Consider the following 114,051-nt stretch of genomic DNA (forward strand, 5'->3'; position numbering starts at 1 on the left):
GTCCGGAACCAGAACATCAACGTGACCAATATCTGCGTAAACAATTGCGGTTTTTGCGGGTTTTCCCGGAAAGCCGGCGATGAGGATGCATATTTTTACGGCGAGGACGTGATCCGGGAGCGGGCCGCCCAGGCCAGGGAACGCGGGGTCACCGAGATCTGCACCGTATCCGGGCTTCACCCGGAGTTCAACGCCCGGTCGTACGTGCAGGTCTATTCCTGGCTCTGCGATGAGGCCCCCGGAGTTCATATCCATGCATCAAATCCCATGGAGGTCGCGTATGCCGCCCGGAGGTCCGGGATCTCTACCAAAGAGGTGATGGCGCAGTTCAGGGACGCGGGGCTTTCTTCAATGTGCGGAACCGCAGCGGAGATTCTCTCGGACCCGGTGCGGCAGGTGATCTGTCCCGGGAAAATTTCCACCGCGGAATGGATCCGCATCATCGAGGAGGCCCACCGGATGGGCATTCCCACAACCGCGACCATCATGTACGGGCACTGCGAGACGGTCGGGGACCGGGTGCGGCACCTCTCCATTCTCCGGGATATACAGGACCGGACCGGGGGGTTCACCGAGTTCGTGCCGCTCTCCTTTATCCACATGAACACCCCCCTCTACCGCGAGGGACGTGCCCGTGCGGGTGCGACCGGGAGGGAGGACCTCCTGATGGTCGCCGGGTCCAGACTTTTCCTCGACAATATCCCGCATATCCAGGTCTCATGGGTCAAACTCGGGCAGAAGATGGCCCAAATCTGCCTCATGGCGGGTGGGGACGACCTCGGGGGGACCATGTTCGAAGAGCGGATATCCCGGGGTGCAGGGGCGCAGAATACCGATTACCTCGATCCTGACGAGATGCGGAGGATGGCGGAGGATATCGGGAGGGACCTTGTCCAGCGGACCACCCTCTACGGGCGGGCCTGACACCCCGAAATCTAATTGTTTTCCGGACACCACCCTCCATGATGAGAAGAGGCGAGAGGGAACGGAACGACCCCGCCTGGATCGCAGAAGTTCTCCGCGATGCCAGGGTCTGCAGGGTGGCGTTCGCCGGCCCCGAACCATATGTCGTACCGCTCTGTTTCGGGTACGAAGAGAACCGGATTTATCTCCATTCAGCGCCGGAAGGAAAGAAGATGGACCTTTTTTCCGGGAACCCGAAGGTCTGCGTGGAGTTCGAAACGGGAGTGGAACTCGTCACGGGAGGTCCTCCCTGCGACTGGGGAATGAAGTACAGGACCGTGATCTCGTCCGGGACGGCGCGGCTTGTGGAGGACGAGGACGAGAAACTCCGGGCGCTCTCCCTAATCGCAAAACATTACGGGGCGAAAGGGACCATCACTCCCGGGATGGCCGGGAAGGTGGCGGTGATCCGAATCGACCTTGAAGAGGTCTCCGGCAAGACCGCAGGCTATTCCTGATTCCGGGATACTTACTTGAGATCGGGAGTGCATGGCAAGTAAATAACCTCCTTAGGGTGACCTCCATGCAGAATGCCCTTCTCCGCCCCGTCGGATACGCCATCCTCGCCGCGTTCCTCTTCGGAGTCTCCACTCCCCTGGCCAAGGCACTCGTGGGAGAAATACACCCCCTGGTCCTGGCCGGGCTTCTCTATACCGGGATGGGGCTCGCGCTCCTCGCGGTCTGCCTTGTCTCCCGGGTAAGACACAGGTCCGGACCGGGGGAGGCCCCTCTCCGGAGGGGGGATGTCCCCTGGCTGGCGATGACCGTGCTCGCGGGGGGAGTGATTGCGCCCGTCCTGCTCATGGCAGGCCTGTCCACGACCCCTGCATCGACCGCTTCGCTCCTGCTCAATTTCGAAGCCGCGGCCACCATCCTGATCGCGTTCCTGGTCTTCCGTGAGTCGATGAGCCGCCGGGCATGGGGTGCGGTCGCCGTCATCGGCGTTGCCGCCGTAACCCTGTCCGTTGACTTTTCCGGCGAATTCATGGTTTCACTGGGGAGCCTTGCAGTGATCGGGGCGTGCGTGTTCTGGGGACTTGATAACAATACCACCAGGGTGATCTCCCTCCGGGACCCCGCCTCCATCGGGAGCATCAAAGGGCTGGTTGCAGGAGGAATAACCCTGGGACTTGCGGCAGCCCTCCACGCGCCGTTCCCCGGAGACCCTGCGGTGCTCGAAGCTCTGGCACTGGGAGCCGTATCCTACGGATTCTCCACCATTTTCTTCATCCTCGCGCTCAGGGGCCTCGGTACGGCCCGGACGGGTGCCTATTTCAGTGCAGCACCGTTCATAGGGGCGGGGGCCTCGTTCCTCATCTTCCTCACTCTTCCCTCACTCCGGTTCATCGCGGCCCTTCCCCTGATGGTCATCGGTGCATGGCTCCTCCTTTCCGAGGTGCACACCCACCGGCACGTTCACCCCCGAATCGTCCACGAGCACCGGCATCGGCACGACGACCTCCATCACCGGCACCAGCACCCGGAAGGAACCAGGGATGAAGAGCATTCTCATGTCCACGAGCATCCTCATGAGGAGCACACCCACCCGCATACCCCGGATATTCACCACCGCCACTGACCGTGAGTGAAGAGGAAACGAAAACTCACCCGGGATCCTTTAATTGGTTTGGGAAATCTTCGGCGAAATGAAAAAAAGAAAATCTAGTCCATCGGTTTCAGAAGTTCGACAATCTTCCGGCCGATCTTACCGGCATTCTTCATGGCGTGGGCATCATGTGCAACCTCGCCCGCCATGTAGCCCTTGCCCCGCACGTGACCCAGGTACGAGAATTCGTGGCTGTTTAAGAACCCCTCGATGGTTTGGATAGTCCGGTCTCCGCCTTTGTTCGCACAGACCGCCACTGCCACCGCTTTCCTCCCGGCGAGCTTCCTCTGGTGATAAAGGGAATAGCTCCTGTCGATGAAATTTTTCAGGTGCCCGGAGAGGTCGTAGTAGTAGGTGGGTGAGCCGATGACCAGCACTTCGGCGTCCAGCACCTTCTCCATGATATCTCCCCAGTCATCATTCTGGATTACGCACCAGTCTTCTTCCTTGCACTTTTCGCATCCGAGGCAGGGACGGATCTCTTTTCCTGCGAGGGAGATGAACTCGGTGGGGATACCGGCCTCTTCACAGGGGGCAAGCACCGCCTTCACCAGAATGGAAGTGTTCCCGTTCTTCCTGGTGCTCCCCGATATGCCAATGACCGTCATGATATTACACTGGTCCCCGGATCTTTTATAGTGTTCTCTCGGTCCATGCAAGACCGAGCTCCCGGAACGCCCGCCGGATTTCGGGACCAGGGTGAGCGGCGAAAAAGAAGAGGTGGGAGGGGCACCTACAGTCACTCGACCCGAACCAGTGCACCTTACCGCCCCCGAGGGCACCGGCAAGGCTGCACTCTTTCCGTTCCCCTGTCTCCGCACAATATACCCCGGCCAGACGGAACGACGGGTCATGGAGGAGGTGATCGATGTGCCAGTGGGTCCTGGAACCGGGTGTCGCCGCTACGCGGATATGTCTCCCGACCCGGGCCTGAAGGCCTCCGGAACCGAGCGCCGACCCGGCGTAGACGTAGTACCCTTCGGGAAAAAAACGTTCTCCGAGGGCGCCTATTTGGACCGGGACCCCTCCCCCCGAGATTACCAGGCAGTAGATCCCTTTACCCATAACAACTCTTCAGGAGATCCCGGGCGGCGGCGATGTGACGTTCTCCGCCCTCTTCCACGGGGGTGCCGTGACCTGGGTAGAGGCCCCTGACCTCGAGCTCCGAGAGCCGGTCCAGCGACTCCCCCAATGATGCCCGGCTCCCTCCCGGAAAGTCGAACCGCCCGAATCCTCCGTCGGTAAAGACCGTGTCCCCGGAGATGAGGTCCCGCCCCTCCTCCGAGTAGAGGCAGATACTCCCCCGGGTGTGGCCCGGGGTATGCAGGACCAGGAGCCCTCCTACACGATCCCCCTCCTCCAGGACGAGATCCGGGACAATTCCCGGCGACCGGCCGCCGAAGTTGAAGGCCAGGCTCTCCCTGTCGTCGACCAGCCCCGGCGCGTCCAGCCGGTGTATGGCAACCCTGGCATCGCACATATGGGCGATCTCTTTTACGTAGGCGATATGGTCGTAGTGGCAGTGGGTGAGGACAATATACTCGATCTGCGCTGAAAACCGCTCGACCGCCACCGGGCTCACGCCTGCGTCGACCAGGACGTTCCCCGCCACGAAGCCGTTGCCGAGGAATGACTCTCCCGGGATCCACCGGACAGACATGCTAAAGTAATAACACATCCCTCCAAATCTCTTTTATGCAATCCCTTATCCGGGAGTCCCTTTCCGGAGTCCCCACCGAGGTCCACGAGGCGGCACACCGGGAAGGCCTGGCCCCCCGCGACCTCGCCAGGCTGGTGGCCCGCGGCAGAGCGGTTATCCCGGTCAACCCGGCACGCCCCCACCCCCCGATCGCCATCGGGCAGGGGTGCCGGGTGAAGGTGAACGTGAACGTGGGCACCTCCGGGGAACGGTGTGACGAGAACCTGGAGATGGCCAAGGCCAGGGCGGCGCTCGCGAACGGTGCGGATACCCTCATGGACCTCTCCACGGGGGGCGACCTGCCCCGCATGCGAAAGAAGATCCTGGACCTCCCCGTGCCGGTAGGGACGGTACCTGTCTACGAGGCGGTGCGGAGGGCGGGAAATGCCGCCGACGTGGACGCCGACCTGCTCTTCTCGGTGATCCGGGACCACTGCCGTGAGGGGGTGGACTTCCTCACCCTCCATTGCGGGGTGAACAGACAGGCGCTGGAGGCGCTCCATGCGGACCCGAGGATCATGCAGGTGGTCTCCCGCGGGGGGGCCTTCCACGTGGCCATGATGGTCCAGCGTGAGGAGGAAAACCCGCTTTATGCCGAGTTCGACTACCTGCTCGAGATCCTCTCCGAGTACTCGGTAGTGGCGAGCCTCGGCGACGGGATGAGGCCGGGGTGTCTTCAGGACGCCGAGCGTCGGGCGAAGTCCGTGGAGTACCTCACTCTTGGCTCGCTCGCCCAGCGTTCACTCGAGGCCGGGGTGCAGCGGATGGTCGAGGGCCCGGGGCACATCCCCCTCACCCAGGTGGAGTATAACGTCAGAATGATCAAGGAGCTGACCGACGATGCCCCGCTCTACCTCCTCGGCCCCCTGGTCACCGACATCGCACCGGGCTACGACCACGTGGTCTCCGCCATCGGGGGAGCGGTTGCCGCCATGCACGGGGCGGACTTCCTGTGCATGGTAAGCCCCAGCGAGCACCTTGCTCTGCCGCAGGAGGAAGACATCGTGGAAGGCACGCGTGTCGCAAAACTGGCCGCCCACGTGGGAGACCTCTGCAGGGGGCCGGACGGGCACAAGGATCCCCGCGAGCTCCAGATGGCCGAGGCGCGGGCACGGCTCGACTGGGAGGAGCAGTTCAGGCTGGCCCTCTCGGGTGACGCCGCCCGGAAGGTGCACCGGCGGGACGGGGAACTCGAGACCTGTTCCATGTGCGGGGAGCTTTGTGCAGTCAAACTGGTCCGGGAACTTTTCGAAAAGGAGAGAAAGGGATAATTAAAAAAACCCATCAATTTTTCAGATTTTTTATTTTCACAGACCTTCCCAGGGCTTTTGCCCCGTCAGGATATTCGTGGCGTTGACTGGCGTGCTGAGTGAGGGGGACTCCCTCTATCCGGTTGACTTTACTCTTTCTCGGGAGAGAAAAAAGCCCGGCCCAGCGAGTGACAATCGGAGGGGCTTCCTGTCTATCCCCAGAGCGAGGAATAGGCAGGGGAGAGCGTTATATCATGAAGTGGTGACGCTCCGGGGGCTACGCCCCGCCGCCGGGGCGCCCCGACGGGATATTCGTGGCATTGACTGAGTTGTTGAGTGAGGGGATATCCCCTTTTCCTGTTCACTGCCTACCCTAAGGCGACGAGGAGGCGGGGGAGAGAGTAACATCATGAAGTGTAGACGCTCCAGGGGCTTCGCCCCGCCGCTGCGGCGCACCAACGGGATATTCGTAGCATTGACCGGACTGTTGTCTGCCCAATGTTCCTATTTGCTTATACGATTGGAAGGGATTTACTCTAATTCATTGGAGTAATTTGAACCGCCGCCGGGGCGCCCATCGGGGGCGGCGGAACCATCCTGGGGGTAGGGAGAAAACAGCCTCATTCTTATAGCAAAAATTATACCTGGATTATTCGAGTAGGAGGCTTTCAGAATTCGATGAAATCCCGCCATCCGTCGTTTAAAAATGTTTAGGGAAAGATACCTTTTGGAATTTCTGAATTAGGAAAAAAAACCATTGAGAATCTATTTCAATTCCAGTATCCTGATCGCGAGAAGCGCGGCGTTCTCCCCGTTGTCCACCCCGACGCAGGCGACCGGGACCCCTTTCGGCATCTGCACGATGGAGAGGAGGGCGTCGAATCCCATCAGTTTCCCGGAAACCGGGACACCGATGACCGGTTTTTTCGTCTTGGACGCGATGACCCCGGGGAGCGCGGCGGACAGTCCCGCGATTGCGATGAACACCCTGCAATCGGTGGCGCGGATATATTCGTCCAGTGCGTCGGGTTCCCTGTGTGCCGAGATAACCTGGAAATCGTAACTGATCCCGTGTTCTTTCAACAGTTTCCAGGCCTTTTCGGCCACCGGCTGATCTGAGGCGGATCCACAGATAATCGATACCTCTACCATGTTCGCCATCCAAGCTTATATTCCGTCATTATAAAAATAGTTGGGGCGATTTCATGGAAAAAGAACCTCTCCTGATGCTTCCGGGCCCGGTCCCCATGCCGGAACGGGTACGGGCTGCGATGATGCGGCAGGCGATAAATCATCGCGGCGCCGAGTTCGGGGCAGTCTATGCCGACTGCGTCCGCGTCTTAAAGACTGCATTCGGTACACAGAACGAACTTTTCGTGATCAGCGGGTCCGGTACCGCGGCCATGGAGGCGGCGGTGGGCAACTTCGGGCGGGGAAAGAAGATTGCCTGCCTCGTGAACGGCAAGTTCGGAGAACGTCTCTACAAGATCTCCCAGCGGTACGGCACCGCAATCGAGATCGGGTCCGAATGGGGAACGCCTCTCGACCTCGCGGGGCTCGAGGCGGCGCTCCAGGACGGGGCGGAGGTCGTGACCCTGGTGCACAACGAGACCTCCGCGGCCATCAAGAACCCGGCGGAGAAGGTCGGGAAGCTCGCCAGGAAGTATGACGCCCTCTTCGTGATGGACGGGATCACCTCCATCGGGGGCGACGTCGTGCAGGCCGACGCCTGGGGAGCGGATATCGCCGTGGTGGGGTCCCAGAAATGTCTCGCCGCACCGGCGGGGCTCTCCGCCATCTCGGTCAGCGAACGGGCGTGGAGCCGTATCGCCGAGAACAGGCCGTACTATCTTGATCTCGCGGCCTACCGGAAGAGCGCAGGCAGCAAAATCATGGAGACCCCCTACACCCCCGCGGTCCCGCTCTTCCTCGCCTTGAGGGAGGCGTGCCTTATCCTTGAGGAAGAGGGGCTCGGTCCCCGCATCGAGCGCCACCGGAGGCTCTCCTCCTCTGTGAGGGCTGCAGCGGAGGCCTGGGGGCTCTCCCTCTTCCCCACCATTGACAGCGACCACGCCTATTCCAACACCGTGACCGCCATCTCCATTCCTGACGGGGTGAACGACAGCGACTTCCGCGGCACGGTCAAGAAGATGGGGATCGAGATCGCCGGCGGCCAGGACCACCTGAAGGGCAGGATCTTCCGTATCGGGAGCATGGGTGCGATAGGTGCGCCGGAGACCCTCGCCACCCTCGCGGCGGTCCAGTATGCCCTGGTGAAGCAGGGCTTCCGCCTGAAAGGGGACGGTGTCATGGCCGCGGCCGGAGTTCTGGGATGAAGATCGGCGTCGCGGACACTACGTTCGCCCGGGCCGATATGGGAAGTTTCGCGGTCGACGAGCTGAAGAGGCATGCGAGCGTGAGCATCGAGCGGGTCACGGTGCCGGGGATCAAAGACCTTCCGGTGGCCTGCAAGAAGCTGATCGAAGAACGCCGCTGCGACATCGTGATGGCGCTCGGGATGCCGGGAGGCAAGGAGAAGGACAAACTGTGTGCCCACGAGGCCTCCCAGGGCCTGATCCTCTGCCAGCTGATGACCAACACCCACATCATCGAGGTCTTCGTCCACGAGGATGAGGCGGAGAACGACCGTGAACTGGCCTGGCTGATGGAGCAACGGACGAGGGAGCACGCGGTCAACGCGATAAAACTGGTGACCAGGCCGCAGGACCTGGTGAAAGAGGCCGGGACAGGGCAGCGGCAGGGGTTCCCCGACGCCGGCCCGGCCCGGCGATGACGCGGAGTATGGTTTTTAGTCGCATCAGGAAGAGGATAAAGGGAAGATCATTATGGCAATAAAACTTGGATTCGTGGTCTCGGAGTTCAACCGGGACATCACCTACATGATGGAGGTGGAAGGCAGGGAGCATGCAGCCTTCCTCGGCGCGGAAGTGACCGAGTGCATGTACGTCCCCGGGGCGTATGACATGCCGCTCGCTATCAAGAGAATGCTGAAGAAAGGTGCGGTGGACGCAGTGGTGACCATCGGGTGCGTCATCGAGGGTGCAACCCAGCACGACGAGATCGTCGTCCAGCACGCCGCCCGGAAGATCATCGACCTCTCGCTCGAGTTCGACAAGCCGGTCTCGCTCGGGATCTCGGGACCGGGCATGACCAGGCTCGAGGCGAACGAGCGGATCGATTACGCACGCCGTGCGGTCGAGTCGGCAATCAAGATGGTCCAGCGGTTGAAATGAGACAATTGTCGGAGAAGGTCGCCGGCATCGCCGCCTCGGCCACCATGGAGATCACCAACCGGGCACGGCAGCTCCAGGCAGAGGGGGTCGACGTGATCAGCCTCTCTATCGGGGAACCTGACTTCGACACTCCCGAGCATATCAAGGAAGCCTGTATCAGGGCGCTCTGCCGGGGGGAGACCCACTACGCGCCAAGCAACGGGATCCCAGAACTCCAGAAGGCTATCGCGGCAAAGATCGAGCGGGAGAACAATTTCCCCTGCCGTCCCGCCCAGGTGCTGGTGACGTGCGGGGGGAAGGACGCAATCTTCGACGCGGTGATGGGGGTGGTCAACCCCGGAGAAGAGGTGATCATCCTTGACCCTTCGTGGGTCTCCTACGAGCCCTGCGTCCAGATCGCGGGCGCGAAACCGATTCACCATGCGCTGAACCCCCGCACCTTCCAGCTCGACGATTCGCTGCTGGAGCGGGTAGGCCAGAAGAGCAAGATGATCATCGTGAACTCCCCCTCGAACCCGAGCGGGGCGGTACTCGACGAGAAGTCCCTCGGTTTGGTGGCGGATCTTTGCGAAGATTTCGATCTTTTCGCCATATCGGACGAGATCTATGAGAAACTGATCTACGGTAAGGTCCACCGCTCCCTTGCGTCCTTCTCGGACATGGCGGAACGGACCATCACGGTGAACGGCTTTTCCAAGGCCTACGCCATGACCGGGTGGCGGCTGGGATATGCCGTCGCCCCTCCGGCGATCATCCAGGCCATGTCAAAGCTCCAGCAACACTCCATCAGCCACCCGACCACCTTTGCCATGTACGGGGCCGTCGCCGCCCTTGAGGGAGACCAGGGCTGCGTCGGGCAGATGCAGAAGGAGTTCGAGCGCCGGCGTGACTACCTGCTCCGGGAACTCTCCCTCATGGGGATGGAGACCGCCCCCGCGGACGGGGCGTTCTATGCATTCGTGAAGGTGGAAGGCGACGATATGGACGTGGCCGAACGGTGGCTGGACAAGGGGCATGTGGCTGTCACCCCGGGAACCGCGTTCCACTACCCCGGCTGGGAACGGATCTCCTACGCCACCTCGATGGAGAACCTGGAAAAGGCGGTGACCCGGATCCGCCGCTGCCGGGGCTGACCCGGGGAACCACCACCTTTTTCTCTATTGCTACAGGAAACCTGGTTACGATGACGCCTTCCGATGATTCGGTCTCTCATTATGACCGGGAGCTCACCCACATGGACCCCGATGTCCGCTGGATCGCGGTCACCGATCTGGAAGAGGAAGGCGGCCCTGAAGCGGTCCGGTATCTCATACGGGCCCTCCGGGACCCTGAATTCATCAGCATACGATGGCGATCGGCTATGGCACTCGGAAATCTTGGGGACCATACCGCGGTGGAACCCCTCATCGCGGCGCTCGGAGACGAGAACGATCACGTCCGGGAAGAAGCTGCGGATGCACTCGGACGTATCGGGGACCCCAGGGCAGTATCCTCACTGATCACGGCGCTGAAAGATCCCCAGCGGGGGGTCCGGCTCCGTGCGCTGAGTGCGCTGGTCAGGATCGGTGACGCGGCGAAGCCCGCGCTGGAGAACGCCATGGGGAGCGTGGAAGAGGCGTTTGCCCGCCTGGCGAGGGAAGCGCTCGACGATATCCAGAAGAAGGACACGAGGACCTGATGGAAGGAAAAACAAGGGCTGGGGATTCCCTTTCCGGTAAGGACCGGTCCGGGGAGAAGCGATCGGTGCTGTTCGTCTGCAACAGAAATGCGGGCAGGTCACCCCTTGCCGAAGGGTTACTCAGGGGAATCTACGGCGACCGGTACGAGGTGTATAGCGCAGGGGTCCGTTCCTCTACGATCAACCCCCTCGTCGGCGAAGTCCTCGGGGAACAGGGAATAGAGGCCCGGGCCCTCTGTTCCAAGGCGCTCGACGACATTCCTCCCGGCCCCTTCGATCGCGTGGTGCTCCTCACGGCGCCGGAAGAAGGGTCCCCGTCTCTCCCGGAGGCCCGGGAATACCTTCGATACCCGTTCCCGGATCCCCGTTCGGGTGGGGGTGGCGGTGGCAGCGACCTCGAAGGGTTCCGCGCACTCAGAGACATGATGGCAGACTGGATAGTGAGAGAATTTTAGAGGTGACCGGAACAGCGTGTGCTCCGGTTTTGAAGGACTTCCCCTTTTCTTATTTTCTACTGCCGACGCCAGTGCTGCAGGCCTTCATATTCCCCCGGGACCTATCCCCTCCCATGCATGAGAATCCCATGGAACTCTTTGTCCGGGAGTGCCCCGGACTTGCGAAGGCGCTTGAAGGAATAGTGGACGCCCAGCGGTCGCTGGAGGGAATGGGCGGTAAGACCCGGCAACTGGTGAACCTCGCGATCCAGACCGCCAACAGGAACCCGCGGGGGGTATTGTTCCACTCCCGCATGGCACGGGAGGCGGGCGCGAGCCGGGGCGAGGTGATCGGGGCCGTGGTGATGAACCTTCACCTCTCCGGGCTCGCTCCGGTCCTCGACTGCCTTCCCGCGGCGGTGGAGGGATACGGATCCGACTAATAAATCAGGTTGAAACCTGGTGAATGCGGGGGCAACCCTACCCGGCACACGCGGGTCTTCGCTACCACCCGATATCCTGTCCGATTCCCAGGCGGAGGGCGTTCCGGTAACATTCCCATGCCGCCGCCACATCCTGGACCGCGATCCCAACGGATTTGAAGAGGGTGATCGCCTCCGGGCTCTGCCTGCCCGGGACCCTCCCCTGGAGGAGTTCGCCAAGCTCTCCCTGCACGTGAAGTTCCCCGATCACGCCCCGCGCGAGGGGGAGGATGAGGTCCCCCGCCTCTGAGAAGGCCGCCTCCCTGCTGTCGACATAAACCCGGGCCCGTGCCACGGTCTCCGGGGGGATCTCTGCGTTGCCGGGAAGATACGATCCTACTGCGTTGATATGGGCCCCGGTGTTCAGGCAGTCGTCGGAAAACACCGGGGTCGAAGAGGTGGTGGCGGTACAGACAATATCCGCCCCCTTCAGCGCGTCTCCCGGTGAAGAGGCCGGGACGATCCGCTCCGGGAGGCTATCCCTCCCCGCACATTCCCTGATGAACGCCGCGACATGCGCACGGTGTGGCGAGAATACCCGTAGTTCTTCTATCCGGCGCACCGCACATACCCCGAGTGCCTGGGCCCTCGCCTGCGTTCCCGTGCCGAATATGGCCAGAACACGACTCCCGGGCCGGGAGAGGAGCCGGGTCGCGAGCCCCGACGCGGCGCCGGTGCGAATCGCGGTAAGGGCCCCGCCCTCCAGGAGCGCGAGAGGGGCTCCCGTAGCGCCGTCGGCGAGGAGTACCGAGGCGTGCACCGTGGGGATCCCGCGGCCGGCATTTCCGGGATTCACCCCCAACGTCTTCACCGCCACCGGGGAAACCGTCCCGGAACGATACGAAGCGGGCATGAAAAGCAAATCGGTCGATTCCTCGGGGACTTTCATCCTGGTGCGGGGCGGGCATACGGACTTTCCCGAGGAGAACGCGGAAAAGGCATCTTCCATCGCCGAGATCGCCAGGTCCATGGGCAGGGCCTTCCGGACCTCACCGGCAGTAAGGATCCTCATCGATTATCTCCATGGAACTGATCGGGACAGGAGGGGGATTAACCCTCCCATACCTCTCCACGCGGAGGCAGGAGTCGGGTTTTCCCGAGTAAATGGTCCCTGTAAAGGGCAATATAATGCACTGTGATCATATCCTTCGTCCCGGGCAGAGGACAAAGGCCCCGATGCACGATTCGCGCCTTTTTTTCCTTTGGGGTTGAAACCTTAGTATCGGGTGTTGCGGCATGATCGTCAGGAAGCTCTCGGAACTCCCCCGGACTGTGGTACTCGACGGATCGCACCTGGTGGAGTACCTGCACCCGGAACGGGGACCAAACCCTCCGGCGATTGGCTACAGTCTTGCCCACGCCATTGTCGGCGCCGGCGAAAGTACCCTGCCCCACAGGCTGAAGTCTTCGAGCGAGGTCTACGTGCTCCTGAACGGAAAAGGGGTGATCCACGTGGATGATGTGCAGGCAGAGGTGTGCCCCGGGATGGCGGTCGTGGTGCCTCCCGGGGAACGGCAGTGGATCGAGAACACCGGGGATACCGACCTCGAGTTCCTGGTGATCGTGGAGCCATACTGGAGGGAAGAGGATGAAGACACGGAATGAGGACCCTGAAATGCATGGAAAATTCATGGACGCAGCCCTTGACGAGGCCCGTACAGGCCTTTCGGAAGGAGGAATTCCCATCGGTTCGGTGCTGGTCCGAAATGGCACGGTGATTGGCAGGGGCCATAACCGGCGGGTCCAGGAGGACGACCCTATGCTGCACGCGGAGATCGACTGCTTAAGGAACGCCGGGCGGCAAGCGCAGTATCGCGACTGCATCCTCTATTCGACCCTGATGCCCTGCTACCTGTGTGCCGGTGCCGTGGTCCAGTTCCGGATCCCGGTGGTCGTGGCCGGAGAGTCGCGAAATTTCACCGGAGCGCAGGAGTTTCTCGCCGACCAGGGAATAAGGGTGATCGATCTCGACCGGGATGACTGCAGATCGCTTCTTGCCGGGTTTATCGCGGAACATCCCGCGCTGTGGAACGAGGACATCGGGGAGATCTGACCCCGGGAAAAGGATACTATGGCATACTCCACCACTGTATACGCGGCGGCATTGCTTGCGGTGGGACTGGTCATCGGGATAGCGGCAGGCATTACGCTCATTCCTTCCCAGGCGGGAACGCCCCCCGACCGCGACGCCCTGTACCAGGTCTCGACGATAGACACGCTGCTCCTCGGCGCGTTCGACGGCGTCTATAACTTCAGCACCCTGGAAACCAAAGGAGACTTCGGTATCGCCGTATTCGATCGTCTTGACGGCGAGATTATCGGATTCGACGGGACGTTTTACCAGATCAGGTCGGACGGGACGGTGCACGAGGTCCGGGGGGACGCGACAACTCCCTTCGCCACGGTCACCTGGTTTGAACCCGATACCCGGGTATGGATTGCCAGGGCGGACAATATCTCCGATTTCACTACCCAGCTCGAAGCGGCGCTTCCTTCTTCGAACCTTTTTTATGCGGTCCGTATCCAAGGGACATTCCCTGAGATGAAGACCCGGGCCGTCTCCCGGCAGGAGAAGCCGTATCCCAGGCTGGTCGACGCCTGCAAGGAGCAGTCCGTGTTCATGCTGAACAACACCCGCGGGACAATTGCCGGGTTTTATACGCCCGAGATGGTGGAAGGACTCAATATTCCCGGGCTCCATATCCACTACCTCACCGATGACCGTGCGGCCGGCGGGCATATTCTTGACTTTTCGGTTGAGAATGCCACGGTTGAACTGGACTCCACATCCCGGTTCACCATGTGGCTGCCTGAAGGGGACCAGTATGCAGGATATGACCTTTCGGAGGACCTTTCAGGGGAGCTCTCGGTGGTAGAGAAGGGCGGGCCCTCCACCACTCCGGCGTCCGGGTGAACGTGGCTTCCCGGCGGTTGCTGCGAAGGGCGTATAAGGGATCGGAAACTACTTTTTATTTACAAGTGGGAGGATGGTCCGGGTGAAACAGGCCCGACACCATGATTTATTTTGCCTTCCGGGGTGAAATAAACGGAGAGCGGAGAGAAAACAAGGAATTCTCAGGCCCGCTGCAGGGAAAGGGCCGGTAGTTCGAGGAGAGGGAGACCCGGGAGGTGAGATCATGATCACCATTTACAAGACGACGGCCGAAGGGCTGGAGCAGATCAATGAATACGAGAGCGGCTGCTGGATCCACGTGGTCAGCCCCCGGCTGGAAGAGGTGGAACAGCTCGTTTCCTGGTTCAATATTCCCTCCGATTTCCTCACCGACCCGCTCGACGTGGACGAGCGTGCCAGGGTCGAGCGGGAGGAAGGGAGCACCCTGATCCTCCTCCGCACCCCGAAGCGGGAGGCACCCGATGCGGACATCCCTTTCACCACCCTCCCCGTGGGGATCATCCTCACCCAGAACGTGATGATCACCGTCTCCCTCACCGAGGTGGACGTGATTCGCGAGGTCCTCGGAGGCCGGACCAAGAACTTCTCCACCCCGAACCGTACAGGCTGTATCCTGACCCTTTTCCTCCGGACCGCCCTGCTGTTCATGCGCTACTTAAAAGAGATCAACCGCATGAGCAACGAGGTGGAGAAGAACCTCCACAAGGCCCTGAAGAACGAACAGCTGATCAAGCTGCTCAACCTGGAAAAGAGCCTGGTCTTCTTCATCACCTCCCTTCGCAGCAACGCCCTGATGATGGAGAAGTTCAACACCATCGAGTACAACAAGATGACCGAGGACGAGCGGGACATCATGGAGGAGGTGATGATCGAGAACAAGCAGGCCATCGAGATGACGAACATCTACACCACCATCCTCTCCGGGATGATGGATGCCTTCGCATCGGTCATCTCCAACAACCTCAACGTGGTCATGAAACTGCTCACCACGGTGACCATCATCCTCATGATCCCCACCCTGGTCGCAAGCGTCTACGGGATGAACGTGGAACTTCCCTACCAGCACAGCCCCTATGCGTTCCTGATTACCATGGCGATATCCGGGGTGCTGGCGGCAATAGGGATCCTGATCTTCTGGCGGAAAGAATTCTTCTGAAGAAAGCCGGCCGGAAAAAACTGGTTGCTTTTTCTTTTTCTGTATTCTCTATAGAATATATGAAGAATGTTGATAGATGATGAACGTCTAATTTAAGATGATTAACTTATGGCAAATGGGGTAATGGAAGTTCTGATTCGGCCGGATGCCTTCTTCTCCAGGATTTTTGCGGGGGAAGTCAGCCTGAAGGTTCCGGGGCTGATCGCGATCGTCGGTGCGATCGTCACCGCGATCTCGGCATACGTCATATCCGGCCCGACCGTGAAGCTGATATCCGGAGCGGCAGGGTCTTCGGCATCTGGTGCGATGGGGCTTATCGGCGCATTTGGGGCAATCGGCGGTTTTTTTGCATTTTTGATCGGGTACTGGATTATCATTGCGGGAATATTTCATGTGATATCGGTCATATTCAAGGGGAAAGGGTCATTTCATCGGACTTTGACCGCAGGAGGATACGGGTTGATCCCTATCATTATAGGCGGAATTATCAGCGCCCTCCTTGCCCTCTACTACATCCCCCTGGTGAAGGTGCCGGTGATAAGCTCCTTTTCGGATCCCACCGCGGTCACCCGGGCCATCGCCCAACTATATGCAGATCCCGCAATGAGGGAATTCACCCAGATATCAGGTATTATTTCCATTATTTTTCTCATATGGAGTGCAAATATCTGGATCTTCGGTATAAAACATGCCAGGGAACTGAGCATACGTAATGCGGTCATCACCGTGGGAATCCCGGTGGTTCTGCTCATCGTTTATATTGTCGTAACCACGGTATTCGGAGTGGGAATCCCGGGGGCAGCCTGATGCGAACGTTAAACCTGGTCCTGGCAGTTCTCCTGCTGCTCACCGGGTGTGCGATATCCGGGGTTTCTGCCCAGACCTCCTCGGACGCTGCCGCGCAGGTCACCGTAACCGGTGTCACCCTCGACCCCGGGGTATTCATCGAGGAGGACGTGGGGACCATCACGGTGGAGATCACCAACAACGGGGCCGAGAGCGTCCCTATCCGGAGGGTCACCATGTACGATGCGGATATCAGTATCCTCTCGAGTTCCTACGACACCAGCATGTACCTGGGTGCGGGGAACACCATGACGTTTGTATTCACCGTCCAGGCAGGGGTCCCCCAGGGTATCTATTACCCCACATTCTCGGTTGATTTCCGTAACGCAGGCTATCTCCGCTACCCGGTCGAGCTCCGGGTGGAGAACGATCCCCTGAAGATCTCGGTCCTGTCCAAACCGGACACGTTCGCCGCGGGAAAGAAGGACACCGTGGTCATCGCGGTGGGAAACCCCCGTTCCGACATGGTGAACGGCGTCGTGGTTGACCCGTCCGGCAACGGGCTGGACATCACCCCGTCCAGTTATTTCGTCGGGAACCTGGGGTCCGACGAATCGGTTCAGGTTCCGCTCACCATCACCCCGTCGGATAATTCGGTCCTCACCATCCTCGTCAACTACAAGAACGGGGTGAACAACCACCAGTCATCCCTGCAGGTGCCCATCCGGCTCGGGGCGAGCAAACTTCAGGCGAACCCAATACTCTCCAACATCCAGGTCGTGTACGAGAACGGAAAATATTCCGTCACCGGGGATGTAACCAACGCGGGCCTCCAGGTGGCAAACTCAGTGGTGGTCACCAGCGGTGACGGTGCCACCCCGGTCGCACCCTATCAGCAGTACGTGGTGGGATCGCTCCAGCCCGACGACTTCTCCAGTTTCGAGGTGACCTTCACCGCCCCCGACAATACCTCCACCATCCCCCTGGCGGTCCAGTTCAAGGACGCGGACGGGAACCAGTTCGAACAGACCACCATGGTGGAGATCCCGCCGGCATCGACCGGAGGTGGCGAAGCGCCGGGATTCCCGCTCCCGGTGATTGTGCTCCTGGTGGTTCTTGCGGTCGTCATCGCCGGAGTGGTCTGGTACTCCTGGAGAAAGAGCCATGAGCCAAGCCCCTGAACGGGAGATCATCATCCGGTTCGAGGACGTGACCAAGATCTACCCCCTCCCCGCAGGGGATGTCACCGCCTTAAACCATGTCAGTCTCGATGTGCGCCGGGGCGAGTTCATCGCCATCATGGGACCCTCGGGCTCGGGAAAATCGACCCTGCTGAACCTCATGGGGAGCCTTGACACCCCGACCGGCGGGGAGCTGTATATCGAGGGAAAACGGGTCAGGGGAATGAGCGACGAGGAGCTGACCAGCCTTCGCCGCGACCATATCGGGTTCATCTTCCAGCAGTTCAACCTGATCCCCCTCTTCACCGCCATCGAGAATGTCCAGTACCCGTATATCCTCAAGACCGGGGACCGGAGTAGCCTCGATCGGTGCAAGGAGGTGCTCGCGTCGATGGACCTGGAAGAGTCCCTCTTCTCCCACAAGCCGAGCGAACTCTCCGGGGGCCAGCAGCAGCGGGTGGCCATCGCGAGAGCGCTGGTCAATGACCCCGAGATCCTTATGGCCGACGAACCGACGGGAAACCTTGACACCAAAACCGGAAAGGCCATCATGGAGCTCCTGCGTGACCTCAACAAGACCCGCGGGAAGACCATCATCATGGTCACCCATGACCCGAACATCGCCCGTTACGCAGACCGGACCATCCGCATCGTGGACGGCAGGATCAAGACGGACGAGCAGGAATCCGCACCCGGGCCGGGAACCCCCGGGACAACCCCTCCGGAAGGGCAGGCCGCGTGATGAGACCGGACACGGGAGATCCCCTGCGGCACGGGACGCCCGGGATAGGGAATGACGAGGGGGAGGATGTTCCGTGAATTCGATCGTATTCTTTGAATTCGCAAAAAGGAACGTGAAAATACACTGGCTGCGCTCCCTGCTCGCCACACTCGGGATCATCATCGGGGTGGCCACCATCACCTCCATGGGTATCCTGGGTAACGGCCTGGTGCTCTCGATCAGTGACAGCCTCTCCACGGTGGGGGACACGATCATCGTATCCCCCCACTCGGGAGGAGGGATACGGGTCGGCGGCGCGTCGACCGACTATATCACCGACCGCCAGGTGGAGCAGATCACCCGGGCAGTGACACCGAATCTCGCCATCCCGATATATTCAGGCGGGTCCAGGATGAAGGTGGGATCCAAGGATACTGCCGGGGTGATCTACGGTATCCCGAGCAGCGATATCCCCTCCCTCCTGGAGCTCGACCAGGGAGCCTACATCCGGGGGTCGTCCGGGGCCATGGTCGGGGCGCAGTTCGCGAGGGAGAACAACCTCATCGTCGGTTCGCGTATAACCGTCGGGGACAAGGGAACGCTCCGGGTGGTCGGGATCCTGAAGGAACGGGGGATGGGCTTCGACATCAACCCGGACTACGGCATCGTGGTGGACAGCAAGTGGTTCGAACAAGCCTACAACCGGACCAGCGGCTACGACATGGTCATCGTCAAGGTAGGAGACATCAACACTATCGAGGAGGTCAAGGACTCCGTCGACAAGGCCCTGAACCGGCGGGAGACGGTCGTGGACGTGATCGATACCAAGGCGATCCTCGAGACCATCCTCACCGCGTTCTCCCAGATCAGCACCTTTACCCTGGCTATCGGGGGGATCTCGCTCATCGTGGCCGGGGTCTCCATCTTAAACATCATGATGATGTCGGTTACCGAGCGGATCAAGGAGATCGGGATCATCAGGAGCATCGGGACCCAGCGGAGGGAGGTCCTGATGATGTTCCTCTACGAGGCGCTGATCCTCGGGGTGATAGGAGCCGCGATCGGGGGAGGGCTCTCCCTCCTCGGGGGTTGGGCGATAAGCGCCCTCCTGCTCAATACCACCCAGTACCTCCTGGTGCCCTCGAGCCTGGTCTATATCCTCTACGGTATGGGGTTCGGTATCGCCACCGCACTCCTCTCCGGATTTTATCCCGCCTGGAAGGCCTCGAACTTAAACCCCATCGAAGCCCTGCGGCACGAGTAATTCCCCGGGACAACTTCCCTTTTTTTCCTTGGCCATTCACAGGCATAGAATACATGGAACCGGGGTCATTGTCGATTCATGCAGCTCTCCATTTTCTCCCTGGCCGGCGGTGAAATGCGCAAGCGTTTCCACGAGGGAGGAGTGATAATGCGGAGCGTTTCCACGAAGTGATAATGCGCAAGCGTTTCCACGAGGGAGGAGTGATAATGCGCAAGCGTTTCCACGAAGTGATAATGCGCAAGCGTTTCCACGAGGGAGGAGTGATAACCCTGCAGGTGCAATAGGTTATAAAGCGGGGTGCGTTCATGGCGTCTTTCATCCTCCTCATCATCACCGAGTTCCTCTTCCTCGTGTTTGCCGTGCTCGGCTACACCATCAGGATCAAAAAACGAGTCGACGTTATCGCCGGGTACCAGAAAGGGACCATAAGGGACCCGGACGGGCTCTCCCGGTGGGTGGGGAACAACCTCTTCTTCCTCGCCGGATGCTCCCTCGCCGCGATGGTGGGAATCCTGGTCTTCCCGGACCAGGAAGTGGTAATCTTCATGGTCCTCATCACACTGGTCCCGATCGTGAGCGTGATCACCGCACTCAGGTCGAAAAGGTTCGAACAACCGCCGGAGAAGAAGAAATAACGGCCTGGTTGAGATCATTTTTCCCGTGACTTCTTTCGGCTCCTTCCGACACCGTCGTCGGCCACCCGTACGCCGTACGATATCTTTGAAAAAGGTAGCACAGGGCCTGTAACGGCAGAGTAATCTGCCGGACACATAAGAGCGAGCGTATCAATCCGGCGAGAAGGATATATCCCGCATCCTGATCTCTTCCAAAAGGGGAAGGATGTCCGCCGGGGCGAATCCGTCATCGAACGGAGTGAAGTATACCTCACCACCCTCGAGGACCAGCAGGCAGAGAGGGGTGTTCCGGCCGGCAAAATGCCGGGGGCCACGGTGCCGTTCCCCACGGCTGACGAGATAGATCTCCCGGTCTCCGGCGAGAAAAGGTCCATTAACCTCGTAGTCGAAATCCCAGGTCATTCTGATCCTCCCTGTCGGAATGCGGCTACGAGTTCCCGGAACTCCGGGGTTAGGGCAAGGCCGATGGCGAGGATCACGAGAGTCAGGGGACGTGAAACCCTGATCCTGCAGTCAGCCTTCCCTTCGAGCACTGGATGGGTAAAGACCGGGGTAACCTCGACCGATACGTCCGGGACCAAGAAGAGGAAGGGACGGAGCGCGGAGTACGCCCCGAAGAAACGGCCAGTCTCGGCGGCACCGGAGAGGCCGACGGTAACGTCGCAGTCCAGGCGTTCAAGCGAGGTCGCATGCCACATGGCGCGTAAAAGCGAACGAGCCCGGGTACCGAACCGGAGGAGAACCCCGAGTGTCCTGACCAGCCCTCCCAGGCGCCATGCCTCCCGTCCTGTTTTTAACCATTCCTCTTCCGGGTGTTTCGCTTCGTGCCGCTCCGGGGGCATTCCGGGAATGAACCCCGGGGCAGTTCCGGTGAAAGGGGCGGTATAAACCTGCTTTTTCCCCACGAGGACGGAGAACAGGAGCTCGCCTCCGGTCCAGGCCATCAGTATTCCCGCGAGGCCCCACCCGACACGGAATTCCGCCCGGGCATATTCGCCGTAGCGTTCGGCAAGGAGCCCGATCACCAGGGGGATTCTCCACAGGAGATAGTAAAAGAGGCATATCGCGCCGATGAGTGCAAAAAGGACTGGGAGGTAGGGATCCATCGTCTTCCCCGGCGGAGTCTTCGGGAAGAGGACGGATTACTTGCCTTCCTCGCTCTTCGTGTCAGGCGTGCGCTTCGCGTCCATGGCCTTCAGGGCCTCGATCACCCGCGGGGCGAGCGACTCGGAGAGGGCGGAGATGACCTGCGCGACCGGGTTGTCCTTCCGGAGCGAGAGGACCTGGATCCCCTCCACACCGCGGACGTCCTTGTGCACGATCACCAGGGCCACCGGGGAGATCCCTCCGCCGCCGCCGGCTCCCGCTCCTTCTCCAGCACCTTCCTTTCCGCGGCAGTGCCCCGCACCGAACCCGAACCCGAACTCTGCGACGGGTATCACCACCTTGTCTCCCAGGTCGATGGCGTCCCCCATAATATGGGACGGAGAGAGGAGGCGGTCAAGTTCGTCGGCCGTTGTTTTGAGCATTTCTTCTCCGGTCATGACATTCACGAGTCAACTAGGGAGAGCTAGTATAAGTATATTCTCCAGAAACCGGTAATCCCGGGATGAATTGAGTATGCCAGTCAGGAACAACCGAAAGGAGGCAGGCAGTGCGGATTACTGGGGAGAGGACGATCCCTGTGCGGGAGCGGACTGGAACGCCGTATGGAGGGTGCGGCACCTTCGCCACCAGTCATCGGAGGGCTTCCTGGACAGCCTTCACGTCTGGGACCGGGAGGAGAATGCAGAGCGCTATGACCGGATTGCGAGGAGTGAATATTCCCGGCGGGTCGGAGAGACTCTCGCCGGGCTCCCCCTCAATCCAACGTCCAGGGTGCTCGACATCGGTGCGGGACCGGGTACGCTGGCCATCCCCCTCGCCCCCCTGGTGCGGGAGATCACCACGGTAGAGCCTGCGGCGGGAATGACCCGCGTGCTCCGCCGGAAACTGGAAGAGGACGGGATAGGGAACGTACAGGTGGTGCCCCGCACCTGGGAGGACGTGGACCCCGGACGGGACCTTTCTGGCCCTTACGACCTGGTGATCGCCTCCCTCTCCCTCTCGATGCCCGATATCAGGGAGGCGGTGGAAAAGATGGTATCGGTCTGTTCGGGATCGGTACACATCTTCTGGTTTGCAGACCCGCCGTTCTGGGAAAGGAGTTATCTCGCTACCTGGCCGGCCCTCCACGGGGTGCCGTTCTCTCCCGGACCGAAGGCTGACTGCCTGTACATGGTACTTTGCCAGATGGGGATCTATCCCGACGTGGAGATGCGGGTACTCGACAAGCGGTACCGGTTTGCCTCGCGTGATGAGATGTACGGACATTTCCGCTTCCGGTTCGGGGTGGAAAACCCGGACCAGGAACAGGTCATGCGGAAATATCTCGACGGGGTTGCGGAAGAGGAGGGGGGATCCCTGACCATTTCCGGCGATTCGCGCTATGCCTGGATTCACTGGGAACCGGGTGCGGCAAGGTCGGGAGCGCTCGCGAAATAGAGCTACCAGCCAAGGAACAGGCTTTTAGTCCGGGTATAGGAGTGGTATGCCTCCACGCCGTTCTCCCTTCCGATCCCGCTCTCCTTCACCCCGCCGAAGGGGACCTCGGGGGGGACGGTGAGGTGGCGGTTCACCCATATCACCCCGGCGCGGACCCGGGAGAATACTTCTTTCGCGACCCCGAGGTCCCTGGTCCAGACAGATGCTCCGAGGCCGTAGGGAGACCGGTTCGCCTCCGAGATGGCTGCGTCGAGATCGGGGATGCACATCACGGGGAGCACCGGGCCAAAGACCTCCCGGCAGAGGAGCGCCGATCCCGGGTGGGGGTCCGTCACGATAGTAGGAGCATAATAATAACCCCTGGAAAGGTCTCCCTCGACCGGAACATACCCCCCCGCCACGATTTTCCCTTCGTCCCTGGCACGCAACTCGTCCATCAGGGAGACGATCCGCTCTCTTTGGAAATTTCCCGCGAGGGGACCCATATCCACTCCAGGGACCATCCCGTTTCCCACCCGGAGCGCATTTACCTTCGCCATGAGCAGCCGCATGAATTCAGGGGCTACCGACTGGTGCACGAAGAGCCGCTTCACCGCGGTACAGGTCTGCCCCGAGTTGTAGAACCTTCCCCTGACCGCTCCTGCCGCCGCCTTTTCCAGGTCCGCATCTTTCCACACGATCATCGGATCGGAACCCCCGAGCTCAAGGGTGAGTGCCTTCAACCCCCCGGCTGCAAGCTCCCGTATCCGGCATCCGGTCGCGGTATCCCCGGTGAAGGAGACTTTCGCGATTCCAGGGTGGCGGGCGATAGCCTCCCCCACCGCCTCGCCGGGCCCGGTGACCAGGTTCAGCACACCGGGAGGGAGGCCGGCATGCTCCATCAGGGCCGTTATCTTCAACGCGGTGATCGGGGTCTGGGAGGCAGGCTTGAAGACCATCGTATTCCCCGCAAGCAGGGCCGGACCCACTTTCCACCCCATGATCAGCGCCGGCATGTTCCAGGGAACGATCGCCCCGCAGACCCCCAGCGGTTCCCGGGTCACGAGGCAATCGCCGAGAGGACCCAGGGGGAGAAGATCTCCCCGAATCCCGGCGGATATACCGGCATAAAATTCAAGGATGTTTGCAAATCCCCTGATCTCGTCGGTCGCCTCCCGGATGGGTTTTCCCTGCTCGGCGGTAAGGGTCCGGGCGAGCGCCTCGTGATCCTCCCTGACCAGGTGGGCGGCCCGGAACAGCACCATCCCCCGTTCACGAACCGTCTTTTTTGCCCACCCGTCGAAAGCATCGCCTGCCGCACGAACGGCGAGGTCGACCTCTGTGGCGGACCCGCGGGGTACCCGGTCGATCTCGACCCCGGTCGCCGGGTTGATCACCGGCATCCAGCGGTCTTCCGCGGACGCGATCTCCTCTCCCCCGATTCTCATATGCATGGGGAAGCATAGCGCAGCCATCCGGGATAACCGATACGGATCTCTGCAGGGGCCATCGGGGTAATCCGGGAGAAAAAAAAGAGGAATTTTTCAAAAAGGTGTTATTCCTTTCTCCGAAGCAGGAGGGCTGCGGAGAGTCCGAGCGCACAAAGACCCGCGAAGGGAAGGGCTCCCGCCTTCGTGGTGGGGCTCGGAGTCGGGGTCGGGGTCGGCGTGAAGGTCGCGCTGACCGTGGTGGTCTGGCCCGCGGTCACCTGCACGGTGGACTGCCAGTCGGCGTAACCGCCGAGGGTGAGCATCACCACGTGGGAACCGGGAGAGATGCCCTGCAGGGTAAGGGGAGAGTATCCCCGGTAGGCGTTATCCACGTACACTTCGGCCCCGGACGGGTTCGAATCGATATAGAGCGTTCCCGAGGTGGGGGGCTGGGGATTCTGGGAGAGCGTGACCGCGACGGTGGTAACCTGCCCGGCATACACGGTCACGGTGGTGGTGTAGTCCTGGTACCCGGAGAGCTGGAGCATAACCGTGTGGCTCCCGGGCACGATACCGTTGATGTCAAAGGAGTCCCCGGGGATGGTCCTCCCGTAATACGATCCGTCCACGTAGATCGCCGCTCCGGCAGGGACGGAGCTCACGGCGATATCACCGGTCTGCGCAGCCTGGTTCGGGGTCAGGGTGGGGTAAATCGAGGTGGTCTGGCCGGGGTTTATGGTCACGGTGCTGCTGTAGGGCTGGTACCCGGCGAGCCTCAGGGTGACCGAGTGCTGGCCGTACGCAAGGTTCCCCACGGTCCTCGGGGTGCTCCCGTAGTAGGACCCGTCGATGTAGAGGTCCGCGCCCGAGGGAGAGGAGCTGACCTGGAGGTTTCCGGTGGTGGTGCTCGGGGTCAGGAACGCGTTAAGGGTGGTGACCTGGCCCGAATTTACGGTCACTTGTGCGTAATAGGTCTGGTACCCTGAGAGGTAGATTGAGATCGAGTGGCTCCCCGAAGAGACCCCGCTGAAGGTGCAGGGAGTGGTCTGGGTATATCCGTTGTCGAGTGTGCAGCGCGCGCCGGATGGGTTCGAGGTTACGTACACTGAACCGCTGGTCTGGGCGGGCTGCAGGTTCGCCTGCACGTAAATGGTCTGGCCCGGCTGGGGATTCTGGTTGTAGGTCTGGGTCCAGGTCTGGTATCCCGGGTAGGAGATGCTGATCGTGTGCCGGGGTGTCGCCTGAGTGTATACCGTAACCGTTACCGGGGTCTCGCCCTTGTACTGGCCGTCAAAGGTCACTTCGCCACCGCTCGGGGAGGACTGGATATCGAAATAGCCCGTATCCCCGCCGACCGGGGTGGTCACGGTGGGGATGGTGATGGTCACCGTGGGAGTGACCGGACTCGGCGTGAGCACCGCGTTGAACTGGGTGGTCGTGCCGGGTTCGGGGTTCCCGGGGACATACTCTGTCCAGGTCTCGTACCCCTCGAGCGATACCTCGATGGTATGACCGGGAGTGCCGGACACGGGAATGGTCGCGATCACGGGGGTTGTGCCTTCGTACTTACCGTCGATCGTCACGCTGGCACCCATAGGTGCCGAGGAGATCGAGTAATAGGCGACGTCTCCGCCGACCTGGTTCGCGCTCACAAGCCCGATACAGGTTCCGATCAGGATGAAAAGCGCAAATATCGTGATAAATGTCTTTAGACGCATAGTCTGTCACCAGTTGTTTCGATACAGATGGTGGAGACGGAAGCACATAAATCAATTCTTATCAATCCGGGCCTGCACGGGCGAAATGATTATGAGGGCGGAGGGGACCCATTCACGTAACACCTGGGGATCCGACCCCGGGGGCGAACGATGTCCAAAGTCTACCTCATACAAACTTCAGACCGGGCGGAGGGAATCCGGGCCCTCTTCCGGGAGCCTGTGGTTCCTGACCTGAAAGGGAAGCCGGTGGTCATAAAGGCGAACTATAACAGCGACGACCCGTTTCCCGCTTCAACCCATCCGGAAACACTGAGGGTGCTGGTGGAGGAACTCGGGGCAAGGGAGCCCGCAAAAATGACGCTTCTGGAACGGAGCGGGATGGGAAACACGCGTCAGGTGCTCACCAACCGGAAAGTGTTCGCCACGATGGACCGGCCCGGATGCGAGGCGGTGGTCCTTGACGAACTGCCCCGCGAGGCGTGGGTGGAGTTCCCTCCCGGGAACACCCACTGGAAGCACGGGTTTTACCTCCCGAAACTTCTCCTCGACGCCGGGGTGGTGGTGAACACCTGCTGCTGCAAGACCCACAGGTTCGGGGGGCATTTTACCATGTCCCTCAAGAATTCCGTCGGGCTGGTGGCAAAACGGCTCCCGGGCGGGCTGCACAACTACATGTGGGAACTGCATGCTTCCCGCGACCAGCGGAGAATGATCGGGGAGATCAACGCCCATTACCGGGCCGACCTGGTGGTGATGGACGCCCTGGAGGCCTTTGTCAGGGGAGGCCCCGAACAGGGGGAGCGGGTCGCCCCCGGGCTGCTGCTTGCCTCGACCGACCGTGTGGCGGTGGATGCGGTGGGCGTCTCACTCCTCCGGTTCTACGGGACTACCCGCGAGGTGACGAAGGGGAGCGTCTTTTCCCAGGAGCAGATCGAGACCGCCGCGGGGTTGGGGGTCGGGGCAGCCTCATCGGATGAGGTGGAGATAGTCCCGCTCAACGAATCGGCCGGGGAAACGGCGGAGAAGATAAGGGGAATCCTTGCCGGATAGATCTTTCCTTTTTTCCTCCGGGGAATTCCTTACGCACTCTTTTGAGTGGACTGACAAAGAAAATTGTGTAAAATCAGCAGGAATTACCAAAATGAAATGATTTTTGGCGTTTTTTAAGGTATATGACGCTCCAGGGGCTCAGCCCCGCCGCTGCGGCGCCCCGACAGGATATGCCTGAACTGTCGTGGGTCCAGGATCTTTTTTAATTATTTGATATTGAACGAAATCAGTCAGGTTAAACCATTAATTGTCGGAGAGCCGCACCTGTGGCCCAGGGTAAATGGGAGGCGTAGCCCGGGAAAGCAACGAAAAACAGGTTTTTAGAAACGTTAAATAAAATTTAGTTCCTAGAAGCACCCCTTCGACCGGAGCAGTTCCAGGAGGAGGGCGGCCCGGGTCTTCACGATCTCGTCGGGGTCGTCCCGCAATCGCTCCAGCACCGGGACCACGTTATTCACCGCGACCGCCTCTGCCTCGCCACGTTCCACCAGGGCCCTGAGGAGCGCCACCGCGGCCCCCCGTACGCGGGGGCTCCCGGCAGAGAGGCAGCTCGCCACCGCGGGGAGTCCGCCGCCGTCGATAAGCATCTTCGGGGACCAGGCGGGGTCCCAGGTGCTGGTGACCAGCGCCTCCACCGCGTTCAACCGTTCCTCCTCATCCTCGCTCGACATGAGGCGGATATTCCGGGTGAGCATCTCGGATTCCAGTGTGTTCTTTGCCATATCCTTCACCTTCTTCTCAATGTACCCTCACCGGCAGGGTGAGCCCCGGTTACAGGATCTGCTGCAGGGTGTGGCCTGCCATATCCCTGACCGCCTCGTACGGGTCGGAACCCTTGAGGATCGCCAGGGGAGCGGCGGCACCTGCCTGCCGGAGCTCATCCCCGAAACCCTGGACCGCCAGGCGGGAAAGGGCATGGATCGTGTGGAGCCGAATTTTCTCGTCGGGGTCGTCGAGTCCCTGGACGAGGAATGCGACCCCGCCGGCGTCCACGAATCTCCGGGCAAACCCGGGGTCGGTAAAGAGTCGTGCGACCACCCGGTCGACAAGGTTCCTGCGGGTACGGGAATCGCAGGTCTTCATCGCCGCGGTGATCGCCGAGAGGATAGCCTCGTTCTCGCCTTCGCCTGTGTTCATTCCGGCCTGTTCCGTCACCTGTTACACCTCGCGGGTTTGTGTGCCATATGAGAATCCGGGAGATAAATGTTGCGCGTGATCGGTCATGGCCAACGCTTTTATTCCCGGCCTCCCAGATCGGGTATCGGAGGAGCAGGAGATGCGGATCGGAATTGTCGGGGACAGTCACGACCACCTTCACAACGTCATCCGGACGGTGGCCTTCTTAAACGCCGAGGGGGTGGACCTGGTGCTCCACACCGGGGATTACATCGCACCCTTCGTGATTCCCGAGTTTGCCCGGTGCACCGCCCCGGTAATCGGGGTATTCGGGAACAACGACGGGGACCGTGGACTGCTCACCGCACGCTGCGGTGAATTCCGGAACATCGAAATCAGGGGGAATTTCTGTGAACTGGACCCGGACGGCCTGAAAGTCGCTCTTCTCCACGGTCATGAGGCCGCACTCCTGCACGACCTGGTGGAGAGCGGGTTCTTCGACCTTGTGGTGCACGGCCATACCCACCGGTCGGAAATATCCCGCAGGGGAAGGACGCTGGTGATCAATCCGGGAGAGATATGCGGGTATCTCACCGGCGAACCCACCTGCGCCCTCTTCGATACCCTCACAAAGGAGGCAAGGATCGTGCCTCTCTCCGCTTCACGGTCGCCATGAGGCCGGACCGGTCCATTTATGGGATTTGCGGAAAATTCAGTGCGTACGGGGAGTAACCACAGGGCGAAAGAGTATGACGAACACGATACGCCACGAAGTCTACGAGATCCTGGAAGGACCTCACATCGGGAAAGGGAGGGGGAAGTGGGCCGCCATCTTCTTCTCGGTGCTGATCGCGGTGAACGTGGGGGCGGCGGTGCTCGAGACCGATCCCACGTATTTCCAGGAATATTTCCCGTTTTTTTCCACCCTGACCATCTTTTCGGTGGGGATTTTCTCTCTCGAGTACATCCTGCGATTGTGGGTCTGCGTCGAAAACCCGGCCTATGCAGGGTCCCGGTGGGGCAGGCTCCGTTACGCGGCGACACCCCTGGCGCTCATCGACCTGGTCACCCTCGTCCCGTTTTACACCGTGTTCTTCATATCGAACCCGGATATCGCATTCCTGGTAAGGTTCTCGAGGATCCTGTGGATCCTGAAACTGGGGCATTATACCCCGGCCCTGGATACCATGGCGAAGGTGGTCAGAGTGAAGAAGGAAGAGCTCTCGGTAGCCTTTTTCTTCCTCTTCCTGGTCCTCATACTCTCTTCGAGCCTGATGTATTATGCCGAGCATGCCGCCCAGCCCACCAAGTTCACCAGCATCCTCGCTTCGATGTGGTGGGGGGTAGAGACCCTCTCCACCGTGGGATACGGTGATATCGTGCCGGTGACCCCGCTCGGGAAACTGATCGGGAGCGTGGTGGCCATCAGCGGTATCGCACTCTTCGCCCTTCCTGCGGGTATCCTCGCATCCGGGTTCGTGGCCGAACTGCGAAAGGAGAAAGAGGAGAAGCAGATGGGAAGCGGCGAGATCGTCTGCCCCAACTGCGGAGAAGTAATAAAGATCGAAGAGGTCGAAGGCCGGAAGTGATCTTACCCACCCTAACCCGTCCCTGTGACGTCCCGGATGAACGCTTCCATCCGGGAGAGGATGGCCAGAGCCTGCGATCCCTGCAGCGAATCGGAACATATTCCCGCGGAGAAGGTGATCCTCTCCGAGAATGTGCTGACCGCCAGCCCGAAGCCGGGAGGATATTCCACCGGAGGAAGGATCCAGGCGTCACGGACTACCGGTTCGCCAAAATCAAGGAGTTCCTCGGACAGTATTCCGGTATTGGAGAAGAAAGGATTCATCTTTTCGTTGCCCTCCTCACTCGAAATTTCAAGGTCCCGCAGCCGGGTCCTGACCGCATAGAAACCTTCGGCGAACTCCTCCACCTGGCGCATCGCAACTCCGAGGCCGGTTCGATCCGCTTTATGGGCTGCCATCCCGGAATTGACCGCGGCTACGAGTGATTCTCCGGCCAAGCCCCGGGGTATCCCGACCTCGAATGCCACCGACCCGTTGGCGCATTCGGCCATGGCCCCGGGGGCGAGCTGGCGGAGGTCCATGGCACAGAGTACGGGGAGGGGCCCGGGGGCATCGCCGTAAAAAGGCGAGAGAGCGTGGAAATACGCGGCGAGAAACAGGTCGTTGAGGGTAAACCCCCTGCCTTTGCACCATTTCCGCACCGGATGGAACAGATCCCTCTCGAGCGTCCTTGAGACGAACCTCGTGCCACCCCGTGTCTTCCCCATAGGGACCCCCCAGACCCGGGTCGTCTCTCCTGCGGCCCGTCGTGCCAGCTGCAATGTATCCGGGTCGAAACGGTCGAACAATCCGGAAAAACCGCGGGAACCCGGGTCGGGATCGGGGATAGGGCGTTCCGGTTCCCGGTAAAACCGGGCGAGCAGCCCCGCCAGGTATTTCATCCCCCTGGCGTCGCAGAGCGTATGGTTCACGGAGAGGACCAGGGTATCGGATCCCGGACCGATCCGGGTGATACGGACCATGGGACCTTCCGCGGCATCGGGGCCGGGAGCGGCCAGGGCCAGTTCGAGATCTCCTTCACCCGGCGGGAGCGAGACCAGTGTACCGGCGCGTTCCCGGTACTCTCCGGGCAGGAAGACGGGAACTTCGCCCTCAACGAACCGGGAGCCCGCGAGGGGCTCTGCGAGGAGGAGACACCCGGCCGCTTTGTTGAGCCGCTCCCACGCGAGCGGCTCGTCGAACCTGATCACCAGGTGCGCCACCTGGCTCCATATCCCGGAGAGCAGGTAGTTCCACTGGTCGGGGACCGCGGCGGGAACGGGCGTCTTGTCTTTTGGGATCTCCTCTCCGGGGAACATTCTCCTGATTATTAGTACCATGAGGGATATAACTCTTCAAGCACGCGCCCGGGCCGAAAATGCCGGCAGGTCCCGGGCAGCAGAAGGGACGGGATGAAGATCGAACACCAGGTATGGCAGAAGGTACCCGGGACGAAGGGGCTCAAGCTCTATCCCTACATCCGGAAAGTGGACATCAACTCCTCGAATTCCTACCTCATCTCCTCGGAGCGTTTCATCATCCTCATCGACCCGGGCGGCCTGGAACCCCAGACCGAGGTCCTGCTTGAGGAGATCGCCCGCCTCCGGGAGGAGAATGACCGGCCGGTCCTGGTCTGCCTGACCCACATCCACCTCGATCACTGCCGTGAACTCCTCTTCAACCCCCGTCTCCGCGCCCTGCCCCGGATGGCGGTGGCGGTCCAGGACTCGGGAGCGGAGGCGCTGGCCCTGAAAAACCGGGCGGCAACCATCGCGGACATGCTCCATGTCGAGCTCCCGGACGGTGTCTCGGTGGATATACGTCTCGTAATCTCCGAGGAGGGAGACCGGGAGTACGCCATGTGCGGGGAGCGGATCATCACCTGCTGCGACCCGGTCATCCTGGAGAACGATGACTCGTTCCCCCGCCAGGTGCTCCCCCTGGGAGGAGGGGACACCCTCGAGTTCTTCCATACCCCGGGCCATTCCCCGGACAGCGTCTGTATCAGGGCCGGGGAGTTCTTCATCATCGGGGACCTTCTCTTCGGCACCGCCCCGGTCATCGCCGGCATTTACGGCTGGTCGGCAGGGGAACTGGTGACCTCCATCGACAGGGTGACAGGGTTCATCGCGCAGGGAGGAGTGACCACCTTCCTGCCTGGTCACGGGAATGCGCTCGATACCCCCACTATGATCCGGGCCCTGTCCGGGATGCGGCGCGAGACGATGTCCCTCTCGGGGATCGACATGATCGATGCGGAGTGGGTGAGCGAGACCGCAGGATATGGCCAGGAGCTGATGGCCGAAGTCGAGCGCCTCTTCACGGTCATCGCCGGCAGGCTGGTGTACGTGGCCCACGTGCTCGACGAGATCGAGGAAAGCGGCGAGGCGGACCGGCTCAGGGGCCTGATCAACGCCGACCTGGTGGACGAACTGATCGCCGATTTCAACTCATTCTCCCGGGACCTGCACGAAGGGAACATCGCGGAGCTCCACCTGGCATTGAAAGCAGGGCAGATCGTCTCCAAGCTGAACCGCATCTACCAGGAGGAGACGCTCTCCGAGGTACTCGACCTCTCGCTCGCCCGCCGGGCGGGCAGACTCCTCGAGGACTACGGGGCGAGGTTCCGGGGGTACCGCCCCCGGACGACCCTTATTCCTGCCGACCTGAACGAGGTGCTGGAAGCGGTTCTTACCGAACTCTCGGGCCCCGCCTACGGGGAGGAGGACATCCTCGACGTGGAGGACGAAGCGCAGTTCGTCCGGGCCCTGGTGGTGAGGATCGCGTCGGTGAACATCTTCGAGGGGGTGTCCCTGCGGTTCACCCCGGCCCCGGGTATGATCCCGGCGGAGATGGACCGGGAGCGGTTCGGGGAGACCATGGCCTATCTGCTGGAGAAGCTGGTCTCTTCGGGAATGAAATCCGTTACCTTCACGAGCGCGCTCCTCCCGGAGGGCGGAGAACTCCGGGCTGCCTGGACGGGGGGCTCCGCCCTCGGGCCCACGCCCCTCCGATTCGGGACCAGGCTCGCCGGGCTTGCGGGTGCACGGCTCGAGGTGGAGCCGTGCCCGGAGGGAGGGATGTTCCGGATGATCTTCCACGCTCCCCCCCTGTAACCTCTTTAACGGTCGCGGACTAACCTACCATAGCACAAGGGATTTTGATGGCGGACCAGGTTGAAGTGGTGAAGGTTGAAGGGAGGATCGATGCGAGCTCGGCTCCCGGTATGGAGGCGGCGATCAACGCCCCCCTGGAGCGTGGGGTGAAGAAGATCGTGGTGGACCTCTCCGGCGTGGAATATATGAGCAGTGCAGGCCTCCGGGTGCTGCTGGCCTCCCTGAAGAAGGTCCGTTCCCTGGGCGGGGAGATGCGGCTTGCAGGGATGCAGCCGTTCGTAAAAGAGGTCTTCGATATGACCGGGTTCTCCCGGCTCTTCTCGGTCTCTGCAACGGTGGAAGAGGCGGTAAAAAGCCTCTCCTCATAAAAAAAACATTATTTTTTACGGGAATTTTCCAGTGAAGGCGTTATCCCCATGCCGCCTTGAATCAACATATAACGACAACAATGTATTTATTTGTACAGAATAATGTAACTTCATGCAACCCAAGACCAAGATTCTCCTCGATGAGGACCAGATGCCCCGTCAGTGGTACAACATCCTCACCGACCTTCCCTCTCCCATGGACCCTCCGCTCCACCCGGGGACTCACAAGCCCCTGGTTCCGGACGATCTCACCCCTATCTTTCCTATGGAATTGATCCGGCAGGAAATGAGCGACAAGAGGATGATCGACATCCCGGAGGATGTGCGGGACGTGCTCCGGCTCTGGAGGCCGAGCCCACTCTACCGTGCGACCCGGCTGGAAAAACACCTGAAGACCCCGGCGAAGATCTACTACAAGTGGGAAGGGGTGAGCCCGGCCGGGAGCCACAAGCCCAACACTTCGGTCGCCCAGGCGTATTACAACATGAAAGCGGGGGTGGAACGGATCGCCACCGAGACGGGAGCAGGCCAGTGGGGTTCGGCGCTCGCGTTCGCCACCATGCTCTACGGGCTGGACTGCACGGTCTACATGGTCCGGTCGAGCTACACCCAGAAACCCTACCGGAAGTCGATGATGCAGGTATGGGGGGCCGAGTGCATCCCCAGCCCGAGCACCAAGACGAACTCCGGAAAAGCGGTGCTCGCAAAGGACCCGGACACCCCGGGGAGCCTCGGCATCGCAATCTCGGAGGCGGTGGAGGACGCGGCCACCCATGCCAACACCAACTACGCCCTCGGGTCGGTGCTCAATCACGTCTGTCTCCACCAGACGGTCATCGGTCTGGAAAGCAGGGAGCAGCTCGCCATGGTGGACGATTACCCCGACGTGGTGATCGGGTGCGTGGGCGGGGGGTCCAATTTCGCCGGGATATCGTTCCCCTTCGCCGGGGACAAGATGACCGGGAAGCATCCCGGAGTGGACATCGTGGGAGTGGAACCCGCGTCGTGCCCGACCCTTACGAAGGGGCTCTATACCTATGACTTCGGCGACGTCGCCGGGCTGACCCCGCTCATGAAGATGTTCACCCTGGGCCACGATTTCGTCCCGCCCTCGATCCATGCGGGGGGGCTCCGGTACCACGGCGACTCGCCCATCGTCTCCAAGCTCGTGCACGACGGGGTGATGCGGGCGGTCTCCTACCACCAGAGCGAGGTTTTTGAAGCGGCCCAGACCTTCGCCCGGACGGAGGGGATCATCGTTGCACCGGAGACCTCCCACGCGGTGAAGGCAGCGATCGACTGCGCCCTGAAATGCAGGGAGACCGGAGAGGCGAAGACCATTCTCTTCAACTGCTCGGGACACGGGAACTTCGACATGTCCGCCTACGACGCATTCTACGCGGGGCAGCTGGTGGACTACGAGTATCCCGACGCATTGATCAAGGAGGCCCTTGGAAGGCTCCCGAAGGTGTGAACGCCCCTCCACACCTCTCGTTAACAGTAACCTTTCCTTTCGTTTTTTTCCGGAAAATCTTTACAATAAAGGGCTCTGTTGACGTCCTCGATCTCCCTCATGTATGATCATATTCTCAGGGCTTCGACAGAGGTAGTTCAGGAAAAAACGATAATTTATGAAGCTTCCGGGACTCCGCCCCGCCGATGTGACGCCCCGAGGGATATGCCCGACCTGTTATAGGTCCGCCACACGCACCGCCGCATTGCGGGAGCCGGGTCCCAATCACAATGAAGCCCGCCGGCCGGTGCCCACGTCCGCCAGACCAGCAACCACAAGTCCTCCGGCTCCCCTACTCTTCCTGATGATACGCCGGATCGGATTCCTGGTAAATCCTGTGGCCGGGATGGGAGGGGCCGTGGGACTGAAGGGAACCGACGGGCTGGTCGAGGAAGCGCGTGCCCGCGGGGCAGTCCCCCGGGCGGGTGCGAGGGCTGCGGAGGTGCTGGGGCGCCTCCGTGGCTCCCCTTACGAGTTCCTCACCTGTGCGGGGCCGATGGGAGAGGATTCGCTTCGGGAGGCCGGTATCGCCGCGTTTCGAGTGGTATACACCCCCCCGCCGGGGACATCCCGCGAGGACACCCTCGCTGCCTGCCGGGTGTTCGTCGCGGAGGGCGCGGACCTGGTCCTCTTCTGCGGGGGCGACGGCACTGCACGAGATATCTACGAGGTAACGGGGGACACGGTCCCCATCCTCGGGATCCCCGCCGGGGTGAAGATGTTCTCCGCGGTCTTCGCGCTCACGCCGGAGGCTGCGGCGGAGATCCTGATCCACGACCCGGCCTCGCTCCACCTCCGTGACGCGGAGGTGATGGACGTGGACGAGGAGGCCTACCGGGAAGGGGCGCTCCGCACCCGGTTGATCGGGTACGCCCGGAGCCCCTACCTCCCCGGGCTGGTGCAGGGGGCCAAAAGGGTCTTCATCGACCAGGACGAGGACCGTGCGCGGCACGAAATCGCCAGGTTCATCGCCGAGGTGATCCTGGGGACCCCGGAGACCGTGTATATTCTGGGCCCTGGCACCACTACGGGAGAGGTCGCGAGGGAGCTCGGGGTGGAAAAGACCCTGCTCGGGTTCGACGCGGTGAAATCAGGCAGATTGGTGGGCAGGGACCTGAACGAACGGGGAATGCGGGCCCTGCTCGCAGGACCCGGCCCCGCCCGTCTGGTGATATCGGTGCTCGGGGCCCAGGGCTCGGTGCTCGGGAGGGGGACCCAGCAGGTCAGCCCCGCGGTGCTCCGGAGGATCGGGGTCGGGAACGTGATCGTGATTGCCACCCCGCATAAACTCGCCGCCACCCCGGTCCTCTTCGTGGACACCGGGGAACCTGCCCTCGATGCGGCATTCGGGGAGACCGTGCAGGTCATTTCCGGGTATCACATCGCCCAGAGGATGAAACTAGCGCATCCGCGCCGGGTGGGAGACGGGTCCACCCCGGGGGGATAGGAACCGTGGAGTTCGTCTTTTCTCATCACTTTCACCGCACCATGATGAACCGTGCCACCCAATACGTACCGTAGAACCATGATCACGGAGATCGAAGCGGCGCAGGCGGGAACGATCACTGACGCGGTGCGGCGGGTCGCCGCATCAGAAGGGAGGGACCCCGGGGAGCTCTCCCGGAGCGTGGCCGAAGGCCGGGTAGTGATTATGAAACGGGGGGATGTATCCCTCGGTATCGGTGACGGCCTGTCCACCAAGGTGAACGCGAACATCGGGACCTCCCCCGCCTGCTGCAACCCGGAAGACGAGGTGGAGAAAGCCCGGATTGCAGAATCCCTCGGGGCGCATACCATCAGCGACCTCTCCATGGGAGGGGACATCACCCTGATGAGGAGCCGGATCCTTGCCGCGACCGCCCTGCCCCTCACCACCGTCCCCACCTACCAGGCGGTCGCCGAGACAGGGCTCGAACACCTGAGCGACGAGGACCTCTTCGGGAACCTCAGGCGGCAGGCAGAGGAGGGGATCAGTTCCTTTGTCCTGCACCTCGTCTCCGGGAAGCTCCTCGATGGGGTCCGCCGCTCGCCCCGCATCATGGGCGTGGTGTCCAAGGGCGGGTCGATGATGGCCGCCCACATGGTCCTCCGGGGGTGTGAGAACCCTTACCTCGCACGTTTCGATGAACTGCTCGATATCCTGCACCGGCACGATATCGTGCTCTCTCTCGGGAACACCATGCGGAGCGGGTGCATCCACGATGCCCGGGACCGCCCCCAGGTCATGGAGATGCGGGAGAATGTCGCCCTGGCACGACGGGCTCATGAAGCGGGGGTCCAGGTGATCCTCGAGGGGGTCGGCGGGCACGTGCATCCCCGAAGGATCCCGGGATATATCAGTGACTATAAGAAAAAAAGCGGGTTCCCCCTCTTCGTCGCAGGACCGCTCCCCACCGATATCGCCATGGGGAACGACCATATCGCCGGGTGCGTGGGGGCGGCGCTCGCCTCCGGGGCGGGAGCCGACTATCTCTGTTACATCACCCCGGCGGAGCACATGGGCCTGCCCACCCCCGCCCAGGTACGGGAAGGCCTCGCGGCGTTCCTGATCGCCGCCCATATCGGGGACCTGATCAAGTACGGCAGGGACGACCGGGATGAGGCGCTTGCGATCCGGCGGGCGGCGCTTGACTGGAAAGGCCAGGCTGCACTCGCCCTGGACCACGAGAAAGCCTGCATCGCGAACCCCGACGGAGACCCCTGCACTATGTGCGGTTCATTCTGCGCGCTCCGGATCATGCAGGAGTTTTGCTCCGGTCCGGATGGCCGGGACACGGTGGAAAGGTCCCGGTAAGGCGGACCGCATTCATCCCGAACTATCTCTTATTTCGAACTACATCCCCACGCTCCTCGCGTGACAGACCTTCATCGCCTGACCGTGTAATGCAGGAAAGGAAGTCGAGGGCGCTCACACCGGTTTGCCCTTTTTTCCCTGGAAGAGTGGAATGAGGTCGGATTAACACACAGAGCGCCACGAGGACTCCAGGGGATTTATACCGATTAATCATGATAGATTCATCAGCTCCCCCGCTCAACCTTTTAGTTCGTATCAGAAGGCGAAAAGAATGGCAACACCAGCTCCCTATCACTTCTCCCGGAGGATCCGGGCCACGCCCCGGTCCTTTATCCGGGAGATCCTCAAGGTCACCGAGAAGCCGGATATCATCTCTTTTGCGGGCGGGCTCCCCAGCCCTGCATTCCTGGATGCCGGGGGAGTAGCCCTGGCCACGGGAGAGGTGCTCCGGAAGGAGGGGCGGTCCGCGCTGCAGTATTCCACCACCGAGGGCTGTCTGCCGCTCCGGAGGTGGATCGCCGACAGGTATGCGAGGAGATACTCCCTCGAGGTCTCCCCCGAGGAGATCCTGATCACCAACGGGTCGCAGCAGACCCTGGACCTCGTGGGCAGGATCTTCCTCAACGAAGGGGACCCGGTGGGGATCGAGGCACCCGGGTATCTTGGCGCAATCCAGGCGTTCTCCCAGTCCATGCCCAGGTTTTGCCCGGTCTCCCTGGAGCCGGACGGCCCGGACACGGCGGCCCTTGCCCGGGTGGTCCGGGAAGACCGGCCGGTCTTCTTCTATTGCATCCCCAACTCCCAGAACCCTTCGGGGATCACCTATTCCCCGGGGAGGAGGAAAGAGGTCGTAGGCCTGCTCTCAGGGGAAGAGACCCTGGTGGTAGAGGACGACGCGTACGGGGAGATCCGGTTCGACGGGAAGGCGCTCCGGCCCCTGAAGTGCGACCTTCCGGACCGGACCGTGCTCTGCGGGACGTTCTCCAAGATCGTGGCCCCGGGCCTCCGCCTGGGGTGGATGTGCGCCCCGAAGGAGATCATCGAGATGGCGATTACGGCCAAGCAGGCCTCCGACCTTCACACCAGCATCTTCTCCCAGCTGGTCCTCGCCCGGTACCTGGAGGAGCAGGATATCGACGCCCATATCAGGGAGATCAACCGGGCATATGCCGCCCGGTGCACTCTCATGGTCTCCCTCATGGAGGAACTGTTCCCGCGCGAGGTCACCTTCACCCGGCCGGCCGGAGGGATGTTCGTCTGGCTCACCCTTCCCCCGGGGGTGTCGTCGATGGAGCTCTGGAGAAGGGCCCTGGAGGAGAAGGTGGCGATCCTCCCCGGGACGCCGTTCTACACCGATGGAAACGGGGACCGGGGGGTCCGGCTCAACTTCTCCAACGCGGACCCGGAGACGATCCGGACCGGTATCACCCGCCTCGCCGGGGTCCTGGAGAAGTACCTCCGGGATATCGCCTGACCTGCGGGCGCGACGCATGACCGGAAAGGTTCTCTTTGTATGGAGAACTCTTTCCGGCGGTCCTTAGCCTCCGGGAGTGCCCCCCCGGGTGCTGGGTATTCTGCAGTCCGAGAGAAATTCCCGGATTCCCGGCACGGAGAGGCGGTTTATACCCCCCTTTCTTTCCCAGGTTCAGGCCGGGCTGTCGCGTCGCCCGGGAGACTCCTTCCCGTGTTCCGACATTCAATAGGTCGTATGCTCCCACGAGTTCCATTTCCGTTCGCTCCGGGGCAAAAGGAACAGCACGGGGACCGCGAGTACTACGGCCGAGAACGCCCAGAGCGGGTTTGCAAACGAGAGCGCGATCAGGACGAGCAGCACAGGCGAAAGCGCGAGGAAGAACAGCCCCAGCACCCTGGGATTATAGATCAGCACGTTCGGGGAGAGCCCTGCGAGCCAGGTGATGACCGCGAGGGCGTAAAACGAGACCCCCAGGCAGAGGACCAGCCCGGGGACGAGATAGAGCACCTGCCCCGATCCCATTGCCACCAATGACAGGAACGCGACCGGGATCGCCTGCATGACGGTAAACGTGGTCACCTTGCTCCGCATCACCGAGCCGGCGTCGAGGGGGAGGAACGCGTAGGTGGAGAAGGTGTCGAACTCGGTGATCCAGGTATACATGGTGGACGCCACTACACCGGTGAGCAGTGAGAAGACCAGGAAGACTCCCGGCCCGGGTATCAGGGCCGAGAGGAGGGAGAGGAACAGCCAGATCAGGCCCAGGGGGAGGAGGAACGAGAAGATCGTCTGTCCGACACCGCCGCCGCTCCGGGAGAGGTCGATTAAGTCTTTCGCGGTGAGCGCAGGGGATCGGAAAAATCCGAGGCGGGCCTGCAGGGAAGTGAACCGGTCGCGGAACCGTTTCTGTGCCTCATGATATTCGGTAGTGATGGCGGCGATGGAGACCGCGAACGGCACGAGTATCACGAGGAGCGAGACGACCAGCCAGGAGGCCGTGAACTGCAAAAAGAGCCGGAGCGGTGGGTAGAGGCTCCCCGGGTCATGGTATCCCCCGGTATAGACCGCAGCCGCACCTGCGAGCAGCACGACTGCCGCCGCCGCCAGCAGCCACCTGGACCACGCGTAAAGCGTGGAGAAAAAGAATGCAAAGGAGAGCCCGGTCAGGAAGGAGAGGGAGAGGGTGAGCGCGAGAACGAAGGGGGTCCCCGGCGATACGCCGATGAACGGCGAGGCGGCACCGAACCCGATGACGAAGGGGAGGATCCAGAGGATGAAGTAATAGACCACGTCCTTGACGATGAACGTGGAAAAGATGTGCCGCTCGGAGAGGGGGAGGCTCCGGGAGGAATACGCGATCAGGCTCACCTGGCCGAACCTGCGGTTCATCACCTCTTTCCCCAGAAGCCCGAACGCCCCGACCATCAGGCCCAGGAGAGCGAAAAGGGCGAATGCGAGCGTCGCGAGGGTCCCGGGCGGGATGACCGCCCGGAAGATGGGGAGAAGGAACGACCCCATGAAGGCGATGGCGAAGATCAGGACCGGAAAGAGGGCGAAACTGGAGTTCCCGAAGAGCGTTGCGTGGAGACGCCACTCCTCCCTGACCATCGCGACGAAGAGCTCAAACATGCGACTCCTTCCTCACCAGGGAGAGGAAAAACTCGTTCAGGTGCTGTTCGCGGTCCCGGAGCTCGCGCACGGTCCCTGTGTGGATCAGCCTTCCCTGGTGGAGGATGGCAAACGCGGTGCAGATCTCCTCCGCGATCTCCAGGATGTGGGTTGAAATAAAGACCGTGCCGCCCTTCTCCACGTATTCCGAGAGGTACCCTTTCACCTTCTCCTGCATCACCGGGTCGAAGTTGATCAGCGGCTCGTCGATCAGGGCCAGTTCAGGACGGTGGAGGAAGGCCTGGGAGAACATCAGTTTCTGCCGCGTTCCCCGGGAGAGGTCCCTGCAGAGCACGTCTTTTTTATCCGAAAACTCCAGGAAATCGAACCACCAGTCGGCCACCGCCCCGATATCCCCGATCTTTCTCACGCTCCCCACGAAACGGAGATACTCTTCGGCGGTGAGGAAACTGGGCGGCGTCTCCTGCTCGGGGATGATCCCCACCCGGGCCCGCACCCCGACCGGGTCCTTTCCGGGGTCGAGCCCGAACACTGTCGCAAAACCCCCGGTCGGGCGGATCTGGCCGGTGAGCATCCGGATCATGGTGGTCTTCCCCGAGCCGTTCGGGCCCAGCAGCCCGTAGAGTTCCCCTTTCTTCACCGAGAGGCTCACATGGTCCACCGCGACGGTGGAACCGAAGGTCCTGGTGAGCCCTTCCGTGGCGATCATCGTCTCCATGTTCGCATCAGCCCTTCCTGTATAGAAGGAAAAGTTCGGGCCGAGGAGAAATAGTTACCCGTTCGCAGAGGGTTTCCCGGCGGTTTCCGGGCAGTTGCCGGGTTGTCGCGAACAGGTACTCCCGGGGGGAGGGACCCGGCACCTGCACCCGGTCCCGACTCCCACCATTTATCAGGGCCCTTTACCAAGTTCCTGGTAGGGATCACGACTCTTTCGTCGCATTCGTAACTACCATCATGCCCCGCCGGTCCTCTCTCTCGCTGGAACGCCTCTCGCTCCGTGCCTACCTCACGGTCTTCATCGTGATCATCATCATCGCGGTCGCGGCATTTCTCACCACAGTCTCCTATGTGAGCACCAGGGACCAGCTGATCACCCAGAACGAGAACCTCCAGGCATATATCGAGGAAAACGTCCTCGAATCGGTCAAACTGGTCGATACCGGGCTCCGGCTCTACGACAGCACCCTCAACCGGCAGATGCAGGACGCCTTTCCCCTCTACCTGGATGCGTACGACGCATCCGGCGGGGATATCGCGGCGATCAATCTCACCGCACTCAAATCCACCCTCCAGCCCGGGTTTTCCGGCACCCTCGACCTCTACGCGATCAACGAGTCCGGGGTGATCGTCGCCTCTACGGTCCCGGCGGTAATGGGGCTCGACTTCCAGCAGTATCCCGACTATTACCAGTCCATCACCCGCCTTCGGGAAGGGTCAAGTTTTGCCGCGGACCGGGTGGTCCGTTCGATTCCCAGCACGGAAGAGGGCACGGTGACCGGGACGCTCCGCAAGTTCGCTTACTTCCCCACGCCCGACCACCGCTACCTCCTGGAGATGGGCCTTGAATCGGACGCGTTCTTCCAGGAAAGGACCGATCTCTCCTACGCGACGATTGCCGAACGGACTCTCCAGCTCGACCCCAACCTGGTCTCGGTCCGGATCGTCGACACCAACAGGGTTCTCGTCTCAGTCCCCACGGGGACGAACGGCACCCTGGTCGAGGACCCGGGGATCGACAGGGCGCTTGCCACGAGGCAGACCTTCTCCGTCGCCGACCCTGCCGGGGGGACCGTCACGACCTACCTCTTCGCCGACTTAAAAGACCCTGCCGCGGCTTCCGACCCGAGCCTGGTCATCGAGATGGTCAATTCCGGAGCCCTCCTCGAGGCAGAGCTCCATCAGATACTTGTCCTGCACTTCCTGGTAGCCCTAATCGCGGTGGGGATGGGGGTGGTCCTGGCCTATGGTACCGCCCGGATGCTCACCCGGCCGATCCGGGAGATCATCGAGGACGTGGACACCATCGCCCGCGGCGACCTCGACCATCCCATCCGGGGGATGGAGAACCCCGAGTTCACCATGCTCGAGAACAGCATCACCATCATGATCCAGCGGATCAGGGAGTATTCGGAAGCTCTCGAGCGGGAGAAGGCCGAGCTCCGGATCGCCTCCCACATCCAGCTCTCGTTCCTGCCCCGGAAAGTGCCCCGGATCGAGGGGTTCGATATCGCCGCGGTGAGCACCCCCGCCCGGGAAGTGGGCGGAGACTTCTACGACATCATCGACCTCGGAAAGGAACGGACGGGCCTGGTCATCGCGGACGTGGCCGGGAAGGGGGTTCCCGCCGCCCTGTTCATGGTGCTCTCCCGGACGACCGTCCGGACCAGCGCCCGGATGAAGGAACCGGTGGCAGCGGCGGTGACGGATGCGAACCGGATGATCTCCGCGGATGCCGACCAGGGGATGTTCGTCACCCTGGTGCTCGGGATCCTCGACCACCGGGCCCGTGAGTTCACCTACGGGAACGCCGGCCACAACCCCCCGCTCCACTACCGGGACTCGACCGGGGAGATCATCCCCCTCTCTCCCACGGGAATGGCGCTCGGAGTGGACGAGGACGCCATATACACCCAGGCGGCGGTGACCCTCGACCCGGGCGACCTCCTGGTCTTCTATACCGACGGGGTGGTCGAGGCGGAAGACGCAGCCCATGGGCAGTTCGGTGAGGACCGCCTGGTCGCGGTAATCCGGCAGCACCACGATCTCACCGCGGCCGGTGTCCTCGCGAAGATCCAGGAGGCGATCGGAGAGTTCATCGCCGGAGCGCCGCAATACGACGACCTTACCATCCTGGTGCTCAGGGCTACCCCGAAACCCGAATGAACTGCCCCAACCTTTTTAACCCTCCGGACGGATGAGTCCCACATGGCAGAACCGGTAGACGGGATCCGGGTGATTCACAATGCGTTCCGGAACGACCTGTCACAGATCGATTCGGCGGCGCTTGACGCTGCCCGGGGAACTGCAGGTCGTGACCATACCATCGGGCGGTATAAATTCCTCAACGAGGTGCTCGACTGGCACGCAAAGGGAGAAGAGCTGGCGGTCTTCCCCGCCGTCGAGAAGGTTGCCCCCCTTGTTGCAGAATCGTACTTAAAAGACCACCACGGGCTGGACGCGGCATATGCCGGGCTCGACCGGGCGTATTCGGCCCGCGATTCCCTGGAAACTGCCCGGGCCACCGCAGCGTTCCGGTTCCACCTTTTCATGCACCTAGGCAAGGAGGATTCGCATCTCTACCGAATCTTCCGGGAACGGATCCCGCTTCCCGAACAGGTACAGGCCATGAACGTAATGGCCGGACAGGTCCCGAAGGAGCGTTTCGCCGACCTTACTGCCTGGCTCTACCCCCTGGTCTCGGCCACTGACCGGGAGACCATGACCAGGATCTGGCAGGTGGCGCTGCCTCCCCCCCTCTTCATCTCGATGAAGGAAGTCATTCATACCGCCATCGGCAACGACGACTGGGCCGAGCTCACCCGCAGGATCCCCGGGCTTTGAAACAAGGCCATCCTGAAAACTCATAAACGGTGGTATACGGTCCGAACCGGGGGAACATGCTCCATACCGCCCTCCCCCCTGCTCCAGGTCCCCCCGCATCCGGAAAATGCGGGGTGTATTCCGAGTTGCGGGAAGACACAGGTGTCTCCCCCCTTTACGGAAAAAAACCGGTGGTATTTAGATATTCCTCTTCGACAGGATGATGATCGCCGCTGCTATACCGGCAATGGCGGGGATAAAGGATAATCCGGCTTTTGTCGGGGTAGGAGATACGGTGTGGGGGACGGTTTCCACGGTGGTGATCGTCTCCGGAGGGGAGGTGGGAGGTCCGGCGATCGTCCGGGTCACGGTCTGTGTGGAGCCTCCGACAAGCTGGCCCTGGTTGTTCAGCTCCTGGACCTGGAGCATAGTCAGGGTGGTCCCGCCCGGGGAATCGGGCACGACTCCCTCGACCCTGACTTCCACTGCAACATCGCGGTCGGTGGGATAGGAGAGCAGGTAGCCGTTCACGTACACGATGTTCCCCGCTTTCGGGATCACGGCAGCCTGGATCCCGTTGACCGTGACCACCACGTTCCACTGGGCGGCATCGAGCCCCGTCGAGAGGACCAGGGTGTAGCCCTCGATGAATGTCGTGGGGCCACTGGGAATGATTGCGACCGTGGCGGAGGTGGTTGCCTGAGAGAGAGGGACCAGGTTCTCTCCCGAAGGGGTCACCATCACGTCCTGGAGGGTATACTGGGCGCTGACGGTGCCGGTGAACAGGACCGCCGCGAGTGCCAGGATGATGAACAGGCGCTTCGTACTCATACCCAGAGATCGGATGCAGAGATAAAAAAGAATAGGTGACGGGGAACCGGATCGGGATCCGAAACGGCGGGCACTCAAAATCCGGCACTCCCAGGGTCCGGGGAAATGCAGGTCATGGTTCACACTTTTATTTGGGAAGAACCGCCTTTTCGCGGTCTTCCGACCGGAAATAATAGATCTTCGGCCGAAATTCCGCGCTGAACGGCAGGATCTCCCTGATGAGGAAAAATTTATAATATTTAAGTTTATATTGCCGGATGCTTCCTTGACGTACCCTCCCGGTGCGCCACGGCAAAGGAGTGATAGAGATGAGAAGACGATATCGTTCGATCTATGATGATTTGGACGAGATGCGGGCATACATGGACTACGTGTTCGGGCGAACGGGCGGACCCGGGGAACTGATGCTCCTCCCGGGAGAGACCCCGGCGGACCTCACCCCGGTCTCCAGGGGAGGACTCCGCGTGGACGTCGCCACCCACGATAACGAGGTGATCGTGACGGCGGATATCATGCCCGGCGTGGAGAAGGGCGAGATCTCCCTCGACCTGGTCGACCCGCAGGCACTGCAGATCGGGTATGAGCGGAAAGAGGAGAAGAAAGAGGAGAAAGAGGGCTATTACATGCAGGAACGGCGGTTCGGATCGGTCTGCAGGGTGATCCCTCTTCCCGAACCGGTCACTGAGGAAGGAGCGACGGCCACCTTTAAAAACGGAGTCCTGGAGGTCCACCTGAAAAAGTCCACGGAAAAACTGAAACAACAGATCAGGATCGAATAACTCTTTTTTCGGGGAGGACGCGTTACAGACCCCCTCGATTATTACACCCAAAGGCGACGTTGACGGACCCGCCGATTCACACGTTTCCACCTGCAATGAAGGACCAGGATGTCCGACGGATCGTAAGGGGAAAAAATGTCGGACCGTCCCCTCCCTCCGGTGCCAGGCCGGGATCGACCGCGTGCCGGATATTAGAATATTCCCGGGTTCCTGTTACCGTCCAGGCCCGGGATCCTCGACATTCACCCGAGAGACCCCCTGCGCGGCCATGTACTTCCCGAGCCCGGCAAGGATGAGCAGTCCCGCAAGGCCGGTCACCAGGACCGTGACCAGGAGCTCGGGGTCTCTCCACGAGATCGCCGCCACCACGAACGCCGCGGCAAGGTTCCGCTGGGCGGTGCCCAGTGCCGATGCCCTGCGCACCCGCGCCACTCCGCCTTCCCCGGCCAGGAACCCGATGACGAATGCTACGACGATAAACAGTATGAGGGCCAGGATCGCACCGGTGACGAAGATCGCGGGCAGGTTCTGGTAATAACTCAGGAAGTACGCCGCAAAGAGCACAATCATGGCGATGAAGGATACTTTCGAGAGAGTTCCCGTCAGCCGCACCGCGACGTTCTCGTACCGGGAACGGATGAACACGCCGATTCCCAGCGGGATCGCAAGCAGAAGCACGAGGGGGACCGCGATATCCAGGGCGTCAACCTCGCCGTGGATTAAGAAGGGGAGCAGCAGGGGTATGGTGACGATGCTTGCGGCGATCATGATCACCGCGGTACCTTCCGCAGGGTCAGGGTCCGCACGGGCAATCCGGTCGAGCCGGGGGAGGAATGTGGCCCCGGCCGCCAGCCCCATCAGGACCAGGCCTGCACCCATCCCGGCGGAAAGCCCTGCAGCAGCGGCCAGGAGCCAGGCCACTATGGGCACGGCGATGAAATTTGCCGCCAGGGCAGGAACGAACAGCCGCAGGTTCCTTATGGGGAGGACGAGCCGGGAGCGCGGCATCGAGAACCCGATCGAGAGCATTCCCGCGACAACGAAGATTACTACTCCGGCGTTCCCGGCGAAGGAGAGCAGGTGATCGATGTCCTGGATCCGGTTCGCGAACACAAGCACGAAACCGGCCGCGATCACGAACCCCAGCGTCGTGAAGAGGAGGGAAGGCACGCGTTTCCAGCGAAGTATCCAGGAGATGACCGGGGTGCCGTAGAGCCCGATCCCCGGGATCCAGGCGATCATTATACAGGAGACCGCCCCGTATCGTTTGATAAACGGATGTTTCTCGGTTTTCTGCTCAAGCCTGGCGATCCATGCACGTACCCGGGTCGAGACCAGGGCGAGTGCGTCACAGGCTTCCCGGATGGCGACGACGATACCCAGGGCGAAGAACGCCATGATCAGCAGGATGAACCAGGGCGAGAGGCCGAAGGCAAGACCGATCGGGGGGGAGGCGGCCTGGAGGGCGAAAGTGGCCCCGATGAACGCGAGTATCACCGCCGCATCAACCCCGAGGACCGCACCGAAGATAAGAGGGACCGCAAGCGAGAGCACAATCAGGAAGAGCAGAGCGAGCATGATCCTCTGTGCCACCTCCCTGCGATTCACGGGTTGTCCTGCCATGTATTGGCGTAGATTAGCGCTCCGACTACTTATTGCTGCATGGTTGGCTCCGGTTCGGGGGAAGCGCGTGCGGTCCTGCAGCTCCCCGGTCTCCGGGTCCGGGGGGTACCGTACATGGAGCGGATCCGAAGTGAGTTCCTCCCAATATTTTTCATTCCCCCGGGCCTTCACAGTCTATGGATGTCCGGTTCTGCGCTCGCTACCGGGGAGACGGAAACCCGCCCTCAAACCGGTTTTGCCGCTCATGCCCCGCACGCGGGGAGGCCTGTGATCTTCTCTGGGAACAGGTGGTCACCCTCTCCCGGTCGAACGGGGGAAAACCGGTCCTCCTCCCCCCGACCAGGGCGGTGATGCTCCCCCATCCGAAAAATCCCGACTTTGTGCGATTGCGGATCAATTGTGAGTGGACGTTGCCGGTAGAAGATTTCCTGCACTTCATCGCCACCGGGCACGCGGGTATGGGTAGAAAGGGGCGGCGGCAGGACCCGTCCGCCTCCCCGAGCATGACCCGGCAGGAACCGTACGTGCAGGCGATCGTCGAGGCGCTGGGCGGGTGGGAGATCCCCGAGATCGTGAAGGTGAAACACGTTCAGCGGGGGCGGTAAGTCCGGGTTCAAGAAAGGACAGGGGGAGTTGAACCTGGAAACGTGCCCTGATTACCGGGGCAGGATCTATGGAAAAAAAATCGAAAAACGGTCCGTGTATCCTTGGGAGAATGGACTTGAGCGAATCCCCGGATGGCCGGTATGATCAGGAGTCACCGGAATTAATCCTCCAGTACCACGTCCCCGCCTTCTTCGTCCGCGAAACTGAAGAGCTGGTCGATGGTGGTCCCCAGTTCTTTTGCCACCGTGTGGGCGAGCCGGAGCGAGGGGTTATACTTTCCCTTCTCCAGGAAGACGATGGTCTCCCTCCGGACACCCACCGCGTCGGCCAGGTCCGCCTGGGTCATGTTCCTCCTCGCCCGGAACTCCTTGATACGGGTCTGCATGAACGTCACCCGGGTTTACCCGACATCTCCCTTCCGGAAGAACCACCACTGGAACCCCTTGGCAGAGACCCCCATCAGGAGGATGAGAAACACCGCAAGGGTGCTGACATCCGGGGTGAACAGCCCAAGGACGTTCAGCCAGAAGATCGCGAACAGGGCGATGAACGTCAGGAACCATGACCAGGAGAGACCGTAGGCCCCGATCTTCCTTGTTCGTTCGTCCTGCTGGTATCTCCCCTTTCCGGAAAGACGGAATGCAGAGATGATCATAAGTACCGAACCGGCGGAGATGCAGGACAGTGAAACACCCCCCTGCAGGGAAGCAGGACCAAGTATGAGCATCAGGAGGCCGGCGCCGAAGACAAGTATCCCGGCGACAAACAGGCCAGTGATCCACGTCTGTGATCCTGATTTATCCGTTGAAGTTTCTTTCATGTAATTTCCCTGATTTTCCAGTTGTTGTGAGATATTTCTCATATATGTTAGATATGTATAACATTATATGAGATAAAGGTAACTATTTTCAGAAGAAGGCGTGCAATTTCTTTCAGGGTCAGCAAATGAAGAGGAGAAGCGGGTATTGTTCATGATGAAATGCCGGATATCTTAAACTCAGTAAAGATCTCCTTTCCGGTTCCTTGTCATCGAGGGGGATCCCGGAACGCCTGACCTGATCATGCCCATGGAACCGCGGAGGGGGCAAACCCCGGAAGTCTCTCTACCGGAATATTTGAGGGCCGGAGACCTCCTATCTCAGGTTATGACTCCTGGTGGTTCGGGACAATGATGTATTCAATGTTATACTGACAGGAAGGATTTTATAACAAAATGTAAAATATACTTTACACCGGAAGGCAACCCTTCCGGATACACCAGACCAGGATGAAATGATGAAGAAAAGAACCGGAATATTGGTGGGGATCACCGCGTTGTTCTGCGTGTGCGCCCTGCTGGCTGCACCGGTCGCTGCGGCGGTCCAGAATGCCGGCCAGAACGGCGGGCCCAATGGGGACCGCCTGACCGGGATGCTGGACAAACTTATCACCGAAGGGTACGACGTCGCGGCGATCCAGGCGGCAGTAGCGGCCGGGGACCTTGAGACGGCTCATACGCTGATGCAGGAGTTCATCGCGGCCAACCCCGATGCAGTTCCCGCCCGCGGAGACAGACAGGGAGCCCCGACCGGTGAGATGATCACCAGGCTCCTGGACAAGCTTGCATCAGATGGGTACGACGTCTCTGCGATCCAGGCGGCAGTAGCGGCCGGGGACCTCGAGACGGCTCATACGCTGATGCAGGAGTTCATCGCCGCCAACCCCGATGCAGTTCCCGCCCGTGGAGACAGACCGGGAGCACCGAGCGGTGAGATGATCACCGGGCTCCTGGACAAGCTCACCACTGAAGGGTACGACGTCTCTGCGATCCAGGCGGCGGTAGCGGCCGGGGACCTTGAGACGGCTCATACGCTGATGCAGGAGTTCATCGCGGCAAACCCCGACGCGATGCCCGCCCGTGGAGACGGACCGGGACATGCGGGATGCAGGAGCGTGGAAGAGACTACTGAATGAAATTCATCACCGATCAGAAGTAATCCGAATCCAATCTCATTGCCACCAACACCAGGATTGAAAAAGGAGAATCATCTCCTCCTTACAGTCTTTTTTCAGGCGTAATTCCCACCTCCCCGGAAGTTCCCGGCTCCAGAAGTGTAAAGGGATTATCGTAACCAACCCGGGGAAGAACCGAATCGGTCAATAGTGTAGTTATCGGAGAGACTTTCCCCGAATATAAAAGTACGGAATATTCAGCGATTTTAATCCGTCACTCTCCCATGAAACCATTATTACCCGGCCATGCAAGGATTCTTTTGGTGGGTTCTATGCGGGGGCTTTTTTCGAGGGGGGCAGATGATTCTCTGTACCTCAGCCGGATAGGATACGCCTTCATTCAAAGGTCGATGCGTATGAATTCCGACGTAACTCATGAAAATAGACATTTCCTTTACCTGGCATGCGTTCTTGCAATCTGCATGCTGGCACTTGCGGGGACCGTGGCGGCGAAACCCATCCCGATCACCGGTCCCACAGTGATCACCCAGCCGGGACAGTATTATATTGCGAACCCCGTCACCAACAGCACCGCACCGGTGTACATCGAGGTCCGGACCTCGGGCGTGGTAATCGACGGAAAAAATAAGGTGATCGACGGGTCCGACGACCCGAACAGCGTGGGGGTCAAGATCGTGAATACCGCCATGTCCATCGTGAACGTGGTGGTGAAGAACATGGTCCTCACCGACTGGGGCACCGGGCTATGGCTTACCGACGTGAAAGACAGCCTGATCGACAAGGTGACCGTCTCGAGCTCGACGGCAAACGGGATCCTCCTCCAGAATTCCCGGGGAATCACGGTGCAGAACTCGGTCGTCAAGGATAACGGAGGCTGTGGTATGATCCTCTTCGGTGGGAGTGCATCAAATATTCTGCAGAAGAATACCGCTCAGGGGAACACACTGGACGGTATCAGGATCAGGTTCTCCTATAATAACCTCGTCGAGAACAACAAGATCCTGAACAACAAGGGCGTCGGACTCAATTTCAACGAACAGGGGAACTATAATACCGTGCAGAAGAACACGATTACCGGTAACAGCGCCGAGGGCATCCTGCTCTACAAGTCCTCCGACAACCAGATCACTCAGAACACCCTGAAGAACAACAACAACGGGATCTACCTGAATTCCGAGTGCTACAACAACGATCTCTACCAGAATACCGTGACCTGCAGTACCTACAACGCGATATTCTTAAACGGAGGGTCGGATGACAACGTGATCCGCGGCAATATCGTTGACAATAACCTCCAGACGGGACTCAGGATCAGGCAGTCCGATGCAAACATCTTCTACGACAACAAGGTCCGGAACAATGCCTGGGAGGGGGTCTGGCTCTGGGACTCTTCCAATAACGTGTTCTATAACAATTATTTCTTCAATGTCAACAACACCAACCTCATCGGCACCCCTTCGAACACATGGAACCTCAGCCTGTCTGAAGTAAAAAGCATCACCGGCGGCAAGTTCTCCGGCGGGAACAGCTGGGGCCAGCCCAACGGGCAGGGATTCTCCCAGATCACGCCGGATTCCAATCGTGACGGGATCTGTGACAGCAGCTTCGTAATCGCCACGAACAATGTAGACTGGCTCCCCCTGAAGTGGAAGAAGGTCTGATCCCCCATCTTTTTTTTATTCGAAACAACGGTACGAGGCGGGCCATCATGCCGCAGGGTTATCAGGACCCTTACCCGTTCCGATTCTCAGTGGTAATTAAAAATATTTTACAAAAAGATTTTAATAACATATTGTGTATAACAGTTCGGGGTGATTTCATGGAGAACATCCGGGACCAGAACATAGAATCACTGTACCTCATTGCGAAAAGGGCCTGTTGCGACATCGGCATCGAGTGCGAGCAGCGTGAAGCGGTGCACCTTCTCGGGGAGATCGCAAGACAGGGCAACAAGGAGGCGGATACCGCGCTGCACATGCTCTTCCGGGCGCCGTTCCTCCATCCACTCCTCCGGGAGATGGTCGCGTCGGATCTCACAACCTGAGATCATTCCATCCGAGCTCCGGCCTGCACCAGGGATCGTTTCCCGGTTCGCGCCCGGGGCGGTCACCTCTCTCTTCTCCGGAGTATGTCCTAAATAACAACATTTATTGGGAGCACTTTCCTAACATTGTCATGCTATAACATAGCAAGGATGCCGATTCATGAAACGATCTCTGATTCTCCTCGCTTTCGCGCTGATCGCAGCGCTTTTCCTTGCCGGATGCACGACCATGTCCGGGACCGCAAACCCACCCTCACAGGATGGTTCCCTGAAGATCGGGGTGGTAGCCTCCATGACCGGGCCGGCAAGCACTACCGGAAAGGACATCTGGCAGTCCGCACAACTCGCCGCCGATGAAATAAACGCCAAAGGAGGGGTCTATGTCGCGAGCCTCCATAAGAGTGTGCCCATCGTTCTGGTCCAGGGCGACGACGAGTCCACCCGTGAAGGGGGGCAGAAGGCCGTCTCTAGGATGATCACCCAGGATAACGTCGACCTCCTCGTAGGAGGATTCTCCAGCGCAGTGGTCTCCGCCCACCAGTCAATCGTGGCCGAGCACAACGTCCCCTATATCATCACCGGCGCATCCACGCCGGTCATTACCCGGAGGGACGACGTGAACACCACCTATATGTTCCACCACGCTCCCACGTGCGACGACTCCGGCGGGCAGATCACCCTGTTCCTTGACGATACCGTCCGCCCGGCGATCAACCAGAAGTTCGGGTTCCCCGCCGACAGGCCGCTCCGGCTCGCGATCCTCTACCAGGACAGCCCCTACGGGAAGGGACACCAGACCGCGATCGCCAACACCATCGCCGCGAATAACTTAAACATCGACGTGGTGGCGGAGGAGGCCTTCAAGATGGGCGAGAGCGATTACCGCACCGTGCTCACCAGCATCAAGAACGCGAATCCCGACGTGATCTATGTTGCGGCATTCCTCAACGAACAGATCCCCATCGAGACCCAGGGCAGGCGTGAAGTCGGCCTGGACAAGATCTTCGTCGCGGTAGAGCCCAACGACGATCCGGACTTCTACAAGGGTGTGGGCAGCTACGCCGACTATTCAATCGTGCAGAGCAGGTTCTCCCCCTACGCAGTCCCCAAGGGACCGATCGAGGCAGCGGTGAACAAGTTCAATAAGGACTTCGACACCAAGTTCGGCGGGTTCCCGGGGATGATGGGCGCCGCCACCTATGAAGGGGTCTATATTGCCGCCGCCGCCGTGGAGCAGGCAGGGACGCTCGATAAGGATCAGGTGCGCCAGGCCCTGGGTACCGTCCAGGTGCCCCAGATGGTCGAGGCCATGCAGGGCCAGGTCATCCGGTTCTCGCCGGACTTCAGGGAGAGCAAGTTCCAGCTCTACATGTCCCAGTTGCACTGGGATAACTCGCTCGGAGAGACCCGCCCGGTGATCGTCTGGCCGTCCAACTTAAAGGAAGCCGATTTCCAGCTTCCCGACTGGTTCGTGCCTGGCCAGGCATAATCTTTTCATTTTTCCCGCGAGAATAGCAATACCGCAAGTGTGAGGAGGAACGACTACGGACGTCAACCCCGATATTTTACTTCAGGTCCTGTTCTGGGGCCTGTACGCCGGATGCATCTACATCCTCCTGGCCACGGGCCTGAACCTGATCTTCGGGGTGATGAAGGTGGTCAACTTCGCCCACGGGCAGCTCCTGATGATCGGGGCATATGTCACCTTCACCTTCTTCATCCTCTCGGGGTTCAACCCCTACGTGCTTCTGGCTGCCTCGATCCCTATCCTGATCCTCGTCGGGGTGACCATCGAGCGGCTCTGTTTCCGCCCCATCCTCGGCACGGGTAAACTGAACGAGATCTTCATCTCCATCGGGCTGATCTACATCCTCGAGAACGTCGCCGCGCTGATATGGGGCGACGAGTGGCGGGTCATCCACAGCCCCTACGAGGCGATCACCGTCACCGTCGGGGGGTTGAAGATCCCGGTCGATTACCTGATCATCATCTTCACCACGGTCGTGATCCTGGTGGGATTGTACGTTTTCCTGAAACGGACCAGCCTCGGCCGGGCGATGCGGGCCACCAGCCAGAACCGGAAGGGGGCCATGCTGATGGGGATCAACGTGGAGAAGATGGACATGCTCTCCTTCGGGATCGGCGCCGGGCTCGCCGGTGCCGCCGGGACCCTCTGGGTGGTGAGCGGCCAGGTGTTCAACCCCTATATGGGGTCGATCCCGGCGATCAAGGCGTTCGCCATCGTGATCATCGGCGGCCTCGGGAGCATCCCGGGTGCTATCGTGGGAGGCCTGATCCTGGGCATTGCCGAGAACTTCGCCATCTTCACGGTCGGCGGAGCGTGGAAGGACGCCATCGCGTTCATCATCCTGATCATCGTGCTGATCGTCCGGCCCACGGGCCTGTTCGGGGAGAAGGGGGAGTAGGAGATGGAGAAAGAGAAACTCGTCCGCTACGGGATCCTTGCCGCCCTCGCCATCGCGGTGATCGTCCCCATCCTCACCGGCTTCAATGCCTACTACCTGACGGTGATGATCCTGATGCTGATCTTCATCATATTCGCCTCGGCCTGGAACTTCCTCACCTATACCGGGCAGGGCTCGCTCGGGCACGCGGCCTTCTTCGGTATAGGCGGCTACGTATCGGCGCTCACCGCAGCGGCGAGCGGGCTCTCCCCCTACTTCACCATCTTCGTCGGCGGTGGCGGAGCGGCGATCGCCGGGGTGTTCATCGCCATCATCTGCGTCCGGTTAAAGGAATGGTTCCTCGCGATGGTCACTTTCGGATTCGCCATCATCGTCCAGGTGCTGGTGGTGACCCAGTTCGCTACCATCACCGGCGGATGGGACGGGATCGCCGCACCGCCCCTGATATCCAGTTCGGTGCCCGGGTACCTGCTGTGGATCTATTACTCCATTCTGGTGATTACGGTCCTGGTGATCGTGCTCTTCTGGTTCATCCTCAAATCACGCGTGGGGCTCGCGTACGCGGCTATCAGGGAGAACGAGCTCGAAGCACGGGCGGCGGGGATCGACCCGGTCCGCTACAAGCTCTCCGCGTTCGCCATAAGCGCGTACTTCGCCGGGGTGGCGGGAGCGCTCGAGATCCACTATTTGGGCTACATCACCCCGGAGATTTTCGGGGTGGACATCTCCTTCTGGCCGATCATCTACTCCATTTCCGGCGGGCTCGGGACCCTCGCCGGTCCGGTAATCGGGACGATCGTGATCACCCTCCTCTGGGACGGGCTCCAGGGGCTCGGGCTCTCCTACGGCAGGTTCATCATCATCGGGGTGCTGCTGGTGCTGATCATCATCTTCCTCCCGAAGGGGATGGTCTCCCTCCCGGACCGTATCCGGGAATGGCAGGAGAAGAAGAAGCGGACGTGAAAAAACCCCGCCCGAACCGTCATATTTTTTTTTTAAAAATTCAGATACTCGCTATCGGGAATGTTGAGCGTGCCTCGGCATGGGGCCCTCCCGTGGTCTCACTCGACGAGCATGAGCCCCGGGTGATGCCCGGTGATGCTCCTGCCTCCCTGGGGCGTCACCACGAACGTATTCTCGATACCCACCATCCCGATATCCTTTATCCCTTTCTTGGGTTCGAGGGCGAGGACCATGCCTTCCTCGAGCGGGTCGTCGGATCCCTTCGCGATCACCGGGAACTCGTCCACCTGGAGGCCCGTCCCGTGGCCGAGGAAGGACGCCCGCCGGGTGCCGAATCCCATGAAATTTTCCAGGAATCCGGACGGGAGACTCTCGTATATCGCGGTGTAAATCTGCGAGGGAGTGATACCCGGCTTCAGCATCGCGGCCATCCGGCCTTGTATATCGACGCACTCCATATGGGCGACAACCGCCTCCTCCGGCAGGGATTCCTTGAACATGTAGGTCATCGTCTTGTCGGTCTGGTATCCTTCGAACCCGCAGGCATTATCGATGAATACGAGGTCCCCCCTCCGGAGCGTGCGGCTCTGGCTCCCGAGCACCGGGGCTGCCGGCCCGATGCCCCTGCAGCCGCCCGGCCCGTCGAACGCCGCCGGGTAGATCGAGCTGTCGCCGAACCCGAGCTGCCCCACCTCGATCTCGGTCTGGAACATGCCGAACCGGACAATCCCGTGATGCCCCTCCTTTACCATCTGCAAATAGACCCCGGCCCCGAACTCCGCCTCGGTCATCCCTTCCCGGAGCATTCCCGGGATGCCCTCTTCCAGCACCGAGCGGTGGATGGCGCCGGCCCGTTCCATCTGTCGGATCTCGTACATGCTCTTCAGAGATCGCGTCTTTGCGATCTCGGAATCCACGGAGTGCACGTCATTTACCGGGAAATATTTCCGGAACCTTTGGAGGAGGGCGAGGGGGACGACTTCCGTCTCAAGGTATACCGATTCCGGGACCGCCCCGGTGACTGCCGCGGCATCGCGGTAACTGCCCATCGGCCGGATCGCGGGGAACAGGGATTCATCGAGTGCCCGTTCGTAGCTCCGGCGCACGAAGAGTTCCGGCGCTCCATCGCGGGGGATGAAGAGCATCCCGTCCTGCATCGTGCCGGTGAAATAATACTGGTTGATCCGGGAGAAGACGACGCAGAGTGCCCAGTCTGGGTGGGCCGCGTCCATCCGGGTCCTGAATCGTTCCACGCGGGCAGACAATTCAGACAGGGGAACCTTCGGGATCATATCCTTAGTGTTGATTACAGGATTATTTACTCCTGGTGACCCGGTCCCGCGAGGTTCTTTCGGTCACGACCCTCTCATGGTATCCCTATCTTGCTTGTACTGTGGGATGCCGCATAGTTCCGGGAGTTCATCCCGCGCCCCGGGCGACGTGGCCTCAGTCTTTACCTATATCCCCGATGAGCGCCAAGAGCCTCTTATCGAGCAGTGCTTATGAACCACACCACCCCCCTTATCCTGGCGGCAGGGCTCCTCCTCATTATCGGGCTCTGTGTCCTGCCGGTACAGGCCATCAGCGTGACGACCGGCGGGGCGGTCGGGTATTTCATGATCACGAGTGACCCCCCCGGGGGGACCATCTATTTCGACGGGGTGGACCAGGGAGCCGCCCCGGTGACGGTATGGGTCTACACCACCGGCCCGCCGGTGCACACGGTGGTCGTCGAGAAGGACGGGTACCAAACCCTGGTGCAACAGATCACCAGGAACCCGTCCAGGGACCAGACCGTCGAGGTGAATGCGGTGCTGGTGCCCGGGATCACGTACGGGGTACTCCGGGTTGAATCGGATATCCCGGGGGTCCGGGTCACCCTGGACGGGAACGAGACCATGCCCGTTCCTGCAGTATTCTCTCCGGTCGTAACCGGGTATCACACCGTGTCGTCGCTGGTGCCCGGGTACCTTCCCTATTCGGGGAAGGTGCTGGTGACGGAGACCGGGACCACGACGCTGCAGGTGAACTTTACTCCCGCGACAGAGACAGGAACGCTCAGGGTAACCTCGATCCCCGCGGGAGCGGACCTCTCAATTAACGACGTCTCCCTGGGAAAGACCCCCTTCACGTCCGCCGGCATTGCCGCGGGGATGTACGATCTCCGGATCAGTCACCCCGGCTACGTGGAATGGACCGGGACCGCGACAGTGGCAGAGAACCAGGTGGAGACGGTCAACGCCGAACTGGCCCCCCTGGTCACATTCCCGATAACCCCGGGCACCTCCCCGACGACCGGCGCGACCACGGAGACCCTGCCTGCCACTCCGGCTCCCACCACCCGCGCGGGAGGTTCCCAGGTTATTGTTCCGGGTGCACTGGGCGCGATTAGCGTAATGCTCCTGATAAGGAACCGGATACGGCCACGGAAGTAATTTCCCGGAATTAGTTATCCCGGATATAAACCCTTTTTATCATTCAACGCCCGTCCCGATATCTGCCGAAAAAATTTTCGGCATGGTCGGTCTATCGCATACCAGAGACTATGAAGTCGGTAACCTGCCCGGGCTCTCGGATATACGTGGGAGAAGAAGTCGACCGCGACCCGGCTCTGCTGCCCGAAATGCAAGAAAGGGTTCAAGAAGGCAGAGAAAAAGTAAGTTTCCCCAAGACCGGAAGGTACGGGGGGGCCCGGAGCGGTAGAGGTCTCCCATGAGGGAAAATCCGGTGTCCAGGACGTAATTACGCCGGTTATCCCGGGATACGGATTATCCGTGATAAAGGAAGTGTTACGGAGTGCATCAGGGGAACGCACTAAAAAAGGGTCGGTTCGTTATTCTTTCAGACACGAGTCATAGGAGGATACCACAACTGTTTCTTTCAGCGTGGGGAGGATACATGACGACACGATCGTGGCATCGCGCCGGCATTTCATCACGTCTGTCTCTTTATCTTCGCTTCTCTGGTCGCCTGGTCCTTTTCTTTTCTGTCTTCTCTTTCCGGTTCCCGCTCATTCCGGCCGGCAGTCTTCGACTGCACGTCACGTATAGTCTCTTGTAATAGTCCCTTCACCCACCACCGGGTGACGAGAAAAATCATGAAACTATTACAGCTCCCACATACCGTTTCTATGACTTAAACCTTGGCATCACCGGGATCCGGAATGGCCCCCGCAAATCGGGGTTAGCCAGTAAATCCTTTTAATAGACCTGTTTTATCTAACCGGCACGAATACAACGGAATTTCACAGGTCGGTCCCGGGTCCCCTGCGGTCCGCTTTCCCGGACATTTGCGAGGGCCGGTGGTATTCCCCACACCGGAGACCCGGTGACCCGGACCCTCCCCACGTTCGGGGTGTGCCAGGGCGTACGGGTCGAACCATGCGGTCGAACATCTCCACCCGGATGAATTCGAGGACGAAATTCGCTTCTTCCAGCGAACGACCCTGCTCCCTGGCAGGGGCGGTGATCAGGAACGCCGTGAACAACAGGATGCCAAATCGGCCAGAAAATCAGAGAATGCTCGGTTCGGTAATGGTCACCGGTTCTTTTGGGATAGTGAATGCGAACGTCGCCCCGGCTTCGCTTTTGGGTTCCACCCATATCTTTCCGCCGTGCCGCTCCACAATCTTCCTCACGATGGAGAGCCCGATCCCCGTCCCGGGATATTTGTCCCGGTTATGCAGCCGCTTGAATATCTCGAATATCTGCTCGTTGAATGCGGGATCGATACCGATACCGTTGTCGCTCACGGAGAAGACCCATTCCCGCTCTCCCCCCGCAACCGAGACCCTGACCCTCGGAGGGAGATCGCTCCGGTATTTCAGACTGTTCCCGATCAGGTTCTGGAAGACCTGGATCATCTGCCACCGGTCGGCCCAGATCACGGGGAGTTCCGCGATATCGATCGAGGCGTCGTTCTCCGCGATCTGGAGGGCGAGGTTCGTGACGACCTCGGTGAGTACACCGTTCATATCGGTCTCCTCGAAGGGTTTGGCCTTTGAGCTGACCCGGGAGAATTCCAGAAGGTCGTCGATGAGCGCACCCATGCGGGTCCCGCCTTCCACGATGTAGTGGATGAACTCGTCGGCGTCCTCGTCAAGTCGCCCCTTGTAATTTTTTGCCAGCAGCTGGGAGAAGACCGTGACCATCCTGAGCGGCTCCCGAAGGTCGTGGCTCGCGACATACGCGAACTGTTCGAGTTCCTTGTTACTCCGCTTCAGGCTTTCGGCGTAATTTTTCAGGGTCTCTTCCGCTTTCCGCCGGTCAGTGATGTCCTCGAAGAGTGTATAGACCTGGTAAGGGAGCGCCTCACCGGGATGGAAGAGCGGCATGGCGGACTGGACGTTGATCCATCGGTACCCGGCCTCGCGGGGGTTGTAGACCCCCATTATGACATTCTGCACCTCTTTCCCGGTGGAAAGGGCGACCATCGCGGGATGTTTCGATTCCGGGAACCGTGAACCGTCCTCATGCACGGTGTGGCTCTCCTCGTCGAGCGGCGTCCTTCCGAGAAGTTCTCCGGGACTTTTCCCGAGGATCCGCTCTGCGGCCGGGTTCATCGAGATGTAGATCCCCTCAGAGTCCTGGTAGACCACTCCCTGCACCATGGTGTCGTGAAGAGCCCGGAACTTCTGCTCGGAGGTCCGGATTGCCACCTCGAAATTTTTCCGTTCGGTGATGTCGATGCAGATGCCCGACATCCGCAGCGGCCGACCGGACTCATCGTATATCGTCTTTCCGAGTGCCTGGATCCAGCGCAGCCCGCCACCCGGCACGATAATGCGGTACTCGCTCGACAGCGGTGCATGGTCCCTTATTGCATCATCGATCTTCTCTTCTGCGATCCTGGCATCTTCGGGATGGAGGATCGATCGCCACAGATCGAAGGTTGCGGTCCGGGTAGGGTCCAGACCGTAGATCCGGTAGAGTTCGGGCGACCAGGTGAGCGCCCCCTCAGCAATGTCCCAGTCCCATATGCCGGCTCCTGCCGAATCCTGGGCCAGGATCAGCCGCTCGTTCGTGATCGCCAGTGCCATGGCCGTCTTTTTCCGCTCCGTGATGTCCTGGCCCTGGGCTATGGTGGAGAGGACGGTCTGGTTGTCCGGCTTGAACAGGGTCGCCGAGTTCCAAAGCACGGTCCTGACCTCCCCGCTAACGTGCAGGATGGGAATCTCCACTGCCTCCCACCGTTCGCCGGCCTGCGTCCGCTGGATCAGGTCCATGGAGGCACTCCGTGAGCTTTCCGGGAAGAGGATGTCGAGGGATTTGCCAATAACCGAGGGTGCATGCCTCCCGGTCAGGCGCTCGAACGCGTGGTTGAACCGCGTGATTCGGAACTCCGGGTCCCAGACGATAATGGGGGCGTTTGCGTAGGTGATCAGGTTGTCCAGGTACAGGCTGGTCTCCCGGAGTCCCCGCTCGCTCTTCCCGAGATCCTTCAGGTTCTGCCTGAGTACCTCCTCCTTTTCCGCGAGGTCTTCATTCAGGGTTATGAGTTCCGCATTCGTCTGGGAGAGCGCCCGTTCCGCTCGTTTCCGCTCCGTGATGTCCTGGCCCTGTGCGATGGTAGAGAGGACGGTCTGCCCGTCCGATTTGTACAGGGTCGCCGAGTTCCAAAGCACGGTCCTGACCTCCCCGCTGACATGCAGGATGGGAATCTCCACTGCCTCCCACCGTTCACCCATCTTGGTCCTCCGGATAAGGTTCATAGAGGCGGTCCGGGACGATACCGGGAAGAGAATCTCGAGGGACCGGCCGAGGACAGATGCCGCCGTCCTCCCGGTCAGGCGCTCGAACGCGTGGTTGAACCGGGTGATCCGGAACTCCGGGTCCCAGACGATGATGGGAGCGTTCGCATAGGTGATCAGGTTGTCCAGGTACTGGCCGGTCTCCCGGAGCATACTCTCGTGTTGGAGGAGTTCGTCGTTGGTATGCCGGAGTTCCTCCTCGATGACCCGCTGCTCTTCGTGTACCCTCTGAAGGTCTATGTTCTTTCTGGCCAGATCGTCCTTCACCTGCTCCTGCTCTGTAATATCCGAAAAAACCGTGGAAAACCATCCCTGGCGGGCCGAGGTGCAGGAGATGGCGAACTGGCGGTTCAACGGAGGGAAGAACCGGGTGAACGACACCGGGGTCCCGGTCGCAGCCACCCGGGCATACTCGTCGAGGAACGGGGGCGGGCTCACCCCGTAGAGTTCGCTCGCGAGCGCTTCCACGGCTCTCTCCGCAGGGATCCCGGTGTGCCGCTCGAATGCGAGGTTCACTTCGGTGATCTTGTAATCGATCGGATTCCCTTCGGCATCGGAGATGATCTGGTGCAGGGCAACGCCCTCGTTCATCGACTGGAACAGCGTCCTGTACCGCAGTTCGGAATCGTGGACCGCCGCATCGATCTTCTTCCTAGTGGTGTTCTCGAGGATCTGCCATTCGCCGTCCCGTTTGATCAGGGCGAACTCGTGGTTCTCGATGACGTCTATGATCTCTTTTGCACCGCATTTTACGAGCGAATATGTGCAAAGGGCGATCATCCTCTGGGACCCGATAACTTCGTTCACCATCTCCTCGTACCGGGTGAAGTCGTCCCAGTCCCCGGGTTCGAGCCAGAACGTATTCCCGGTGAGCCGGAGTCCTTCGAACCCATTCCTCCTGGCTTCTGCGAGCTTGTCGGACCAATCTTTGAGCACGTCCCCGGCATCGAATGTGCCGGTCTTTGTGTACCACCCGGTAGAGTCGAGGATCTCGATCTGACCTTTCTTTATCCGTGCGTCCAGGTCGGGTACCACCGCCCGGAGCGCCTTTTTTGCCTGTGCGACCTTGAGGGGTGCGGAAGTCACCCACAGGCAGAACTCGTTCGAGAGGAGCCCCTCCCTGAAATACGGTACCAGGGTGTCGAGGAGATCCCGGTCCGTTTCGTAGAACTGGCAGAAATGAGTCCCCCACCGGACCTTGCCCACCACTGGAATGCCGGTCTGCCGCATGGATGCTCGAAATCCCCCTGTCCCACCCTGATCGAGGTGGAAAAACGTGTAACAGGTGCTATAGCCTCCAATTCGTATAAAATGTTAGGTAGTGCAAAGGGGCGGCTTTCAGATACCTGCAGGGGGAGACCTGCCCTGCGGGATATTGCGGCGGGTCCTGCGATACGGGACTCCACCGCGGGTATCACTCCTGGAGGGATCGCGTAAAACGAGCCCTCGCGGGTGAGAGGAGGGAGCCCGGGGCAGTCAGGGCTTTGTCGCCGGGTCATGGGGATCGGAACGCTCGTTGAGCGCCCGTTCGAGCCGTTCCAGCCGGGCGAGTATCTCCTTCTCCCTGGCTTCGCTCTCTTTCACGAACCGATCCAGTCCGGGCGGCTCCTGCGTGCCGGAGACTTCGTCCTCCTTTTTTTCCTTTACCTTCGTCGGGGAGAGGAGCTTATGGCCGATGTACCCCGCGAAGGTGGCGAACACCCCGACCCCCGTGGTCATCACCAGGATCCCCACTATCCTCCCCTCGTTGGTGATCGGGTAAAGGTCCCCGTAGCCCACCGTGGTGATGGTCACGTAGGCCCACCACATGGCATCGCTCGCGCTGACGATATTTGCGGAGGGATCGGGACGTTCGGCGTAGAGCACACCGATCGATCCGAACTCGATGATCAGGATCACCACGAATACCAGCAGGTACACGGCAGATTCTGCACGCCGGTCTGAGAGCTCCCGTCGTATGTTGCCCGTCCCGTAACGGGAAATGAAACGGTACGCCTTTGCCACCCTTATCAACCGCAGGATCCGGAAGAACGGGGCGATCGCCAGGAGATCCGCCCATCCCCAGTCATGGACCATATAGTAGGACCGCGACGGGGTGGTAAAGAACCGGTAGAGGAAGTCGCCGACGAAGGCGGCGGTAAGAAAGATATTGATGGTGAGGACCACGTACACGGTCGCGATGTCCGTGCCGGGAAGCAACTCGTAGATCAGGTTGAACACGGAAAGTATGGAAACCCCGGCGATGAACATCTCGTAGCCGGGATCCTTCATGTTCTGCATCTCGCGGGGAACGGTCAGGAAAAGCCCTCCGTATGAATTGAGTATGCAGCATGACCCGATATAACTGGTTCGGTGAATTGGGGTGTACTACGACCCCGGTCACGTAAGACGGACGGAACGTTACCATCGGGGAGCTGGGTTCTGGTGCACCACGGAACCCTGCCCCCCCGAGGAGGAGATCCCTCTCCACCTGGTCTGCTGCCGACTAAATTCCGGGTCCCGCGTCCCCCCAATAATCGGATAGAACCGGCCAGGAATCGCCTGCGGACGTCACGGGTCTCCGCCGGGAAGGAGCGTTCGCAAAGGTCCCGGGTCTCCTGCGAATACGGCGGGTTCATGTAGTTGTGCGGTCAATTCTCCCTGAAACAGCAGAGAATTCGTGGTGCATCATGGCAAGACTCGATGATTTCCTGGCCCCCCTTCACCAGGGGGTATGGGAGGTGGTGGTGCCGAAGGAATCGGTGACCGAACCCCTCGACCCCGGCTGGGGAAAGTCCTCGGTCAATGTCCCGTCTCCGGGCACCCTCGCGAGTTTCCGGAAGGGGCAGTACCACGTCCACGAGACCGCCGACGAATGGCGGGTCCATCTCGACCGGTACGATCCCAAGGAGCACCCTCTGCTGCACCTGGTGGACGACGCCCCCCTGCTCCTGATGATCGGGGGCACCGTGGTGGCGCTTGCCACGGACACCCGGAAAGGGAAGATCAGGGACACCGAGAGCATCCTCGAGGAGCAGAAGCGGTCCTGGCAGTTACAGGTGCTGATCGGGGTGGCCCTCCTCCTCTTCGGGGCCTACATCATCACCAACCCGCTCTCGTTCTACAGGGACCTGATCCGTCTCGCGGTCCCCCTCCTGATCATCGTCCTCGGGGTCATGCTGGTGACCCGGGGAGCAACATTCCGGCCGCCGGCTCTGATCTCCACCTACTACCTGGTCCTGGGGGTCCTCGTGGTACTCATCGGGATAGTATCGTTTTATCTCCCGATCGTGGTATGGAGCACGGTCATCCTGGGGATCGTGACCCTCTGGGGCTTTGGAAGTGCCTACATGGCACTCCGGAGGGTTGCCCACGGGAGGGCGGCAGTTCCGGACGGGTTCTATAAATGGCTGGTCATCGGGGTGCTCTCGTTCCTGCTCGGGGTCTTCATCCTCGTCCTTCCCGACCATACCGTGGCAGTGATCATGATGCTCGTCGGGGCGATCGCCCTGCTGCTCGGTATCACCCTCATCGTGAACGGGGCCCGGCTCAGGCAGTGGATGCATCACCCCCGGCAGGCCTGATAGTCACAATTCCACACCATTTCCCGTGTGCCGGGTACCCATCCACTTGAGCCCGGGCTTCTTCGATCGGGGGGGATCAATGCACCAGGCTGGTCAAACGGCGGATATTTCCGGATTACCGCATACAACAGGGGGAATATTCTTTTATGGCGTCCGGGAACGTCCTCACTCCGGCAATTACAAGGGTTTCCGGTCTTGAACGAGGATTCTTAAAAAGGTGCTTTATACCGGGTCAAAAGAAGGCCCCGTGAGGATACATCCCGGATCCTCCTCCCGGTCCTGGAGATCTCACCGCGGAATTTCTAATCCCGGGTCTCCTTTAGACTCCCAGGTATGCGGCCCGGACCTGGTCGTCCTGGAGGAGGGCATGGCCCCCGCCCTCGGCCGTGATACGCCCGTTCTCCATGATGTAGCCCCGGTTGGAGAGCTCGAGCGCGTGCTGCACGTTCTGCTCCACAAGGAGGATGGTGAGGCCCCGGGTGGTGTTGAGGGTCTTTACCGTGTTGAGCACGTTTCCCACGAAGAGCGGGGAGAGGCCGAGCGAGGGCTCGTCGAGCACGAGCATCTTCGGTTTCGCCATCAGGGCCCTCCCGATGGCGAGCATCTGCTGCTCCCCCCCGGAGAGGGTCCCGGCGAGCTGGTGCCTGCGGTCATCGAGCACGGGGAAAAGGCTGAAGATCTCCTCGTAGTTCGATTCGCCATGCTTCTCCCGGGCAAACGTCCCGAGTTCGAGGTTCTCGAGCACGGTCATCTTGGGGAAGAGCTCGCGCCGCTCGGGGACGAGGGCGATGCCCCGCTTCACCACCTCGTAGGGGTGGAGCCCGGCGATCTCCTTTCCCTCGAAAAGGATGCTGCCTTTCACGTTCCTGGTCAGGCCGAAGATGGACTGCACCAGGGTGGATTTTCCCGCTCCGTTCGCCCCGAGCAGGGTGACGATCTCTCCCTGTTCGATGTGCAGGGAGACGTCCCACAGCACCTGCAGGTTATCGTACCAGACGTTTAAGTCCCGGACCTCGAGCATGAAGAACAGCTCCTCTTTGAGGGAATAAAAAGGCTCCTACGCGGCGAAATGTTCCCCGAGGTAGGAGTCGATGACCACCGGGTCGGAGAGGACCTCTTCGGGGACTCCGTCGGCGATCTTTGTCCCGTTGTTCAGGACCACGATCCGGTCAGACACCCCGAGGATCACCTTCATGACGTGCTCGATCATCACGATGGTGATCCCCTGGTCCCGAAGGCTCCTTATGAGGGCGATGGCCTCGCCCATTTCAGAGGGATTCAACCCAGTGAGCAGTTCGTCCAGGAGCAGGACTTTCGGGTGTGACGCGAGCGCCCGGGCCAGCTGGGCTCTCCGGAGCTCGATCACGTTCAGCCCGGAGACGGTCTGGTCGATCTTGTCTCCCGGGAAGCCCACCTGGGCGAGGTACTCCTCCGCTTCCTCCCGGGCCCGGGCCATGGAGATCTTCCTCCCGTTGCCGAAGAGGGCGCTGATCATAACCCCTTCCCGGGCGGTGAGGCCGGGGAACGAGTTGGCGTGCTGGAAGGTCTTTGCGATCCCTTTCTTGCAGATACGGTTCAGGGAGAGCCGGGAGATCTCCTCCCCCCGGTAGGAGATGGAGCCCGTGTCCGGCCGGTAGATCCCGGAGATCAGGTTGAGCAGGGTGGTCTTCCCCGCACCGTTCGGCCCGACCAGGCCCAGGATCTCCCCTTCCTCCACCGACAGGTCCACGTGATTGACCGCCACGAGCCCGCCGAACTTCTTCGTCACTCCCTGTACTTCAAGCATGCCTTTTCTCCCTCTGTGCTATACCTTGACTTGCTATATGTTAGCAAATAACAATTAAAAAGATTACGATAAGGGCGGAGGCATTTCCTCTCGTTGCAGGTGCGACGGGCTCAAGAAAAGAGGATACGGGCGAAAAGACCCGGGACCCGGAACAGCCTGGTCAAGAGATTTCGCGTTCATAGGGTCATCGGGCCGCTCCCGTAGGGAAACATCCGGTTACAGGGCCGGACAGAGTTGAGATCCCGAAAAAAAGGATAATTCGGGGAGAAAATAGCTCGATCACAAGTATAAATTCCTGTTCCTGCGAACATGTACATAAGGTTGGTATGGACCTCCGGACCAAGACCCTGGTCATTATCGGGATATATCTCCTGCTGGTAATCGCCTCTTTCGTCGTCTATTCAGCGACCACATGGGAGCGGAGCTTTTCTTCCATCGAGTCGGGGGAGGTGCAGGACGATCTGCACCGGGTCGTGTTCGCCGTCGACCACGAGCGCTCGGACCTGGATTCCAGCCTCGCTGACTGGTCGATGTGGGACGATACCTATTATTTCTCGCTCGGTTCGAACCCCGGCTATGCCGAGAGCAACCTCATGCCCGCGACCTACCAGACCCTGGACCTGGATATGGTGCTTATCTACGACCCCGCCGGGGACCTGGTCTATGCCCGGGAGTACAACCCGTCGACGGGTGGCCTGGAGGACGTCCCTGCAGGCCTGGTCGAAGGCCTCGACCGTGACGCCTCGTTGTTCTCGTTCTCCCCCGCGGACGATACTGCCGCAGTTTCAGGGCTCTACTCTTTTGGCAACCGGACGGTCATCCTGGCCGCCCGCCCCATCCTCCAGAGCAACGGTGAAGGACCCGCGGAGGGCACCCTGGTGATGATCCGCTCATTCGACCAGGACTTCATGGGCTACCTCTCCGAATCCACGGGAGTTCAGGTCGCCCTCTACGCCCCCTGGGATATGGCAGGCAGCGGTGCGCTTGCCGCGGTCGGCGACAGGCTGGCCACAGACCCCTCCCCCCAGGTGGTTCCCGGAAATTCCACCTCGATATCCGCCTACATGCCCCTGGAAGGCCTGGTCCCCGGTGAAACCTCCTATATCCTGGCAATCACCGAGCCGAGGGTCATCTACCAGAGCGGACTCTCCACGATATGGTCGTTCATGGTGATCCTCCTCTTCTCAGGGCTGTTCTTCGGCCTGCTCGGGATCCTGGTCGTCGACCATACGGTGCTCCGCCGGCTGAATACCCTCCTCTCCGGGGTGCGGGAGGTCAAGGAGAAAGGTGGTGCCGCCAGGGTCCCCGCCCTGCCGGGAGATGACGAGCTCTCCCACCTCTCCGGAGAGATAAACGGGATGTTGGACACGATCTCCGCCATCCATGAACGGTACAGGAGCATTGTCGAGGACCAGACCGAATACATCTGCAGGTTCACCACGGACGGGGCCGTGACCTTCACGAACCCCGCGTTTTCCCGGGCTTTCTCAGGGCTCTCCCCGGCGGGGAAGTTCTCGTCCATCTACGACCTCCCGCCGGACATATTTTCCCGAGAAGAATTCCATACCGTCATCGGCGGCCTCTCCCCCGGTAAACCGATGGCATCGGGGAAGAACGAGTTCACCCTTTCCGGGGCGAGGACATGGGTGGCATGGACCATCAGGGGAATCTTCGATGATGAGGGGGTATTCCGGGAATACCAGTTCGTAGGGAGGGACGTAACCGCCGAAGAGGACGCGCTCGTCGAGATCCGGAATTACCGGGACCACCTCGAGGACCTCGTCCGGGAACGGACCGAGTCACTGATGGCGGCACAACAGGAATTACAGAAGGTAGAGAGAATGGAATCCATCGGCCTCCTTGCCGGGGGGATCGCCCACGACTTCAACAACCTCCTGTTCACCATCCTTGGAAACATCGAGATCATGGAGGATCGGCTGGAGCCGGACTCTCCTCTCCGCCCCCAGATCGCCAGGCTCCGCGGAGAGGTGCTCCGGGCCAGGTCGCTGACGTCCCAACTGCTCACGTTCTCCCGCGGCGGGGCCCCCATAAAGAAGCTCGCGGACATCACCGGAGTGGTGAGGGAGACCGCGGAATTCGTGTGCCGGGGCTCGAAGGTGAAATGCGATTTCACTGCCGGGGACAATGTGGCGGCGGTCTCTGCAGATACCGACCAGATCAGCCAGGTGGTCACCAACCTGGTGCTCAACGCAATCCAGGCCATGCCTGACGGGGGGACGGTGGGGGTTGAGGTCCGGAACGCACTGCTGGAAGCGGAAGAGCGGCCGCCACTCCTCCCCGGCCCCTACGTGAAGGTGGCGGTCAGCGACCACGGGAAGGGGATCCCTCCCGCCGTGCTCGGGTGGATCTTCGAACCGTTCTTCACTACCAAACCGAAGGGCGGAGGGCTCGGGCTCGCCACCTCGTTCTCCATCGTCAGGAAGCACGGAGGGCATATTTTCGTCTCTTCTGCAGAGGGAAAGGGGACGACGTTTTCAGTCTACCTCCCGGCAATGAGCGAAGATGCCGCCCTCCCCGATACGAAAGGGCATCCCGAATTATCGGCCGGGCAGCCGCACTCCCTGCCTTCCGGCAGGATCCTGGTGATGGACGATGAAGAAGCGATCCTTATCCTGCTCTCAGAGATGCTGCAGACAAAGGGCTTTGAGGTGGTCACCGCCGAAGACGGCAAAGAGGCGATCGACCACTACAAACGAGCGATGAACGAGGGTCGTCCGTTTGACGTGGTGATCATGGACCTCACGGTACCGGGGGGAATGGGCGGAAAAGAGACCATCCAGGTCCTGCGTGAACTGGACCCCGGGATCAGGGCGATCGTCTCAAGCGGGTACTTCACCGACCCGGTCATGGCCGATTACGAGAAGTTCGGGTTTTCCGGGGTTATCCCGAAACCGTTCCCCTTTGCTGACCTTTATTCCCTGATTACCCGGCTGATGGGAGAGAAATAGGCTTCCGTTTCCGGCCCTACAATTTCTCCTTCACCGCGAGAATCGTAGAGCCGCCGTCCGACGTTTTGATACAACCTGGCGATTATCGTTCGACCGCCTTCGCGCCGGGATCTCCTGTTCCATTCCGGGGGGTAATTCCCGGAGAATTTTTTCCATGCGGATATAACCGGATACGATCTCTTTATTTCCGAAAATTCTCCATTCCTTTAGGATACATGGATATTCTTACCATCGTCATCATCGGGATCGGCCTCGCGATGGATTGTTTTGCGGTCGCGCTCGCCCGGGGAGCGAAACCGGGGATCGACAAGGTCCGCCTTGCCCTCATGTTCGCGCTGATTTTCGGGTTGTTCCAGGCAGGGATGACCATTCTCGGCTGGGCTGCCGGATCCCTCTTCATCGGCATCATTGCACCCTACGATCACTGGATCGCGTTCATCATCCTCTCCGTAATCGGGGTGAAGATGGTCTATGAAGGGCTGAAGGAGGAACACGCCACGGAATCTGATGCCGCGTCTTTCCCTGGAATAACGTCGGTTCTTCTCCTCGCGGTGGCGACCAGTATCGATGCACTCGCGATTGGTCTCGGATTTGCGTTCCTCGATATCCAAATAGCCATTCCGAGCCTGATAATCGGATTAATTTCGGCAATCTTCGCCATCGCAGGGGTCATGATGGGGACCCGGCTCGAGAAGATTCTCGGGAACAAAATGGAGATCCTGGGGGGGATTATCCTCATTGGAATCGGGATCAAAATTGTTCTGGAACATCTCATGTAACGGTTTGTTTTGTTGGTGCTTACCGAAACAAAGAAGAAAAACATCGGACGCTCCGGAATATCCTTTGTATAAAATCCCCCTTTCCCGGTGCACCTGTTCCCCCTGCGTGCAGCCGTGAGCGGGACTCACCTTTATATGTAGTTTGACCATTCAATCCCATGCTGAACGAAGGAGAATGAAGTATGGAGAGGAGCGAAGCGGTCAAACTCTGTATGTGCAGACAGTGTCCCACCTATATCGATTGCAGGGAGGAGATCTCGTTTTGCATGGCAGTCCCCAGTAAGAGCACCTGCATAAAAAAGGAAGCCGGGTGTCTCTGCCCGGGATGCCCGGTCCAGGAACAGGAGGGGTTCATGCATGTCTATTATTGCATCCGGGGAAACGAACAAGAGCAGCGATGAACCGGGAAAAGCCTGGAGATGCAATGTATGCGGTTTCATAGCCGGGGGTGACTCTCCCCCGGACGAATGTCCGGAATGCGCCTCGACAGACAGGGAGTTCACGGTCCTGTCGGAGCCGAAAAAACTTACCTACGACAGGGAAAAGTTCGATATCCTCCTCATCAACGGCAGCAATCACCGCTCCAACAATACCGGGTACATGATGGACCTGGTCGAGGAGGTCTTGAAAGAGCGGGGAGTGAAGTACCGCCGATATAACCTGAATGAATTCCGGGTAGACCACTGCTGGTGCTGCTACAGCATGCGGGACAACGCCTGCCGGTACCCCTGCCGGAACCAGCACGATGACATGCCGGCATTTCACGAGATGGTCATCGCGTCAAAAGCAGTCATCGTGGGATCCCCGATCAACTGGAACAATATGTCGGCACGGCTCAAGGATTTTCTCGACCGTTTAAACTGCATCCAGAACCTGTACCTGCTAAAAAGGCCCGGGTTGACGGAGGGTAAGATTGTCGGGATCACGGTCTCGGGGCACGAGGACGGTGCGACAAAGGCGGCGATGGACATCTACCTGTACTTCCAGCAGATGGGATACCTGCTCGCACCGTTCGGGATCTCGTACCGGACGCACGGTGCCCAGTTCAACACGATAACCGATCCGGATTTCCTCCGAAATGACCCGATGGTAATAATGAAGGTCAAGGGAATGGCAAACAACGTCGTGGAGATGGTGAAACTCGACCTCGAGGAGAAACTGAAAGGAAAGCTGGTACCGGTCGCGGAGTGACCGTCCCTGATGAATCAGGGCGTGTTCCATCGGTTCCATCCGTGTGTCCGCTCCACCTTTTTATGGGATCAATTGCGTCTGCGGACAGGCAGTTGTTCACGCATGAACCGGGATCGCCATGTGCGTCCCTGATCCGGCTTTGCCCGCCGAAATTGAGTGGGGTGATCGCGTAGTTCACCTCCGCCGGTCTCCCGGACCTGAACCATTTAAATCGGGACGGGTATTCCTCTGGACGACCTCTGATGAAGAGGTGGATCATGGAGAACGTGAAGAATGTAGACAACACCTTTGAATCCTGAATTACACGATATGCGACCCATCTATGCTCCTGATGTAAAGGACGCCTCTGTTCACGGGTTCTCCTTCACGAGAAGAACGGCGTAACCCCCGTCAGAGGTCTGGATGACCTTCCTGACATAATTGGCAGTCACTCCGGGTATTTTTTGGTCCCGTTCCAGGGTGCCGTTACCGGAAAATCTCAGGAGATGGAACCCCGCGGATCGTCCGTACACCGATTCGGAAAAGCCGAGATCGCCCCCGTTCACCCCGAACCCCACGGATACGAACCCGCCGTCGCGGGTCTCGATCGTCTCAGGGCTCGCATCCAGGGGAAGTCTGCGGACGATGCCGCCTTCCCCGTCCAGATCGACCACCTCCGGCCTGATATCGATTGACCCGTCTTTTTCCATCATGTTCGGGACGATCACCCGGTATCCCTGCGGGGTCCGCGAGAGTGCGGCAGGAAGGAAATAATCTGTCTGCTCTATCTCTCTCGCCCATATGACCGAGCCGTTCCCGTCGAGCAGTGCGGCATAGAGTATGTTCTCCGAGGTGAAGGAGTGATACGGGTCAGCCCGGCCATATGCACTTATGAGGAACGTCCCGTTTCCGGTCGCAACGATGGACCAGGCGCTTTCCATACCGTACGCCCCGAACGAGCGCTCCCAGGAGACATTCCCTTCCCGGTCCAGTCTCACCACCGACGCCTGGAACACGGAAATTGTCTCGCCGGTGCACATGGTCACCGGTACCTCACCTCCTACGCCCGGGACCATGGTCACGGTGCAGCCGGGGGTGGGGATCCCCTCATCCGGACGCGCCTCCCGAAGTGTGATGGTCCCGTCCGGTCCGTAGTCAACCCCCGACCCGAGAGGTATCAGGTCCTGTTTCTGGCCTGCGATAACCACTCCGCCGTCCTCTGCCGGAGCGGCGGACCAGACCATCGCGATATCCGTAGGGACCTCCCACACTGTCGTGCCATCCCCGGTTACACGCAGAACCTGACCGTACAGCGTTGCCGCCACCGTCCCGTTGTCCCGCCCGGGGACCAGCGTGGTGATCCCGCCGGAGAGCGGCCCGTCGAACTCACGTGACCAGACCACCTCTCCCCGGGGGGTGAGCCGGACCAGCCTGGCGTAATAGTCATAATATTTCGTCCGCGAGCTCTGCCCCCCGACGAGAAGGGACCCGCCTCCTAGTTCTGCGATTGACAACGCGTCGTCATCGAACCCTGTATCCAGGACTTTCATCCATTCCATCGAGCCGTCAGGGGCGAGTTTCACCACGATGACGTCCCGGTTGGGGACGTAGTCCCCGCAGCCGGCCGAGAGGACAAGCAGGACGAGTACTGCCCCGAGTGCGACCGCCGTCCTGATATCCCCGTTCATACCTGAAGGATGGGGCCGGGACGATAGAGTCTTTTTGGTTTCACTGCGCCGGGGTTTGGCCAATAAATAATTTTCAAGCGGCCCTTGAACAGACAACTGATGGCCAGAATATATTAAAATAGTCTTAGTATTCACCGTATATCAAGGCCAAAATACTTCAAATCAAATGTGGGGGAAGTACAACGTGGGTTTTTTCTCTTGGCTGAAAAGAAAGGATGAATCACGGGAATCTTCAGAATCAGGTGGGATGCAGAACTCCTCCGAACGAGATCTACGAAACCGTTGCGACCTTGTTTTATCCTTAATTGAAAAAGGAAATTTTAAGAAAGCTTTGCCGCTCGCAGATGGGGTACTCGAAGATATCAGCAAGTATTCGGGAAAGGAAAGTCCGGATTATGCGATTGCCCTGAATAATTTGGCATACATTCACCTGGAGGTTGGTAATTATGCGACGGCAGAATCCTTATTTAACCAGGCAATAACCCTCTGGCAACAATACGGAGTTGAGGACCATCCGGACTACGCGACGGCCCTCGATAATTTGGCTTCAATTTATCAGCTAAAAGGGAATTATCAAGGCGCAGAATCTCTGTATAAGCAGGCTATCGGAATAAGGAAAAAAGAGCTCGGCGAGGATAACCCGGATTATGCAATGAGCCTGAACAACCTGGGAATGTTGTATCGAAGTCTGGGTAACTATGAAGAAGCAGTTCCACTGATCAGGCAGACAATAGAAATCGTCAGAAAGACACTCGGTGAAGATCATCCAGATCACGCAACATATCTGAACAATCTAGCTGAGTTATACAGAGAAATGGGAAATGCCAAAGCAGCCGAACCTCTAATATTTAGGGCAATCAATATCCATAAAAAAACAATTGGAGAAGATCACCCCGATATTGCAATAGATTTGAACAATCTTGCATTGGTCTACCAGGATATGGGTGACTATAGAGAAGCTGAAACTTATTTTCAAAAGTCACTCAGTGTAGTACGAAAGACTCTGGGTCAAAATCATCCTGAATATGCTTTATTCTTGTATAATCTTGCGAATTTATATTTGGAGAGTGGAGATTATGAATCGGTTGAGGATCCACTCCAGAAATCCATGGAAATCTGGAGGAGAAATGGGGCTAATAGCTTGGAATATGCTCGATGCCTGAATACACAGGCCTGGTTATCCAGACATATGGGTCATTATCAGGCTGCGGAACCACCACTTCGGGAGGCAATTGAGATATACAAGTCAGCCTTAGGTGAAGACCATCCGGATTATACTCAGCTCCTTCATAATCTGGCAGATCTGTGCATTGCGACGGGTCGGATTGATGAGGGTTATAGACTGATGAATATCGCAAACAAAACCGAAACCAAACTTCTTGAACAAGTACTGGTTATTGGTTCTGATCAACAAAGATTATCATTTTTAGATAGTATAGGAGGAAATTACGACAAATTTCTTTCCGTGATTTTTTCTTTCTGCTCTCAATCACCCCCCGCGCTATCAAGAGCGTATGAGCTGGTTCTTAAAAGAAAAGCTATTGGTGCCGAAGCGTTCGCGGTTCAAAGAGACGCCATCCTTGGAGGAAAATATCCTCAATTTAGAGAACAGCTTGGCAGATTGCGTGAGTTAAAAATGCAGATTGCTCAAACAATTCTCGCAAGTCCGGGAATTGATCATTCTGATCAACAGGATGGGCAATTGGAAGAATGGAAGGCCGAGAGTGAACGAATTGAATTTGAACTTGCTGATAACGCACCTGAAATGAAATTCGAATTGCATCTCTCGGATACCGATCAAAAAGACATTGACAAAAATCTTCCTCCTGAATCCGTTCTTCTTGAATTCGTTTGTTTCGATCCCTTTGATTTCACAGCATTACCCTCCCGTGGCGAACCACAGTGGTTAGAGGCAAGATATGGTGTATTTATTATAAAGTACGGAGAACCAGGGAAAGTCCAGGTAAAAGATCTTGGGAAAGCGGATGAAATTAACTCACTTATCCTCCAATTCCAGACCGCATGTGCTGAGTTGGATGAAAATTATCTCGCGTCTGGAGGTGCTCTCTATGGAAAAATTATCAACCCCCTGGTCCCCCTGATTGGAGATACTCAGAATCTAATAATCGCACCAGATGGAGAGTTGAATCTGCTCTCATTTGATGCACTGCCCATAACAGAAGGGGAATACCTCATCGATAAATTTCATATATTTTACATCAGCGTGGGGAGGGATATCATCCGGTTCTCTGCCCGGAGATTGGGAAAAGTGGGAAAACCACTGGTGATCGCGAATCCAGCGTATGATCTTTCTCAAGGGGATGAACAAACTGGGTTATCAACGGCGTCGTTCAAGAATACCTTTCAGGATCCTGGCCAGAGAAAACTAGTGGAGAGAATTTCGCGGGACATAGACAGAGAGCGTCTGCATTTTGATCCGCTTCCTGAATCGAAGGTGGAAGGAGAAAAAATCGCATCCATGCTGAACGTAAACCCACTCATCGGACTGGATGCGGTCGAAGGGAAAATAAAAAGCAGATCTTCCCCTCATATCCTCCATATCGCGACACATGGATTCTTCCTTAAAAATCAATATGATGACACGAAAAATGAATCTACTTCGGAAAAGGCTGATCTAAGACGACTGTCCAGGCTAGAGAATCCGCTTCTTCGGTCAGGACTTGCCCTGGCGGGTGTAAATACATGGGCGAGAGGCGGGACTTTACCTCCTGAAGCTGAGGATGGGCTCCTAAATGGAGAGGATGTGACGGGTCTTGACCTTACAGCGACAGATCTTGTGGTCCTATCGGCATGCGAGACTGGAGTGGGAGAAGTAAAGAAAGGAGAAGGTGTCTTTGGCCTTCGAAGGGCTTTCATACTTGCCGGAGCCAAGACACTCGTAATGAGTCTGTGGAGTGTGGAAGAAGACTCGACCCGCACAGTAATGATGGATTTTTATCGCAGGATTCAACAGGGGGTTCCAAAGGCCGATGCTCTTCGTGAAGCAAAACTTGCGCTTAGAAAGTCCTATCCCCATCCGTTTTTCTGGGGACCATTCATCTGTCAAGGCGATCCTGGTCCGCTGTCAGGGATAGAAGAACTGCCCGATTCGGATTAAGTGAATATGCGATATTAAATAATTGTGATACTGGAATCGGGGGGTACGCTTAGATATTCGACCTTTGGATCCTCGTCGTGCCCTCTAATGGTAAAACAGCCGACCACAGGTCTATTTCCGTCATACCAAATGGGAATCGCTCTAAATGCGAAAATCACCTTCTTATCGCCTTCATAGGATAATATCTTCTCTTTCACATTATCCTTTTCGGCAGAGAAGTGCCCGGAAGCAGGGGTTCCTATTTCCCCTTCCATCCCGACTGATTTTCCATCACGATCGTATATTTTTATTTTTACAAGTGCGGTCTTGAGCACTTCAGTTATCACGAATGTTTTTCCTTTAGGGTCCAGCAATTTTCGGTCTTCTTCATACCTAAGTGATGCATTTGTTACATAATGTCTGACCTGGAGGGGCATCACCATACTCGAATAAACATCTGAAAAAATAATCTCCGCTGTATCGGCTTTCTCACTTGATACATTGATCCCCATCTTCGCCTGAAACGCTTCAAGAAATGTATTCATGAGTTTAAGGCCCAGTGAAAGGCTTACTCGACCTGTATTCTTACCAGAGATATTAACTGCCACATTATCTTCCCCGATTTTTGGAAGCGCCTGCTCGCTCGTAAACATATCTTCAATTGTTCCGAACAGTTCAAATTCATCTCCCTGTTCTTCTCTTCCTATAATCATAAGCGGTGAAATGCCTTCCCTGGGTATTTTCAGAATAACATATTTCTCAGAGAACAACAATTCCTGAAAAGAGTCTTTGTCTCCCATGGCAGTCCCCTTCTGGTAATATGGAATTTATCAATATTGGATATTTAAATTGAATGGGTGATAGGTCCTGTGTTGTCATTCAAAGCATGAAGATAGATCGATATTTTGTCAATTCCACCAAGTCAGGGGAAGCAGTTCGAGCACGCGTCTGGGAAATAATTCTCCTAGGTGGATTAAAAAGAAATATTGTGCTGGAAAAGTCAGTATCCATTGATTAATCTCCAGTATTCGGATTCTTGGTATCATATTCAAAGCCAAATATTCTGGATGATTCAAACAATTTCACTGATATATAGACCGCTCGACTCCTAAGTACATATTTAGTATTGGTAGTACTATTTGATGTGAAATTCGACCGTCGCTACTGGGTGTTCATCGGCTCCGCGGTGTTCTTTGCCACCGTATCATCCGCGAGCACCCTCTATCTTGCGTCGGTACAGAAACATTTCATCGAGTGCAACTCGGTGAGCGCCGAGTGTTTCTGGACAATCGGGATGATCCCCTGCATGTTCCTCGGAATCTTCGCGATGGTGGCGGTCATGGTCGCAATTCCGTATGTCTTCCGTCAGAACGAGAAGCTCGGGGTCGTATCCATGATCCTGATGGGGGTGATCGTCCTCTATACGGCCCTCGATGCGGTGAACAATATCTCCGCCATTATGGGTTACTACGAGACCTACCAGGCAGCCCACGGGATCCTTTCTTCCGCGAATAATGCGACCGGAGAGCTGATAGGGACGGGGAAATCGTACTGCTGAAGGGGGATCTCGCCCGGGACACGGTTTTCAGGGTTCCGAAAACCGCAGGGCAGGTTCCGCCGGACCGGGAAGAAAAAGGAAGAAAGGTTCCCTCCCAAAAAAGAGGTGTCCCGATTGACCCAGACCGTGCATCGGGTCCGCTTATCGTCTCCCGGCAACGAGCAGGGCCCCCGCCGCCGCAAGGATGACGACGGCCACTCCCAGCGGAGCTTTACCCGCGGTCGTGCCTGTCGCGGGGACCGTAGTCCCGCACTTCTCGCGAGCTGTCGCCAGATCCTCGGTTGCGTTCGCCATGGTCGGCCAGGGAAGGCTGTACGAGGGATTGAGCGCTATCGAACGTTCCAGCGACGAGATCGCGAGGGTGCAGTTCCCGGCTGCAAGGGCGATCCTGCCCTGGTAATGCCAGTAACTCGGGGAATCCGGGAATAATGCCAGTGCCTGGTCCATAGATTCCTGGGCCTTTGCGGGCTGGTCCAGCCCGAGGTACGCCAGGGCTACGAGGGCATAGGCATCACTGAAGGACGGGTCCAGGGCGACGGACGCCTGGCCGTCGGAGAGTGCCGCGGTATAGTTCCCGAGGGCGAGGTACGTTATGCCCCGGTTCGTATACCGGACGGCGTTCGGCTGGATCTCGATCGAGCGCGTATCGGCGGCGAGAGCCGCAGGGTAATCGCCCAGTTTCCGTTCGGCGTAGCCTTTCATTGCGTAGAAGACCGGGTTTCCGGGGTCCAGGGCGGTGCCGTTCTCTGCAATGGAGAGCAGCCATGGCCAGTCATCAGTCGCAATGGCGGCATAGCCTTCCGACTCAAGGGACGATACGTTCCCCGCCGTTGCCGGGCCCGTGGAGATCGACGCGGTGACCGCGGCCGCCGAGGCAGCCGTGGCCAGACAGAGTGCACTAAGGATACACACGAAAATGAAGAGAATCAAGGGATTTTTCACGTGGAATTCACCAGACATACCCTCTCCCCCGGGACCGATATCTGTTGTGAAATTCTCGCCGCTGTTTCCCGGATTTTTTTTGAAAGGAAATGGTAGTCTGCCTCGTGAGCGGGCTTCGACGGGTACATTCCGATTTTTTCAGGCTTTCAGTATAAATGAAGGGGATCGCTCGGTATTCGTGCCTGGTGGCGGCAGGACCGGGAACAATAAAAAAGGACAGGGAATGCCCTTCACCTCACGCGGTCAGGAGCCGGGTTCGCACGCAGCCGCCCGGGTGGCGAACCACTTCCGGCTGCGGAGCACCAGCCACCAGAAGAACGGGAGGGATGCGAGGGTGATCAGCCCGGCAATAAGGAAGACCGCATCGATCCCCCAGAAGGTCAGGATGACGCCGAAAATCAGCGGGGGGACCACGATCCCGATGCTCATCGCCGTATTGAACGCTCCCATCACCACGCCCTGGCCGAGTTCCCTTCCGTCGATGGCCACCACGGCAGTGGCGGCGACGATGGCGATGGCGTTGCCCACCCCGATCAGGATTGCGACTATCCCCACCACCGGGAGGAATTTCACGAATATCAACGCCAGGGTCCCGAATGAGACGAGGAGCGTGCCGATGACGATCATATGCGACCGCTTATACCTGCCGGAATCCGCCATCTTCCCGAAATAGCCCAGGCTGATGGCCATGGAAAAGACCTCGAAGGCGATGACCAGTCCGGTCAGGGTGGTGGAGTACCCGTACTGGGTAGCGGCGAGGACCGGGATGAAGACCATGAACGCCGAATAGGCGAAGGTGTTCATGAACCGGAAGAACAGGTTGGCCTGCATCCGGGGATGGCAGAACGCGCTCCACAGTTTCGGCGGGGTGCGGAATTCCGGTTTCGACTCGGGGAGCATCCTGATGCACAACAGGAACGGGATGAAGGACATGATGGCCATCACGATAAAGACCGGTGTGAATCCCGCTACACTGTAGATTGCCCCGCCAATGATCGGGCCGCTTCCCATCCCCAGGTAGAACACGTTCGATAACCTCCCCTGGTAGAGCCCCTCCTGTCCCTTTGGGGTCAGATCCCCTACGTAAGACATGGCCACCGAGCTGATCAGTGCGGAGGCGATCCCGTGGATGAAACGGATCACGAAGAGCTCGTATATGGATCCCGGGAAGATGTACCAGATCGAGACCAGGGTATAGAGCCCCAGTCCTCCGGTGATGAACCATTTTCTCCCGTACTTGTCTGAGAGGCTCCCTATGGAGGGAGTGAAAATGATTCGGGAGAGCCCGTAGCCTGCAAAGAGGGCGCCTACCCAGAAAGGGCTTGCATTGAATTCCTCGACGAAAACTGGCAGAAGGGGGAGCACGATGCCCAGGCCGAGCATGCCGAGGAAGACCGCGACCAGCAGGATATAGAACGGGCCCCGCCGGAGTGATTCCGCCATTGGTTCAATATTCGGGATGAACCTGCTATAAATCGTGCGGGTTTGATCCGGCGGACGCGGCTTGCGGGAATAATCGGGATTACGGAAGACAAGGTAAATAATCGGAGATCAGTGAAGAAAAGAAATTCCGGAAATAGTCATTAATGCACTGCCGCGGACCGGTCATGTGTACCTTGGGAGTTCACCCTGTCAGCGATACGAAAAGTCCGAACCCTCACCCGATTCTCGTCAATTTCCGTACCGTAGTGTTCCAGACCGTGCGGAGCTCGTCGATATCCATCCCCTGCATGGCATAGATCAGGAGGCCCTGGAAGAGTGCATTGAAGGTGCAGGCCAGGACTCTTACGTCGACATCCTCCCGGATCTCCCCGGCCTTCTGCCGCTCGGCAAGGAACCCGGCGACCACCTTGAGGAACTCCTCCCGGTCGGTCACGATGATGGACTTCAGGTTCTCGTCCCTCGTGGTGATTGCCACGCTCTCGGGCCCGATGTGGCTCAAAAACTCTCCCATTACGTTATCGAAGAATATCCCCGCACCTTCGACGAAGTCCCGCCCGGAGAAGGACTGGAGGATCAGCTCCTCGAGCAGCCTCCGCTCGTGCTCGGCGACCGCGATGAAGAGGTTCTCCTTGGTGTCGAAGTAGTTGTAGATGGTCGGTTTCGTCACGCCCATCGCGACCGCGATGTCCGACATCTTGGTGTTCGCATAGCCCTTCTCGTGAAAGATATCGTGGGCCGCGACCACGATCCGTTTCCGGACCTCGTCCTTGTATTCGGGATATATCCGCGCCAAATATTTCTCCCCTGGGTAATAATTTCTATACCTGAAGTATTAATAACTTTACTCTGGGTAACCTTATTAAACTTGAAGTTACAACCTCTTGTAATTCACCGCCCCCCCGTCCGGGTCGGGCGGGATACCGACCGCACGGGTCGTGCGGCTGCGCAGGGGCGGGGCCTGCAAAAAGAGTTGAACTGACATGAAACACCCTCGAACAGACAAGAATCGTATAGTAATCTCCGGAGCAGTCGCACTCCTGCTCCTGCTGGCGGCATGCGCCATTCCGGTCTCGGCCGCAGATAGTCCTACCGTGGTGGTCACCAGCTATAAGGTGACCCCCTCGGTGCTCGCACCGAACGGGTACGGGACGATACAGGTCACCCTCACCAATACCGCCGGGACCGCAGTATTGAAGGAATCTTCCGGGGTCTCTCCCGCGGGAGAGTTCCAGACCACGAAGAGCACCGATATCCCGGCGCAGATCGACAGCGTGCAACTGGTGGGAACCGAGATCAAAGTGATCGACGGGAACTTCAAACACTTCGGGGCGATCGGTCCCGGGCAGTCGGTCGATGTCACGTTCTCGATCCAGGCACCTGCAACGGAAGGGCTCTACTTCCCCGAAGTATGGGTGGAGATCAACGGCGGCAAGAACGTCCGCTACCCCGTGCCGGTGAACGTGAACGCCGACCAGTACGTGATGCAGAGCCCGACCCTCGTGGTCTACAAGGAGCTCCCGGAGAGCGTGAACCCCGGGGACCGCTTCCCCGTGAACCTGACCTTCACGAACGCCGGGGCGATCCGGGCGAGCGACATCGTGCTTACCACCTCGACCTCCAGCACCTCCCTCGGTGCCGTGGGACCGAACACCATCTCGCTTGCTCCCATAAACGGCGGCGAACAGCAGGCAGTGACCCTCTCGTTCATCACCGACCGGAACGTGCCGGTGGGGCTCGCGAAGATCATGCTCGCCATCGACTACAAGCTGCCCGACGGGACTCCTGCGCACCAGGACGAGGTGATCGAGGTGCCCATCAAGGGCGAGTCGGAGCTGGGTTTTGTCTCGGTGGACACCAGTCCCCGGAGGGTCGCCGCCGGTGAGCCGTTCGACATTACTATCCGAATCGAGAACACCGGGACCGGCGAGGCAAAGCAGGTGGCCGCGACCATCGACCTGCCCATGACCGGGACGAAGCAGTCCTTCATCGGGAAGATCAAGCCGGGCAACGATGCCCCTGCGATATTCATGCTCGACGGCGGGAAGAGCGGCACCTACGAGTACAATACCACCATCACCTACACCGACGACCTGGGGACCCATACCGTGACCAGCCCCATGTCCCTCCGGGTCACCCCCCAGGACTACACCGGGGCGATCGTGATGGCGATCATCATCATCCTCGCGGGCGGCTTTGTCATCTACCGCTACTGGTACATCCCCCGTAAGAACGGGAACGGGGCCCTTCCATGGGTAAAAAAGAACTGAAAGTCGCGTTCCTGCTCTCACTCCGGGCACTGCAGAGGGGAAGCCGGGCGAGCACCTTCATGACGGTGCTGATCATCTCGCTCTGCTTCACCAACATGATCTTCCTCCCCGGGCTCTTCAACGGGATCGGGCAGGGGATCACCACCCAGATCGTGGACTACGAGGTGGGAAACGTCCTGGTCAGCCCCCAGGCAGGCGACCAGTACATCAACGACCTCGACGCGACGCTCGACCTGATCAACCACATGCCGGGGGTGGAGCGGGCGACCCCGCATTATACCAAGGGAGCCACGCTCAAGTACCGGGACAGGGTGCTCTCCGTCGGGGTGCGGGCGATCAACCCCTCCGACGAGAAGTACGTCTCCCCGCTCTATACCAAGATGATCGCCGGGACGTACCTCGGCGACGGGGACACGGGCGAGGTGATCATCGGGAAGACGGTCGCCGGAGACGCCTCGGTCCGGCAGGAGGACGAGTTCGAGCCCTCGCTCGGCGGGGTCCGGGTCGGCGACTCGATCACCATCGAGTACGGGAACGGGTACACGAAGGATTACCGGATAAAGGGGATCTACCAGACGGGATGGGCTTCCTCGGACAGCACGGTCTACACCACCATGAGCGATATGGAACTGGTGGAAGGCCAGGCGCTCGACCGGGCGGACTACATCACCGTGAAGATCAAGCCGGGGTACACGGAGAAGTTCGTAAAAGACGAGCTCCAGGCGTACGGGGTCTCCCAGAACGTCCAGACCACGGCGGACCTGCTCTCCAAGGGTGTCGGGAGAGTGCTCCAGAGTTTCGCCATCATCAACATGGTCTCGCTGATCGTCTCGGTAATCATCACCACGGTGGTGCTGTTCATCGTGATCACTATCAAGACGCTGAACAACAGGAAGCAGATCGGGATCCTGAAGGCGATCGGGGTGCAGAAAGAGGTCATCATGCACAGCTACGGGTTCCAGGTCATTATCCTGGCCCTCGCAGGCATCGCGCTCGGGATCCTCATTACCTCGCTGCTCGCGCTCTACCTGTCGATCAATCCCATCGTGACCCCCGAATGGTCGGCGACCCTGTACCTGACACCGATGGACATGCTGACGAACTCCCTGATCCTGTTCCTCGCGGCGGGGATCGCCGGGTATGTCCCGGCCTGGCGGGTTGCGCAGGAAGACATCCAGAAATCAATGAGGGCATGACTATGATCAGGACAGAGAACCTCAGGAAAGTCTACCCGATGGGCGCGGTTGAGGTAAAAGCCCTCGACGGCGTGGACCTCGAGATCGGCAAGGGGGAGTTCGTGGGGATCATGGGGCCCTCGGGGAGCGGGAAGACCACGCTCCTCCACATGCTCGGCCTGCTCGACGAACCTTCGGCCGGGAAGATCACCATCGACGGGATTGACGTCCGCACACTGAACGACTATGAAAAGACCATGTTCCGGCTCTACAAGCTCGGGTACGTCTTCCAGGACTACGCCCTCGTCGCCGAGCTCTCCGTCGCGGAGAACGTCTGTCTCCCGGCGATGCTCCGCCACGACCGCACCCCCGAGCAGTATGTGGCCGCGACCAGGGACATCCTGAAGGAGATCGGGCTCTACGACCGGAGGGACCACGTTCCGGGCGAGCTCTCCGGCGGGCAGCAGCAGCGGGTGGCGATTGCCCGGGCCATGGTGAACCGGCCCGAGATCCTCTTCGCCGACGAACCGTGCGCGAACCTGGACACCGAGAACTCGCGGACCGTGCTCGACCTGTTCGCAAAGATCAACGACGAGCAGGACCAGACTATCGTTATGGTCTCGCACGAGGACTGGCACAAGGAGTACTTCCACCGGATTATCCGGCTTCGTGATGGGAAGATCGTGGAAGACACGGTGAAGCAGTAACCCCCGGCCCTTTTCTTTTTGGTGGGCAGGCAGCGGTGAAAAGAAAAAACCCGGCCGGGCCCGGTTAAATATTGATAAATCCGGACGCGTCCTTGCCCTGGTTGATCAGTTCAGCCGTCTTGTAGGCATCCACGATCCCGACGATCCACCAGATCGGGAGGAGGATGATCCCTATAAGCACAAAGATGAGCAGCCCGCAGATCAGCGCAATTACGAAGTAGAGGATCCCTTTTCCCAGCTGGTCGTTATAGACCTGGCCGAGGCCGGTCACGATGATCGAGAGAATCAGGGCGATGACCGGGTTCTTTTTTTGTTCCGGCATGGGGACCGGTTTTAACCTTCCCCCGCAGGTCGGGCATATCTCGGCATCGGGGTTGATCAGCTCCGCGCCACATTCCGGGCAGTACTTCGGCATAACGGTACTGTGGTGAAAGAATTGATAAATACCTGACGATTTCTTATCAAAATCCAGGATTGATAAGGATTTTCTCGATATGCAGTGAAATCTGGGCGATTCGGTCCGGAGAGATTTCCCGGAGCACGGTTCGGGCCGGCCCCCCCGTTCCTTTTTTTACAAAAGACCTTCGCTATCCCGGTGGCGCCCCGGCACCGATCCCGACGATCGCCAGATCGAGGGTCGAAACGATAAGAATCACCAGGATAAGTGCAATAATCACGACGTTGAATGCCTGTGACTGGGACAACGAATGGGCGTTCCGGACCCCAAAGACCAGCAGATATCCGGTCCAGAAGAATGAGACGATCACGATAAGAAAGAGTATGAGGGCTACAGAGGCCCCGGCCTGGAAATCAAAACGGGTCGCCGGTAGCACCGTGAAGATGCTGATATCGATGATGCCGCCGAGAATGATAAGCGGGACCATCGCATATCCTGTGTTCGCGAGGGTTACCCTAAAGGATCCGGTCTTCGATATCCAGCTTCCGACGACGAAGAGCACCGTGCCAACCAGGACCCAGATTAAAAAGGGGAGGATCAACATCATCTCCGGGACTGTCGTGAACAACAGCGTTCTGAGGATATACCAGTACACATTTGTCTCGTACACCAGGCTGGTGGCCAGGTTTGCCAGCCCGCCCACCAAAATAATGCAAAAAGGTACCAAAAGATCGGGTTTTTTCTGATCAAGCCCCGAAAAGAAAGAATCCGGGTTGAACAACAGGTCCCCTATCCTTCCGGCATTCATGAAACGTTGTAGACTTCACGGTATATGAGAATTATCACCCGAATTCACGAATCAACCGACGACTCCGAGGCGCAGGTGAAATAGAAGGTGGTCCCCTGGTCCGGGGCGGACTCCACCCAGATGACCCCTCCGTGGAGTTCGATGATCCGGTGCACGATGGCCAGGCCGACGCCGGTGCCTTCGTATTCGTCGGCGTTGTGAAGCCGCTGGAAGACCCCGAAGATCTTGCCGGCGTAGCGCATATCGAACCCCACCCCGTTGTCCCGGACGAAGAAGACCTTGCAGCCGTCCTTTTCGGTCGCCCCGATCTCCACCACCGGGTGCTCCCGCATCCGGGAGAACTTGATCGCGTTCGAGAGGAGGTTTGTAAGGACCTGCTTCATCAGCACCGGGTCCGCCCTGCAGGGAGGGAGGTCTCCGATGATGAACTGCACCCTGCTGGCGGCGGGGTCCTCGCGCAGGTCCTGGAGGATCTCCCGGATGAACGGTTGCGGATGGATCGTTGTAATCTGCAGGGAACGCTGGCCCAGGCGGGAGAAGTTGAGGAGGTCGTCTATCAGCCTCCCCATCTCGTGGGCGTTCTGGCGGAGCATCTCCAGGTACCTCCGTTCCTTTTCGGGGATATTCGCAAGGTCTTCGAGCAGGATGGAGGAGTAGCCCGAGATCGCCCGGAGCGGGGACCGGAGGTCGTGGGAGACCGAGTAGGTGAAGGACTCGAGGTTCCGGTTCACCTCGGTAAGCTGCCGGGTCCGGTCGGCGACCCGCTGCTCGAGCTCGCTGTTAAGGGTCTGGATCTCCCGCTCGGCCTGCTTTAACCGGGTGATATCGTTGCCGATGGAGAGGATCCCGATAATTGCGCCCTCCTGGTCCCGGAGCGGCTGGTTCGTCCAGGATATCCACACCACGCTCCCGTCTTTCTTGATGTTTTCGTTCTCGCTCGCTTCGTACTGTTCCGGATGCACGAAGAGATCGTGGATCTTCGTCCCAAGGTCGTTGCCACTGCTGTCAATGGAAGGTACGATTGTTCCTACCAGGTTCTTCCCGAGGATCTCATCCTCCGAATACCCGAAGAACTTCAGTGCGTAAGAATTCATGAACGTGATATTCGCGGCGGTATCGAACCTGAGGATGATGCTGTTCGCGCTCTGCACCAGGGTACGATATTTCTCTTCGCTCTCCCGTAGTTCCGCGATCATGGTCTTTAACCGGGAAACCATTGCGGTTACGCTCTCCTCGAGTTTCAGCAGCTCCTGTCCCAGCGGGGGGGAGAGGGGGTGGTCGAGGTCCCCGGCAGCGATGCTGTCCACGTCGTCCGCCATCCTGCCGATCGGCCTGGTGAAGGTCCGGATAACGACGAACGCACCGAGACCGCAGAATATGAAGGCGATCGCCCCGAGCGAGAGATAGAATGATACGCTCGAGGCGAGCGCCTCCCGGATGGGGAGGTCGTTGTAGGTGAGCTCGACAATCCGGCTCACATCTGAACCGTACCTGGGATCGCGGAGGTCGATGAACAGGTACCGGGTGGTCTCCCCCGGCGTCGCGCTCTGGACCTCCACGGTGGTCCTGTTGGCGAGAACTCCTGCCAGGAACTCCTTGAAGGCGGGGTCTGTGATATCCACGGAGGTATCGTTCACCCGTTCGCGGAGCGTGCTGTCGAACACCCTCACGTTCTCGACGTAGGGGTTGTCCTGTTCCACCTGGTCGATGAGTTCCCTGTCGAGGAACCGGAAGGTCGAGATCGAGGGGTAATCGACGGCAAGCCCGAATTCCAGGATGTACCGGTGGTCGGGAGTGGGCATGTAGGCATACTTCTTCCACGTCCCCGTGCTCTTCTCGTTCACGATCCGGTCGGGAAAGACCCCCTCGGAGAGACGGATCTTCTGCAGGTATTCGGCGAAGTAAGGGGCGAACTCCTCGAAGTTCAGACCGAGTTCACGGGGGTACGTGGTGTAGCGGATGGTCGAGTGCTCGTCGATCACGATGAGCTCCATATCCCCTCCGAGCGCCGATTTCACGGCCTCGAGGTCCATCTTCGAGGGGTCGCGCCCGGAACGTTCGTATTCTGCAACGAACAAGGGAAACGATTCCTCCATCCGCTTGTTCAGGCTCTCGTCGAAGACACGGAGCCCTTCTTCCTTGGTGATGAACACGGCGGCGAGGTGGTCCTCGGTATGGAGCTCAAGTGTCCGGGCGTTCTCGCGGAGCGTCTGCTCGGTCGTGAGGTAGCTGATGCCGATCAGGCCGATGACGGCAACCATCAGGATCAGGAAGATCGCACCGATGAGGTAGTAGGAAAGTGGATATCTCCGATAGAACGCTCTCAGTATATTCCCCCCGGTCCGTACTTAGCGATCTGGTCCGGGGATGCTCATGATACTTTGCAATGCACTCGACGGGCGGCACGGGGAGAGATGCATCCCGGGGAACGGTCCTGGTGAACGGGACGCCGGGCAGGCCCCTGTCTCCCGGGAGCGGCCCTTTTTTGGAAGTCACGGGGGTATCTGCCGTGAGATCCCCTGCCGGCCCGGCGGTCGCTCTGGTACACTATCGGGGCCGGGGATGTCGGGGGTCCGATAAAGCCGGAATGGGCGGAGGCGGTTTCCCGGAGGAGTTCACCCCGCTCTTCATAAGGTATCCCGTCACACCGGGATACCAGGTACCATGCAGATTATCGACGCCACAAAGATGCCGAGCTCGCCGAACCCTCACCATGTCGATGCACGGAAACTGTTCGAGAACCCTCACGCCGCGGTGGTGATGATCACCCTGCAGCCCGGGGAATCGTTGAAGAAGCACATCACTCCGGTCGATGTCCTCTTCTATGTCCTGGAAGGGACCGGGACCGTGGAGATCGGGGACGTGCACGCCACGGTGGGGAAGGATAACCTGATCGAGAGCCCGGCCCGGGTTCCGCACCGGTGGATCAACGAGAGCGGTGCGGTGTTCCGGGTCCTGGTGATCAAGGTGCCGAAACCGACGGAGGAGACGAAGATCCTCTAGAGGAACTTCTCCGGCAGCCCGGTTTTACCGGCCCGGGGCGGGAGTTCCTCCAAACGTTTTTCTGGTGCGACCGATAACGCTAATTCCTGTACCGGGTCCGTGGTGAACCCCAGCACCGGGAACACCCCGAATTATCACTGCGATACTGCCCGGGTCACCGAATACCCCGAGGCCCCACCATGTCAAGGAAGACGTTACGCCAGGCGGACCGCGTCGAGATCACCGTCATCACCGATAACTACACCGACCTCCTTATGCAGGAGGAGTCTCTGAACGTCCGCCGGTTCAAGGCACCACGCCCCCTCGCACCGCTCGCCGAACACGGGCTGTCCTGCCTGGTAAAAGTCCGGAAAGGGAGCGAGGAGCACTGCCTGCTCATGGACACCGGGATCTCCCCGACGTGCTTTCTCCACAACACGGACCTGCTCGGGGTGGACTGCGATGCGATCGAGGAGGTCGTCCTCTCTCACGGGCACTGGGACCATTTCGGAGGGCTCCCCGGGCTCCTCTCGCGGGTAGGCCGGGAGATACCGGTCACCGTCCACCCGGACGCCTTCTTCGAGCGCCGGATCAACCTCCCCCTCCCGGAACGACCGTCCTTTCTCCCCCGGATGGACGAGGAGGAGTTCGTTCGCATGGGTGCGGTGTTCCGGAAGTCCCGGGTACCCGAACTCCACGCCTCGGGGCTCGTGCTCTGCACCGGAGAGGTGGAACGGACCACCCCGTTCGAAGGCAGTGTCTCGTGGACGGAGATGAAGGTCGACGGCACCTGGACCCCGGATACATTCCCCGACGACCAGTCGCTGGTCATCAACGTGAAGAACAAGGGGCTCGTGGTGCTCTCCGGGTGCGCCCACGCGGGGATCGTCAACACCGTGATGCACGCCATACGGTTGATGGGGACCGACCGGGTCCATGCCGTGCTCGGCGGGTTCCACCTGAGCGGACCGCTCTTCGACCCCGTCATCCCCCCGACCATCGAGGCCCTGCAGCAGATCGGACCGCACTTCGTGGTCCCTATGCACTGCACCGGGTGGAAGGCGATCACCCGGATCGCAAAAGAGATGCCGGGCCAGTTCGTGCTGAACACCGTGGGGACGACCTATGTGTTCTAGAGAGCAGGGTGTACAGGGTTTCGGGTACTGCCTTCACGTTATCCGGCCCCCGTGCTTCCGGGGACTTATGTTATGAGAAAGGGTACACGCCCGATATACTACGGCCGTTTGCGGGGTGCGGGAGTCTACCGGGGTGTCCGGTCCCGGTATTCCCGGAGCAGGGCCTCGGCGTACAGGGCTTCCTTTTTCGTGGGGACGTAGTTGAACTCTTTTACCCGCTTTACGATCTCGGCCGTGATCGAAGCATCCTCGGCAAGGTGGAGCGCCTGCACCTGTTCGATGATGAAATCCAGGTTCTCGATGCCGGTCTCCTTTCCGTCGATCATAATCCTTTTCGTGCCGACCTTATCGGCTGGGATCCCGCCGCAGATCGAGCAGTAATACCCGTCCTTCTCGTTCCCCGCCATTGTCACTCCCGGATCATGACCAGCATCATCTTGAACCGCGTGATCGCGGACAGTGCGTGGGGGACGTTCGCCGGGAAGATGATGGTATCTCCCGCCTTCATCCTCGAGGTAGTCCCCGCGACCCAGACCTCGCATTCCCCGTCGAGGATCGTGACCACCGCGTCGTAGGGTGCGGTGTGTTCGGAGAGCCCCTCGTCCTCGTCGAAGGAGAAGAGGGTGATACTCCCCGCCTTCCGGTTGACGATCATCCTGCTCGCGACCGTCCCTTCCTGGTACTGGACCAGGTCCGGCAGGTGCAGTACCTTACCCAGGAGATCCGCCCGGCGGGAATCGTGCGTTCCGGGTTGTTCAGGAGTGAACTCCACCATGATACTCCTCCGGAACACTATTCGTCCGGGGAGGCCATGAGTCCTTCCACGTTTCACATCCCTTATCCTCATCAACCTCTCACCTGATCCCATGGACCCGGTCATCGCCGCCATCAGGACCGAACTTGCCGAACACGCCGACCCGGAGATCCGGAAGTCCTCGCAGCGGTTCTTCAGGGAGGAGATCACCTCCTACGGGATGAAGACCGCGACGGTGGAAAAGATCGCGAAGAAGTACTGGAAGGAGGTCAAATCACGTGAAAAGGAGGAGATCTTCTCCCTCTGCGAGGAGCTCTACCGGTCGGGATATATCGAGGAGTCATTCATCGTCTCCACATGGGCCCACCTGCTCTCCGACCGGTTCGAACCGGAGGACCTCGCGGTCTTCTCGCGATGGATCGACACCTGGATCACCAACTGGGCCTCCTGTGACGGGTTCTGCAACCATGCGGTGGGGGACTTCATGATGAGGTATCCCGACCGGGTCGGAGCGCTTTACCGGTGGGCCAGGTCGCCGAACCGGTGGATGCGCCGGGCGGCCTGCGTATCCCTGATCGTGCCCGCAAAACGGGGGCAGTTTTTGAACGAGGCCTTCGCGCTCGCCGATATCGTGCTGACCGACCCGGACGACATGGTCCGGAAGGGCTACGGGTGGCTCCTGAAGGAGGCGAGCCGGAAGCATCAGCAGGAAGTATTCGAGTACGTGGTGCGGAACAGGGCGGTGATGCCGAGGACCGCACTCCGGTACGCGATCGAGCTGATGCCGAAGGAGATGCGGGCCGAAGCGATGAAGAAGTAGGAACCTCTTCCAAGACGATACCCGGGTGATTGGCTCTCGGGAAAAGTACCCGGGGAGTATGACCTCATGAGGGTTGACTTTTATTCATCATTTTTCGAGTGCAGGCGACATACGTTCCCCGGGGAGATGATTCCCCTTATCGATTATCCCTGCTCCCGCCACATTCGAATTATCGGATCATGTTATTTCGGATTTGTGACAGGAGCGGCTGTTCCCGGGAAACCTTCATATATGCTGCAGGGTATCACAGGGGTGAGGGAAGGAAATGGCGAAAGCACACGAGCCCACCGTGGCCAAGGTAATCGAGCTGATCGGCAGCTCGCCGAAGAGTTTTGACGATGCGATCGCGAACGCGGTCAAGGAGGCCGCAAAGACGGTCAGGAACGTCAAGGGAGTGTACGTGCAAGACCTTGACGGGAAAGTCGAAGGAAATAAAATCGTGGAGTACCGGGCGATCGTGAAGGTCACGTTCGTCGTGGAACGGGAAGGGTGAAAATTCTCCCGGAATAATTCCAGAATCTGAATTGCATCCTTATTTTTTGTATTTTAGCTGAGCCGACCCGGGCACCATCAGGGGGAACCCCGGAATGTGACCGGCATCGCGTCCGGGGTGCAGAGCGGGTGGTCGCGTGAGGGTATTCCGTACAGGAAATCCGGCATAAAAAAACTCCAGAAAAACCGGGGATTCAGAAAAGAAACGGTAGATTAATACTCTGAAATCACGACGCATCTACTAGCAGGTCGCGAACCATTTATAAGGGGGTGCAGGCATGAAGAGATGCATATACCTAGTCATTTTTATGGCTCTTTGTACGGGAGTAGCCCTGGCGGACACAGGGATTTCCCAGGTTCCTGAAGCGCAGGATTTCACTACACACACCGTGATCACGGCATACGGGAGTTTCTCCCAGACCTCGGATCTTGTTCTGCAGATCACCGATGATCTCAAGGGCCTCTCAGGGATCCCGCCGCTTGGGGAGAGCAGCAGTACGGGTACTATCGATGTGGTGTCCTACCAACCGCTGGTTGAAATCGCCCAGGGCGAGGCCACGGGAGCCGTGTATTACGAATCGGTCTATAGTGAAGACACATTTTCAGGCGGCGTGGGGGCGATAGGGTATGTGAAAGACCTCGACCTCACCACAGGAGATGTTCCCGCCGGGCAGTCCAATATCGTGGCGGCCAAGCATATCTCTTATAACAGCGATTCCGGGGGCCAGGTGCTCTCCGATGACTTCATATCCGTTCACGGTTCCGGCAACCCGTCGCTTGCGGGAAGGTTCGGAGTAGGGCTCAATACGACTGCTCCGGGACCTGGTGCGATCGGTTCGGGCGGATATATCTGCCCGTTCGCCGATGGAGCGGGGTCGTTCTCGCCTGCATTCTGCAATGCTGTCGAGGCGAGCAGTTCGATTGGGATGACCAGCGCCGACGTGACCACCACCTCGGACGCCCGCTTCATCATGGCAAGTGCCGATCCCGGCGTGGAACTGAATCACCACATCAGTGCGATCGATTCGATCGGTGACGCATCGGCGGGAATGGATGCGTCAATCAAGGAGGGCCGGGCGATAGAGGACATATTCGCGTTCGAGATCCCCATGTACGACCCTAACACCGGTAACGAGTATGTGTATACGGGATGGGTCGGCCTCGGTTCGACCGAACAGAGTGAGGATATCACCACGCATTCCCTGACGACCGCCAGCGGGATTCTCACCAAATTTGATAAATCGATGTCGTATACGTCCGGTTTGAGATAGGCCGAAGTAATTCTTTTTTTTGATTGCAGTATACTCCGTACGTAGGGAATCGTGTGATGCGATAGTGTCGACTGAGTCATGCTCTTGGAAATGGAACATGATTGCGGAGTATAAAATCAAAAACCGGTCCAAAGTATTAAAGTACTCATTATTACCAGACATCGCGTCTCAAACCGGTTCGAACGGTTGAGATGGCTCTTGAACACAGTTATACTCTAATCGGATCTCCCGGAGTATCCACGAGGAAAGATCCCGAATGTTACAGTAACTTCTTATCGCCGGGCATCTGTAGCACTTCTGGATCCGAGCCGATTGCCTCGACCTGTAAAGTGTAATGACTTCCTGGGTGATACTGAACATTTTACTCGTAGGTCACGTTGTCATTGCGAAGGAGCTCCCGTTTCTCTGAATAATAATAAAACCCTGTTAAGGGCCGCATGATTCGTTCGATAACAGTCTAAAGAAGGGCAGTTCTCTCACGATTTTTTAAGTAAAAGAGAAAAAATTGAAAAGATTTTATTTAATTAAAAGGTAGTGATTACTCTCCCTTTACTGATCAAATTCACCCATGCTAAGGCATTCGTATTCGCAGCAGTGCTGGGAGTCGATATTGTTCCCGCTGCATCCTTTGCCGAAGCGGTTGTCTGCCATGATCCGCTCGTTCCGGATGCTTGTTTCTGCTCGGAGGCAGTGAGGTTATCCAGTCCCCCCACCGCATTAGAATTGGAATTGATTGTAACCGATTGAACTCCTCCATTGAGTATTTTATATCCCGATTTTGCTACGGTGTCAACGTATGCTTTGCTGCCACTCGCATTGCCCGCCTCGGTATGGGTCATTGCATTTAAGGCAAGATTATTGTAGGCGGTTATCCGGGTATTTTGCTGGGCGGTTGCACGCCCTATTACTGCAGCATCGTTATCTGTACTTTGTGTTACAATTAATGATGACGTTGCACTCCTCAAACTAGTCGGGTACGATGCACTTACTTTGGCATAATTTCCATTCACACTGTTTATAGAACCGGATTCGGCAGAGGACGAGGATCCAATTCCTCCGCTGATGGAAAGATCCTGGGAAGCGCTGGTTCGGGAGTTACCGGCGTAAACCCCATTGTTGTTGAGGGTAAGCGTCCCCAACGTAAATGCTGCCTTTGTGTATGACGTATCACCATCACCTGCCCGGGCATTGCCCCAGATTCCCCCGCTTCCCCCGGAGACAGTACCGCTCTGGTTCGCATAGACCCCTGCGGTGGAATTTGTCACCTGGTTGAGGTTTACAAAGCTGCCCGTTGCATCAAAGTTCGCTCCCACCTCGACCCTGTTTGTGCCATCGGTAGAATTGACTGATGCACTTCCCGATACGGCAGATACTCCCACATTCTGAGAGGCATTTGTACCTTCCGTCCCTGCATTCATGCTGTTACTGGTGATTGTGAGAATCGCAGGGATGATCATGGTAGATTTGGCCTCCGTGGTGGTCCATGACTGGTTAGCCCCGGAAATCGCAAGGCCCCATGTCTTTGCGGATCCGGTCAAGGTTCCGGTGACCGATCCGCTCTGGCGTGCGTGAGCACCGAGGTCGCCACTCGTGACCTGCATCATATCGAGCGATCCGGCGGTAAAGAGGGCCCCGGTCTCAGCGGTAGTGGTCCCGGCGGAAGATCCCACTGCTGCATTTCCTGACGCGCCATTAATTTCTACATCCTGGGATGCACGTGTGCCATCCGACCCTGCATCGACCTCGTTACCCTTGACGGCGATCGATCCGACTGCAACATTCGAAGAGGTCCATGACCGGTTGTCATCAGATGATGCATCTCCATAGGTATATCCGGTTCCCGTCACTACCACATAGCCGGTCTGGTTCGCAACCGCACTTCCTCCGGTGCTGGTCTTTTGTGTCATCTGCCCGGTAAGACCCAGGATGCTGTTTGACAGACTGCCTCCATTGGAATACCCTGCACCTATCTCGACAATATTTGTTCCGTCGGTTGATCCAACGGACGCATCGCCGTTAAATCCGACATTGTAAATACTCTGGCTTGCACTGGTGCTCCCGTCTGCGTAAACCTGGTTGTCAGTGACAGTGATCGATCCGGTATCGACATGTGAGGTAGTCCAGGACTGGTTATTCCCGGAAGTTGCATTGCCCCGGATGTACCCGGTTCCGGCAACGGATCCTACCACCCCGGTCTGGTTCGCACCCGCACTTCCTCCGGTGCTGGTCTTTTGCGTCATCTGCCCGGTAAGACCGGAAATGCTGTTCGACAGACTGCCTCCATTGGAATACCCTGCACCTATCTCGACAATATTTGTTCCGTCGGTTGATCCAACGGACGCATCGCCGTTAATTCCGACATTGTAAATACTCTGGCTTGCACTGGTGCTCCCGTCTGCGTAAACCTGGTTGTCAGTGACAGTGATCGATCCGGTATCGACATGTGAGGAGGTCCAGGACTGGTTGTTACCAGACGACGCGTTACCCCAGGTAGTTCCGTACAGGGCGTCCACGTCCCCACCCTGGCGTGCGTACGCGCCGGAACCGGCGCCCGTGAGCTGATACATGCTGAGGATCCCGTCGGTAAATTCGGCCCCCATCTCAACGGCATTCGTCCCATCAGAGGACCCGACCGCTGCATTCCCTGATTGCCCCCCAATTTCCACGTCATGGGATGCGTACGTCCCATCGGGCCCGGCAGACACGCTGTCGCTTGTTACGGTAAGTACCCCCGGGAGGAGAACGCTGGTCGAAGTGACATCCGCGTTCGTCCAGGACCGGTTGCTCCCCGATGAAGCCTCGCTCCATGTCGATCCGTTCGCGTTGAATACCGTGACGCCGCCGGGAAGAATTCCGAGCCCCGGAGTGCTGCTCTGGTAGGCGTTCGTACCTGCACCACTCCCCGTCTGCTGGTCCATGCTCAGGTAACCGGCACCGACATCGCCGACCCCGCTGGTCCACGCGGTGAAGTTCGAGGGGCTGGGGTTTTCGACGAAGTTGACCAGGCCATCGATATTCAGGCCGGTGGCGTCTCCACTCCCATCGAACTGCGTCCCGACCGTGGAATTACCCGTACTGTCCGATGAACCGGTAACGGCCCGCCCCTGCATACCCGCGATGAATACGCTTTGGCCGGCAGCCGTACCGGTGCCTGCATCCGCATGGTTACCATCCAGCACAATGATCCCGGTGGTCACGTTCGATGCGGTCCAGGATTGATCTCCTGCTCCGGATGTCGCATTTGCCCACGTCTGGCCGTTACCGAGAGCGACAACGGTCCCGCTCTGGGCCGCATGGGAACTGCCGCTGGTATCGGCATTCTGGTCGACCTCGATGTACCCTCCGCCGATATCTCCGACCACGTCGGTGACCAGACCGGGGAGGTCACTGAGGTCCTGCGAGCTCCAGTCTGTTTCAAGCAGTGCGGTGAAGTTCCCGCCGGAGACGGCTGCCCCGACTTCGGTGGTGTTGGAATTACCATCCGATGACCCGGTCGATGCACTTCCGTTGAGTGCGGCAATACTCAGGCCCTGGCTCGCGGCCGTGCCGGCTCCAGCAGTCACGGAGTTGTCCCCGATGGTGATCATACCCACAAACACATCGGATCTCGTCCAGGACTGCGCATCACCGGACGTTGCATTGCCCCAGGTGTTTCCAAGCCCGGCGATAAGCGTACCGCTCTGGTTTGCGTGAGCGCTTGCACTGGTATTTGCCTGCTGGGAAATGTCAAGGTACCCGAGGATGAACCCGGTCCCGACTTCCGTATCGTTCGCTCCCTCATGCGAACCTGCGGAGGCGTTTCCATAGATTCCAATGGAATTCAGGGTTTGTGCTGCTTCAGTATGGCCGTCGGCAACAGCATTGTTGTCAAACGACATGCCCCCGATAATTACGTCCGCATCCGTCCAGGACTGTTCGTCGCCGGAGGTGGCATTACCCCATGTAGTCCCATAGAGTGCAGCCACGTCACCGCCCTGGGCTGCATGAGCACTTCCCCCGGTGTCCGCCTGCTGGGTGATGTTCATCATGCCGAGGATGAACTGCGAACCTTCCTCGGTGACGTTACCCGCACCGTCTTCGGATACGGCGGAGGTATCCCCGTAGAGCGCAGCCATATCCAGGGCCTGACCTGCAGCGGTATGACCGTTCGCGGTTGCATTGCTGCCAAAGGACATGGCACCGACAAAGACCTCGCCCTCCGTCACGGACAGCTGGTCGCCTGACATGGCACCGCTCCTTGTCGCACCATGGAGGGCGGCCAGGTCACCGCTCTGGGTGGCGTGAGTGCTTCCCGCCGTGTCTGCCTGCTGGGTGGAATTCATGATCCCGAGAATAAATTCCGATCTCTGGATGGTGATGTTGCCCGTCCCGTCTTCGGACCCGGCCGCTGCACTCCCGGAGAGTGCGGCCATATCCAGGGACTGTCCTGCTTCAGTATGACCATCCGAAGTTGCGGCATTTCCGAAAGACATTGTACCCACCAGGAGCTCTGCCTCCGTTTTGGACAGATCGCTTCCGTGTGCGGCCTCGCCCCAGGTGGTTCCATAGAGTGCGGCCAGGTCGCCGTTCTGGACGGCGTGGGCACTTCCCGAGGTATTCGCCTGCTGGGTGGCGTTCAGGGTCCCGAGGATCACTCTTGATCCCTGGACGGTCGTGTTGCCCCGTCCGTCGTCGGATGCCGCGGATATATTCCCGTAGAGTGCAGCCATATCCAGGGACTGTCCTGCGTCGGTGTGACCGTTCGCGGTCGCGTTGCCGGCATACGTCATGGTGCCGAGGAGGATGTCAGTCTCCGTCGAGGACTGTTCGCCTCCGGATGTTGCACTGCCCCAGGTGGACCCGTACCCGGCACTCATTTCGCCGTTCTGGACTGCATTGGCGCTTCCCGAAGTGTCAGATCCCTGGGTGATATCCATGGTGCCGAGGATGATTCCCGACCCCACCTCTGTGACGTTGCCCCTTCCGTCGTTCGAACCGGCCGTGGTATCCGCCATTCCTGCGACAGGAAGAATGTTTCCGCCGACACTGACCGTCTGGCTGGCGTTTGTGTGACCGTTCGCGGTCGCGTTGTTGCCAAAGCTCATGGTGCCGACAAGGACATCGCCGTGGGTCCAGGACTGTCCTGTGCCGCTCGTCGCATCGTTCCAGGTGAATCCGTACCCGGCATTCACCTCACCGGTCTGGGTTGCATGGGCGCTTCCCGAGGTATCGGTTTCCTGGACTGTATTCAAGGTGCCGATTACAATTCCCGAACCATCCCACGTGGCGTTGCCCGTTCCGTCATTCGACCCGGCCGATACGCTTCCGTACAACGCGGCCAGGTCCAGGGACTGGGCTGCACGGGTATCCCCGTTCGCGGCCGTGCTGCCGTCAAAGGACATGGTGCCGACCAGGATATGCGCCTCGCTCCGGGATTCTTTAGTGCCGGAATCGGCCTCGCCCCAGGTGGATCCCAACGCGGCACTCATGTCACCGCTCTGGGCTGCATGAGCACTTCCTGATGTGTTTGTTTCCTGGACCGTATTCATCGTACCGAGGATGATTCCCGAACCCTGCACTGTCGCGTTACCGGTTCCGTCATTCGACCCGGCCGATGCATTCCCGTAGAGTGCGGCCATATCAAGGGACTGGCCTGCATCGGTGTGCCCGGATGCATTCGCGCTGCTGCCGAAGCTCATGGTGCCGATGAGGATCTCAGCATCTGTCGAGGACTGTTCAGTGCCGGAACCGGCATGAGTCCCGGTGAATCCGTATGCCGCAGTCATGTCACCATTCTGGGTTGCATGGGCGCTTCCCGAGGTGTCGGTCTCCTGGGAAATATTCATGCTCCCGAGGATAATTCCCGAACCTTCCCCGGTGACGTTGCCGGTTCCGTCGTCAGACCGGGCTTGGGCACTCCCGAAGAGTGCAGCCATGTCCAGGGACTGGCCTGCATCGGTATTCCCGTTCGCGGTTGCGGAGCCTTCGAAGTCCATGCTTCCGAGGACGATACGGGTGTCAGTCGATGAGGTCTCGCCTCCGGACCCGGCGTGTCCGGACGTTCCTCCCATGGCGGCAGTCATCGTTCCGCTCTGGGTCGCCTGGGCGCTTCCCGAAGTATCCGCCTGCTGGGTCAGGTTCATCGTACCGACTGCAATACGTGCGGACTGGGATGTCATGTTCCCGCCGTGGTCCATGGCGAAGGTCCGTGCGAAACCGGCAATGGCATCCATTCCCGTGTCCTGTGATGCAGCGGTGGTCTGCTGGCTCGCCGTCGTGGTCCCTTCGAACGTCATCAGGCCGGCGAACATGCCCGCACCGGTGCCGGAGCGGTCACCCTCCTGCGAATGGGCAGCACCGAATGAATTTCCCGCAATTCCGGCAGCCATGCCGCTCTGGGATGCGGTCGCACTGTGGTCGGTGTTCGCGGACTGGACTGCGTTAAGGATCCCCCCGATGAACCCGGCAGACTGGACCGCGGAATTGCCCGCCTGGTCATGGGATGCCGCGAACGCGGATCCGAATCCCGCGACCATGGCGACGTCCTGCGAGGCATTCGTGGTGGCGTTGGCGGTCGCAGTCGCGTTATACGTCATGAACCCGGCTCCCACCGTGGACCCGGTCGTCGAGTTCGCCCCGGTGAATGCGGTTGCGATGCCGAGCGTATTGGCGAAAAGACCGGCAAAGAATCCGCTCTGGCTCGCAGCGGCGCTCGTATTGGTATTTGCCGTGAGAGAGACGTTATTCACACCCACCGTATATGCATTGGACTCGGTTGCCGTAGTTCCCTGTGCATCACGCGCCCCGCTCACCGACGCCCCGGCGAGTGCATCGCTCGTGGTCTGCTGGGCGACCGAGGTGGTTCCCTGGCCGGCATATGCCTGTTGCGACGACGAAGAACTTCCCCCGTACGTCTCCGTATACGTATAGGACGAGTCACCGTCGTGGCTTACCGCACCGCTCGCCGCGAATACGAAGTCGGCCCCCTCGACAGTACTCTCCTGCGACGCGGTTGCCCCTCCGTTATCGCCGGCCGACATCGTGGCCGAATAACTTTCCGGGTTCTGTGCAATGACATTCGAGAGCGCGACATCGTGATCGGCGGTTGCAGAAAGCGATAACGACGAACTCCCATCATTTATGACAAACGTGACCGCTGACGCGGCGTTGACGAGAAACAGACCTATCACTAGCAGGATAACTAATTTCTTGAGTATGGTGACACCCCCAGAAGCGACCTGAAGTATAGGACGTTTTACATTTGAGTATATATGGACTTTGATTTATTCTGAATTTCCCGAAAGCTCTTCTTCCTATGCAAGATAAAATTATCGTCGCTTCCTCAAAATATTTTATAAATGTATTCTTTTATGTTTTCTGGGTACCCCCGGAGTTCCTCTTCCTATGCAAAATAAACTTTTCGCCTCTTCTGCAACAGTTCATCCAGGTATCCGGCCCCGTCCACGCCCGCGAATACCGTTTCACCTTTCTATTTTCCTCTTTTTCTTATCCAAGGAGCCGACAAGGTTTACTATGAGTGAAGGACAGACCTATCCGTAGAAGGTGACGAAGGTGGCCGAATCTCCCGATAACCCGATCACGGTGGTACGCATCCACTATGTACGACAAGGTTGCGAACCGCAGTTTGAAGCGGAATTAAACAAGCTCCTGGATCCTTTCACTGCCACTCCGGGTAACCTGGGACTCTTTATTTTCCGGCCGGGGAAGTACCACGACGGGGTGTACCGGATCGTCTACAAGTTTGCGTCCCGGGGGAACCTGGACCTGTGGCACGATTCCCCGACGTACCACGCATGGCTCGAGACGGAGAAGAATCTCACCATCGCCCCTCCGGCAACCAGGGAGATCACCGGGCTCGAGACCTGGTTCACGCTCCCCGGGCAGAACGTCCTCAAACCCCCGACGAAGGCCCGCCAGGCGGTCGTCACCTGGTTCGCGGTCCTTCCGGTCTCGATCTTCATCTCGCTCCTCACCGATCCGTTCCTTGAAGGAACGTCATTCCTCGTCCAGAAAGTGGTGTTTGTCACGCTGTTAGTAGTCATCCTGACCTGGCTCGTGATGCCGGTCATGTCGCGGATCGCTGCACCCTGGCTCTACCCGAAGGAGGATCAGGAGTCCGACGGGGAGAACGTGATGGATTCATTGTGAGAACGCGGGGACATTCCCGCTTCCCGGACCCGTTTCGCCTCCTGCCGGCGTTGTTTTCGCAGGTCGGGGCCACCGGACCATTTGCGCACCTGCGACAGTGCACTGCCCGGCTCTGAAGAGAGAATAATCCGGTAAACCCGGAAATTTTCGCAGGAATAATATAATTCCTCTTGTAAAGACGTATCTTACACGTAATCCGGGAAGGGAACAACAATGGACGCAACTATTCTCTGGCTGGTCCCAATCGCATATTTCATTCATATTCTCGAGGAAACCCCGAGGTTTGTCCCTTGGGCGAAGCGGTATCTTTCCGCACCCTCCACGTTCGGCCAGTTCGTCCTCGGGAACGTCATTTTCATGGCGTACGTCCTTGCCGCGGTGGGCCTCGCAATATTTTATCCAGGCGAATGGACGCTTGTTCTCGGATTGTCTACCGCGGCATGGGCATTTTCAAATTTCCTGATCCATGCATCCCTCACCCTCTACACGGGGGAATATTCTCCGGGGGTAGTGACTGCCAGCGCACTCTACGCCCCCATCACCGTATATATCTACGCGACCTTTTTGGAATCCGGTATGGTAAGCACATTCGATATCGTCGCGTCCGTCATCATCGGTTTTGCAATCATGTACGTCCCCACGTTCGTACAGGTCTGGAGAGGGAAGAAGAACCACCTTTTCGAGGACCACGCTTCACAAAAGAGTGAGTGATCGGTTTCTCCGGCGGAATCCCGGTGTGCATTATTGTTTCAATATTCCACGGGTTCATCCACCGTCCCTGTGACCGGACCGGGGCGTTCACGTCCAACGGACCCTCGTGACCGGGTGAGATGAAAAAATCCACCCGGGAATCGCGGATTTTTACAATCCCTTCACAAGGTTCCGCTTCTGGATGGCCTTCGTAGTAAAGAAGAACACCGCCGTCACGCCGGCAAGCACGGCACAATCGATAAACGGGGAAAGTACGGACGACCCGGCCATGGCGCCGTTGAACAGGTCCACGAGGTACGCCAGCGGCGAGCAGTATGCAAGGACCTGTGCGGCCCCTTCCAGCTGCGAGAGCGGAATGAAGATTCCCGAGATGAATATGAGCGGGAACCGGACCAGGTTCGAGAAGATCATCACGTTTGGCGGACTGTCGGATGCCGGCGACGCGAGCAGGGCACCAAGCGCAGCACACGAAAACGTACCGAGGATGAAGGCGAGGGCGAACAGCCAGGGATTCGTCACCGGGACCGGAACGAAGAATGTGCTCGCGATCCAGACAAGAAGGCCGATACCGAGCCCGAAAATAACCCCCGCCACGACATCGCCGAGGATGATGGAATCCTGGGTGACCGGGTACGAGAGGAGCCGCTCGTAGGTCTTCTCCCGCTTCTCCCACGGCGTGATGAGCGGGCCTACCGAGGATGCGGTGAAGAACACCATCATCCCGAGAAATGCCGGGAAGAACGTGACAAGGTCGAGCTTCCGGCCTACGAAGAACGCGAAGAACATGAAGAGCGGGAACAGGACCCCGAACATCAGGACGGGCGGCTTCGTGTAATAGAGCCGCATGTTCTTGCCGGTGATGACGAAGATACCCTGGAGGAGCACCGGGACTTCCATCATTCACACTCCGTGAGCTGCACGAAGGCCTCCTCGAGGCTCGGGCCGGACGTCGAAAGCGAGGTGATGCCAAGCGATCGTTCGCCCGCCTGCCCCACGAGATACTTCAGGACGAGGTCCGGGTTGTCGGTGTAAAGCCGCCACTTGTCGCCGCAGGGCTCGGCCCGGAGGATCCCGTCCGCGAGAAAGAGATCTTCTGTCACGGGCCGGTCAAACGAGACCTCGACCGATTGGGTGGTGTCGAACATCTTTTTCAGCCGCTCGGGGCTGTCCTGTGCCACGATCTTTCCCCTGTTGATGATACAGACGGTCTGGCAGAGCATGTTCGCCTCCTCGATGTTGTGCGTGGTGAGAAAGATCGTGCTGCCCTCGCCGTTCATCTCCCGGATGGTATCGATCACCAGCCGGCGGCTCTGCACGTCCAGTCCGCTCGTGGGCTCGTCGAGGAACAGGATCTTCGGCCGGTGGACGATGGCGCAGCCGATGCTCACCCGCTGCTTCATCCCCTTCGAAAACGTCCGGACCGGAAGGTGGCGTTTCTCGTACAGTCCCATCCGCGAGAGGATCTCACCGACACGGGCATTCCTCGCGGACCGGGGCATCCCGTAGAGCTGCCCGCTGAGGTGCAGGTTCTGTTCGGCGGTGAGGTCGCCGTACACGGTGCTGCTCTCCGGGATGACGCCCATCTGCATCTTGGCTGCGACCGGGTGCCGGTGGATGTCGATCCCGTTGATCCGGACCGTTCCCGCGTCGGGTACAAGCACTCCGGTGAGCATCCGCATGGTCGTCGTCTTCCCGGCCCCGTTCGGACCGAGGAACCCGAAGATCTCCCCTTCCCGTACAGAGAGGCTGACATCGTCGACTGCCAGGACGGGACCGAACCGCTTGACCAGGTTCCCGGTTTCCACTGCCGCCATTTATTGTTTCGCCGATTTCAGGGCCGCGATCTTCCTGTCGATCTCCGCGATCCGCTCCAGGAAGTATCCCTTATGGTCTTCGAGCAGCCGGATCTCGTCCTCGATCGTCATCGTCGCCGGGCAGCTGCAGGAGCAGCCGCACTCTGATCTCTCATTCGAGGCAAATTTTCCCGTCGGACTACAACACATACGTCGTTCTCCTCCTTGCGATCAATTACTATCAATCGGATAGTATTAAAAATACCCAGTGAATAGTAATGCAGTGACTATGGAACCTCATAGCGACCACCTGTGTCTCTGCCCGCTGGAAGGCATCATCAATATCATCGCCAGGAAATGGGCGGTCCTCGTCATCAGCATCATCGGCCACCGCGAGAAGATCCGGTTCAACGAGATCATGGAACGGCTCGACGGCATAAGCCCGAGGACGCTCTCCGACATCCTCAAGGACCTCCGGCAGGCGAACCTCATTCACCGGGAGTCGTTCTCCGAGATCCCCCCCAGGGTCGAATATTCGCTGACCGAGGACGGCAAGAAGCTCTGCGAGGCCGTCCAGCCTCTTATCCGGTGGGCGCTCGAACGGGACGCCACTCACTCAGAACGGTGCCGGGGGAACTGTCACGACGAGCCGGTGAGCCGGAAGCGGAAATTACCGGAATAGAGTGGAGAAAATGAAAAAAGGAATTGTCCCCGGTGAGAGGACCAGGTTCACGTGCCGGACTATCGTTATTACTCATGACAGACCGTAATGACTGAGGATGATTCCATGGTTACCCTGACACAGGAGATCAAAGAATCGCTGCAGGGAACGAAGCTCGCGTTCCTGGCGACATCGTCGAAGAAAGGCATTCCGAATGCAGTCCCGATCGCGGCGTTCAAGTTGTGGGACGACGGGACGGTGCTCATCTCCGACCAGTACTTCAACAAGACGCTCGAGAACGTGAGGGAGAACCCGGAGGTCGCCCTGTCGTGGTGGGGGGAGAAAGGGGGTTTCCAGATCAAGGGCACCGCCACGGTCCACAAGGACGACGAGGTCTTTGCCAAGAACGTTGCCTGGATGAAGGAAGGCTGGCCCACGTTCGTGCCCAAGGGTGCGGTGCTCGTGAAGATCACCGGGGTGTACGCGGTGAAACCGGGCCCCGAACCGGGAAAGAAGATCCTGTGACCCGCGGTTGAATGGTCTCTGGCAGGAATTCTTTCCTTCCAGAGGCAATCTTCTCACCCTTCCCGTTGAAACCGGGCGATGGCCGGACCGTGGGCCACTCCCGGAGCCGGGTCACCGGCTGAACATTTTACCCGGTTTTCGCGTTCCTGATCTTGGTCAGAGTGATGGATAAGAGCAGGAGTATTACCCCGCCTGCAACCGCAAAACTCAGGATCCAGTCGGTAAGTGTCATAATGCCGTACGCGATGACATACCAGGTTACCAGGGTGCAATAGGGGATTAACAGGAATAACGTGGTGAACAGGCCCGGGTTGTATCCTTTATGCCTGAGCTGGAAAACAACGGCATGCTGCACGTTGTTTATCATGAACTGGAAAATTATCGCGCTGAATCCTATCCATGGCAGAGTATAGAGCAGCGCCCCGATAATTACCCACGGCCAGATCATAATCGGGTTTACAAAAAAAATGTAGGGTTCGCTTGCCGGGGTATCTTCCTTCTGGGGCGTTGGAGCAAGGATCGTTTTCGTGTTGATGAAATTCTTGAACCCACCGGGTACGATATATTCTTCGAATTCATGGATCATGACGACCGGAAGGTGAAACCAGAGGAGCCACTGGTAGTAGTTCAGACCGGGAACCGTCGCCAGCACGATGAAAAGCACCGTGAATACTATGGGCGCGGTGAAGGCTCCGATCAATTGCCATGCGGTGTTCAGTTTTGCAAAATCAAGTCCACTGTCTCGTGGTTCGCCTTCGAATTCCGGCATAAAGTTTTCTTTCATTCGTTCCGATAAAAATCTCCCGAATCGTGTGCACGCAGCGGGAGTACTGTCGTATCGGAACCTTTCTGGTGGTCAGTGATGACGATTCAATTTACCACCCGCTTCAACGGAGTTCGTCCGCAGCCATTGTTCCGGCCCCGGGCCCCCCCGGTGAGGGGGATGCACGCTCATCGCCCCTTTTTCCTTCCCAGGCTCACTCACCGTTCCGCGATCGAGAGGAGAACCCTGTTGAACTTCTCCGGTGCATCGGCCATTGGCACGTGGGACGAGGGGATTTCCAGGTAGGTCCAGTTCCCAAAGCACGAAGCCTCTTCATCGACCTTCCGCTTCGAATAGAGGGTCAGGTCCGCAAAATCGCTCTTCGTGCAGCGGATGTAGGTCTTGGGGATCCGGCGAATCGTTGCCGGGTCATACCGGATCTTCTCCACGTAAGGCGGGTCGGGGTCGGGAATGGGCGGTGAATTGCTGCGGGAGTACGCTCTTTCCAGGAGGTCCATGAGTGACTGTCCCGGGTCCGGCAGTCCGGTGTCCAGGAACACGAGGTGACGGATCTTCTTCGGAAGCCGGTCGGCAGTGCCGATGACGGGGAACGAGCCGTAACTGTGTGCGACGAGGATTACGTTCCTAAGGTTATTCTCCAGGATCACCCTGCAGACCTGGTCGGTGTGGGCGGTGAGGGTATGGGTCTTCTCGCTCCCGAGTGCCGGTGCGAAGGCAGGGAGGCCGCGGGCCTCGAGGAACGAGACCGTCCCGTCCCAGCAGTGCGGGCCGAGGTGGCCCCCGGGCGGGTAAATGTTGCGTCTATAGAGTCGGTTCCAGGTATCGGTGGAGATGTCGCCGCCGTGGACGAGGACGAAGGGGGGCATTGAGAGAGGTATCGTCCCGGGAGTATTTAGGAAGAGGGTCTCCCGTTTTTTCTTCGGTCAACCGGCGGGGAAAAGACGGGGCATATCCTAGTCACAGATTCGCCCGCAGGCGTGATCTTGCATGCCCCTACGCGGTCGCCCGGGTGCCGGCCTCCCCGTGAGGCCTCAGGAAGAAGCGATGCAGGGGAACCCAACGTTTTGGGGCGGGCGGACCCTTGTTTACTTTCACCACGCCCGGCGGCTCCCTTATGGCATTTTTTCCCCGATAGACCTCTATGAAAGGTTCCCGCCCTCCTGCATGGGTCGCCCTCGACGGGATGTTCTACCCGGTCTTCGAACGGGATTTCGCACTGGTCGAGAGGATATTTTCCACAGTCCTGCTGAAGATCTCGCACAACCGGTACCGAAACGAAGAAATCCGGCAGTCGCGGCTGATCGTCGACTTCTACGAGACCGCCTCCCTTGACTACGAGAAGGTCGTCCCGTTCCGGCCGCTCCTGGGGATGAACGGGTCCCGGATCTGTAACGACGGGGACGTGGTCTTCCGGGTGGACTTCGACCGGATGGAGGTGTGGACGGGGGCCGGAGGGATTTCAAAGGAGATCGGCGAACCGGCATCCCTCGCCGGAACGGGCTGAAACCGAAATCCTGTTTTTTTAACGGTTATCCGTTAATTTGAATAATGCCGGGATAAATATACCTCCTCATTGCCGGAAAAGGAGGTCCGGGTCATGCATATCACCGGAAAAGGATGGGGTAAAATCATTGGAATCAGTATCGTCGCCGCGCTTCTCGATATGGTGCTTCACGCACTGTTCGCTCCGACCTACCCGTACGACTACCCCCCGAGCTATTTCGTGCAGAACGGGCTGTTCCAGCCGGCTGCGGCCGTCTCCCTGCTGATCACATTTTTCCTTCTCGCCCTGGTGTTCGCCGCGATCCAGGAACGCCTGCCGGGAGGGAAGGTCTCGAAAGGCCTGCGGTTCGGCGTCGCATTCGGGGGCCTGTGGTTTCTCGGGGTGGTCGGGATGAGCATCTTCTTCGGCGCTCCTCTTTCGCACGAGGTGCTCGGCGGAGCCAGCGATTGTGCCTCGCTGATCATTCTCGGTGTCCTGCTCGGGTTCTTTACCGCGACCGGCGGCGAAGCCGGGAGTATGGGAAGCCCGGGGAGGAGTATCGCGGGAATTCTCATCGTTGCAGTCTTTTTCATCCTTGGACAGTACGATGCGTTCTTTTTAATGAGCGAGATGCCGTATTTCGACCTGTTCGGACCGGACACCTTCCTCTGGACCTTGATTCTCGCCGTGTGGGCCGGGATAACCTACTGGCTCTTGCGCGACGGGACGATCAGGGACCCCTCTCCCGTGAAACGGGCCCTCTTCTTCGGAGGGGTGATCATCGGGATAAACTGGATTTTATTCAACATGTTCGTCCTCCTGTTCGTTGCTGCACCGGTATCTGATCCTCTCGTCCTCGCGATCCTCAATATCGTGTCCATCGTCGTCGGGATGTTCGTGGTCGAGTCGGTGATCTTCCGGAAGGAGGCCGGGTATCCTGCGAGCAGGTGAGGGACGTACCCTGCCTGACTGACCGCCAGGGCCGCAGTCAGACCCCGCAGGTGTCGATGCCGGATAGGGAGAGGAAAAATAAGTGCGGTGATCTTCATCGCGTGACTCTTCGTCACCGGAAATGACAACGGCCCGGAGCCAGGGTAGCTGGTTTGGGGGGGAGAAATTCATGCACGATGGCTTGTGCGTAAAGAAACAGTTCGTCATCCTGATATGCCAGGACATGCCACCCTCTATACTCATTAATCAGGAGATCCCCCGTGCAGGTACCAAGGATAATCGTCTTCCTTTTCGTGCTCATCGCCATCCTGATCGTGCTGATGATCTTTCTGGCGGGGTCTTTTCCGGGCGGAAGTTACGGACCGGGGCACCCCGAAGCATACCTCCTCTACGCATCGGCAGGGTCCATGCCCCAGCTCCTCAATACGGGCCAGGTGGACGCATTCATCGCCTGGGAACCGGTCGTCTCACAGGCGGAGCTCTCGGGTATCGGGCGGATGGTCGCCACCCCCGCCGAACTTCCCCCTCCGGGTGAATGGGAGAATGCTGCCAGTTGCATTTTCCTGCTCCGGAACGATACCATTCATCGCGAGCCCGAAATCTCGGCCCTGCTCTCGGCGCTCACCATCGCGGCGGTCAACCGTACCAACGAGGACCCGGAGCTCGCCGAGAACATCACCGCGGCATGGGTCTTTGGCAATAAACCGATCCTGACCCCGACCGGGACGCTCGACCCGCTCGCCGTGGAGCAGCATTCGTTCTCCAACATGGTCTTCACCAGCGATGCGGCCCTGCCGGTGTCCAGCATGGTCGCAAGTACCGTGGAAACGGAAAAAGGGCCCGGGGGTTACAACCTCTCGGCGATGACCGATCCGGCGGTGGAAGCCCAGGGAAGGGCATATCTCTCCGGTAGCCCGCTCCCTGTGCCGTCGGGAACAGTCCCGACTCTTTCCCTGGGGTACCTCCCCTCATCGGACAACTTCGCCCCCCTCTACGTCATGGTCATGGACTCCGGGTACTTCTCCGCACAGTACGGGTTCTGCCTCGCACCCGACGACCCTGAACAGAGCCGCCCGGACGCGTGCACCCTCTTCGTGAACGGAACGCCCGCGGCGTACGTCAGCCTGGTGCCCGGCCAGTCGGGGGGCGGACTCATGACGGCGGTCGGGCAGGAGGTCCTCGATGGGGTCTACGTAGGGTCCATCCCGGCCGAGCTGCAGATCGGCCTTGGCAATCCTTCCCTCATCATCCAGTCGATCAATACCGGCGGGACCGGGCTCGTGGTGGGACCGGACGCCCCGTGCGACGACTGGCAGGGTTTTGTCAGGTGGGTGAAGATCCGTTCCGCGTCGGGAAACCCCATCGTCGTGGCCACGATCCAGAGCTCCATCCAGGAAGACATGATCCGCGAAGCGTTCGGCTACGAGAATATCACGGTGATTATGTATGGTTCAGGCGAATAAACATCGGATTCGGGAGTACGGCAAGGGGCTCTCGATCATCTTCCTCCTCATCCTTGCATGGGGCGTCCTGGCCCTGGTCATCCAGAACAACTTCATCCTCCCCCCGTTACGGGACATGCTGGTCGTGCTGCTTCACCCTGCGCAACCGGTCCTCGGCGGGGCGAGCCTGATCGAGAACACCCTGGTGAGCCTTCGCGAGGTCCTTACCGGGTTCTTCGCGGCGGCCGCGATCGGCATCCCCCTCGGCCTGTTCATCGGGAGTTCGGCAAATGCCCGGTCCTACCTCAACCCGGTCATCCAGATCCTCCGCCCCGTCCCGCCGATCGCCTGGATGCCGTTCGCGATCGCATGGTTCGCCATCGGGTTCCAGTCGGTCATTTTCATCATCTTCATGGGGGCGTTCTTTCCCATCCTGATCAGCACCACCGACGCGGTGCAGGGTGTAAGAAGGCAGTGGGTCGACGTGGCGGTGATGTTCAAGGCGACCGATCTCGAGAGAATGACGACTGTTACGATCCCGGGGGCGCTCCCGGTCACCTGGTCGGGGCTCCGCGTCGCGTTCGGGGTGGCCTGGATGTGCGTGGTCGCTGCCGAGATGCTCCCCGGTACGAGCGCCGGCCTCGGGTTTCTGATCATGTACGCCTACAACCTGGGGCAGCTGCAGGTCATCGGGGCCGGGATGATCATCATCGGCATTATCGGGCTCGGTGCCGACGCCCTCTTCCAGGTCGTCCAGCTCCGGTTCTTCGCATGGCGGGGGAGGGACTAACAATGGAGCCCGCACTCTCCATCGATTCGGTAAGCCTGACATTCTCCAAGGATACCGGTTCCTGCCCCGTGTTGCAGGGAGTGTCCCTGGATGCGTATCCCGGCGAGATAGTCTGCGTCATGGGCCCGTCAGGGTGCGGCAAGACCACCCTTCTCCGGGTCGTCGCCGGGCTCGAGCATGCCGACCAGGGCACGATCCGGATGGCCGAGGACCACGCGACCGGCGAACGCCATGCGGCGATGGTCTTCCAGGACCCCGCCCTTTTTCCCTGGCTCTCGGTCCGGGACAACATTGTGTACGGGCTCCGGCTCCGGTCGGGGAAGGTCCCGGAGGAGGAGGTGAAGAAACGGGTGCTCGCCCTCCTCTCGCTCGTCAGGCTCGAATCATTCGCGGAATCGTATCCCTACGAGCTCTCCGGGGGGATGCGGCAGCGGGCTGCGGTAGCCCGGGCCCTCGCCGTGCAGCCGAGAGTGCTCCTGATGGACGAACCGTTCAGTGCACTGGACGTCTTCACCCGGCGGGAGCTCGAGGACGAGATTCTCCGGATACGCGATGCCGCGGGCAGTGAAGGAACCAGGATCACGATCCTGCTCATCACCCACAACCCCGAGGAGGCGGTGTACCTCGCCGACCGGATCCTTATCCTTTCGGACCGGCCGGCTTCGGTCCACCGCGAGATCAGGGTCGATCTCCCTCACCCGCGTAACCCGGCAGACCCGGATTTTCTCGCTCTCCGGGAAGAGGTGACCGGGCTCGTGAAGCGGTAGCGGGGCACATGCGACATTCCCGGGCGGGGTGAGCAGGTCGAAAAAGAATTCCATGGATGATTGGGCAGATAGCGGAAGTTGTCCGATTTTTCTCCGGAAACTCCACTAAATGTCATTGATGCCGTTATAATTCAGAATTTGCCGGATTTTTTCGTTTAAGGAGCTGTCGATCTCCTCCTTCATCCGCATGAGCGATTCTCGTGCATTTTTCACGTCGGTTACATCCTGGATCGACTCGAGACAGGCGATAACCGATCCCGAAGGGGCGATAATCCGGGCCGCTTTCTCGTTTATGTATGCACCCCGGTTATTCCTGAACGAGGGAACGTACCGTTCGAGATAATATTCGTTCCCGTACTGTTCAACTCCCGGATAACGTGCCCGCAGCTCGTGTTCGGGCGTATCGATGATATCGATGAGCAATGGCTGTAATTCCGGGTATATCCCTTTCAGGACCTCCCGGTAGGTGCCCGTCCCGCGGACCTCCTCACGACGGACCCCTGTGATGACCTCCATCGCACGGTTCCAGACAATGACCTTTCCTGCAGTGTCGAGACTGAAGGTCGGCATAGGGATCGGGTCGAAATATTCCGTGATCTCGAACTTCGGCGAAGGTCCGGGAGGTTCGGGGCGCTCTTCTGCTACAGCCTGCGTTTTTTGTGCTCTTCCGGGTTCCGGGGTCTTTTGAACCTTATCCCCGACGGTAAAGGTCCCGATACCGCCATTTTGGGGGAAATACCGTTCATCCTTCAGGAGCAGGCCGGAGAGGGTTGCTTCAAATACCGACCCGTCTTTCCTGGAGGCAAGAACGGTTCCGGACCATCTCCCCTCGTTCAGGAGAGAAGACGCCACATGGTATACGCTATTGTCCAGGGTCCTCAGGACAAACTGCTCGAGCGGCTTTCCCAGGATTTCCAGCTCGTCGTCATACCCGAACAGGGAACGGAATGCGTTATTGGTGTAGATCACGCTGCCGGGAGAATTCCAGAGCGCGATGGCATAGGGAGACGCGGCGATGGCACAGTTATTCATGAGGATCTCTTTTTCCCGCTCTCTTTGTCCGGTAATATCCCTCCCGACACTCTGGATCTCATGCACTGCGCCCGAACTGTCGCAGAGCGTCCGGTTGTGCCACTGGATCCAGCGCACATCCCCGATATCCGACAGGACCCTCTGCTCGTGGCTCGTGAGAGCATTCGGCACGATGACCGCTCCGAATGGATCCGCATGGGTGTCGAGATCGGGGAGGGGTATCCTCGGACGGAATTTTTTCCCGATCAGTTCCTCGGGCAATTTACCAAAATACCGGCAAAACGCCACGTTTGCAAACGTGATGGTCCCATCGGGGAGCCGCCGGCACACCAGGTCAGTCAGGTCCTCGACCACCGCACGGTAACGGGACTCGCTCTCTTCGAGACGTTTTTCGAACTCGGTCCGTTCCGTTATGTCCTCGGCGATCATCGTGAGTCCCGACTGGCCGCCTTCGAACACGGAAGGTATCATCCTGACTTTAAAGAACCGGGTAATATCCAGTTTCTGGTCGTAGAACTTTTTCGAGAAATCCTTGGGACCGTGATTTTGCCCGATCAGGGAGGTTAATTCCGGGTCGTCGATGATGGGCAGCCCTGAACCTGTCACAGGAATGCCGAGAAGTTCATCCCTTCCCCTGCCGCAAAGCGTCTCGTAGGTACTGTTTACCTGGACGATGACTCCCTGGGCATCAAGGATCACCACGCCATCTTTCTGGAAACAGAGCATGGTGGTCAGGGGAACACGGCGCGATATGGTATAGACCCGTGCGCTTCCTCTCTCGATCATCTCGACCTGTCCGGAAACCGTGAGCATATAGAGATATTTTGACACACTGTTTCTGGTCAGATTGAGGTCTCGTGCAACCTGGGTAATGCTGCGTCCCCTGGGATATGCGCGTAATATGGTAGTGATCCGGTTACTCGGATCTTCTTCGGGCGTCACACTATAACCCTGACCGAGCGAAAAATTAAATTTACTTAAATAAATCGGCGGGGATAAGGGAATTTTTAAATTTCACCCCGTACTTCTCGCGGTTTCACCAATAGGGGTGAAGGGGATCCCATGAACAGATGATCGTAGTAAACCGATCATGAGTAATTCCGGAACGATACCCCGATCGAAAATTTTCGCGCCCGTCGATCCCGAGCGGATTCCCCGCTCCCGGATAACCTTATTGAATGAATGGACTATATTTTGGTGAGAGACTATGCCTGAACGTCCGGTTCCGATTCCTTTTGCGAAGGGAGAGGAGATCATTTACATGCTGCCTGCGATGGCGAATCGCCATGGTCTCGTGGCGGGTGCCACCGGGACGGGAAAGACGGTCACGTTACGGGTCCTTGCGGAACAATTCAGCAGGATCGGGGTCCCGGTCTTCCTCGCCGACATCAAGGGGGACCTGTCCGGCCTCGCAAAGCCGGGAGGAGACAACCCGAAGATCACCGAAAGGGCCGCGGAACTCGGGCTCGCCGGTTTTTCACCCGAAGGATACCCGGTCACGTTCTGGGACGTCTACGGGGAGTCCGGCCTGCCGGTCAGGACCACGGTGTCCGAGATGGGGCCGCTCCTGTTCTCCCGGATCCTTGGCCTGAACGAAGTCCAGGCAGGAGTCCTGACGGTGGTCTTCAAGGTCGCCGACGACCAGGGCCTCCTCCTCCTCGACTTAAAAGACCTGACCTCGATGGTCCGGTACTGCGGCGACCACGCGAAGGACTTAAAAACCCGGTACGGGAACATCGCCCCCGCGAGCGTCGGGGCGATCCAGAGAAACCTGCTTGCCCTCGAACTGGCCGGGGCAGACCGTTTCTTCGGCGAGCCGGCGTTAAATGTCATGGATTTCGTGAAGACCGATCCTTCGGGCCGGGGGATGATCAACATCCTCACCGCCGACCGCCTCATCCAGTCCCCGGTGGTGTACTCGACATTTCTCCTCTGGCTCCTTTCGGAACTGTTCGAGCAGTTCCCCGAGGCGGGAGACCTCGAAAAACCAAAACTTGTCTTCTTCTTCGACGAAGCGCACCTGCTGTTCCAGGACACCGGAAAACCACTCGAGGAGAAGATCGTCCAGGTCGTCCGGCTGATCCGGTCCAAGGGAATCGGGGTGTTTTTCGTCACCCAGAACCCGGTGGACCTCCCCGACCCGGTCCTCGGCCAGCTGGGGAACCGGGTCCAGCATGCACTCAGGGCGTTTACCCCCAAAGACCAGAAGGAGGTGAAAGCGGCGGCACAGACGCTCCGGCAAAACCCCGCATTCGATACCGTGGCCGCCATCACCACGCTCCGCATCGGCGAGGCGCTCATCTCGACACTGGATGCCACCGGCA

Annotated in this window: 107 protein-coding genes (2 of these 107 only partly in view); 66 read left to right on the forward strand and 41 right to left on the reverse strand. The window is 59.2% G+C overall.

Annotation, left to right across the window (positions count from 1 at the left end):
- The 3 genes from cofH to J2741_RS06815 all read left to right on the forward strand — a co-directional run.
- On the forward strand, positions 1–924 hold the 3' portion of the coding sequence (gene cofH, locus J2741_RS06805) for a 5-amino-6-(D-ribitylamino)uracil--L-tyrosine 4-hydroxyphenyl transferase CofH (protein WP_209674243.1). The gene continues 201 nt to the left of window position 1, outside the view; 924 of the gene's 1,125 nt are visible here — the last part of the coding sequence; its start codon lies off the left edge, out of view; it ends in the stop codon at positions 922–924.
- A gap of 38 nt (positions 925–962) precedes the next feature.
- The gene (locus tag J2741_RS06810; RefSeq protein ID WP_209674244.1) at positions 963–1,421 is read left to right on the forward strand and encodes a pyridoxamine 5'-phosphate oxidase family protein; all 459 of its coding nucleotides are present in this window, start codon (positions 963–965) and stop codon (positions 1,419–1,421) included.
- Between the two features lie 65 nt (positions 1,422–1,486).
- A complete protein-coding gene (locus J2741_RS06815; RefSeq protein ID WP_209674245.1) occupies positions 1,487–2,542 on the forward strand; it encodes a DMT family transporter in 1,056 nt (351 codons plus the stop codon).
- 83 nt (positions 2,543–2,625) lie between these two features.
- On the opposite strand, the gene J2741_RS06820 is transcribed toward J2741_RS06815, so the two are convergent.
- From J2741_RS06820 to J2741_RS06830, 3 genes are read right to left on the reverse strand one after another with little or no spacing between them, the layout of a single operon-like run.
- A complete protein-coding gene (locus J2741_RS06820) occupies positions 2,626–3,177 on the reverse strand; it encodes a flavodoxin family protein (protein ID WP_209674246.1) in 552 nt (183 codons plus the stop codon).
- 25 nt (positions 3,178–3,202) lie between these two features.
- Positions 3,203–3,634, reverse strand: coding sequence for a GIY-YIG nuclease family protein (locus tag J2741_RS06825; RefSeq protein ID WP_209674247.1), 432 nt, complete (start codon positions 3,632–3,634; stop codon positions 3,203–3,205).
- Positions 3,627–4,229 (reverse strand): MBL fold metallo-hydrolase, encoded by a 603-nt coding sequence (locus J2741_RS06830; RefSeq protein WP_209674248.1) that lies wholly within the window; start codon positions 4,227–4,229, stop codon positions 3,627–3,629. The genes J2741_RS06825 and J2741_RS06830 overlap by 8 nt, the downstream gene beginning before the upstream one ends.
- Positions 4,230–4,264: 35 nt before the next feature.
- Here J2741_RS06830 and thiC (J2741_RS06835) point away from each other — a divergent pair, with 35 nt between their 5' ends.
- A complete protein-coding gene (gene thiC / locus J2741_RS06835) occupies positions 4,265–5,539 on the forward strand; it encodes a phosphomethylpyrimidine synthase ThiC (RefSeq protein WP_209674249.1) in 1,275 nt (424 codons plus the stop codon).
- A 744-nt stretch (positions 5,540–6,283) separates the two neighbouring features.
- Here the strand turns inward: thiC (J2741_RS06835) and purE are convergent.
- Positions 6,284–6,670 (reverse strand): 5-(carboxyamino)imidazole ribonucleotide mutase, encoded by a 387-nt coding sequence (purE, locus tag J2741_RS06840; RefSeq protein WP_209675567.1) that lies wholly within the window; start codon positions 6,668–6,670, stop codon positions 6,284–6,286.
- A gap of 53 nt (positions 6,671–6,723) precedes the next feature.
- On the opposite strand from purE, the gene J2741_RS06845 reads away from it, so the two are divergent.
- From J2741_RS06845 to J2741_RS06875, 7 genes are all read left to right on the forward strand, one after another.
- Positions 6,724–7,854 (forward strand): pyridoxal-phosphate-dependent aminotransferase family protein, encoded by a 1,131-nt coding sequence (locus J2741_RS06845; RefSeq protein ID WP_209674250.1) that lies wholly within the window; start codon positions 6,724–6,726, stop codon positions 7,852–7,854.
- Positions 7,851–8,312 carry a riboflavin synthase gene (gene ribC, locus J2741_RS06850; protein WP_209674251.1) on the forward strand — a complete coding sequence of 154 codons (462 nt, stop codon included), beginning with the start codon at positions 7,851–7,853 and terminating at the stop codon, positions 8,310–8,312. Before J2741_RS06845 ends, ribC begins: the two co-directional genes overlap by 4 nt.
- Before the next feature lie 52 nt (positions 8,313–8,364).
- Positions 8,365–8,772: a 6,7-dimethyl-8-ribityllumazine synthase gene (gene ribH, locus J2741_RS06855; RefSeq protein ID WP_209674252.1), complete on the forward strand. Its 408-nt coding sequence runs from the start codon at positions 8,365–8,367 to the stop codon at positions 8,770–8,772.
- The gene (locus J2741_RS06860) at positions 8,769–9,905 is read left to right on the forward strand and encodes a pyridoxal phosphate-dependent aminotransferase (RefSeq protein ID WP_209674253.1); all 1,137 of its coding nucleotides are present in this window, start codon (positions 8,769–8,771) and stop codon (positions 9,903–9,905) included. The genes ribH and J2741_RS06860 overlap by 4 nt, the downstream gene beginning before the upstream one ends.
- A gap of 50 nt (positions 9,906–9,955) precedes the next feature.
- A complete protein-coding gene (locus tag J2741_RS06865; protein ID WP_209674254.1) occupies positions 9,956–10,450 on the forward strand; it encodes a HEAT repeat domain-containing protein in 495 nt (164 codons plus the stop codon).
- Complete coding sequence (locus J2741_RS06870; protein ID WP_209674255.1) at positions 10,450–10,905, forward strand: arsenate reductase/protein-tyrosine-phosphatase family protein; 456 nt, start codon at positions 10,450–10,452, stop codon at positions 10,903–10,905. The genes J2741_RS06865 and J2741_RS06870 overlap by 1 nt, the downstream gene beginning before the upstream one ends.
- A gap of 128 nt (positions 10,906–11,033) precedes the next feature.
- Positions 11,034–11,327, forward strand: coding sequence for a carboxymuconolactone decarboxylase family protein (locus J2741_RS06875; protein WP_209674256.1), 294 nt, complete (start codon positions 11,034–11,036; stop codon positions 11,325–11,327).
- A gap of 61 nt (positions 11,328–11,388) precedes the next feature.
- Here J2741_RS06875 and J2741_RS06880 read toward each other — a convergent pair whose 3' ends face one another.
- A complete protein-coding gene (locus tag J2741_RS06880; RefSeq protein WP_209674257.1) occupies positions 11,389–12,378 on the reverse strand; it encodes an ornithine cyclodeaminase family protein in 990 nt (329 codons plus the stop codon).
- 224 nt (positions 12,379–12,602) lie between these two features.
- Between J2741_RS06880 and J2741_RS06885 the strand changes: the two genes are divergently transcribed.
- The 9 genes from J2741_RS06885 to J2741_RS06925 all read left to right on the forward strand — a co-directional run bounded on the left by J2741_RS06885 (position 12,603) and on the right by J2741_RS06925 (position 20,023).
- Entirely contained in the window at positions 12,603–12,971 is a 369-nt protein-coding gene (locus tag J2741_RS06885; RefSeq protein ID WP_209674258.1) for a cupin domain-containing protein, read from the forward strand.
- Positions 12,955–13,419: a nucleoside deaminase gene (locus J2741_RS06890; protein ID WP_245249440.1), complete on the forward strand. Its 465-nt coding sequence runs from the start codon at positions 12,955–12,957 to the stop codon at positions 13,417–13,419. Before J2741_RS06885 ends, J2741_RS06890 begins: the two co-directional genes overlap by 17 nt.
- An 18-nt stretch (positions 13,420–13,437) precedes the next feature.
- Positions 13,438–14,280 (forward strand): acetolactate decarboxylase, encoded by an 843-nt coding sequence (gene budA / locus J2741_RS06895; protein ID WP_209674259.1) that lies wholly within the window; start codon positions 13,438–13,440, stop codon positions 14,278–14,280.
- 223 nt (positions 14,281–14,503) lie between these two features.
- A complete protein-coding gene (locus J2741_RS06900) occupies positions 14,504–15,436 on the forward strand; it encodes a magnesium transporter CorA family protein (protein WP_209674260.1) in 933 nt (310 codons plus the stop codon).
- A gap of 123 nt (positions 15,437–15,559) precedes the next feature.
- Complete coding sequence (locus J2741_RS06905) at positions 15,560–16,243, forward strand: YIP1 family protein (RefSeq protein ID WP_209674261.1); 684 nt, start codon at positions 15,560–15,562, stop codon at positions 16,241–16,243.
- Positions 16,243–17,403: a COG1361 S-layer family protein gene (locus J2741_RS06910; RefSeq protein WP_209674262.1), complete on the forward strand. Its 1,161-nt coding sequence runs from the start codon at positions 16,243–16,245 to the stop codon at positions 17,401–17,403. Before J2741_RS06905 ends, J2741_RS06910 begins: the two co-directional genes overlap by 1 nt.
- On the forward strand, positions 17,387–18,145 hold the full coding sequence (locus tag J2741_RS06915) for an ABC transporter ATP-binding protein (RefSeq protein ID WP_209674263.1): 759 nt from the start codon (positions 17,387–17,389) through the stop codon (positions 18,143–18,145). Before J2741_RS06910 ends, J2741_RS06915 begins: the two co-directional genes overlap by 17 nt.
- A 73-nt stretch (positions 18,146–18,218) precedes the next feature.
- Positions 18,219–19,388 carry an ABC transporter permease gene (locus tag J2741_RS06920; RefSeq protein WP_342452242.1) on the forward strand — a complete coding sequence of 390 codons (1,170 nt, stop codon included), beginning with the start codon at positions 18,219–18,221 and terminating at the stop codon, positions 19,386–19,388.
- A gap of 305 nt (positions 19,389–19,693) precedes the next feature.
- Positions 19,694–20,023 carry a DUF3784 domain-containing protein gene (locus J2741_RS06925; RefSeq protein ID WP_209674264.1) on the forward strand — a complete coding sequence of 110 codons (330 nt, stop codon included), beginning with the start codon at positions 19,694–19,696 and terminating at the stop codon, positions 20,021–20,023.
- Between the two features lie 150 nt (positions 20,024–20,173).
- Here the strand turns inward: J2741_RS06925 and J2741_RS06930 are convergent, their stop codons facing one another.
- The 3 genes from J2741_RS06930 to J2741_RS06940 are packed head-to-tail and all read right to left on the reverse strand — an operon-like array spanning position 20,174 to position 21,552.
- Positions 20,174–20,425 (reverse strand): hypothetical protein, encoded by a 252-nt coding sequence (locus J2741_RS06930; RefSeq protein ID WP_209674265.1) that lies wholly within the window; start codon positions 20,423–20,425, stop codon positions 20,174–20,176.
- Positions 20,422–21,129, reverse strand: a complete 708-nt coding sequence (locus J2741_RS06935) for a DUF2953 domain-containing protein (protein ID WP_209674266.1) — start codon at positions 21,127–21,129, stop codon at positions 20,422–20,424. The genes J2741_RS06930 and J2741_RS06935 overlap by 4 nt, the downstream gene beginning before the upstream one ends.
- A 36-nt stretch (positions 21,130–21,165) precedes the next feature.
- Positions 21,166–21,552: a GerW family sporulation protein gene (locus J2741_RS06940; RefSeq protein WP_209674267.1), complete on the reverse strand. Its 387-nt coding sequence runs from the start codon at positions 21,550–21,552 to the stop codon at positions 21,166–21,168.
- Positions 21,553–21,643: 91 nt separating this feature from the next.
- On the opposite strand from J2741_RS06940, the gene J2741_RS06945 reads away from it, so the two are divergent.
- Complete coding sequence (locus J2741_RS06945) at positions 21,644–22,567, forward strand: class I SAM-dependent methyltransferase (RefSeq protein WP_209674268.1); 924 nt, start codon at positions 21,644–21,646, stop codon at positions 22,565–22,567.
- Positions 22,568–22,569: 2 nt separating this feature from the next.
- On the opposite strand, the gene J2741_RS06950 is transcribed toward J2741_RS06945, so the two are convergent.
- A complete protein-coding gene (locus J2741_RS06950; protein ID WP_209674269.1) occupies positions 22,570–24,000 on the reverse strand; it encodes an aldehyde dehydrogenase family protein in 1,431 nt (476 codons plus the stop codon).
- A gap of 101 nt (positions 24,001–24,101) precedes the next feature.
- Positions 24,102–25,694, reverse strand: coding sequence for a PEGA domain-containing protein (locus J2741_RS06955; protein WP_209674270.1), 1,593 nt, complete (start codon positions 25,692–25,694; stop codon positions 24,102–24,104).
- A gap of 150 nt (positions 25,695–25,844) precedes the next feature.
- Here J2741_RS06955 and J2741_RS06960 point away from each other — a divergent pair, with 150 nt between their 5' ends.
- On the forward strand, positions 25,845–26,744 hold the full coding sequence (locus tag J2741_RS06960) for a DUF362 domain-containing protein (RefSeq protein WP_209674271.1): 900 nt from the start codon (positions 25,845–25,847) through the stop codon (positions 26,742–26,744).
- Positions 26,745–27,091: 347 nt separating this feature from the next.
- On the opposite strand, the gene J2741_RS06965 is transcribed toward J2741_RS06960, so the two are convergent.
- The gene (locus J2741_RS06965; protein ID WP_209674272.1) at positions 27,092–27,466 is read right to left on the reverse strand and encodes a HEAT repeat domain-containing protein; all 375 of its coding nucleotides are present in this window, start codon (positions 27,464–27,466) and stop codon (positions 27,092–27,094) included.
- Between the two features lie 49 nt (positions 27,467–27,515).
- The gene (locus J2741_RS06970) at positions 27,516–27,899 is read right to left on the reverse strand and encodes a hypothetical protein (RefSeq protein ID WP_209674273.1); all 384 of its coding nucleotides are present in this window, start codon (positions 27,897–27,899) and stop codon (positions 27,516–27,518) included.
- Between the two features lie 121 nt (positions 27,900–28,020).
- Here J2741_RS06970 and J2741_RS06975 point away from each other — a divergent pair, with 121 nt between their 5' ends.
- On the forward strand, positions 28,021–28,536 hold the full coding sequence (locus tag J2741_RS06975) for a metallophosphoesterase (RefSeq protein WP_209674274.1): 516 nt from the start codon (positions 28,021–28,023) through the stop codon (positions 28,534–28,536).
- Positions 28,537–28,609: 73 nt separating this feature from the next.
- A complete protein-coding gene (locus tag J2741_RS06980; protein WP_209674275.1) occupies positions 28,610–29,449 on the forward strand; it encodes an ion transporter in 840 nt (279 codons plus the stop codon).
- A gap of 11 nt (positions 29,450–29,460) precedes the next feature.
- Here J2741_RS06980 and J2741_RS06985 read toward each other — a convergent pair whose 3' ends face one another.
- Positions 29,461–30,747 carry a hypothetical protein gene (locus J2741_RS06985; protein WP_209674276.1) on the reverse strand — a complete coding sequence of 429 codons (1,287 nt, stop codon included), beginning with the start codon at positions 30,745–30,747 and terminating at the stop codon, positions 29,461–29,463.
- Positions 30,748–30,840: 93 nt separating this feature from the next.
- On the opposite strand from J2741_RS06985, the gene J2741_RS06990 reads away from it, so the two are divergent.
- The 6 genes from J2741_RS06990 (at position 30,841) to J2741_RS07015 (ending at position 38,693) form a co-directional block, all read left to right on the forward strand.
- Positions 30,841–32,544, forward strand: a complete 1,704-nt coding sequence (locus tag J2741_RS06990; RefSeq protein ID WP_209674277.1) for an MBL fold metallo-hydrolase — start codon at positions 30,841–30,843, stop codon at positions 32,542–32,544.
- Positions 32,545–32,591: 47 nt separating this feature from the next.
- The gene (locus tag J2741_RS06995; RefSeq protein ID WP_209674278.1) at positions 32,592–32,912 is read left to right on the forward strand and encodes an STAS domain-containing protein; all 321 of its coding nucleotides are present in this window, start codon (positions 32,592–32,594) and stop codon (positions 32,910–32,912) included.
- A 112-nt stretch (positions 32,913–33,024) separates the two neighbouring features.
- A complete protein-coding gene (locus tag J2741_RS07000) occupies positions 33,025–34,386 on the forward strand; it encodes a TrpB-like pyridoxal phosphate-dependent enzyme (protein WP_209674279.1) in 1,362 nt (453 codons plus the stop codon).
- 343 nt (positions 34,387–34,729) lie between these two features.
- The gene (locus tag J2741_RS07005) at positions 34,730–35,872 is read left to right on the forward strand and encodes an ATP-NAD kinase family protein (RefSeq protein ID WP_209674280.1); all 1,143 of its coding nucleotides are present in this window, start codon (positions 34,730–34,732) and stop codon (positions 35,870–35,872) included.
- Positions 35,873–35,950: 78 nt separating this feature from the next.
- The gene (gene thiC, locus J2741_RS07010) at positions 35,951–37,219 is read left to right on the forward strand and encodes a phosphomethylpyrimidine synthase ThiC (RefSeq protein WP_209674281.1); all 1,269 of its coding nucleotides are present in this window, start codon (positions 35,951–35,953) and stop codon (positions 37,217–37,219) included.
- Positions 37,220–37,490: 271 nt separating this feature from the next.
- Positions 37,491–38,693 (forward strand): aminotransferase-like domain-containing protein, encoded by a 1,203-nt coding sequence (locus tag J2741_RS07015; RefSeq protein WP_209674282.1) that lies wholly within the window; start codon positions 37,491–37,493, stop codon positions 38,691–38,693.
- A 222-nt stretch (positions 38,694–38,915) separates the two neighbouring features.
- Here J2741_RS07015 and J2741_RS07020 read toward each other — a convergent pair whose 3' ends face one another.
- A complete protein-coding gene (locus J2741_RS07020) occupies positions 38,916–40,322 on the reverse strand; it encodes a hypothetical protein (RefSeq protein ID WP_209674283.1) in 1,407 nt (468 codons plus the stop codon).
- On the reverse strand, positions 40,315–41,040 hold the full coding sequence (locus J2741_RS07025; RefSeq protein ID WP_209674284.1) for an ABC transporter ATP-binding protein: 726 nt from the start codon (positions 41,038–41,040) through the stop codon (positions 40,315–40,317). Before J2741_RS07025 ends, J2741_RS07020 begins: the two co-directional genes overlap by 8 nt.
- A 236-nt stretch (positions 41,041–41,276) precedes the next feature.
- Here J2741_RS07025 and J2741_RS07030 point away from each other — a divergent pair, with 236 nt between their 5' ends.
- Both J2741_RS07030 and J2741_RS07035 read left to right on the forward strand, forming a co-directional pair.
- Positions 41,277–43,205 (forward strand): PP2C family protein-serine/threonine phosphatase, encoded by a 1,929-nt coding sequence (locus J2741_RS07030; protein ID WP_209674285.1) that lies wholly within the window; start codon positions 41,277–41,279, stop codon positions 43,203–43,205.
- Positions 43,206–43,247: 42 nt separating this feature from the next.
- Positions 43,248–43,883, forward strand: a complete 636-nt coding sequence (locus tag J2741_RS07035) for a hemerythrin domain-containing protein (protein WP_209674286.1) — start codon at positions 43,248–43,250, stop codon at positions 43,881–43,883.
- A 177-nt stretch (positions 43,884–44,060) separates the two neighbouring features.
- On the opposite strand, the gene J2741_RS07040 is transcribed toward J2741_RS07035, so the two are convergent.
- Complete coding sequence (locus J2741_RS07040) at positions 44,061–44,693, reverse strand: hypothetical protein (protein ID WP_209674287.1); 633 nt, start codon at positions 44,691–44,693, stop codon at positions 44,061–44,063.
- Between the two features lie 308 nt (positions 44,694–45,001).
- On the opposite strand from J2741_RS07040, the gene J2741_RS07045 reads away from it, so the two are divergent.
- The gene (locus J2741_RS07045) at positions 45,002–45,472 is read left to right on the forward strand and encodes an Hsp20/alpha crystallin family protein (protein ID WP_209674289.1); all 471 of its coding nucleotides are present in this window, start codon (positions 45,002–45,004) and stop codon (positions 45,470–45,472) included.
- Between the two features lie 213 nt (positions 45,473–45,685).
- On the opposite strand, the gene J2741_RS07050 is transcribed toward J2741_RS07045, so the two are convergent.
- Positions 45,686–47,095, reverse strand: coding sequence for a bile acid:sodium symporter family protein (locus J2741_RS07050; protein WP_209674292.1), 1,410 nt, complete (start codon positions 47,093–47,095; stop codon positions 45,686–45,688).
- 176 nt (positions 47,096–47,271) lie between these two features.
- Here J2741_RS07050 and J2741_RS07055 point away from each other — a divergent pair, with 176 nt between their 5' ends.
- A complete protein-coding gene (locus tag J2741_RS07055; RefSeq protein ID WP_209674293.1) occupies positions 47,272–47,700 on the forward strand; it encodes a hypothetical protein in 429 nt (142 codons plus the stop codon).
- A 161-nt stretch (positions 47,701–47,861) separates the two neighbouring features.
- Here J2741_RS07055 and J2741_RS07060 read toward each other — a convergent pair whose 3' ends face one another.
- The gene (locus J2741_RS07060) at positions 47,862–48,086 is read right to left on the reverse strand and encodes a helix-turn-helix transcriptional regulator (protein ID WP_209674295.1); all 225 of its coding nucleotides are present in this window, start codon (positions 48,084–48,086) and stop codon (positions 47,862–47,864) included.
- A gap of 15 nt (positions 48,087–48,101) precedes the next feature.
- Positions 48,102–48,521 carry a hypothetical protein gene (locus J2741_RS07065; protein WP_209674297.1) on the reverse strand — a complete coding sequence of 140 codons (420 nt, stop codon included), beginning with the start codon at positions 48,519–48,521 and terminating at the stop codon, positions 48,102–48,104.
- 452 nt (positions 48,522–48,973) lie between these two features.
- Here J2741_RS07065 and J2741_RS07070 point away from each other — a divergent pair, with 452 nt between their 5' ends.
- The 6 genes from J2741_RS07070 (at position 48,974) to J2741_RS07095 (ending at position 55,087) form a co-directional block, all read left to right on the forward strand.
- Entirely contained in the window at positions 48,974–49,654 is a 681-nt protein-coding gene (locus J2741_RS07070; RefSeq protein WP_209674299.1) for a hypothetical protein, read from the forward strand.
- Positions 49,655–50,049: 395 nt separating this feature from the next.
- Entirely contained in the window at positions 50,050–51,315 is a 1,266-nt protein-coding gene (locus tag J2741_RS07075; protein WP_209674301.1) for a right-handed parallel beta-helix repeat-containing protein, read from the forward strand.
- A 158-nt stretch (positions 51,316–51,473) separates the two neighbouring features.
- Positions 51,474–51,698: a hypothetical protein gene (locus tag J2741_RS07080; protein WP_209674303.1), complete on the forward strand. Its 225-nt coding sequence runs from the start codon at positions 51,474–51,476 to the stop codon at positions 51,696–51,698.
- A gap of 160 nt (positions 51,699–51,858) precedes the next feature.
- Positions 51,859–53,187, forward strand: a complete 1,329-nt coding sequence (locus tag J2741_RS07085; RefSeq protein ID WP_209674305.1) for an ABC transporter substrate-binding protein — start codon at positions 51,859–51,861, stop codon at positions 53,185–53,187.
- 100 nt (positions 53,188–53,287) lie between these two features.
- Positions 53,288–54,124, forward strand: a complete 837-nt coding sequence (locus J2741_RS07090) for a branched-chain amino acid ABC transporter permease (protein WP_245249655.1) — start codon at positions 53,288–53,290, stop codon at positions 54,122–54,124.
- Between the two features lie 3 nt (positions 54,125–54,127).
- Positions 54,128–55,087 (forward strand): branched-chain amino acid ABC transporter permease, encoded by a 960-nt coding sequence (locus tag J2741_RS07095; RefSeq protein ID WP_209674307.1) that lies wholly within the window; start codon positions 54,128–54,130, stop codon positions 55,085–55,087.
- Positions 55,088–55,185: 98 nt separating this feature from the next.
- Here the strand turns inward: J2741_RS07095 and J2741_RS07100 are convergent, their stop codons facing one another.
- Positions 55,186–56,379 (reverse strand): M24 family metallopeptidase, encoded by a 1,194-nt coding sequence (locus J2741_RS07100; protein WP_209674309.1) that lies wholly within the window; start codon positions 56,377–56,379, stop codon positions 55,186–55,188.
- A gap of 210 nt (positions 56,380–56,589) precedes the next feature.
- On the opposite strand from J2741_RS07100, the gene J2741_RS07105 reads away from it, so the two are divergent.
- Complete coding sequence (locus tag J2741_RS07105) at positions 56,590–57,522, forward strand: PEGA domain-containing protein (RefSeq protein ID WP_209674311.1); 933 nt, start codon at positions 56,590–56,592, stop codon at positions 57,520–57,522.
- 1,076 nt (positions 57,523–58,598) lie between these two features.
- Here the strand turns inward: J2741_RS07105 and J2741_RS07110 are convergent.
- The gene (locus J2741_RS07110) at positions 58,599–62,066 is read right to left on the reverse strand and encodes a PAS domain S-box protein (protein ID WP_209674313.1); all 3,468 of its coding nucleotides are present in this window, start codon (positions 62,064–62,066) and stop codon (positions 58,599–58,601) included.
- 246 nt (positions 62,067–62,312) lie between these two features.
- Entirely contained in the window at positions 62,313–63,116 is an 804-nt protein-coding gene (locus tag J2741_RS07115) for an ion transporter (RefSeq protein WP_209674315.1), read from the reverse strand.
- 389 nt (positions 63,117–63,505) lie between these two features.
- On the opposite strand from J2741_RS07115, the gene J2741_RS07120 reads away from it, so the two are divergent.
- A complete protein-coding gene (locus tag J2741_RS07120; RefSeq protein ID WP_209674317.1) occupies positions 63,506–64,399 on the forward strand; it encodes an HdeD family acid-resistance protein in 894 nt (297 codons plus the stop codon).
- Positions 64,400–64,718: 319 nt separating this feature from the next.
- On the opposite strand, the gene J2741_RS07125 is transcribed toward J2741_RS07120, so the two are convergent.
- Together J2741_RS07125 and J2741_RS07130 are read right to left on the reverse strand one after the other, a co-directional pair.
- Positions 64,719–65,420, reverse strand: coding sequence for an ABC transporter ATP-binding protein (locus J2741_RS07125; RefSeq protein WP_209674319.1), 702 nt, complete (start codon positions 65,418–65,420; stop codon positions 64,719–64,721).
- A 36-nt stretch (positions 65,421–65,456) separates the two neighbouring features.
- Positions 65,457–66,185 carry an ABC transporter ATP-binding protein gene (locus tag J2741_RS07130; protein ID WP_209674321.1) on the reverse strand — a complete coding sequence of 243 codons (729 nt, stop codon included), beginning with the start codon at positions 66,183–66,185 and terminating at the stop codon, positions 65,457–65,459.
- A 326-nt stretch (positions 66,186–66,511) separates the two neighbouring features.
- Here J2741_RS07130 and J2741_RS07135 point away from each other — a divergent pair, with 326 nt between their 5' ends.
- The 4 genes from J2741_RS07135 to J2741_RS07150 all read left to right on the forward strand — a co-directional run bounded on the left by J2741_RS07135 (position 66,512) and on the right by J2741_RS07150 (position 71,124).
- Positions 66,512–69,154 (forward strand): CHASE4 domain-containing protein, encoded by a 2,643-nt coding sequence (locus J2741_RS07135; protein WP_209674323.1) that lies wholly within the window; start codon positions 66,512–66,514, stop codon positions 69,152–69,154.
- Between the two features lie 215 nt (positions 69,155–69,369).
- Positions 69,370–69,933, forward strand: coding sequence for a manganese efflux pump MntP (locus J2741_RS07140; protein ID WP_209674326.1), 564 nt, complete (start codon positions 69,370–69,372; stop codon positions 69,931–69,933).
- A 182-nt stretch (positions 69,934–70,115) separates the two neighbouring features.
- Positions 70,116–70,334, forward strand: coding sequence for a DUF2769 domain-containing protein (locus J2741_RS07145; RefSeq protein ID WP_209674328.1), 219 nt, complete (start codon positions 70,116–70,118; stop codon positions 70,332–70,334).
- On the forward strand, positions 70,291–71,124 hold the full coding sequence (locus J2741_RS07150; RefSeq protein ID WP_209674330.1) for an NAD(P)H-dependent oxidoreductase: 834 nt from the start codon (positions 70,291–70,293) through the stop codon (positions 71,122–71,124). Before J2741_RS07145 ends, J2741_RS07150 begins: the two co-directional genes overlap by 44 nt.
- A 350-nt stretch (positions 71,125–71,474) precedes the next feature.
- Here the strand turns inward: J2741_RS07150 and J2741_RS07155 are convergent, their stop codons facing one another.
- Complete coding sequence (locus J2741_RS07155) at positions 71,475–72,791, reverse strand: hypothetical protein (RefSeq protein WP_209674332.1); 1,317 nt, start codon at positions 72,789–72,791, stop codon at positions 71,475–71,477.
- A gap of 184 nt (positions 72,792–72,975) precedes the next feature.
- Between J2741_RS07155 and J2741_RS07160 the strand changes: the two genes are divergently transcribed.
- Positions 72,976–75,909, forward strand: coding sequence for a CHAT domain-containing tetratricopeptide repeat protein (locus J2741_RS07160; protein WP_209674334.1), 2,934 nt, complete (start codon positions 72,976–72,978; stop codon positions 75,907–75,909).
- 14 nt (positions 75,910–75,923) lie between these two features.
- On the opposite strand, the gene J2741_RS07165 is transcribed toward J2741_RS07160, so the two are convergent.
- Entirely contained in the window at positions 75,924–76,688 is a 765-nt protein-coding gene (locus tag J2741_RS07165; protein WP_209674335.1) for a gasdermin, read from the reverse strand.
- A 344-nt stretch (positions 76,689–77,032) separates the two neighbouring features.
- Between J2741_RS07165 and J2741_RS07170 the strand changes: the two genes are divergently transcribed.
- Positions 77,033–77,446 carry a hypothetical protein gene (locus J2741_RS07170; RefSeq protein WP_209674338.1) on the forward strand — a complete coding sequence of 138 codons (414 nt, stop codon included), beginning with the start codon at positions 77,033–77,035 and terminating at the stop codon, positions 77,444–77,446.
- A gap of 141 nt (positions 77,447–77,587) precedes the next feature.
- Here the strand turns inward: J2741_RS07170 and J2741_RS07175 are convergent, their stop codons facing one another.
- From J2741_RS07175 to J2741_RS07185, 3 genes are all read right to left on the reverse strand, one after another.
- The gene (locus tag J2741_RS07175; RefSeq protein WP_209674340.1) at positions 77,588–78,406 is read right to left on the reverse strand and encodes a tetratricopeptide repeat protein; all 819 of its coding nucleotides are present in this window, start codon (positions 78,404–78,406) and stop codon (positions 77,588–77,590) included.
- Positions 78,407–78,631: 225 nt separating this feature from the next.
- Positions 78,632–79,831, reverse strand: coding sequence for an MFS transporter (locus J2741_RS07180; protein WP_209674342.1), 1,200 nt, complete (start codon positions 79,829–79,831; stop codon positions 78,632–78,634).
- A 214-nt stretch (positions 79,832–80,045) separates the two neighbouring features.
- Positions 80,046–80,624 carry a TetR/AcrR family transcriptional regulator gene (locus J2741_RS07185; protein ID WP_209674344.1) on the reverse strand — a complete coding sequence of 193 codons (579 nt, stop codon included), beginning with the start codon at positions 80,622–80,624 and terminating at the stop codon, positions 80,046–80,048.
- 187 nt (positions 80,625–80,811) lie between these two features.
- On the opposite strand from J2741_RS07185, the gene J2741_RS07190 reads away from it, so the two are divergent.
- From J2741_RS07190 to J2741_RS07200, 3 genes are read left to right on the forward strand one after another with little or no spacing between them, the layout of a single operon-like run.
- Positions 80,812–82,098, forward strand: a complete 1,287-nt coding sequence (locus tag J2741_RS07190; RefSeq protein ID WP_209674346.1) for a COG1361 S-layer family protein — start codon at positions 80,812–80,814, stop codon at positions 82,096–82,098.
- Positions 82,080–83,294, forward strand: a complete 1,215-nt coding sequence (locus J2741_RS07195; RefSeq protein ID WP_209674348.1) for an ABC transporter permease — start codon at positions 82,080–82,082, stop codon at positions 83,292–83,294. The genes J2741_RS07190 and J2741_RS07195 overlap by 19 nt, the downstream gene beginning before the upstream one ends.
- Before the next feature lie 2 nt (positions 83,295–83,296).
- A complete protein-coding gene (locus J2741_RS07200; RefSeq protein WP_209674350.1) occupies positions 83,297–83,980 on the forward strand; it encodes an ABC transporter ATP-binding protein in 684 nt (227 codons plus the stop codon).
- A gap of 64 nt (positions 83,981–84,044) precedes the next feature.
- Here the strand turns inward: J2741_RS07200 and J2741_RS07205 are convergent, their stop codons facing one another.
- The 3 genes from J2741_RS07205 to J2741_RS07215 all read right to left on the reverse strand — a co-directional run bounded on the left by J2741_RS07205 (position 84,045) and on the right by J2741_RS07215 (position 87,446).
- The gene (locus tag J2741_RS07205; RefSeq protein WP_209674352.1) at positions 84,045–84,395 is read right to left on the reverse strand and encodes a zinc ribbon domain-containing protein; all 351 of its coding nucleotides are present in this window, start codon (positions 84,393–84,395) and stop codon (positions 84,045–84,047) included.
- A 172-nt stretch (positions 84,396–84,567) separates the two neighbouring features.
- Complete coding sequence (locus J2741_RS07210; protein ID WP_209674354.1) at positions 84,568–85,185, reverse strand: Yip1 family protein; 618 nt, start codon at positions 85,183–85,185, stop codon at positions 84,568–84,570.
- Between the two features lie 44 nt (positions 85,186–85,229).
- Complete coding sequence (locus J2741_RS07215; protein WP_209674356.1) at positions 85,230–87,446, reverse strand: sensor histidine kinase; 2,217 nt, start codon at positions 87,444–87,446, stop codon at positions 85,230–85,232.
- A gap of 403 nt (positions 87,447–87,849) precedes the next feature.
- On the opposite strand from J2741_RS07215, the gene J2741_RS07220 reads away from it, so the two are divergent.
- Together J2741_RS07220 and J2741_RS07225 are read left to right on the forward strand one after the other, a co-directional pair.
- Positions 87,850–88,188 carry a cupin domain-containing protein gene (locus J2741_RS07220; protein ID WP_209674358.1) on the forward strand — a complete coding sequence of 113 codons (339 nt, stop codon included), beginning with the start codon at positions 87,850–87,852 and terminating at the stop codon, positions 88,186–88,188.
- A gap of 179 nt (positions 88,189–88,367) precedes the next feature.
- On the forward strand, positions 88,368–89,303 hold the full coding sequence (locus tag J2741_RS07225; RefSeq protein ID WP_209674360.1) for an MBL fold metallo-hydrolase: 936 nt from the start codon (positions 88,368–88,370) through the stop codon (positions 89,301–89,303).
- A gap of 125 nt (positions 89,304–89,428) precedes the next feature.
- On the opposite strand, the gene J2741_RS07230 is transcribed toward J2741_RS07225, so the two are convergent.
- Entirely contained in the window at positions 89,429–89,710 is a 282-nt protein-coding gene (locus J2741_RS07230; RefSeq protein ID WP_209674362.1) for an NAC family transcription factor, read from the reverse strand.
- Between the two features lie 2 nt (positions 89,711–89,712).
- A complete protein-coding gene (locus J2741_RS07235) occupies positions 89,713–90,078 on the reverse strand; it encodes a cupin domain-containing protein (RefSeq protein WP_209674365.1) in 366 nt (121 codons plus the stop codon).
- 91 nt (positions 90,079–90,169) lie between these two features.
- On the opposite strand from J2741_RS07235, the gene J2741_RS07240 reads away from it, so the two are divergent.
- The 3 genes from J2741_RS07240 (at position 90,170) to J2741_RS07250 (ending at position 92,640) form a co-directional block, all read left to right on the forward strand.
- Positions 90,170–90,877, forward strand: a complete 708-nt coding sequence (locus tag J2741_RS07240; protein ID WP_209674367.1) for a DNA alkylation repair protein — start codon at positions 90,170–90,172, stop codon at positions 90,875–90,877.
- 265 nt (positions 90,878–91,142) lie between these two features.
- The gene (locus tag J2741_RS07245; protein ID WP_209674369.1) at positions 91,143–91,370 is read left to right on the forward strand and encodes a dodecin family protein; all 228 of its coding nucleotides are present in this window, start codon (positions 91,143–91,145) and stop codon (positions 91,368–91,370) included.
- A 277-nt stretch (positions 91,371–91,647) separates the two neighbouring features.
- Positions 91,648–92,640: a hypothetical protein gene (locus J2741_RS07250; RefSeq protein WP_209674371.1), complete on the forward strand. Its 993-nt coding sequence runs from the start codon at positions 91,648–91,650 to the stop codon at positions 92,638–92,640.
- 524 nt (positions 92,641–93,164) lie between these two features.
- Here the strand turns inward: J2741_RS07250 and J2741_RS07255 are convergent.
- Entirely contained in the window at positions 93,165–99,809 is a 6,645-nt protein-coding gene (locus J2741_RS07255; protein ID WP_209674374.1) for a hypothetical protein, read from the reverse strand.
- Positions 99,810–100,182: 373 nt separating this feature from the next.
- On the opposite strand from J2741_RS07255, the gene J2741_RS07260 reads away from it, so the two are divergent.
- Both J2741_RS07260 and J2741_RS07265 read left to right on the forward strand, forming a co-directional pair.
- Entirely contained in the window at positions 100,183–100,788 is a 606-nt protein-coding gene (locus J2741_RS07260) for an antibiotic biosynthesis monooxygenase (protein ID WP_209674376.1), read from the forward strand.
- 213 nt (positions 100,789–101,001) lie between these two features.
- Positions 101,002–101,499, forward strand: a complete 498-nt coding sequence (locus J2741_RS07265; RefSeq protein WP_209674378.1) for an HXXEE domain-containing protein — start codon at positions 101,002–101,004, stop codon at positions 101,497–101,499.
- A gap of 150 nt (positions 101,500–101,649) precedes the next feature.
- On the opposite strand, the gene J2741_RS07270 is transcribed toward J2741_RS07265, so the two are convergent.
- The 3 genes from J2741_RS07270 to J2741_RS07280 are packed head-to-tail and all read right to left on the reverse strand — an operon-like array spanning position 101,650 to position 103,502.
- The gene (locus tag J2741_RS07270) at positions 101,650–102,399 is read right to left on the reverse strand and encodes an ABC transporter permease (protein WP_245249441.1); all 750 of its coding nucleotides are present in this window, start codon (positions 102,397–102,399) and stop codon (positions 101,650–101,652) included.
- A complete protein-coding gene (locus tag J2741_RS07275; RefSeq protein WP_209674380.1) occupies positions 102,396–103,313 on the reverse strand; it encodes an ABC transporter ATP-binding protein in 918 nt (305 codons plus the stop codon). The genes J2741_RS07270 and J2741_RS07275 overlap by 4 nt, the downstream gene beginning before the upstream one ends.
- Positions 103,314–103,502 carry a hypothetical protein gene (locus J2741_RS07280; protein ID WP_209674382.1) on the reverse strand — a complete coding sequence of 63 codons (189 nt, stop codon included), beginning with the start codon at positions 103,500–103,502 and terminating at the stop codon, positions 103,314–103,316. It abuts the gene before it with no gap.
- A gap of 79 nt (positions 103,503–103,581) precedes the next feature.
- On the opposite strand from J2741_RS07280, the gene J2741_RS07285 reads away from it, so the two are divergent.
- Together J2741_RS07285 and J2741_RS07290 are read left to right on the forward strand one after the other, a co-directional pair.
- Positions 103,582–103,974 (forward strand): winged helix-turn-helix transcriptional regulator, encoded by a 393-nt coding sequence (locus J2741_RS07285; RefSeq protein ID WP_209674384.1) that lies wholly within the window; start codon positions 103,582–103,584, stop codon positions 103,972–103,974.
- Positions 103,975–104,061: 87 nt separating this feature from the next.
- A complete protein-coding gene (locus tag J2741_RS07290; protein ID WP_245249442.1) occupies positions 104,062–104,478 on the forward strand; it encodes a pyridoxamine 5'-phosphate oxidase family protein in 417 nt (138 codons plus the stop codon).
- 127 nt (positions 104,479–104,605) lie between these two features.
- Here the strand turns inward: J2741_RS07290 and J2741_RS07295 are convergent, their stop codons facing one another.
- Both J2741_RS07295 and J2741_RS07300 read right to left on the reverse strand, forming a co-directional pair.
- Positions 104,606–105,247 (reverse strand): HXXEE domain-containing protein, encoded by a 642-nt coding sequence (locus J2741_RS07295; protein ID WP_209674386.1) that lies wholly within the window; start codon positions 105,245–105,247, stop codon positions 104,606–104,608.
- Positions 105,248–105,459: 212 nt separating this feature from the next.
- A complete protein-coding gene (locus J2741_RS07300; RefSeq protein ID WP_209674388.1) occupies positions 105,460–106,128 on the reverse strand; it encodes an alpha/beta fold hydrolase in 669 nt (222 codons plus the stop codon).
- Positions 106,129–106,403: 275 nt separating this feature from the next.
- Between J2741_RS07300 and J2741_RS07305 the strand changes: the two genes are divergently transcribed.
- The 5 genes from J2741_RS07305 (at position 106,404) to J2741_RS07325 (ending at position 110,695) form a co-directional block, all read left to right on the forward strand.
- Positions 106,404–106,766 carry a hypothetical protein gene (locus J2741_RS07305; protein WP_209674390.1) on the forward strand — a complete coding sequence of 121 codons (363 nt, stop codon included), beginning with the start codon at positions 106,404–106,406 and terminating at the stop codon, positions 106,764–106,766.
- 69 nt (positions 106,767–106,835) lie between these two features.
- Entirely contained in the window at positions 106,836–107,696 is an 861-nt protein-coding gene (locus J2741_RS07310) for a hypothetical protein (protein WP_209674392.1), read from the forward strand.
- 260 nt (positions 107,697–107,956) lie between these two features.
- Positions 107,957–109,159, forward strand: coding sequence for an ABC transporter substrate-binding protein (locus tag J2741_RS07315; protein WP_209674394.1), 1,203 nt, complete (start codon positions 107,957–107,959; stop codon positions 109,157–109,159).
- Entirely contained in the window at positions 109,143–109,928 is a 786-nt protein-coding gene (locus J2741_RS07320) for an ABC transporter permease (RefSeq protein WP_209674395.1), read from the forward strand. The genes J2741_RS07315 and J2741_RS07320 overlap by 17 nt, the downstream gene beginning before the upstream one ends.
- Positions 109,910–110,695: an ABC transporter ATP-binding protein gene (locus tag J2741_RS07325; RefSeq protein WP_209674397.1), complete on the forward strand. Its 786-nt coding sequence runs from the start codon at positions 109,910–109,912 to the stop codon at positions 110,693–110,695. The genes J2741_RS07320 and J2741_RS07325 overlap by 19 nt, the downstream gene beginning before the upstream one ends.
- Before the next feature lie 105 nt (positions 110,696–110,800).
- On the opposite strand, the gene J2741_RS07330 is transcribed toward J2741_RS07325, so the two are convergent.
- Entirely contained in the window at positions 110,801–112,513 is a 1,713-nt protein-coding gene (locus J2741_RS07330; RefSeq protein ID WP_209674398.1) for a PAS domain-containing protein, read from the reverse strand.
- A gap of 421 nt (positions 112,514–112,934) precedes the next feature.
- Between J2741_RS07330 and J2741_RS07335 the strand changes: the two genes are divergently transcribed.
- Positions 112,935–114,051, forward strand: the 5' portion of a protein-coding gene (locus J2741_RS07335) for a helicase HerA-like domain-containing protein (RefSeq protein ID WP_209674400.1). It continues 350 nt past the right edge of the window; only the first 1,117 of its 1,467 coding nucleotides appear in the window; the start codon lies at positions 112,935–112,937; its stop codon lies off the right edge, out of view.

The organism is Methanolinea mesophila (assembly GCF_017873855.1).
Taxonomy (GTDB): domain Archaea; phylum Halobacteriota; class Methanomicrobia; order Methanomicrobiales; family Methanospirillaceae; genus Methanolinea_B; species Methanolinea_B mesophila.

Excerpts from the sequence above, each read along its gene's own strand:
- J2741_RS06820 (WP_209674246.1), bottom strand. The coding sequence starts at position 3,177 with ATGACGGTCATTGGCATATCGGGGAGCACCAGGAAGAACGGGAACACT.
- J2741_RS07015 (WP_209674282.1), top strand. The coding sequence starts at position 37,491 with ATGGCAACACCAGCTCCCTATCACTTCTCCCGGAGGATCCGGGCCACG.
- J2741_RS06845 (WP_209674250.1), top strand. The coding sequence starts at position 6,724 with ATGGAAAAAGAACCTCTCCTGATGCTTCCGGGCCCGGTCCCCATGCCG.
- J2741_RS07275 (WP_209674380.1), bottom strand. The coding sequence starts at position 103,313 with ATGGCGGCAGTGGAAACCGGGAACCTGGTCAAGCGGTTCGGTCCCGTC.
- J2741_RS07115 (WP_209674315.1), bottom strand. The coding sequence starts at position 63,116 with ATGCAGAACATGAAGGATCCCGGCTACGAGATGTTCATCGCCGGGGTT.
- J2741_RS07120 (WP_209674317.1), top strand. The coding sequence starts at position 63,506 with ATGGCAAGACTCGATGATTTCCTGGCCCCCCTTCACCAGGGGGTATGG.
- J2741_RS07125 (WP_209674319.1), bottom strand. The coding sequence starts at position 65,420 with ATGCTCGAGGTCCGGGACTTAAACGTCTGGTACGATAACCTGCAGGTG.
- J2741_RS07025 (WP_209674284.1), bottom strand. The coding sequence starts at position 41,040 with ATGGAGACGATGATCGCCACGGAAGGGCTCACCAGGACCTTCGGTTCC.
- J2741_RS06830 (WP_209674248.1), bottom strand. The coding sequence starts at position 4,229 with ATGTCTGTCCGGTGGATCCCGGGAGAGTCATTCCTCGGCAACGGCTTC.
- J2741_RS07270 (WP_245249441.1), bottom strand. The coding sequence starts at position 102,399 with ATGATGGAAGTCCCGGTGCTCCTCCAGGGTATCTTCGTCATCACCGGC.
- J2741_RS07245 (WP_209674369.1), top strand. The coding sequence starts at position 91,143 with ATGGCGAAAGCACACGAGCCCACCGTGGCCAAGGTAATCGAGCTGATC.
- J2741_RS06965 (WP_209674272.1), bottom strand. The coding sequence starts at position 27,466 with ATGGCAAAGAACACACTGGAATCCGAGATGCTCACCCGGAATATCCGC.
- ribC (WP_209674251.1), top strand. The coding sequence starts at position 7,851 with ATGAAGATCGGCGTCGCGGACACTACGTTCGCCCGGGCCGATATGGGA.
- purE (WP_209675567.1), bottom strand. The coding sequence starts at position 6,670 with ATGGTAGAGGTATCGATTATCTGTGGATCCGCCTCAGATCAGCCGGTG.
- J2741_RS07105 (WP_209674311.1), top strand. The coding sequence starts at position 56,590 with ATGAACCACACCACCCCCCTTATCCTGGCGGCAGGGCTCCTCCTCATT.
- J2741_RS07205 (WP_209674352.1), bottom strand. The coding sequence starts at position 84,395 with ATGCCGAAGTACTGCCCGGAATGTGGCGCGGAGCTGATCAACCCCGAT.
- J2741_RS07265 (WP_209674378.1), top strand. The coding sequence starts at position 101,002 with ATGGACGCAACTATTCTCTGGCTGGTCCCAATCGCATATTTCATTCAT.
- J2741_RS07285 (WP_209674384.1), top strand. The coding sequence starts at position 103,582 with ATGGAACCTCATAGCGACCACCTGTGTCTCTGCCCGCTGGAAGGCATC.
- J2741_RS07200 (WP_209674350.1), top strand. The coding sequence starts at position 83,297 with ATGATCAGGACAGAGAACCTCAGGAAAGTCTACCCGATGGGCGCGGTT.
- J2741_RS06910 (WP_209674262.1), top strand. The coding sequence starts at position 16,243 with ATGCGAACGTTAAACCTGGTCCTGGCAGTTCTCCTGCTGCTCACCGGG.
- J2741_RS06890 (WP_245249440.1), top strand. The coding sequence starts at position 12,955 with ATGAAGACACGGAATGAGGACCCTGAAATGCATGGAAAATTCATGGAC.
- J2741_RS06980 (WP_209674275.1), top strand. The coding sequence starts at position 28,610 with ATGACGAACACGATACGCCACGAAGTCTACGAGATCCTGGAAGGACCT.
- J2741_RS07330 (WP_209674398.1), bottom strand. The coding sequence starts at position 112,513 with ATGATCGAGAGAGGAAGCGCACGGGTCTATACCATATCGCGCCGTGTT.
- J2741_RS07045 (WP_209674289.1), top strand. The coding sequence starts at position 45,002 with ATGAGAAGACGATATCGTTCGATCTATGATGATTTGGACGAGATGCGG.
- J2741_RS07145 (WP_209674328.1), top strand. The coding sequence starts at position 70,116 with ATGGAGAGGAGCGAAGCGGTCAAACTCTGTATGTGCAGACAGTGTCCC.
- J2741_RS06985 (WP_209674276.1), bottom strand. The coding sequence starts at position 30,747 with ATGTTCCCCGGAGAGGAGATCCCAAAAGACAAGACGCCCGTTCCCGCC.
- budA (WP_209674259.1), top strand. The coding sequence starts at position 13,438 with ATGGCATACTCCACCACTGTATACGCGGCGGCATTGCTTGCGGTGGGA.
- J2741_RS07135 (WP_209674323.1), top strand. The coding sequence starts at position 66,512 with ATGGACCTCCGGACCAAGACCCTGGTCATTATCGGGATATATCTCCTG.
- J2741_RS07050 (WP_209674292.1), bottom strand. The coding sequence starts at position 47,095 with ATGGCAGGACAACCCGTGAATCGCAGGGAGGTGGCACAGAGGATCATG.
- J2741_RS07175 (WP_209674340.1), bottom strand. The coding sequence starts at position 78,406 with ATGTCTGGTGAATTCCACGTGAAAAATCCCTTGATTCTCTTCATTTTC.
- J2741_RS06885 (WP_209674258.1), top strand. The coding sequence starts at position 12,603 with ATGATCGTCAGGAAGCTCTCGGAACTCCCCCGGACTGTGGTACTCGAC.
- thiC (WP_209674281.1), top strand. The coding sequence starts at position 35,951 with ATGATCACGGAGATCGAAGCGGCGCAGGCGGGAACGATCACTGACGCG.
- J2741_RS07225 (WP_209674360.1), top strand. The coding sequence starts at position 88,368 with ATGTCAAGGAAGACGTTACGCCAGGCGGACCGCGTCGAGATCACCGTC.
- J2741_RS07215 (WP_209674356.1), bottom strand. The coding sequence starts at position 87,446 with ATGGTTGCCGTCATCGGCCTGATCGGCATCAGCTACCTCACGACCGAG.
- J2741_RS06930 (WP_209674265.1), bottom strand. The coding sequence starts at position 20,425 with ATGACCTGGGATTTCGACTACGAGGTTAATGGACCTTTTCTCGCCGGA.
- J2741_RS07195 (WP_209674348.1), top strand. The coding sequence starts at position 82,080 with ATGGGTAAAAAAGAACTGAAAGTCGCGTTCCTGCTCTCACTCCGGGCA.
- J2741_RS07110 (WP_209674313.1), bottom strand. The coding sequence starts at position 62,066 with ATGCGGCAGACCGGCATTCCAGTGGTGGGCAAGGTCCGGTGGGGGACT.
- J2741_RS07180 (WP_209674342.1), bottom strand. The coding sequence starts at position 79,831 with ATGGCGGAATCACTCCGGCGGGGCCCGTTCTATATCCTGCTGGTCGCG.
- J2741_RS07305 (WP_209674390.1), top strand. The coding sequence starts at position 106,404 with ATGAAAGGTTCCCGCCCTCCTGCATGGGTCGCCCTCGACGGGATGTTC.
- J2741_RS07075 (WP_209674301.1), top strand. The coding sequence starts at position 50,050 with ATGAATTCCGACGTAACTCATGAAAATAGACATTTCCTTTACCTGGCA.
- J2741_RS06940 (WP_209674267.1), bottom strand. The coding sequence starts at position 21,552 with ATGCTCAAAACAACGGCCGACGAACTTGACCGCCTCCTCTCTCCGTCC.
- J2741_RS07190 (WP_209674346.1), top strand. The coding sequence starts at position 80,812 with ATGAAACACCCTCGAACAGACAAGAATCGTATAGTAATCTCCGGAGCA.
- J2741_RS06935 (WP_209674266.1), bottom strand. The coding sequence starts at position 21,129 with ATGGATCCCTACCTCCCAGTCCTTTTTGCACTCATCGGCGCGATATGC.
- ribH (WP_209674252.1), top strand. The coding sequence starts at position 8,365 with ATGGCAATAAAACTTGGATTCGTGGTCTCGGAGTTCAACCGGGACATC.
- J2741_RS06810 (WP_209674244.1), top strand. The coding sequence starts at position 963 with ATGATGAGAAGAGGCGAGAGGGAACGGAACGACCCCGCCTGGATCGCA.
- J2741_RS07230 (WP_209674362.1), bottom strand. The coding sequence starts at position 89,710 with ATGGCGGGGAACGAGAAGGACGGGTATTACTGCTCGATCTGCGGCGGG.
- J2741_RS07100 (WP_209674309.1), bottom strand. The coding sequence starts at position 56,379 with ATGATCCCGAAGGTTCCCCTGTCTGAATTGTCTGCCCGCGTGGAACGA.
- J2741_RS06870 (WP_209674255.1), top strand. The coding sequence starts at position 10,450 with ATGGAAGGAAAAACAAGGGCTGGGGATTCCCTTTCCGGTAAGGACCGG.
- J2741_RS06955 (WP_209674270.1), bottom strand. The coding sequence starts at position 25,694 with ATGCGTCTAAAGACATTTATCACGATATTTGCGCTTTTCATCCTGATC.
- J2741_RS06990 (WP_209674277.1), top strand. The coding sequence starts at position 30,841 with ATGAAGATCGAACACCAGGTATGGCAGAAGGTACCCGGGACGAAGGGG.
- J2741_RS07235 (WP_209674365.1), bottom strand. The coding sequence starts at position 90,078 with ATGGTGGAGTTCACTCCTGAACAACCCGGAACGCACGATTCCCGCCGG.
- J2741_RS07150 (WP_209674330.1), top strand. The coding sequence starts at position 70,291 with ATGTCTATTATTGCATCCGGGGAAACGAACAAGAGCAGCGATGAACCG.
- J2741_RS06960 (WP_209674271.1), top strand. The coding sequence starts at position 25,845 with ATGTCCAAAGTCTACCTCATACAAACTTCAGACCGGGCGGAGGGAATC.
- J2741_RS07165 (WP_209674335.1), bottom strand. The coding sequence starts at position 76,688 with ATGGGAGACAAAGACTCTTTTCAGGAATTGTTGTTCTCTGAGAAATAT.
- J2741_RS07060 (WP_209674295.1), bottom strand. The coding sequence starts at position 48,086 with ATGCAGACCCGTATCAAGGAGTTCCGGGCGAGGAGGAACATGACCCAG.
- J2741_RS06900 (WP_209674260.1), top strand. The coding sequence starts at position 14,504 with ATGATCACCATTTACAAGACGACGGCCGAAGGGCTGGAGCAGATCAAT.
- J2741_RS06905 (WP_209674261.1), top strand. The coding sequence starts at position 15,560 with ATGGAAGTTCTGATTCGGCCGGATGCCTTCTTCTCCAGGATTTTTGCG.
- J2741_RS07080 (WP_209674303.1), top strand. The coding sequence starts at position 51,474 with ATGGAGAACATCCGGGACCAGAACATAGAATCACTGTACCTCATTGCG.
- J2741_RS07055 (WP_209674293.1), top strand. The coding sequence starts at position 47,272 with ATGGATGTCCGGTTCTGCGCTCGCTACCGGGGAGACGGAAACCCGCCC.
- J2741_RS07320 (WP_209674395.1), top strand. The coding sequence starts at position 109,143 with ATGGTTCAGGCGAATAAACATCGGATTCGGGAGTACGGCAAGGGGCTC.
- J2741_RS06995 (WP_209674278.1), top strand. The coding sequence starts at position 32,592 with ATGGCGGACCAGGTTGAAGTGGTGAAGGTTGAAGGGAGGATCGATGCG.
- J2741_RS07030 (WP_209674285.1), top strand. The coding sequence starts at position 41,277 with ATGCCCCGCCGGTCCTCTCTCTCGCTGGAACGCCTCTCGCTCCGTGCC.
- J2741_RS07035 (WP_209674286.1), top strand. The coding sequence starts at position 43,248 with ATGGCAGAACCGGTAGACGGGATCCGGGTGATTCACAATGCGTTCCGG.
- J2741_RS07325 (WP_209674397.1), top strand. The coding sequence starts at position 109,910 with ATGGCGGGGGAGGGACTAACAATGGAGCCCGCACTCTCCATCGATTCG.
- J2741_RS06860 (WP_209674253.1), top strand. The coding sequence starts at position 8,769 with ATGAGACAATTGTCGGAGAAGGTCGCCGGCATCGCCGCCTCGGCCACC.
- J2741_RS06915 (WP_209674263.1), top strand. The coding sequence starts at position 17,387 with ATGAGCCAAGCCCCTGAACGGGAGATCATCATCCGGTTCGAGGACGTG.
- J2741_RS06945 (WP_209674268.1), top strand. The coding sequence starts at position 21,644 with ATGCCAGTCAGGAACAACCGAAAGGAGGCAGGCAGTGCGGATTACTGG.
- J2741_RS07210 (WP_209674354.1), bottom strand. The coding sequence starts at position 85,185 with ATGAATGCCGGAAGGATAGGGGACCTGTTGTTCAACCCGGATTCTTTC.
- J2741_RS07155 (WP_209674332.1), bottom strand. The coding sequence starts at position 72,791 with ATGAACGGGGATATCAGGACGGCGGTCGCACTCGGGGCAGTACTCGTC.
- thiC (WP_209674249.1), top strand. The coding sequence starts at position 4,265 with ATGCAATCCCTTATCCGGGAGTCCCTTTCCGGAGTCCCCACCGAGGTC.
- J2741_RS07065 (WP_209674297.1), bottom strand. The coding sequence starts at position 48,521 with ATGAAAGAAACTTCAACGGATAAATCAGGATCACAGACGTGGATCACT.
- J2741_RS06950 (WP_209674269.1), bottom strand. The coding sequence starts at position 24,000 with ATGCATATGAGAATCGGGGGAGAGGAGATCGCGTCCGCGGAAGACCGC.
- J2741_RS06880 (WP_209674257.1), bottom strand. The coding sequence starts at position 12,378 with ATGAGGATCCTTACTGCCGGTGAGGTCCGGAAGGCCCTGCCCATGGAC.
- J2741_RS07290 (WP_245249442.1), top strand. The coding sequence starts at position 104,062 with ATGACTGAGGATGATTCCATGGTTACCCTGACACAGGAGATCAAAGAA.
- J2741_RS07140 (WP_209674326.1), top strand. The coding sequence starts at position 69,370 with ATGGATATTCTTACCATCGTCATCATCGGGATCGGCCTCGCGATGGAT.
- J2741_RS07005 (WP_209674280.1), top strand. The coding sequence starts at position 34,730 with ATGATACGCCGGATCGGATTCCTGGTAAATCCTGTGGCCGGGATGGGA.
- J2741_RS07250 (WP_209674371.1), top strand. The coding sequence starts at position 91,648 with ATGAAGAGATGCATATACCTAGTCATTTTTATGGCTCTTTGTACGGGA.
- J2741_RS07070 (WP_209674299.1), top strand. The coding sequence starts at position 48,974 with ATGATGAAGAAAAGAACCGGAATATTGGTGGGGATCACCGCGTTGTTC.
- J2741_RS07240 (WP_209674367.1), top strand. The coding sequence starts at position 90,170 with ATGGACCCGGTCATCGCCGCCATCAGGACCGAACTTGCCGAACACGCC.
- J2741_RS07300 (WP_209674388.1), bottom strand. The coding sequence starts at position 106,128 with ATGCCCCCCTTCGTCCTCGTCCACGGCGGCGACATCTCCACCGATACC.
- J2741_RS06925 (WP_209674264.1), top strand. The coding sequence starts at position 19,694 with ATGGCGTCTTTCATCCTCCTCATCATCACCGAGTTCCTCTTCCTCGTG.
- J2741_RS06875 (WP_209674256.1), top strand. The coding sequence starts at position 11,034 with ATGGAACTCTTTGTCCGGGAGTGCCCCGGACTTGCGAAGGCGCTTGAA.
- J2741_RS06815 (WP_209674245.1), top strand. The coding sequence starts at position 1,487 with ATGCAGAATGCCCTTCTCCGCCCCGTCGGATACGCCATCCTCGCCGCG.
- J2741_RS07220 (WP_209674358.1), top strand. The coding sequence starts at position 87,850 with ATGCAGATTATCGACGCCACAAAGATGCCGAGCTCGCCGAACCCTCAC.
- J2741_RS07085 (WP_209674305.1), top strand. The coding sequence starts at position 51,859 with ATGAAACGATCTCTGATTCTCCTCGCTTTCGCGCTGATCGCAGCGCTT.
- J2741_RS07130 (WP_209674321.1), bottom strand. The coding sequence starts at position 66,185 with ATGCTTGAAGTACAGGGAGTGACGAAGAAGTTCGGCGGGCTCGTGGCG.
- J2741_RS06865 (WP_209674254.1), top strand. The coding sequence starts at position 9,956 with ATGACGCCTTCCGATGATTCGGTCTCTCATTATGACCGGGAGCTCACC.
- J2741_RS07020 (WP_209674283.1), bottom strand. The coding sequence starts at position 40,322 with ATGTTTGAGCTCTTCGTCGCGATGGTCAGGGAGGAGTGGCGTCTCCAC.
- J2741_RS07040 (WP_209674287.1), bottom strand. The coding sequence starts at position 44,693 with ATGAGTACGAAGCGCCTGTTCATCATCCTGGCACTCGCGGCGGTCCTG.
- J2741_RS07280 (WP_209674382.1), bottom strand. The coding sequence starts at position 103,502 with ATGTGTTGTAGTCCGACGGGAAAATTTGCCTCGAATGAGAGATCAGAG.
- J2741_RS07095 (WP_209674307.1), top strand. The coding sequence starts at position 54,128 with ATGGAGAAAGAGAAACTCGTCCGCTACGGGATCCTTGCCGCCCTCGCC.
- J2741_RS07000 (WP_209674279.1), top strand. The coding sequence starts at position 33,025 with ATGCAACCCAAGACCAAGATTCTCCTCGATGAGGACCAGATGCCCCGT.
- J2741_RS07295 (WP_209674386.1), bottom strand. The coding sequence starts at position 105,247 with ATGCCGGAATTCGAAGGCGAACCACGAGACAGTGGACTTGATTTTGCA.
- J2741_RS06975 (WP_209674274.1), top strand. The coding sequence starts at position 28,021 with ATGCGGATCGGAATTGTCGGGGACAGTCACGACCACCTTCACAACGTC.
- J2741_RS06825 (WP_209674247.1), bottom strand. The coding sequence starts at position 3,634 with ATGGGTAAAGGGATCTACTGCCTGGTAATCTCGGGGGGAGGGGTCCCG.